Annotated in this window: 76 protein-coding genes and 1 pseudogene (2 of these 77 only partly in view); 53 read left to right on the top strand and 24 right to left on the bottom strand. The window is 37.1% G+C overall.

The annotated features are described in order from the left end of the window. Positions 1–6,216: the 3' portion of an SLAP domain-containing protein gene (locus AC3B7A_RS03820; RefSeq protein ID WP_489756405.1), read on the top strand. Its footprint begins 4,128 nt before the window's first position; only the last 6,216 of its 10,344 coding nucleotides appear in the window; its start codon lies off the left edge, out of view; it ends in the stop codon at positions 6,214–6,216. A 1,296-nt stretch (positions 6,217–7,512) separates the two neighbouring features. Here the strand turns inward: AC3B7A_RS03820 and AC3B7A_RS03815 are convergent. After that, positions 7,513–8,526 (bottom strand): NAD(P)H-dependent glycerol-3-phosphate dehydrogenase, encoded by a 1,014-nt coding sequence (locus AC3B7A_RS03815; protein ID WP_489756404.1) that lies wholly within the window; start codon positions 8,524–8,526, stop codon positions 7,513–7,515. Between the two features lie 114 nt (positions 8,527–8,640). After that, positions 8,641–9,525 carry a helix-turn-helix domain-containing protein gene (locus tag AC3B7A_RS03810; protein ID WP_489756403.1) on the bottom strand — a complete coding sequence of 295 codons (885 nt, stop codon included), beginning with the start codon at positions 9,523–9,525 and terminating at the stop codon, positions 8,641–8,643. A gap of 151 nt (positions 9,526–9,676) precedes the next feature. Here AC3B7A_RS03810 and AC3B7A_RS03805 point away from each other — a divergent pair, with 151 nt between their 5' ends. From AC3B7A_RS03805 to AC3B7A_RS03725, 17 genes and pseudogenes are all read left to right on the top strand, one after another. Next, positions 9,677–11,575, top strand: a complete 1,899-nt coding sequence (locus AC3B7A_RS03805) for a sugar MFS transporter (RefSeq protein ID WP_489756402.1) — start codon at positions 9,677–9,679, stop codon at positions 11,573–11,575. A gap of 27 nt (positions 11,576–11,602) precedes the next feature. Further along, positions 11,603–13,807: an alpha-galactosidase gene (locus tag AC3B7A_RS03800; protein ID WP_489756401.1), complete on the top strand. Its 2,205-nt coding sequence runs from the start codon at positions 11,603–11,605 to the stop codon at positions 13,805–13,807. A gap of 43 nt (positions 13,808–13,850) precedes the next feature. Then, the gene (locus AC3B7A_RS03795) at positions 13,851–15,026 is read left to right on the top strand and encodes a galactokinase (RefSeq protein WP_489756400.1); all 1,176 of its coding nucleotides are present in this window, start codon (positions 13,851–13,853) and stop codon (positions 15,024–15,026) included. Between the two features lie 8 nt (positions 15,027–15,034). Then, positions 15,035–16,510 (top strand): UDP-glucose--hexose-1-phosphate uridylyltransferase, encoded by a 1,476-nt coding sequence (locus AC3B7A_RS03790; protein ID WP_489756399.1) that lies wholly within the window; start codon positions 15,035–15,037, stop codon positions 16,508–16,510. A 122-nt stretch (positions 16,511–16,632) separates the two neighbouring features. After that, positions 16,633–18,582 carry a M13 family metallopeptidase gene (locus tag AC3B7A_RS03785; protein WP_489756398.1) on the top strand — a complete coding sequence of 650 codons (1,950 nt, stop codon included), beginning with the start codon at positions 16,633–16,635 and terminating at the stop codon, positions 18,580–18,582. A 533-nt stretch (positions 18,583–19,115) separates the two neighbouring features. Then, complete coding sequence (locus AC3B7A_RS03780; protein WP_489756397.1) at positions 19,116–19,436, top strand: phenylalanine--tRNA ligase beta subunit-related protein; 321 nt, start codon at positions 19,116–19,118, stop codon at positions 19,434–19,436. 194 nt (positions 19,437–19,630) lie between these two features. Beyond that, positions 19,631–19,852 carry a hypothetical protein gene (locus AC3B7A_RS03775; RefSeq protein WP_489756396.1) on the top strand — a complete coding sequence of 74 codons (222 nt, stop codon included), beginning with the start codon at positions 19,631–19,633 and terminating at the stop codon, positions 19,850–19,852. A 65-nt stretch (positions 19,853–19,917) separates the two neighbouring features. Continuing rightward, complete coding sequence (locus AC3B7A_RS03770; RefSeq protein ID WP_489756395.1) at positions 19,918–20,208, top strand: DUF2335 domain-containing protein; 291 nt, start codon at positions 19,918–19,920, stop codon at positions 20,206–20,208. A 421-nt stretch (positions 20,209–20,629) separates the two neighbouring features. Next, positions 20,630–21,574: an aldo/keto reductase gene (locus tag AC3B7A_RS03765; protein ID WP_489756394.1), complete on the top strand. Its 945-nt coding sequence runs from the start codon at positions 20,630–20,632 to the stop codon at positions 21,572–21,574. Between the two features lie 498 nt (positions 21,575–22,072). Next, entirely contained in the window at positions 22,073–23,452 is a 1,380-nt protein-coding gene (locus AC3B7A_RS03760; RefSeq protein WP_489756393.1) for a glycoside hydrolase family 1 protein, read from the top strand. Continuing rightward, positions 23,449–24,816, top strand: coding sequence for a PTS cellobiose transporter subunit IIC (celB, locus tag AC3B7A_RS03755; RefSeq protein ID WP_489756392.1), 1,368 nt, complete (start codon positions 23,449–23,451; stop codon positions 24,814–24,816). The genes AC3B7A_RS03760 and celB overlap by 4 nt, the downstream gene beginning before the upstream one ends. Before the next feature lie 134 nt (positions 24,817–24,950). Next, positions 24,951–25,922 (top strand): amidohydrolase family protein, encoded by a 972-nt coding sequence (locus tag AC3B7A_RS03750; RefSeq protein WP_489756536.1) that lies wholly within the window; start codon positions 24,951–24,953, stop codon positions 25,920–25,922. Positions 25,923–25,937: 15 nt separating this feature from the next. Next, complete coding sequence (locus AC3B7A_RS03745; protein ID WP_489756391.1) at positions 25,938–26,891, top strand: NAD(P)-dependent oxidoreductase; 954 nt, start codon at positions 25,938–25,940, stop codon at positions 26,889–26,891. A 111-nt stretch (positions 26,892–27,002) separates the two neighbouring features. Continuing rightward, a pseudogene (locus AC3B7A_RS03740) lies at positions 27,003–27,531 on the top strand (methylated-DNA--[protein]-cysteine S-methyltransferase). 162 nt (positions 27,532–27,693) lie between these two features. Beyond that, positions 27,694–29,064 (top strand): NAD-dependent succinate-semialdehyde dehydrogenase, encoded by a 1,371-nt coding sequence (locus AC3B7A_RS03735; RefSeq protein WP_489756390.1) that lies wholly within the window; start codon positions 27,694–27,696, stop codon positions 29,062–29,064. A 284-nt stretch (positions 29,065–29,348) separates the two neighbouring features. Continuing rightward, positions 29,349–29,720, top strand: coding sequence for a TetR/AcrR family transcriptional regulator (locus AC3B7A_RS03730; protein WP_489756389.1), 372 nt, complete (start codon positions 29,349–29,351; stop codon positions 29,718–29,720). Further along, the gene (locus AC3B7A_RS03725; RefSeq protein WP_489756388.1) at positions 29,704–30,057 is read left to right on the top strand and encodes a hypothetical protein; all 354 of its coding nucleotides are present in this window, start codon (positions 29,704–29,706) and stop codon (positions 30,055–30,057) included. The genes AC3B7A_RS03730 and AC3B7A_RS03725 overlap by 17 nt, the downstream gene beginning before the upstream one ends. Before the next feature lie 79 nt (positions 30,058–30,136). Here AC3B7A_RS03725 and AC3B7A_RS03720 read toward each other — a convergent pair whose 3' ends face one another. From AC3B7A_RS03720 to menB, 4 genes are all read right to left on the bottom strand, one after another. Next, positions 30,137–30,550, bottom strand: a complete 414-nt coding sequence (locus AC3B7A_RS03720; protein WP_489756387.1) for an NUDIX hydrolase — start codon at positions 30,548–30,550, stop codon at positions 30,137–30,139. A gap of 17 nt (positions 30,551–30,567) precedes the next feature. Beyond that, positions 30,568–31,098 carry a DUF308 domain-containing protein gene (locus AC3B7A_RS03715; protein WP_489756386.1) on the bottom strand — a complete coding sequence of 177 codons (531 nt, stop codon included), beginning with the start codon at positions 31,096–31,098 and terminating at the stop codon, positions 30,568–30,570. Between the two features lie 48 nt (positions 31,099–31,146). Next, positions 31,147–32,568, bottom strand: a complete 1,422-nt coding sequence (locus AC3B7A_RS03710; RefSeq protein WP_489756385.1) for an o-succinylbenzoate--CoA ligase — start codon at positions 32,566–32,568, stop codon at positions 31,147–31,149. A 549-nt stretch (positions 32,569–33,117) separates the two neighbouring features. After that, a complete protein-coding gene (menB, locus tag AC3B7A_RS03705; RefSeq protein ID WP_489756384.1) occupies positions 33,118–33,933 on the bottom strand; it encodes a 1,4-dihydroxy-2-naphthoyl-CoA synthase in 816 nt (271 codons plus the stop codon). Positions 33,934–33,963: 30 nt separating this feature from the next. On the opposite strand from menB, the gene AC3B7A_RS03700 reads away from it, so the two are divergent. Next, positions 33,964–34,344 (top strand): PaaI family thioesterase, encoded by a 381-nt coding sequence (locus tag AC3B7A_RS03700; protein ID WP_489756383.1) that lies wholly within the window; start codon positions 33,964–33,966, stop codon positions 34,342–34,344. A 375-nt stretch (positions 34,345–34,719) separates the two neighbouring features. Then, on the top strand, positions 34,720–36,444 hold the full coding sequence (locus AC3B7A_RS03695; protein WP_489756382.1) for a pyruvate oxidase: 1,725 nt from the start codon (positions 34,720–34,722) through the stop codon (positions 36,442–36,444). 465 nt (positions 36,445–36,909) lie between these two features. On the opposite strand, the gene AC3B7A_RS03690 is transcribed toward AC3B7A_RS03695, so the two are convergent. Next, complete coding sequence (locus AC3B7A_RS03690) at positions 36,910–37,281, bottom strand: MerR family transcriptional regulator (protein ID WP_489756381.1); 372 nt, start codon at positions 37,279–37,281, stop codon at positions 36,910–36,912. A gap of 155 nt (positions 37,282–37,436) precedes the next feature. On the opposite strand from AC3B7A_RS03690, the gene AC3B7A_RS03685 reads away from it, so the two are divergent. Both AC3B7A_RS03685 and AC3B7A_RS03680 read left to right on the top strand, forming a co-directional pair. Next, positions 37,437–37,817 carry a carboxymuconolactone decarboxylase family protein gene (locus AC3B7A_RS03685; RefSeq protein WP_489756380.1) on the top strand — a complete coding sequence of 127 codons (381 nt, stop codon included), beginning with the start codon at positions 37,437–37,439 and terminating at the stop codon, positions 37,815–37,817. Between the two features lie 83 nt (positions 37,818–37,900). Then, positions 37,901–39,061: an MFS transporter gene (locus AC3B7A_RS03680; protein ID WP_489756379.1), complete on the top strand. Its 1,161-nt coding sequence runs from the start codon at positions 37,901–37,903 to the stop codon at positions 39,059–39,061. A gap of 146 nt (positions 39,062–39,207) precedes the next feature. Here the strand turns inward: AC3B7A_RS03680 and AC3B7A_RS03675 are convergent, their stop codons facing one another. Next, the gene (locus AC3B7A_RS03675) at positions 39,208–39,834 is read right to left on the bottom strand and encodes a nitroreductase family protein (protein ID WP_489756378.1); all 627 of its coding nucleotides are present in this window, start codon (positions 39,832–39,834) and stop codon (positions 39,208–39,210) included. Between the two features lie 396 nt (positions 39,835–40,230). Between AC3B7A_RS03675 and AC3B7A_RS03670 the strand changes: the two genes are divergently transcribed. From AC3B7A_RS03670 to AC3B7A_RS03650, 5 genes are all read left to right on the top strand, one after another. Then, entirely contained in the window at positions 40,231–41,121 is an 891-nt protein-coding gene (locus tag AC3B7A_RS03670) for a DNA/RNA non-specific endonuclease (protein ID WP_489756377.1), read from the top strand. Positions 41,122–41,600: 479 nt separating this feature from the next. After that, on the top strand, positions 41,601–42,356 hold the full coding sequence (locus tag AC3B7A_RS03665) for a MurR/RpiR family transcriptional regulator (RefSeq protein ID WP_489756376.1): 756 nt from the start codon (positions 41,601–41,603) through the stop codon (positions 42,354–42,356). 444 nt (positions 42,357–42,800) lie between these two features. After that, positions 42,801–44,405 (top strand): maltose/glucose-specific PTS transporter subunit IIBC, encoded by a 1,605-nt coding sequence (malX, locus tag AC3B7A_RS03660; protein WP_489756375.1) that lies wholly within the window; start codon positions 42,801–42,803, stop codon positions 44,403–44,405. Then, positions 44,395–45,582 carry a MalY/PatB family protein gene (locus tag AC3B7A_RS03655; protein WP_489756374.1) on the top strand — a complete coding sequence of 396 codons (1,188 nt, stop codon included), beginning with the start codon at positions 44,395–44,397 and terminating at the stop codon, positions 45,580–45,582. The genes malX and AC3B7A_RS03655 overlap by 11 nt, the downstream gene beginning before the upstream one ends. Then, positions 45,582–46,058: a PTS sugar transporter subunit IIA gene (locus tag AC3B7A_RS03650; RefSeq protein WP_489756373.1), complete on the top strand. Its 477-nt coding sequence runs from the start codon at positions 45,582–45,584 to the stop codon at positions 46,056–46,058. Before AC3B7A_RS03655 ends, AC3B7A_RS03650 begins: the two co-directional genes overlap by 1 nt. Before the next feature lie 78 nt (positions 46,059–46,136). On the opposite strand, the gene AC3B7A_RS03645 is transcribed toward AC3B7A_RS03650, so the two are convergent. The 6 genes from AC3B7A_RS03645 to AC3B7A_RS03620 all read right to left on the bottom strand — a co-directional run bounded on the left by AC3B7A_RS03645 (position 46,137) and on the right by AC3B7A_RS03620 (position 51,964). Beyond that, positions 46,137–46,463 carry a hypothetical protein gene (locus tag AC3B7A_RS03645; protein WP_489756372.1) on the bottom strand — a complete coding sequence of 109 codons (327 nt, stop codon included), beginning with the start codon at positions 46,461–46,463 and terminating at the stop codon, positions 46,137–46,139. Positions 46,464–46,526: 63 nt separating this feature from the next. Continuing rightward, entirely contained in the window at positions 46,527–47,702 is a 1,176-nt protein-coding gene (locus AC3B7A_RS03640) for an MFS transporter (RefSeq protein WP_489756371.1), read from the bottom strand. Positions 47,703–48,010: 308 nt separating this feature from the next. Further along, positions 48,011–48,895, bottom strand: coding sequence for a PfkB family carbohydrate kinase (locus tag AC3B7A_RS03635; RefSeq protein WP_489756370.1), 885 nt, complete (start codon positions 48,893–48,895; stop codon positions 48,011–48,013). Further along, positions 48,885–50,249, bottom strand: coding sequence for a purine-cytosine permease family protein (locus AC3B7A_RS03630; RefSeq protein WP_489756369.1), 1,365 nt, complete (start codon positions 50,247–50,249; stop codon positions 48,885–48,887). The genes AC3B7A_RS03635 and AC3B7A_RS03630 overlap by 11 nt, the downstream gene beginning before the upstream one ends. 5 nt (positions 50,250–50,254) lie before the next feature. Next, on the bottom strand, positions 50,255–51,262 hold the full coding sequence (locus AC3B7A_RS03625) for an ADP-ribosylglycohydrolase family protein (RefSeq protein WP_489756368.1): 1,008 nt from the start codon (positions 51,260–51,262) through the stop codon (positions 50,255–50,257). A gap of 168 nt (positions 51,263–51,430) precedes the next feature. After that, positions 51,431–51,964 carry a biotin transporter BioY gene (locus tag AC3B7A_RS03620; RefSeq protein ID WP_489756367.1) on the bottom strand — a complete coding sequence of 178 codons (534 nt, stop codon included), beginning with the start codon at positions 51,962–51,964 and terminating at the stop codon, positions 51,431–51,433. Positions 51,965–52,230: 266 nt separating this feature from the next. Between AC3B7A_RS03620 and AC3B7A_RS03615 the strand changes: the two genes are divergently transcribed. After that, positions 52,231–53,418, top strand: coding sequence for a MalY/PatB family protein (locus AC3B7A_RS03615; protein ID WP_489756366.1), 1,188 nt, complete (start codon positions 52,231–52,233; stop codon positions 53,416–53,418). Between the two features lie 13 nt (positions 53,419–53,431). On the opposite strand, the gene AC3B7A_RS03610 is transcribed toward AC3B7A_RS03615, so the two are convergent. After that, a complete protein-coding gene (locus tag AC3B7A_RS03610; protein WP_489756365.1) occupies positions 53,432–53,860 on the bottom strand; it encodes a Fur family transcriptional regulator in 429 nt (142 codons plus the stop codon). Between the two features lie 179 nt (positions 53,861–54,039). Here AC3B7A_RS03610 and AC3B7A_RS03605 point away from each other — a divergent pair, with 179 nt between their 5' ends. The 3 genes from AC3B7A_RS03605 to AC3B7A_RS03595 are packed head-to-tail and all read left to right on the top strand — an operon-like array spanning position 54,040 to position 56,361. Next, complete coding sequence (locus tag AC3B7A_RS03605) at positions 54,040–54,930, top strand: metal ABC transporter solute-binding protein, Zn/Mn family (protein ID WP_489756364.1); 891 nt, start codon at positions 54,040–54,042, stop codon at positions 54,928–54,930. Continuing rightward, the gene (locus AC3B7A_RS03600; RefSeq protein WP_489756363.1) at positions 54,923–55,561 is read left to right on the top strand and encodes a metal ABC transporter ATP-binding protein; all 639 of its coding nucleotides are present in this window, start codon (positions 54,923–54,925) and stop codon (positions 55,559–55,561) included. The genes AC3B7A_RS03605 and AC3B7A_RS03600 overlap by 8 nt, the downstream gene beginning before the upstream one ends. Before the next feature lie 11 nt (positions 55,562–55,572). Further along, positions 55,573–56,361 carry a metal ABC transporter permease gene (locus AC3B7A_RS03595; protein ID WP_489756362.1) on the top strand — a complete coding sequence of 263 codons (789 nt, stop codon included), beginning with the start codon at positions 55,573–55,575 and terminating at the stop codon, positions 56,359–56,361. Between the two features lie 130 nt (positions 56,362–56,491). Here the strand turns inward: AC3B7A_RS03595 and AC3B7A_RS03590 are convergent, their stop codons facing one another. Then, positions 56,492–57,781, bottom strand: coding sequence for an APC family permease (locus tag AC3B7A_RS03590; RefSeq protein WP_489756361.1), 1,290 nt, complete (start codon positions 57,779–57,781; stop codon positions 56,492–56,494). A gap of 401 nt (positions 57,782–58,182) precedes the next feature. On the opposite strand from AC3B7A_RS03590, the gene AC3B7A_RS03585 reads away from it, so the two are divergent. After that, positions 58,183–59,658, top strand: a complete 1,476-nt coding sequence (locus AC3B7A_RS03585; protein WP_489756360.1) for a phage tail tip lysozyme — start codon at positions 58,183–58,185, stop codon at positions 59,656–59,658. Positions 59,659–59,758: 100 nt separating this feature from the next. Here the strand turns inward: AC3B7A_RS03585 and AC3B7A_RS03580 are convergent, their stop codons facing one another. The 4 genes from AC3B7A_RS03580 to AC3B7A_RS03565 all read right to left on the bottom strand — a co-directional run bounded on the left by AC3B7A_RS03580 (position 59,759) and on the right by AC3B7A_RS03565 (position 63,860). Continuing rightward, positions 59,759–60,922 (bottom strand): RNA-guided endonuclease TnpB family protein, encoded by a 1,164-nt coding sequence (locus AC3B7A_RS03580; protein WP_489756359.1) that lies wholly within the window; start codon positions 60,920–60,922, stop codon positions 59,759–59,761. A 5-nt stretch (positions 60,923–60,927) separates the two neighbouring features. Continuing rightward, positions 60,928–61,347, bottom strand: coding sequence for an IS200/IS605 family transposase (tnpA, locus tag AC3B7A_RS03575; protein WP_489756358.1), 420 nt, complete (start codon positions 61,345–61,347; stop codon positions 60,928–60,930). Positions 61,348–61,689: 342 nt separating this feature from the next. Next, positions 61,690–62,679: a D-2-hydroxyacid dehydrogenase gene (locus AC3B7A_RS03570; RefSeq protein WP_489756357.1), complete on the bottom strand. Its 990-nt coding sequence runs from the start codon at positions 62,677–62,679 to the stop codon at positions 61,690–61,692. Next, positions 62,679–63,860: an aminotransferase class I/II-fold pyridoxal phosphate-dependent enzyme gene (locus AC3B7A_RS03565; protein ID WP_489756356.1), complete on the bottom strand. Its 1,182-nt coding sequence runs from the start codon at positions 63,858–63,860 to the stop codon at positions 62,679–62,681. Before AC3B7A_RS03565 ends, AC3B7A_RS03570 begins: the two co-directional genes overlap by 1 nt. A 626-nt stretch (positions 63,861–64,486) precedes the next feature. On the opposite strand from AC3B7A_RS03565, the gene AC3B7A_RS03560 reads away from it, so the two are divergent. After that, positions 64,487–65,884 carry an APC family permease gene (locus AC3B7A_RS03560; RefSeq protein ID WP_489756355.1) on the top strand — a complete coding sequence of 466 codons (1,398 nt, stop codon included), beginning with the start codon at positions 64,487–64,489 and terminating at the stop codon, positions 65,882–65,884. A gap of 89 nt (positions 65,885–65,973) precedes the next feature. Here the strand turns inward: AC3B7A_RS03560 and AC3B7A_RS03555 are convergent, their stop codons facing one another. Then, positions 65,974–66,888 carry a magnesium transporter CorA family protein gene (locus tag AC3B7A_RS03555; RefSeq protein WP_489756354.1) on the bottom strand — a complete coding sequence of 305 codons (915 nt, stop codon included), beginning with the start codon at positions 66,886–66,888 and terminating at the stop codon, positions 65,974–65,976. Between the two features lie 472 nt (positions 66,889–67,360). On the opposite strand from AC3B7A_RS03555, the gene AC3B7A_RS03550 reads away from it, so the two are divergent. Beyond that, on the top strand, positions 67,361–67,729 hold the full coding sequence (locus tag AC3B7A_RS03550; RefSeq protein WP_489756353.1) for a cupredoxin domain-containing protein: 369 nt from the start codon (positions 67,361–67,363) through the stop codon (positions 67,727–67,729). Between the two features lie 19 nt (positions 67,730–67,748). Then, the gene (locus tag AC3B7A_RS03545) at positions 67,749–69,659 is read left to right on the top strand and encodes a copper-translocating P-type ATPase (RefSeq protein WP_489756352.1); all 1,911 of its coding nucleotides are present in this window, start codon (positions 67,749–67,751) and stop codon (positions 69,657–69,659) included. A gap of 319 nt (positions 69,660–69,978) precedes the next feature. Here AC3B7A_RS03545 and AC3B7A_RS03540 read toward each other — a convergent pair whose 3' ends face one another. Continuing rightward, the gene (locus AC3B7A_RS03540) at positions 69,979–72,546 is read right to left on the bottom strand and encodes an isopeptide-forming domain-containing fimbrial protein (RefSeq protein WP_489756351.1); all 2,568 of its coding nucleotides are present in this window, start codon (positions 72,544–72,546) and stop codon (positions 69,979–69,981) included. 421 nt (positions 72,547–72,967) lie between these two features. Between AC3B7A_RS03540 and AC3B7A_RS03535 the strand changes: the two genes are divergently transcribed. The 3 genes from AC3B7A_RS03535 (at position 72,968) to AC3B7A_RS03525 (ending at position 75,591) form a co-directional block, all read left to right on the top strand. Continuing rightward, positions 72,968–73,342 (top strand): winged helix-turn-helix transcriptional regulator, encoded by a 375-nt coding sequence (locus AC3B7A_RS03535; protein WP_489756350.1) that lies wholly within the window; start codon positions 72,968–72,970, stop codon positions 73,340–73,342. 93 nt (positions 73,343–73,435) lie between these two features. Beyond that, on the top strand, positions 73,436–74,611 hold the full coding sequence (locus tag AC3B7A_RS03530) for an NADH-dependent flavin oxidoreductase (protein ID WP_489756349.1): 1,176 nt from the start codon (positions 73,436–73,438) through the stop codon (positions 74,609–74,611). Positions 74,612–75,096: 485 nt separating this feature from the next. Beyond that, positions 75,097–75,591, top strand: a complete 495-nt coding sequence (locus tag AC3B7A_RS03525; protein ID WP_489756348.1) for a hypothetical protein — start codon at positions 75,097–75,099, stop codon at positions 75,589–75,591. Positions 75,592–75,649: 58 nt separating this feature from the next. On the opposite strand, the gene AC3B7A_RS03520 is transcribed toward AC3B7A_RS03525, so the two are convergent. Beyond that, positions 75,650–76,513, bottom strand: a complete 864-nt coding sequence (locus AC3B7A_RS03520) for a hypothetical protein (RefSeq protein ID WP_489756347.1) — start codon at positions 76,511–76,513, stop codon at positions 75,650–75,652. Positions 76,514–76,778: 265 nt separating this feature from the next. Between AC3B7A_RS03520 and AC3B7A_RS03515 the strand changes: the two genes are divergently transcribed. The 10 genes from AC3B7A_RS03515 (at position 76,779) to AC3B7A_RS03470 (ending at position 103,181) form a co-directional block, all read left to right on the top strand. Continuing rightward, positions 76,779–77,504 (top strand): MucBP domain-containing protein, encoded by a 726-nt coding sequence (locus tag AC3B7A_RS03515; protein ID WP_489756346.1) that lies wholly within the window; start codon positions 76,779–76,781, stop codon positions 77,502–77,504. 8 nt (positions 77,505–77,512) lie between these two features. Continuing rightward, positions 77,513–79,198 (top strand): hypothetical protein, encoded by a 1,686-nt coding sequence (locus tag AC3B7A_RS03510; protein ID WP_489756345.1) that lies wholly within the window; start codon positions 77,513–77,515, stop codon positions 79,196–79,198. A gap of 252 nt (positions 79,199–79,450) precedes the next feature. Continuing rightward, positions 79,451–79,684, top strand: a complete 234-nt coding sequence (locus AC3B7A_RS03505) for a DUF1659 domain-containing protein (RefSeq protein WP_489756344.1) — start codon at positions 79,451–79,453, stop codon at positions 79,682–79,684. Further along, positions 79,684–79,896: a DUF2922 domain-containing protein gene (locus tag AC3B7A_RS03500; RefSeq protein ID WP_489756343.1), complete on the top strand. Its 213-nt coding sequence runs from the start codon at positions 79,684–79,686 to the stop codon at positions 79,894–79,896. Before AC3B7A_RS03505 ends, AC3B7A_RS03500 begins: the two co-directional genes overlap by 1 nt. A gap of 187 nt (positions 79,897–80,083) precedes the next feature. After that, positions 80,084–80,791 (top strand): MgtC/SapB family protein, encoded by a 708-nt coding sequence (locus AC3B7A_RS03495; protein ID WP_489756342.1) that lies wholly within the window; start codon positions 80,084–80,086, stop codon positions 80,789–80,791. A gap of 271 nt (positions 80,792–81,062) precedes the next feature. Beyond that, positions 81,063–81,596 carry a TetR/AcrR family transcriptional regulator gene (locus tag AC3B7A_RS03490; protein ID WP_489756341.1) on the top strand — a complete coding sequence of 178 codons (534 nt, stop codon included), beginning with the start codon at positions 81,063–81,065 and terminating at the stop codon, positions 81,594–81,596. 270 nt (positions 81,597–81,866) lie between these two features. After that, the gene (locus AC3B7A_RS03485; protein WP_489756340.1) at positions 81,867–92,480 is read left to right on the top strand and encodes a DUF1542 domain-containing protein; all 10,614 of its coding nucleotides are present in this window, start codon (positions 81,867–81,869) and stop codon (positions 92,478–92,480) included. Between the two features lie 417 nt (positions 92,481–92,897). Continuing rightward, entirely contained in the window at positions 92,898–102,074 is a 9,177-nt protein-coding gene (locus AC3B7A_RS03480) for a DUF1542 domain-containing protein (protein ID WP_489756339.1), read from the top strand. A gap of 304 nt (positions 102,075–102,378) precedes the next feature. After that, on the top strand, positions 102,379–102,942 hold the full coding sequence (locus AC3B7A_RS03475; protein WP_489756338.1) for a DUF3990 domain-containing protein: 564 nt from the start codon (positions 102,379–102,381) through the stop codon (positions 102,940–102,942). Positions 102,943–102,974: 32 nt separating this feature from the next. Then, on the top strand, positions 102,975–103,181 hold the full coding sequence (locus AC3B7A_RS03470; RefSeq protein WP_489756337.1) for a hypothetical protein: 207 nt from the start codon (positions 102,975–102,977) through the stop codon (positions 103,179–103,181). A 47-nt stretch (positions 103,182–103,228) separates the two neighbouring features. On the opposite strand, the gene AC3B7A_RS03465 is transcribed toward AC3B7A_RS03470, so the two are convergent. After that, positions 103,229–104,092, bottom strand: coding sequence for an IS982 family transposase (locus tag AC3B7A_RS03465; RefSeq protein WP_489756336.1), 864 nt, complete (start codon positions 104,090–104,092; stop codon positions 103,229–103,231). A gap of 372 nt (positions 104,093–104,464) precedes the next feature. Here AC3B7A_RS03465 and AC3B7A_RS03460 point away from each other — a divergent pair, with 372 nt between their 5' ends. The 5 genes from AC3B7A_RS03460 to AC3B7A_RS03440 form a co-directional block, all read left to right on the top strand. Beyond that, positions 104,465–104,830, top strand: a complete 366-nt coding sequence (locus AC3B7A_RS03460) for a type II toxin-antitoxin system RelE/ParE family toxin (protein ID WP_489756335.1) — start codon at positions 104,465–104,467, stop codon at positions 104,828–104,830. 2 nt (positions 104,831–104,832) lie between these two features. Next, on the top strand, positions 104,833–105,090 hold the full coding sequence (locus AC3B7A_RS03455; RefSeq protein WP_489756334.1) for a helix-turn-helix domain-containing protein: 258 nt from the start codon (positions 104,833–104,835) through the stop codon (positions 105,088–105,090). Positions 105,091–105,725: 635 nt separating this feature from the next. After that, positions 105,726–106,031 (top strand): hypothetical protein, encoded by a 306-nt coding sequence (locus AC3B7A_RS03450; RefSeq protein ID WP_489756333.1) that lies wholly within the window; start codon positions 105,726–105,728, stop codon positions 106,029–106,031. Between the two features lie 542 nt (positions 106,032–106,573). Next, positions 106,574–106,855 (top strand): hypothetical protein, encoded by a 282-nt coding sequence (locus tag AC3B7A_RS03445; protein WP_489756332.1) that lies wholly within the window; start codon positions 106,574–106,576, stop codon positions 106,853–106,855. A 5-nt stretch (positions 106,856–106,860) separates the two neighbouring features. Further along, positions 106,861–115,343: the 5' portion of an SLAP domain-containing protein gene (locus AC3B7A_RS03440; protein ID WP_489756331.1), read on the top strand. 157 nt of this gene lie beyond the right edge of the window; only the first 8,483 of its 8,640 coding nucleotides appear in the window; it begins with the start codon at positions 106,861–106,863; its stop codon lies beyond the right edge, outside the window.

Genomic DNA, 115,343 nt, shown 5'->3' with positions numbered 1-115,343 from the left:
TACCAAACTGCTCAAGCTGATATTATTGCTGCCACTAATAAAGATACTGCTAAATTAGCACGGAAATTAGGGCAAATGCAGCTTAATGATGTTTTAAGTTTAGCTACAGAAAAGAATGCTGCCCTAAGTGCTTTACAAACTGCTAAAACTGCTGCTGATACGGCAGTGACCAATGCAACTAATTTGGTAGATCAGAAAGACACACTCACAACGCAGATTAACAAGATCTATGATGATGCAGTTACTGCGGTTTTGGCTGGTGAAGACGAAGATGACTTAGACACGGCGCAAGAAAATGGCGTTACGGCGTTAAATAATTTAGCCACTTTAATTACCAAGAAGAATCAACTTTTAACTCAGTTACAAACCGATTATGATACACAAGTCCAAGCCATTAAAGACTTGGCTGAAGGGCAAGCCAATAATCATTTAACTAGTGGGGATGACACTAAACAAGTTGAACAGCTCTTAGCTTTATTATCAACAGCTTTAACGACAATTAAAACCGATTTGCAGCAAGCTGATACTTTGGCTGACGATTGGTTAAGCAGTGAAGAAACAACCAATTTTGCTCCGATTACCACGTTAGCTGACAAGTTAAATACAGCGATGACGCAACTACAAACCGCTAAAAATGATGCCGGGGAAACAGTTGATAATGATTTAACCGTCTTAACTGATAAGGAAACTTATAAAGATAACATTGCTGGTGCTTATAATACGGCAGTTAGTGGTTTAAATCCTTTGATTGTCACAACCACAACCCAAGACCAAATTAATGCTACTGTTAATACGGGCTTAAAAGAAATTGCCCAAAAGTTAGCTGGTGCGCAACTTCAAAATGGGGTCACGGCTGCTGTTAACCAAATTAATGCTTTAACGCATTTGACAGACAAGCAAAAGACCAAGTATCAACAACAAATTACGAATACTGATCCGAATAAAGAAACCGAACAAACTAAAGGGCAAGCTGCGATTGATAGTGCTACTGATGCAGACTCTGCTGCTAGTGCTTATCAAGCTGCTCAAGCAAAGATTAACAATATTGTTAGTCAAGCTACAACTGCCGATAAAGTTACTGATTGGTACAATACCGAAAAGGAAAACATTACTAATTTAGGCGACAATAAACAAGGGCATTTAACAAACACAGCGCCTGACGCCGAACATAAGTCACAAGTGGATACCTTAGTGGAACAATTAGGTACGGCTTACGATACAGTCTTGAGTGATTTAGAAAATCCTGGGGCAAACTTCAACGAAGAAACAGAGAAGCAAAAGCTCACGGCAGTGACTGGTAAAGCAAGAACCATGAATACAGCCATGGGTAAGTTACAAACTGCTTACCAAACAGCTCAAACTGCAACAACTGCTGATAAACTAAGTCATTTAAAGCCGAATCAGCAGACATCATATCAAGGCCAAGTAACAAGTGCTTATCAGGCTGCAGTAGCTGAGATTACTGCTGGAACTGATAACGCTGAAGCTGATGGTGAAACAGCGTTACAACAAGTGGTGGATCAGGCGCAATTGGCGGAACATAAAGCTGATAATCAAAGCCAATTAGATGATTATGCGCAAGCTGCGAGTGACATAATTGGTCATTTGACGGACACTCTGCAACCAACAGATATTCAAAAATATCAAGATCAAATTACCAATCCGACTGATGGTGCACAGACGACAGCAAATCAGAATATTGAGAATGCTGATAGTGTTACTGCGGCTAATACAGCTTTAAGTGATGGTAAAGATGCAATTGATGCGATTGTTACAGCGGCGAAAAACTTATCAGGTAATTTAAGTACAGTAGCTGGTTGGTATAATACTGCTAAGGATAATATTAATAAGTTAGCTGCAAGTAGTCATAATGAAGACAGTTATTTAACTGGTGCTGCTGATTCAACTGATACCAGTACGCAAGTTGGTAAGTTATTAGCTGATTTAGCTAGTGCTTATGAACAAGTTAAAACAGATGCTGCTAAACCGGGCTTTGATAGTACCCAAGAACCAAGTTCCTTAACTGATGTTGTGACTAAAGCTCAGGCTATGAATACGGCTATGCAAACAGTAGAAGCCGCTTATCAAACAGCCAAGGATGCTTTGAGTAATTTACACCATCATGATGAGTTGGATCCTAATAATAAGCTTGCAGGTGAATTAGAATCAGCTTATCAAACCGCCCAAGATGATTTAAGAGATGCAACTACTGCCAACATGTCGGCGCAAACTACTGCTGAAAAGACAAACATTGAGGGTGTAATTGCGTTAGTACAAGACCAAGCAACGGCTTGGGATGATCTGGAAACCATTTATAACAATGGTGTGATTGATTTAAATGGTGCTGCGGGCAATCACTTTGGTGCTAACTTAACTGCGGCTTTGAAGAAGTTAAAAGACCAGTACGATATTGAAGTTGGTAAGATTAAAGCTGCAGACAAAGGCACGATAGAATCTGTTAGTTCCTTAGCGCAATCTAATGTCCGCGACTTGTTGGCAACCTTAAAAGAACAAAATACGCAATTAGGGGCGTTAGCTAATGCTAAACAAGAGGTGGAAACAGCTTTAAGTAATGCTACCGATTTAAGCCATGATCAACAGACTAATTTCACTGATGAAATTACAAACACTTATAATCAGGCTGTCAATGATGTCTTGGGTACTAAAAATTCAACTACTGCTCAAACCAAAGGGCAAGCAGGTGTTACTGCTTTAAATAAGATTAAAGAAACAATTACGCAAAAAGCTACAATCATGCAGCAGTTACAAACTGACTACAATACTGCAGTGGATCACATCAAAGAATTAGGTGACGGCACCACTGGTCATAACTTAACGGGTGGCACGACGCCAACTGATGAAGCTCAACAAGTTGGTAAGTTATTAGCTCAATTAGCTGCAGCGAAGATAACAATTGAAACTAACTTACAAAACGCTACTGATTTGTCAGATTCATGGTTAACTGATCAAGAAACGAAGAACTTTAAGCCAGTAACGGATTTAGCTGATAATATGAATACGGCCATGGGTGTGGTTAACGCCGCTGTTACTGCCGCTAATACTGCTATTGGTAAGTTGGATCAATTAGCTGACCAACAAACTGGCTTGAAGCAACAAGTTAGTGAGCAACAAGCTAAGATTGTCAACCAAATTACTAAAGCTGATGCAACGACTAATCTTAATAAAGTAGCGAGTGACGGTGCCACAGCTATTAATAAGTTATTGAAGTTACCGCAGGCTCAAAACGATGCCCTAACAGCCTTGCAGGCGCAAATTACCACGGCGATTGGACAGCTTGAGACAACAGCTGGTTTGACGGCTACGCAAAAGACGCAATTTAAAGATCAAATTACCCAAGCACAAAGTTCATTAACTACTCAAATCAAGGCAGCAACGAGCGTTGAGGCGACTCAAGTCAAGACGCAAGTTATTACGGACTTAACGAGTTTAGCCACGACTTTAGGGCAAGCCAACAATGATTTAACTGGTTTAACGAATATCAGTGCTGAGCAACAAACTGATTTCTTAAATCAAGTCAATACCGCTGCTAACACAGCCTTAACTGGTATGAAAGATAACACTAAGGAAACTACGGCCTTTGACAAAGGTACCGCCGCTATTCAAGCAATTGTGGCTTTAGCGCAACAATTAGCTGCTAATAAGCAAAAGATTAATGATTTAGGTCAAGGTGACAACAAGTTAGACCCAGATCAAATTGATCAATTACAACACCAAGCTGACCAAGCAGCAACTAATGGTGTGGCTACCATTGAAACGGCGCAACAAGATTCCAGTAAGACGGCGCAAGATGTCACCAATGCCGCTGGTCAACAAAACAATGCTTTAGATCAGTTAGTAGCGACCGCTAAACAGAAGCAGAAATTACAAGCAAGTATTAACCAAGCAGTCAATGACGCCAAGCAACAAATTCAAGATTTAGGTAAAGCGGACAAGGGTGGATACTTAACCGCCGATCAAGTTAATAACTTATTAGAGCAAGTCACAACCGAACAGACAGCGATGTTAAATGATTTAAATGAAACCACCGATGTTACTGAAAGTTGGCTCACGCAAGAAAAACAGAAGTTACAACCAACTTTAGACTTAGCTAATACGATCAATCAAGCCATGCAACAAGTTGATCAAGCAGCAACGGCAACTAATGAGGTAATTGCGGGCTTGAATCATTATGAGTCTGATCAGGACAGTTTGAAACAAGACGTGCAAAACCAAAAAGCGCAGGCAATTGCCACTATCAATCAAGCTACTTCGACCACTGCTATTCAACAAGTCGCTAAAGATGGTGTGGACAGCATTAAGCAAGTAACGGACTTGAAGCAACAACAAAATGCTGCTTGGAATGCCTTGGATGATGAGTTAAATCAGGAGCAACAAGAACTTAATGGTTTGACAAATGGTGGTAACTTAAGTAGTGACCAAGTTAACCAATTACAACAACAAGTTACAACTGCTTATGAAACTGGTTTAAGCCAAATTAAACAGGAAACGGTGGCCAATAATATTGTTGGTGAACAACAACAAACCATCGAGCAAATGAAACAACAAGTCACTTTAGCCCAACAAAAAGCCCAGGCAGTGCAACAGATTAAGCAAACGCAAAAACAGGCTCAACAAGCTTATGATCAAGCGTCCGCTTTGAATGAAGAGCAACAAACGGCTTTGCAGAGTCAGATTAGTCAACAAGCCACAGCAGCCATTGATCAAATCTTAGCGGCGACAGATCAAAGTGGTGTGGATCAGGTTCAACAAACTGGAACTAAGCAATTAAATGACACTAAGACTTTGATTAACCACAAGAACCAAGCGATGCAAGCCTTAAAGCAAACCTATCAAGAAGAACAAGCCAAGATTAATGGTTTAACCCATTACCAAGATCAAATTGGCAGTTTGAATGGTTTGTTGGAGACCGCTTATCAAGCAGCACAAGACAGTATTACTAATGCCGGATTAACAGAAGTTGATCCGCACAAACAAACCGGAATTGAAAACATGCAACAAGTAGTTCAAGTTACGAAAGCTAAAGATGATAGCCTGACCACTTTAGAGCAACATTATCAAGATACCACGGATCAGTTGAACGATTTAACTGACTTAACATCTGAACAAAAAGACGACACTCAACAAAAAGTTGATGCGGCTTATCAAGCGGCCAAAGATCAAATTGATCAAAGTCAAGGTGTGGATGCTGCTCATGCTGCCGAAGCCGACGGTGAGAATCAAATTAGTAATGAAGTGGTTAAAGCCCAAGTGGCGCAAGCTAGTGCGGTTGCCATTAATGCCATTCATCAAGCAGCTGATCAAGCCGTCAAGAACTTAGAGAACAATACCAGTTTAGACGCTGATAAACGTCAAGATCGGATCTTTGCGGTGCGGCATGCTGAAAGTGCGGGCATTGACCAAGTTCAACAAGCAACGAGTGTGGCAGCCGTTAACCAAGCAGAACATGATTGTATTCAACGGATTAATAGTTTAGCGGGCACAGGTAGTGTCAACTTGGCTGATAATTTAGGTGGTGGCTTGAGTCAAAGTCATACGGTGCGCAATCCGGGCATTGCCATTGTTAAACCCGATGTCACAGGTGGTTTCATTCACTTGTATGACCAGCAAGGTCACCAGTTGGAACAAGTTTTAGCCGCCAATACTAATTGGAAAGTGGATTATATTTATACGCAAAATGATGGCACGATGTATTACCGTGTAGGTGCCAATGAATATGTTAAAGCTGACGATGTCAACTACACTAAGATTGGTAAACGGCAAATCATTGATGGAGTAATTACGGTACAACCAACCGCTGGTCAAGACTTCATCACCGTGTATAGTGATCAAGGTGCTGCGCTGAAGCAACAATTGCCAACGGGTACGCAGTGGTTAGTTAATGCCCAAGAAACATTAGCTGACGGACAAGTTTATTATCAAGTAGCACCACATCAATATGTGCGAGCCCTGGATGTTACGGTCATGACGACCGCAATTATCACGAAGTCCCAAACCGGAACCTTAAGCTTGAAAGAACAAGCGGCACCGATTTATCATTACCAACCACAAATTGGTTTCTTAAGTCGTTCCACAGATAAACACTTAACGCGTCAAGCTACTTGGAACTTCGATCAAGTTCTAACGGTTAATGGTCATCGTTATTATCAAGTTGGTGATAATGATTGGGTCAGAGATGTGGATGTTAAATTGAATTAAAGATGTTAAAGTATTTAAAACAAAATAAAAGAAAGTTTTCCTTAAAAAGAAGACTTTCTTTTTTTAATAATTAAAATCATCTTAAAAAGTGTATCTCAAAAATGTTATACTAACTATGTACATAAGGCTTAAAAGCTAAGCTGGTGGCTATTCCAGAAATGGGGGTGGTGCTTATGGTGTAATAACTGTAAAACCAGATCCTACAGAAAGGAGTAGTAAAGTGTCTCTATTTGAGATTCTTGAGCTCATCATTACTATCATCAAAGCTATATTTGATGCAGTAATGCGGGTTCTTGAATATATCAAAAAGAACGCAAAATAGCCATCTTAGCTAACAGCTGAGATGGCTTCACTAGTTAAATAACCACACTTAGCGGCCTTATTGGAACTGATATTATTCCCTTAATATCGGTTCTTTTTTACTCATACTATAACATACTTTAACAAAAAAGACACAACCAATATTATTAGATTAATGCCCTTTTTATTGCCTGAATTGTCAAATCAAGTGCAACAATCCAGGAAATCTAACTTAAGGCTTTGAATTGTTGTTGAAAATATTCTAATGCTGAATGATAATTTATTATTTTTCGGTGTCTTTGATTAAGAACTAATTGTATTTTTTGAATTGTCTCAATCGAATATTTCTACCATTAGTCAAGTGAAACTTTAATTAATTAGGGTCTAATTTTATCTTGACCCTTAGTTTTATTATTTTAAGATGTTGAATTAACTGTGTTCTATGATTTTTGGTAATACCAAACTAACACCTTAACCAGCGATTTTTAAGGTGCTAATAAAAATTTAAATTAATCATTATCTTAGTTGATAATTATACTTTTGATTTGTTAAAATAAGATAATGTATCGTTCTGATGAGGCGGTTTATCGCAGCTATGGCAATTTTCTTGGTCATTTTTGATCCTGAAGATTGCTTTTTGCTTTGATAAAAGTCACAGATATGATTCCTGCTTGAAGGATGTGTTTCCGCCGATATAATATTCATAATGGTTCGATATAGAATCTTACGTGCGTAACTATTTCCCCGTTTTTTTGCATTCCAAAATGAATTTGTCTACATAAAAAGTGCCGATAAAATTAATTATCGACACTCAATATTATAGAACCCATTAAAGTAAAAGTTTGTACTTTAGTGCTGGACACAATTAGTACTCAGCTTCTAAGCGACTTTTGTCCAAATCTCGTTTTTTGTCTTATTTAAAAAATATGCTGGGATAAATATTAGTAGTTTGCATTGACTACTGATATTTGTTCCAGCTTTATATTAAAAGTCTGATTAAATTTCTGCTTTACCTTCACGACGCATTAATTTTTGAACTTCTTCTTTCACGTTTGCTCCTTGATATAAAACATGATAGATAGCTTCAGTGATGGGCATTTCGATTTTTTGTTCTTGAGCTAATTCGTAGGCTGATTGACAGGTTTTGACACCTTCCACGACCATGCCCATATTTTCGATAACATCGGTTAATTTTTGACCTTCACCTAATTGTTTGCCCGCACGCCAATTTCTTGAATGAACACTGGTACAAGTAACAATCAAATCGCCGACACCTGATAAACCAGTAAAAGTTAAAGGATTAGCGCCCATCTTTACACCTAAACGTGAAATTTCGGTTAAGCCACGAGTCATTAAAGCGGCTTTGGCGTTGTCGCCATAGCCCAAACCTACTAGTGCACCAGTTCCTAAAGCAATAACGTTCTTTAAAGCGGCGCCTAATTCGACACCAATTAAATCTGGATTTGTATAAACACGGAAATAATCATTCATAAAGATTTTTTGAACAGATTGTGCAGCGGTCGTATTAGTACTGGCTGCTGTAATCAAAGTAATATCTTTTTTAGCTACTTCTTCAGCATGACTGGGACCAGACAAGGCAACAATTCCTTGATAAGCTCCATTCGGCAAGACGGCAGTTAAAATTTGTGAAATGCGTAAGTGCGTGGTTTGTTCCAAGCCTTTGCTAGCGTGGACAATAATTGGTGGTTGTGTTAATCTTTGCAAATATGGTTTGATTTGTTCGCCGACACTGCGAATAGCTGGCGTGGGAATGGCAAATAAAACGACCTGTGCTTCTTTTAAAGCCACGGCAAAATCACTAGTGGCCTGAAGCTTTTTTGGATAATGATAGTTTTTAATATAACGTTCATTAGTATGTTCGGTATTTAATTCATTAACTTGTTCCGGATTACGGGTCCATAATTTGACATCATGACCATTTTGTACAAGAACACTAGCTAAGATACTACCCCAAGAGCCAGCACCTAAGACTGCAATTTTATTTTTCATAAATTTGTCCTTAATCTAAATTATTTATCTACTTAATTTAATTATACCCTGTAATCAGATATTCGGGTGCAACAATTATGCAGCAATAAGAATAATTTGGCTAAATCAGTTAACTTAACGGCGTAATTGAAAATTTAATTGGTGCTGTTGATTGGTAATGGATTGACTACGTGTTTCGCGTTTTTGAAATTGTTTGGGCGTAATGGCGAACAATTTTTTAAATGCGCGTATAAAAACATCTACGTTAGTAAAACCAGCTTGTTGGGCAACTTCGGCAATTGACATTTTGGTCATGCTGAGTAAATCGACGGCATATTCAATTCTTAAATGATTCAGATAATTATGGGGAGTTAATTTTAGATCTTGTTTAAAAACTTTTGATAAATAGGCACGTTCAAAGCCGATTTGTTGGCATACCTGCTCAATTGTAATTGGTTCATAAAAATGTTGTGTTAAATAAGTTAAAGCCTGTTTAGTACAATCATGCAAAATAGTAATGGTCTGACGATTGGGTAAGGGCTGCTGATGTTGAGCTAAGCCCGCTAATAATTGGTAAACTAAGCCCTTCATCCATAAATCATCGACAAGATTTTTGCGTTGGTGCTGTAAGCAAACTTGAATTAGGTGTTTGAAGAAAGTTAAATCTTGAACATGAAAAACTAACCGTTGTTGACCTAAACCCATTTGCTGTAAGTAAGTGGCGGCTTGTTGGCCTTGAAAGCCAAAAAATAAGTATTGCCAAGGATGATGATGATCTGCTTGATAAGAAATGGCTTGTTGTGGTGTAGATAAAAAACCATCACCACTTTTCAATTGCCAGGTTTGACCAGCTGTTTTAAAGGTTCCCGTACCATTTAAAACCAGATGAATTAAATATTCATGGCGAACCGTTGGACCGTAGTGATGATCAGCAAGATTCTGGGAAAAACCAGCATGCGTTAAGAATAAATTGTCCTGTAGTGATTCGTTTTGGTTGAAGATGTTAACAATTTTTTGCATTAGGATCCACTCCTTTATGTAGTTTGATTTTAAAGGAACAACATTTCATCGATTTTAACACAAACAAGTTAATTTTAATTAAAAAACGAACCGTTTACAATAAAAATGTAAGCGATTTAACTAATTCACTGAAAAATATTGGAGTGATAAAATGTCGAAATATAAAACGCGTATTTCATATATGTTAGGAACTTTTGGACATGATTTCTTTGCAGCAGCAATGCTGAATTATTTTATCATGTTTATTACCAATCACTTGTTCATTACTAGTAATAACCATTTTAATAATCAAATGATTGGTTTAATCACGACGACGATGGTCGTGATTCGGATTGCCGAACTATTTATTGATCCTTTTATCGGTAATACTGTCGACAATACGCATACTCGCTGGGGTAAATTTAAACCTTGGGTGATTGTAGGAGCGCTAGTTTCAGGGATAGCACTAGCCGTTTTATATACTAGTTTGGGTGGTTTAGCTACCAGTAATCCAACTTTATACATTGTAGCTTTTGCGGTGATTTATATTGTTATGGACGTTTTTTATTCGTTTAAGGATATTGGTATTTGGTCGATGGTTCCCGCTTTGACTTTAGACTCTAACGAGCGTGACACAATTAGTACTTGGGGGCGTTTAGGATCAACGATTGGTGGTAACTTGGTTACTTTAGCGGTAGTACCAATTGCGTTATTCTTTTCGTTTCATTATAACGGTGGTCAAGGTGATCGGCGTGGTTGGCTAGCTTTTGGAATTATTACTGCCCTGTTATCAATTTTAGGGGCTTTCATTATTGGTGTTGGCACTAAAGAACAATCCACACCTTTACGGGAAAATAAACAGCGCACTAGTACTAAAGATGTTTTTAAAATTTTGTTTCAGAATGATCAATTAATGTGGACCGCTGTAGCACACTTTTTCTTTGCTATGGGGTGGGACTTAGTTAATTCTTTATTGCTGTATTACTTTACTTTTATTTTAGGTAATTCTTCAAAATTTGCTTTATACGGAACAGTGAACTTTGTGGTGGGCATGATTTCTGTGTCATTATTTCCTACATTAGCTCACAAGTTTCAACGGCGCAAAGTGTTTTTAGTGGGTTCATTAGTGATGATGTTAGGAATTTTTCTCCTCTTCTTTGCTGACTTTTCAACCTCCTTTGTGATTTTCTCCGCAGCTTTAGCAGCAGCACCGCAACCTTTACTATTCTTGGTAATTATGTTGACGATGACTGATACGATCGAATATGGTCAATTAAAATTGCATCATCGGGATGAATCATTGATTTTGTCTGTGCGACCGTTAGTGGACAAATTAGCTTCCGCAATTGTGAATGGTTTAGTGTCAATTATTGTCATTGCAACGCACATGTCTGGTAATGCGAAGGTTTCTAGTATTACCAGCAGTGATTCGTGGCAATTTAAATGCTATATGTTAGCAGTGCCCTTGATTTTGTTACTTTGCTCATTATTTGTTTATTTACGTAAGGTTAAGATAACTGAGGCAAAGCATGCCCAGATTGTGGCCGAATTAGAAGCTAGTTGGGGCAGTGAATTCTCCCAAACGACTACGACGCAACCAGTTACAGGACAGATTATTTACACGGCACCAATTACTGGCCAAGTTCAAGAATTAGCTCAGGTAGCGGATAAAACTTTTGCGAGTGGCAAAATGGGACGCGGAGTGGGAATTATCCCACAGAACATGGCGCAAATTAGTGCGCCGATTAGTGGTGTAGTGCAATTATTATTGCCAAGTAAACATGCGATTGGAATCGTGGCCGATAGTGGTTTGATTGTTTTAATACACGTTGGCATTGACACTGTCACTTTACGCGGACGAGGCTTTAACTTGTTAGTAGAACGTGGTCAAAAAGTGCAGCAAGGCGAACTTTTGTTGAAATTTGATCCCCAAGTACTGGCCGAAGCGCAGTTATCAGATGAAGTCATTATGACCATTTTAAATGCGAATGAGTTAACTGAATTTGAATTGCTAGTGCAACCACAGCAAATAGTTCAGGCGCAGACACCAATACTGGCTGTAAAAAAATAATTTAATGTAATAAAAGGAGTGCAAACTATGGCAATTATTGTTGATGAAGAAAAACAAACTTTTCACTTGCAAACTAAGAATTCTAGTTACATTTTTCAAGTTTTACCAACTGGTGATTTAAATCAGTTATATTACGGTGCCAAATTAATGGAACCACTAAATTTGACTAATTTAGCTCAAACACCACTTCAAGATGCTTCACCCGCTCAAGAAACTGCAGGTCGGCAGTGGCAATTTGATGTTTTAAAACAAGAATATAGTAGTTTAGGTCACGGTGATTTTCGCCAATCAGCTTATCAATTGACGTTTGCCGCAGGTGATCGGATTAGTGAGTTTCATTATCAAACTTATCAGCTCACGGTCGGTAAACAACGTTTAGCTCATTTACCATCAACTTTTGATGATACTAAAGATCAAAGTCAAACTTTGACTATCAAATTGCATGATCAACTAGCGGATTTAAATTTAAATTTGAATTATACAATTTTTCCTAATCAAGACGTATTGATTAGGAGTGCTAATTTTGAAAATTGTGGAGCTCAAACTGTGCAAGTTAACCGGGCTTTGAGCTGTCAATTAGATTTACCAGATAGTGACTATGATTTATTACAATTTTCTGGTTCTTGGGCACGTGAACGGCATTTAAATCGGAGTCATCTCCATAGTGGGATTCAAAGCTTTGGCAGTTTAAGAACGGCTTCTAGTCATCAACATAACCCGTTCTTTATTTTGGCACGACCACAGACAAATAATCAGTTAGGGGAAGCTTTTGGCTTTAATTTAATTTATTCGGGGAATTTTTTAGATAGTGTGGAAGTTGACCAATTTGGTAGTAGTCGAATTCTGAGTGGCATTAATCCAGATGAATTTGGCTGGAAGTTAGAACCGCAGGCACACTTCCAAACGCCGGAAGCAATTCTAACTTATACTAATCACGGCTTAAATCAATTAAGTCAGCAGTTAAGTACTTTTTATCAACAACATTTAATTGCTCCACAATTTGCACAGCAAGTGCGACCGATTTTAATTAACAATTGGGAAGCAACTTATTTTAATTTTGATGAAACAAAGTTATTAAAAATTGCTGATCAGGCGAAGAAGTTAGGCATTGAATTGTTCGTTTTAGATGATGGCTGGTTTGGGCACCGCGATGATGATACAACTTCATTGGGTGATTGGGTCAGTGATCGCCATAAATTGCCACAAGGGGTTGCTCATCTGGCAGATGCGATCCATCAAAAAGGTTTACAGTTTGGCTTGTGGTTTGAACCAGAAATGATTTCTTTAAACAGTAATTTGTACCGACAACACCCAGAATGGGTTTTACACGTTCCCGGCAGGGCTATGACACCAGGAAGAAACCAATATGTTTTAGATTTGTCTCGGCCTGAAGTGGTAGCTTACTTAGTGGATGCATTAAGTCAAGTAATTGCAGCCACTAATTTAGATTATATCAAGTGGGATATGAACCGCTACATTACGGAAATGTTTAGTGCCAACTTGAACGCAGATCAGCAATTAGAAGTAGCGCACCGTTATATTTTGGGTGTTTACCAATTATATGAACGCTTAACCACGAAGTTTCCCCACGTATTATTTGAATCGTGTGCGTCTGGTGGTGGTCGCTTTGATTTAGGACTCATGTATTATGCACCTCAAGCTTGGACTAGCGATGATACAGATGCCATGGAAAGATTGTTAATTCAGTATGGAACTTCGTTTGGTTATGATTTATCCATGATGGGAGCACACGTTTCAGCTAGTCCTAATGAACAATTAGGACGGCAAACAACATTAACTACTCGGGGTCGTGTGGCTTATTTTGGTGATTTAGGCTACGAACTAGATATTACCCAATTGTCAGCAGAACAATTAGCTCAAATTAAAGAACAAGTTACCTTTTATAAGCAATATCGGGAGTTATTCCAATTTGGTAAATTTTATCGGTTAAAAAGTCCCTATGCAGGCAAGGGCAATGAAATGAGTTGGTGTGTAGTTAATTCCAACCAAACGACTGCCATTATGGCTAATTATCAACTTTTAAAACAGCCGCAAGCTTTGAATTCACGGGTCAAGTTAGCCGGGTTAGATCCAAGAAAACAATATCAAGTTAATTCTGAACCAACCACTTATTCAGGCACGCAATTAATGAATGCCGGGTTAGTGTTGCCTAAATTATCAGCTCAAGTCCCCGACTTTCAGGCTCAATTGTTTGTGATTAAAGCAGTTTAGTAACTTAAAAATTAATGTTGAAGGTAAAGATAAGGAGGATTTTATGGCAATTACACCAGCAACTTTAACGGCGGCTTTTCGCCAGCAATTTTTACAAATACCCACGAACTTTTATTTTGCTCCTGGTCGAATTAATTTAATTGGTGAACATCTGGATTATAATGGCGGTTGGGTTTTGCCATGTGCGATTAGCTTAGGCACTTATGCTGCCGTGCGGAGGAGGAACGATCACAAATTTTGTGTCTATTCGCAGAATTTTCCAGAAAGCGGGCAAGTTGAAATTGAGTTGGCAAATCTTAATTTGCGGGCGCCAAATTCCTGGGTCAATTATTTGATTGGGATGGTGCAAGTGCTAAAAAATCAAGATTATCCAATCAATCATGGCTTAGATATTTTAATTCAAGGAGATTTACCAGCTAGTTCAGGTTTGTCATCTTCAGCTTCATTAGAGTTATTAATCGGCGTTATTATGCAACAACAATTTCACTTATCAGTTTCTTTAGTGCAACTAGCTCAAATGGGGCAACAAGTAGAGAATGATTTTATTGGCGTTAATTCTGGATTGATGGATCAATATGCAGTGGCGCTGGGGCACAAAGATCAGGCATTATTTTTAAATACGAAAGGTTTGACTTATCAATACGTCCCGATTCAATTGAATGATTATCAAATTGTGATTATGAATACTAATCAAGAACGAACTTTAGCTGGTTCGCAATATAATGAACGCCGGCGTGATTGTGAACGAGCTTTACAAAAGTTACAAACTGCTTTGAACTTAGAGCAACTTTGTGATTTAACACCAAAACAATTAGATGAATATAGTTATTTATTGACAGAGCAAAAAATTTTAGCTCGGGTGCGGCATGTAGTTTTGGAGAATCAACGCACTTTGCGCGCTCAAGTGGCTCTTAAAAAGCAGGACTTAACTTTATTTGGTCATTTACTCAATGCATCACATGTTTCCTTGGAACAAGATTTTGAAGTTAGCGGCAGTGCCTTAGATACCCTAGTACACGCAGCTTGGCAACAAGGAGCGTTAGGAGCACGGATGACTGGAGCTGGTTTTGGTGGTTGTGCGATTGCTTTGGTGGCTAAAAGCCAAACGGCCCCATTTATTGACAATATCGCACAAATTTATCGAGAACAACTACCCCAAACGGCTGATTTTTATGTCGCACAAATCGCGGCCGGTCCGCACGAGATCAAGGAAGGTTAATTCAGAAAATGGCAACTTTAACAGAAGTTTATGCAGACCGAATTATTGCAACTCAGCAAACTTATCAGCCGTTAGATCGACGTTATTTAATCAATTTAATTCAACAAAAAGTAGGGCAGACACCAATATTTGATGACCAGGCCAAGCAATCGTTACTGGTTTTAGCCCAAAAATTAGTCAGTTGTGCCAAGAATAATCAGCGGTTAACTCAAAGTTGGCAAGAGTCTAGCTTATTGGCTGAATTAACTGATTTATATACACCATGGCCTAGTCAAATTAACCAAAAATTTTGGAATTTATATCAAATTAGTCCCACGAAAGCCAGTGATTATTTTTATCAATTAAGTCAAAATAGTGGTTATATCCAAATGGCTGCTATTGAGAAAAATATTCAATTTAAAACACCCAGTCCTTATGGTAATTTAGAAATTACCATTAATTTATCCAAACCTGAAAAGGATCCCCAAAAAATTGCTCAAGACCAAATGACGACCGTCACTTCCTATCCACAAGATGCTTTAAGCTTTGAAAATGAAGGTTATGTGGGGGATATTAAACATGCTGCGCGGCGTAACCATCGTTTAGTGCGCCTGAGTTTGGGTGGAGAAACGTGGGGGCTACAATATTCACCTTATGCTTATTTTGCGCAACATTGTATTTTAGTATCGCAAAAACAACGTCTGATGAAAATTACGTCGAACACATTTTCCAATTTACTAGAAGCCGTCGACCGGTTACCACAATACTTTTTTGGCAGTAATGCTGATTTACCGATTGTTGGTGGTTCGATTTTAAGTCATGATCACTATCAAGGCGGGTTACACGAATTTGCGATGGAAAAAGCTCCACTGGCTCAAACAGTGCAGCTTAAAGACTTTCCAGATTTAAAAGTAGGTATTGTCCAGTGGCCGGCCGCAACTTTACGTTTACAAGGTAGCACCCGCAACCAGTTAGTGCAGGCCGCAACTAAAATTTTAAATTGTTGGCAAAATTATTCAGATATAACGGTTGATGTTCGAGCAGTAACTAAGGGTCAACCACACCATACTTTGACTCCCATTGCCCGTAAACGTGGTGATTATTACGAGTTGAATTTAGTGTTACGCGATAATCAAACTTCTGCGCAATATCCAACGGGGATTTTTCATCCGCATTCACAGTTACAACATATTAAACGTGAAAATATCGGTTTAATTGAGGTCATGGGATTAGCGATATTACCGCCGCGTTTATTGCCAGAACTGAAAGAAGTAACAAAGTTTTTACTAGGTCAGAGTAATCAGGTGGCGACTTATCACCAAAAATGGGCTTTAGCTTTGCAAAAAAAGTATGCAACAATTACACCACAAAATGTTGAACAAATTTTGCAACAGGAATTGGGTTTAGTTTTTCAACAAGTGTTAGAAGATGTCGGGGTCTTTAAAAAGACGCCGCAAGGTCAAAGTGCCTGGAGCCGCTTTATTGATGCAATTAATCGGTGTTAGTTGTTTAAAATATTGTACGAGTTGGGGTCTCTTCAGTTTGGTTAACGCAAATATTATCGTTACTGTCGTGATTGTGATAGAATTCTAATTATTAACCAAGCTGATAGGAAGTAGGTAGGAAAATGGGACAAACAACACAAATGGTTGTTGGTGGTCAAGGTGATACTACAAAGGGAGCAACTGCCAAACCACAAGATAATTTATATTTAGCAGTTAATGGTGAATGGTTGAAAACTGCTAAAATTCCGGCGGATAAATCACGAGTTGGTGGTTTTTCAGATTTGGATTTAGATATCGAACGCCAGTTGATGCAAGATTTAGCTGATTTTGCAGCTGGTAAAAAAGAAATTCCTAATGAGCTAATGCAAGAAGCAGTTAAATTTTATCAAGTTGCGGCTGACACTAATCGGCGTGATAAAGAAGGATTTCAACCTGCCCAAGTTGGCTACGAACAAATCAAGCAGGTTAAAGATTTGAAGTCTTGGACGCAACAATTAGCCGCTTGGTTGGCATCCGGTTACCCATTGCCTTTTAATGTGTACGTGACTGCTGATATGAAAGACACTAGTAAAAATGTGGTTGATTTTTCAGCACCAGGTTTAATTTTGCCAGATACTACTTATTATGAAGCTGATAATGAAAGTGGCCAAAAATTATTGCAGATTTATCAACAAACGGCTGAGCAGCTGTTACAAACAATCGGTGAAACGGCTGATTTTGCTCGGCAAGTAGCTCACCAGGCGGTTGAATTTGATCAATCTTTGGCAAAGGTCGTTAAAAGTGCCGAAGAAAAGGCCGACTATGTGAAAGATTACAATCCAACAGCATTAAGTGAGTTCACACAACTCGGTGGTGCGGTTGATTTTAAGAGTTTAATTGAAGGTGCTGTGGAAGCTGATGTAGTAAGCGTTAACGTTAGTGAACCGCGTTTTTATAAGTACTTTACTGAGCTAGTGAATGAAGAAACATTTGTTAACTTAAAGAGTTGGATGTTAGTTAATTACGTTATGGGTGCGGGGGCTTATTTAAGTCAAGATTTGCGCAAAATTGCCGGTCAATTTAGTTTAGCGTTAAGTGGTAACCAAGAATTGCAAGCACCATTAAAACAAGCCTATCATTTAGCTGGTTCTTATTTTGATGAAGTTATTGGTCAATACTACGGCCAAACTTATTTTGGTGCACAAGCTAAACAAGATGTTGAACAAATGGTACGAAAGATGATTCATATCTACGAACAACGAATTCAACAAAATGATTGGTTAAGCGCGCCAACTAAGAAACAAGCGGTGGTCAAATTAGAGAAGATGGTGCTCAAGATTGGTTATCCTGACCAAGTTAACAAAGTTTTTACGCGATTAACAGTTGATTCTAGCGAATCATTATGGGCTAATATTCAAGCCATTACAGAAGTGTTAATTGCTGATAATTTTGCTAAATTCAAATTACCAGTGGATCGCGGTGAATGGGCCATGCCCGGTCATTTGGTTAATGCTTGTTATGATCCATCTCGAAACGATATTACTTTTCCAGCGGGCATTTTACAGGCGCCATTTTATAGTTTAGAACAATCCAGTAGTGCTAATTATGGTGGTATTGGGGCCGTGATTGCTCATGAGATTTCGCATGGTTTTGATAATAATGGTGCTCAATTTGATGAATATGGAAACCTGCATGATTGGTGGACTAAAGAAGATTATGCGAAGTTTAAAGAATTAACGCAAAAGATGATTCATGAATTTGCTGGCATTGATTTTGCTGGCGGCCAAGTTAACGGTAAGTTAGTGGTCAGTGAAAATGTGGCTGATGCTGGTGGTTTGAGCTGTGCTTTAGAAGCTACTAAATCTGAAGCCGATGCTGACTTAAAAGAATTCTTTATGAATTGGGCGCGCGTTTGGCGGACCAAATCAACACCACAATTGATGGAAATGTTTTTGAGTATGGATGTTCATGCCCCAGCTCCTTTACGGGCTAATGTCCAAGCTCAAAACATGGACGAGTTTTACACGACTTTTAATGTCGGTGAACATGACGGTATGTGGTTAGAACCGGAAAAACGGGTCAATATTTGGTAAAAATTTTCAAAATTAAAAGCGAGGCTAGGAAGAAATAATGAATTAATGTTCGTGTCATTTTTGATGAACTACGAGTGTTAATCTTATTGACCCGGCCTCCTTTTTAGTATTCCTAAAATTGTCATTGCTAAAAGCAGTATTTTGTTGTACCGTTAGGCAAATTGATTGCAAGGAGTGGTGAAAAATGTTAACCAAATTATCAGTAAATCCTCAAATTTGGAAATTATTTCCGGATACCAGTATTTCAGTCATCGTTGCGCATAACGTCAATAATCATCTACTACTAATTTGTTAAATGAAGCTAACCAACAAGCTACGAAGTGGCTTTCTGAAACACTATTGGACAAAATACAGTAATTCAAGATTGGCGTCAAGCCTACCATAAATTTGAGACCAAAATAGGAGTACGAAGTTCAGTAGAAAATTTGTTGAAGTGTACTAAATAAGGAAAGGGTGTGGGCTCAATCAAGCCCATTGTTGATTTATATAATACTGTTTCTTTAACCTGGGCGTTTCCTTTAGGTGGATAAGATATGGATTTACTGCAGGGTAACTTAGAATTAACAATTGCCCGAGGTGGCGAATATTTATTTCCGATTGGTGAAGATTATGCTGAAGAAGCTTTGCCTGGGAAAGTGATTTACCAAGATGAACAGTGCGTGGTTTGCCGTTGTTGGAATTGGCGCGATAGTAACCGTGTGGAAATTAACGCAGATTCACAAAATATCATTTTCTATTTGGAAAATGTTAATCTTAAACGAACTGCTGATCAAAAAACAAGTAGTGACGATGTTACAAGACTTATTACAACAATATTTAGGAATTTCAACACAGACTTGGCTTCTGGATCATAAACATTCAGCAATTGATTTTTAAAGAAATATTTGTGTCATTTTCAATAGAATACGAGTATTAATTGTAGTGTTCCAATTTTGTTCACATCTTAAACATATTTTGATTATTAAGTTATTGATTGAAAAATATTGTATATTTGGATAAAATAACATTGATTAAAGCTATAATATTGATTGTGAAGGGAGGCTTATTTATGTTAAAAGATATAGTGAATATTTGGTTAGTGCCACTACGTGAAGTTGGAATTCAATGGAAAAATATTGTGAGTGGCAATATTTTATCCATTGATTCTATAGATTCTAATTGGATTTTGCCTTACAAGAAACCTTCGGAAGATTATAAAAATATTAGGCTGGATTATAAAATGATAGGTAAAGATATTGTAAATTCAATGGAGCATTTTATTGAGCGATAAAGATAAGATTCAATCCGATATAGATAATGGCTCATCTTCTTTAAATGAACTGTTATCAGATTCTAATGTACCCGATTCAACTAAAAAAAAGTGTTAAACTTGCTTTACGAGAAATTCATTATGAAGGACCACTGCCACCAGCTGAACAATTGGAAAAATATGAAAAAATTGTACCGGGTGCTGCTGAAAAAATTATTAATAGTGCGTTGAATGAATCTCAAAGCAGAAGAGATTTTAATAATAAACAATTAGATGCTTTTATTTCACAAATTTACCGTAGGGATTGGATGGCTTTTATTATAGGTATTATTTTGATCCTTGGTGGTTTTTGGTTAGTTTATAAAGGAAATATGTGATAGGCGCTATTTTTTCAGGAGCAACAGCTGTGAGTTTGGTAGGATTGTTTTTAGGGAATTATAAAAATACAAATTCGAAAGATAATAAAGATTCAACATCCAATAATGATGACTAAAGATTATTAAAGTTAGTTATTATTTCTATTTGTTCTTTTTGATTAGTCAAAGGAGTTTGGTAGTTTACTGCAGGTAAAATATCTTTAATTTGATTGATTAAAGTAAGAATAATAACCTCGTAATATTGTTACCTGAATCTGAGGCTGAGTTAATTTAGGTGTGTTATTTTTGATAAAACATGATATGATGAATTTGTGATTAAGTTAATTATTAAGTTGGATAATGATTGTCGGTTGATGAGTATTACGTTAAAATGAAAACGTTTTATAATGATCGTTAGTCATTAATGAAAGGAGATTTTAAGATGGGTACAACAGTTAAAATTGGCAAAAGTGATGTGGAAACAATTAAGCTAGGATTAGGAGCTAACAAAGTTGGTGGGCACAATCTTTTTAAAGATTTGGATGAACAAGATGGTTATGATTTGTTACGCGAATCCATTGCTCAGGGAGTCAACTTTTTAGATACAGCTTTTGATTATGGTCGGGGTCGTTCTGAAGAAATTATTGGTGATGTTTTACAAGAATATGATCGCTCTAAAGTGATTGTGGCTGATAAAGCTGCTCAAGATCCACAAAAGAATTTTGCAATGAATAATACACCTCAATTCCTACGGGATGCTGTGGATAAGGCTTTAAAACGTTTAAAAACTGATTATATTGATATTTTTTATATTCATTTTCCAGATGAAACGACACCTAAAGATGAGGCAGTGGCTGCTTTAGTTGATTTGAAAAAAGCGGGTAAAATTCGAGCCATTGGAGTATCAAATTTTTCTTTAGATCAAATTAAAGAAGCTAATAAAGATAATCAGGTGGATATTGTCGAGGATCAATTTAGCTTAATTTATAAGAGTCCGGCTCAAGAAGAAATGCAATATCTCAAAGATCACCAAATTTCTTTTGTACCATATTTTCCTTTGGCTTCTGGCTTGTTAACAGGAAAATACACAACTGCTGACTGGGACAAATTCCATCATAGTGATGGTGGTAAATTATTGGAAGATTTAAATGAGCAAAAGTTTGATGATGCGATCAATGGTTTGGAAAAAGTACGCCAAATTGCCCAAGCTCATGAAGCAACGGTTACACAAGTGGTTTTGGCATGGTACATGGCTCATCCATTGGTTAGTGTCGTTATTCCGGGTGCTCGCAATGTCAAACAAGTTCAAGGTAATTCAGCTGCCTTAAAAATTAATTTAACTACTGATGAATTTCAAACAATTGATCAAGCTTTTTCAATGTTCTAAAGCAAAAGAGTTTGGCTAATAAGCTTAAGGCTCGTGTGCTAGTGTAAATTAAACGGACATTAATTTTTAAAGGTCAACAGTTTGTACCTAAGGGTCTTAAATTTTCAAAGTTCAGTTCGAACTTTATAATTTAATTCTGTTAGTGCGCAACTGTTAAATGACTTTTGTCTCAACTTCTATAACTAATAAGCGTTCAAAAATTTCCTAGTGAAATGATGAACGCTTATTTATATAGTTTGCAAGATGATTGCATCACTTGTAATAAACAGAAGTAATCAATCATTAAAAATGATACTCTTCTTGGACCTATTTTTTTGTATAAAAGCTTAAGGTGTTTAAATGAAATATTTTGTTAAGCTTTTTAATTGGCAAGAAACTGGTTTTCGGTTAAAATACATATTTGTTTTGTGAAAAATAACGCGTATTTGACAAGCAATGCGAAGGCTTTCATAATGCCTCATTGAGGAGTAAAAAATTGCTTAAAATTAAGGAGAAAAAATGTTAGATAAAGATTTTTTATGGGGAGCTTCACTGTCAGCCCATCAAACTGAAGGGGCAGCCAATGAAGATGGTAAGAAGCCATCTGTTCAAGATTGTCGAGCGCGTGATTCAAAGATTGCGGATTTTTCAGTTGCTAGTGATCACTATCATCGTTACGCTGAAGATATTGAGTTGATGGCTCAAATGGGTGCGAAAGCCATGCGTGTTTCTATTCCTTGGACACGCATCATCCCTGATGGCGTAGGACCAGTTAATCAAAAGGCTATTAAACATTATCGCGATGTTTTTGCAACAATGAAAAAGTTTCAGATTGAACCAATGGTTACGATGTATCATTTTGATTTGCCCCAAAGTTTGCAAGCTCAAGGTGGTTGGATTAATCGGCAAACAGTGACGGCTTTTGAAAAGTATGTACAGGTTTTATTGGAAAATTTTGGTGATCAAGTGCACTATTGGTTAACTATAAATGAACCCAACATTATGTTGCTAGCCGATCACAAGATTTTAGGCTTTACTTACAATCATCGAGAACGTTATCAGGCTTTTTATAACTTAATGATTGCCGAAAAAAAAGCTTTTTTCCTATGTCATAAATTAGTGCCACAAGCAAAAATTGGTCCTGTACCTAATATTTCTGATGTTTATCCTGGCAGTGCTGATCCAAAAGATATTCAAGCAGCTGAATATTTTAATGCCGTACGTAATTGGGCTTATTTAGACTTTTCCGTAAAGGGGCGCATTAATCCACGCTTTAAATCATATTTACACCAAACGGGCATTGATTTGGAAATTTTGCCAGAAGATCATACTTTGGTGACCGAGAACTTTCCGGACTTTTTGGGGATCAATTACTACACGAGTGTGACTGTTGAATATCCCAAAACGCACCAAGACCGACTCAGTGGCGTCAGCGATCAGCAATCAGAAGACGTCTATGAAGAAGGCTTTTATAAGGGCTTGACCAATCCGTATCTACAGAAAAATGATTTTAACTGGACAGTAGATCCCTTAGGTTTACAAACGACACTGGAAGTCATTAATGATCGCTATCAACTGCCAATTTATATTACTGAAAATGGCTTGGGGGCATATGATGAATTGACCAGTGATCACCAAATTCATGATCAATACCGTATTGATTACTTCAAACAACATATTTTAAGTGTGCAACAGGCTGTAGCAGCTGGAGTGCCGGTGAAAGGTTATTTACCGTGGTCGGCTATAGATTTAGTTAGTGTGCATGAAGGGATGAAAAAACGTTATGGTTTAATTTATGTCGATCGTACGGAGCAAGACTTAAAAACGCTGGCACGCTATCCCAAAGATAGTTATTTTTGGTATCAACAAGTGATCAAAGATGGAGGAATTAATGGATGAAAAAACTTCTAGATTTTTTCAATAAATACCTTTTCCCACCACTCAATAAAGTAGCCAATACCAAAATCATTCGGGCCATCATGGATGCCAGTTTGGCAGCGGTGCCCTTTACGATTGTGGCGTCTATCTTTCTAATTTTAAATAATTTGCCACAAATTTTCCCCTTTGCCGCTACTTTTTTCAAAAACACTATTATGAAGTTTAGTGGCTTTTACATGTTGGGGAATACCATGGCTTTGGGTTCCATTGCGCTCTATTACGCAGTTGCTTTAGGGTATTATTACATTGAACAATATCGCAAAGCTGGTGAAACTCAGCTTAATTCGTTTACCGGTGCTTTATTGTCATTATTTGCGTTTTTGTTAACCATTCCTAGTATCTCCTGGCAAAAAGGATCCGCTGTGGGCACAGATAAAGTGGTTGCCGCTCATAACTATCTAGCTGGTGGAGTATCCATGGTTAATGGCTGGTTGACTCGCTTTGGCGGCGTTGGAATTTTTATTGCGATTATTACGGGTGTTATTGCTGTGCAGCTGTACCGCTTGTGTGTCAATAAAAATGTCACCATTAAAATGCCCCAAGGGGTTCCGGAAGGTGTTAGTCGCTCCTTTGCCTCTTTGATTCCCGCTATTTTAGTGGCGGTGGTAATGATTGGTTTAGATATTATTTTAGGCTTAATGGGGACCGATTTACACCAACTATTATCTACACCATTTGGTTTTGTTAAAAACTTAACGGGTTCTTGGCTGGGAATGTTAGTAATTTTACTATTGATTCACTTATTGTGGGCCGTTGGTGTTCACGGGACGGCAATTATCAAGAATAGTTTTGTGAACCCCATTTTATTAGTAGCTTTAACCGAAAATATTAATGGTCAGCATAATATTTTTGCCGGTGATTTTATTAATATGTGGGTTTTCCTTGGCGGCGCTGGTGGAACTTTAGGGTTAGTAATTTTGATGTTGACACTCTCGAAATCAGCACAACTAAAAACTTTGGGTAAAACAGCAATTGTGCCCGCTTTATTTAATATTAATGAACCTGTTATTTTTGGCGCCCCAATTGTCTATAATCCCTATTTAATTATTCCATTTATCATTAATCCCCTGGTGCTGGCTTCAATTGCTTATGTAGCAATCAAATTACACTTTGTCACGTATGTGAATGCTTCCATCGCCTGGATTTTACCGGTAGGTGTGGGGGCGTTTATTGGTACGAGTGGTAGTTTGCTGGCGGCAGTAGTAGCGTTTTTAAATTTGTTGGTTTCAATAATAATTTATTATCCGTTTTTTAAAATGTATGATCGGAAATTATATCAAGCTGAACAAAAGTCTGTTAATCAAACTGTAACCAAGAACGCTTAGCAGTTAAATGATGAGGCTGGGACAATCTGAGCATTGTTTTCCAGCTTTTTTTGTCAATTGAAAAATTTTAGGATAGCCGAGTGCGGTTTAATCTATAATTAAAACTATAAATTGCAAAAGAAGGTAGCACAATGATGAAAAAAATTGATGCCCATTTACATTTGGTACGGTCTTTAGCCGGTTTAAATGGTAAAGGGCGGTTGACGCCTTTGGGTCAGGGACAGGCACTTTTTGATGATGGAACTTTGATTAAGTTAATTCCTGATGGTTGGGGCGATGATAATTTTTTAGCAGAAGCCGCGCTTAAAGTCATGGCGCAAAATAAAATAACTAAAGCTGTTTTATTACAGGGCAGTTTAAATGGTTACCAAAATTATTATTCCTATCAAATCGTTAAAAAGTATCCAGAGCGTTTTGTGGCTGCTTTTTCGGTTGACCCTTTCAGCGCTAATGCCCTGAAAATTGTGCGGCGGCATGTTGAAGAATTAGGCTTTCGTGCCTTGAAGTTAGAAATCAGTGCAGGTGGTGGCTTACACGGTTATCACCAACCTTTTCGATTAGATACCAATTTGTTGGTCGGACAAATTTTTCATTATTTGGCTGATTATCCCGGCTTTGTAGTTACAATTGATTATGGTGACGAAACACAAGTGAGCTATCAACCGGAAGCCATTGTTAATTTGGCCCAAAGATATCCGCAGTTCGACTTTGTGGTTTGTCATTTATCATTTCCTAATGCTGATCATTTGGAACGTTTAAAAAATGTTTTGCAACAATGGGCTCCATGGGAAAATATTGTGACTGATATTTCAGCCATTCAAGATATTGAAAAGGAAACAGTTTTACCATTTCCTCGTTGTCAACAAGATGTTCTTTTAGCTAAAGAGATTTTAGGCGCAAAACGAATCTTATGGGGCAGTGATGCTCCTTGGTCAGCAACTTTTAATGCTTATTATGATTTATCGACTTGGTTAGAAGCAACGGATATCTTTAAACCAGCAGAATTAGCAGATGTTATGTATAATAATGCACAAAGAATTTATTTTAAGGAAACCAATATTCAAGCCATGCGTATGGCAGTTGATCCGGTATTTTTAATCAAATGATAGGAGAATGTAATCATGGAAAAGATTAAAATTTTGGTGACCGGTACGATTCCGAAAGCCGGTTTACAAAAATTACGACAACAATTTAACGTGACGTATCAGCCTGAAATAACAACAAGAGCTTGGGTTTTAGAACATTTGTCCGCATATGATGGCTTGTTGTTGTCCGCAATGAAGGGTGATCGTGAATTAATTGATGCTGGCTCGAGGTTAAAAATTATTACCACAAACGGTGTCGGTTTTGATCATATAGATGTGGACTACGCCAAACAAAAAGGCATTGTAGTTACTAATTGTCCTATTGCTGTTTGCATGCCGACGGCAGAAATGACCTTAGCTTTAATCTTGACCACCGTGCGGCGGTTGCACTTTTACGATCATTCTTTGCGGCAAGGACAGTGGTTAGACGTATCTCAGCCTGAAAACATGGGAATGAGTTTGCAGAATAAAACGCTCGGTGTTTATGGTTTGGGCAGAATTGGTCGCCAAGTGGCACAATTGGCTCAAGTTTTGGGGATGAAAGTTATTTACCACAATTCGCACCGTTTGCATCCGAATATAGAAAAGCAACTGGCCGTCCAATATGTCGATTTTGAAACACTACTCCAAAAAAGTGATGTCCTTACTTTACACGCACCAGCAACACCGAAAACTCAAGGCATTTTTGACCAGTCAGCCTTTACTCAAATGAAAAACACTGCTTATTTAATTAACGCTGCTCGAGGTACGTTGGTCAAGCAGGATGATTTAATCACTGCTCTAAAAACCAAACAAATTGCAGGAGCTGGACTAGATGTTTTTGCAACGGAACCGCAGGTACCTCAGGAATTACTGGCTCTGGATAATGTGGTTTTGAGCCCCCATGCAGGCACCGGCACCATTGAAGCTCGGACAGCAATGGCTCAAGAAGCGGCTAATAATTTACTGGATTATTTCCAAAAGCAAGTAGCGCCCAATCAAGTTAATTAAGAGGGTCTAAATGGCTAATAATGACTGAATGTCCGGAAGTTAAAATTTGTTAAATAATTGGTTGAGATATCTTTATGGTCATAATGCTCAGGAAAATGAAAGGAATGGATAATGCTTTACAAAGCAGATTATGTCTCGCCTTTGGGAAAAGTTATTTTATTAAGTGATACTAAGCATTTGTTAGGGGTATGGTTTCAAGGTCAAAAATACTTTGGTGCAAACTATGATTTACCAAAAAGTCAAACTTTAATTAGCCAACCAATTAGTTTTGCTCTGGAATGGTTAAAACAATATTTCTCTGGACAAAATCCAACGATTGCAGTGCCGTTAAAATTAACAGGAACACCTTTTCGTCGCCAAGTTTTAACGCAATTACAACACGTTGCATACGGACAAACGATTACTTATCGTGAATTGTCCGATCGTTTGCAAGCTGGTTTAGCTGTTAAAAAGAATAAGGCACGTGTGATTGGTAATGCCTGTCGCACACAATCCAATTAGTTTAATTATTCCTTGTCATCGTGTGGTAGGCAGTAACGGTTCATTAACTGGTTATGCTGGAGGAATTGAGCGTAAACGCTATTTATTAACATTAGAGCAGCAAGTAAGTAAGTTTGATGTCAGCCATAAGCCGGGTTAACAATAATGGAGCGAAATAATTCAGAATCATTCAAGCTTTCTTATCAAAAGTAATTAAATAATTTATAAAAATCTGATTTCAAAAAAATACGAAAGATTCGCTGTTATGTAGAGATAGTATTATAATAAAATTGTGAAACCAGCAAAGGAGGGTTATATCATTATGGCATATCAAACGATTTATCCGTATACAGGTAAATTATTGGAAACATATGAGGATGCAACAGTCGAAGACTTAGACGCTGCTTTAGCGACAGGACATCAACTGTATCAAACTTGGCGGCAGCAACCAGTTTCTGAACGCGCGCAAATTTTACACCAAATTTCGAAAGCGCTAACAAAAAATAAAACTGAGTTGGCTAAAACGATGACTTATGATATGGGTAAGCTGTTGACAGAAGCTCAGGGGGAAGTTGAATTATGTGCCGCTATTGCCGAATACTATGCACAAAACGGTGAGAATTTAATGAAGTCAGTGCCGTTGAAATCACCTGCAGGTCAGGCTTATTACCTTAAACAAGCCACCGGAATAATTGTAGCAGTTGAACCTTGGAATTTTCCATTATACCAGGTGGTACGGGTATTTTCCCCCAACTTTATTGTTGGTAATCCTATGATTTTAAAACATGCTTCGATTTGTCCGACGTCGGCACAAAAACTTACTGATTTAATTTTGGAAGCCGGAGCTCCCAAAGGTGCTTTAACAAATCTCTTTATGAGTTATGATTTAGTTGCACAAGCCATTCATGATTCGCGAGTTGCTGGGGTTTGTTTGACTGGCTCAGAACGTGGTGGTGCAGCAGTAGCTAAAGAAGCTGGTGCAGCACTGAAAAAATCCACCTTGGAGTTGGGCGGTAATGATGCGTTTATTATTTTGAGTGATGCAGATGATGCTCAACTTCAAAAGATTGCCCCAGATGCGCGGCTGTATAATGCTGGTCAAGTCTGTACTTCCTCGAAACGCTTTATTGTCATGGCAGATAAGTATGATGATTTTGTGGATATGATGAAAAAAGCTTTTGCTAACGCTAAAATAGGTGATCCCATGGATCCGACAACGGTCGTGGCACCACTGAGTTCTAAGAGCGCTCAAGAAAAATTACAAAAGCAAGTTGACACCGCCATCGAACATGGTGCGCAATTGGTTTATGGCAATGAACCAATTGATAGTCCCGGATTTTTTTTCCAGCCTACAATTTTAACCGGCATTACTAAGGATAACCCTATTTATAATCAAGAGTTGTTTGGTCCAGTAGCTTCTATCTATAAAGTTAATTCGGAACAAGAAGCCATTGATTTGGCTAATGATTCTAGTTATGGTTTAGGCAATACAGTTTTTTCTAGTGATGTGAAACACGCCAAAGCTGTAGCAGCGAAGATTGAAACTGGAATGTCATTTATCAATTCTAGTTGGATTTCGCTACCCGAATTACCTTTTGGGGGTGTAAAAAATTCTGGCTATGGTCGGGAATTAAGTGGTTTAGGTTTAAATGCGTTTGTGAATGAGCATTTAGTGTTTGAGCCTAATCATTAGCCCAAAATTTAGTTCAGCTTAAGAAGAAAAATGAGGTTGGGACAATCAGATTAAAGTTCGTATTCTATTGCCAATTAAACGAACTTTAATTTGTTATTGCGTTTTAAAAGTCAACAGTTTGTGCCGAACAAAATTGAATTTCACAGTCAAGTTCAGACTTTAAAATTTAATGCTGTTTAGTGCTCAACTGGTAACCGACTTTTGACCCAGCCTCATTTTTTTGATTTTATATTTGACTGATTAGTCAAATATTAGCTATAATCGTCTTGAAAGGAGATAGTTACATGGGTAGAAGAAAAAAATTTGATCAAAATCAAATCGTTTTTATCATGAGCAAGACTTTTGCTACCAACGGTTATCAAGCCACTTCTGTAGATGATTTGGTGCAAGCAACGGGACTTTTGCGTGGCAGTTTGTATGGAACTTTTGGTAGTAAATTAAAAATGTTTATCATTTCCCTTAGTCAAAGTCTAGAAACGGATAATCAATTTAAGTGGGATTTATTATTAGTAGCGTTGTTAGAAGTGACAAGCCATAGTCTAGTAGTTCAAGAAATGGTTCAACAATGGTACCAAGAAAATGAGCACGTAACTGCTATTTTGGGGCAAAAATTGTTAGCGCATGGAGGTATCACAGAAAATGAAAGCGGAAAATAAAATTCAAATAAGTAATAATCAATTAATTATCAGACCACAAGGAAGATTTCGCCTTTACAGCTTTAAAAAAGTTTTGGCAATTCCTTTACAACATGTGTTAGGAGCAACCATTGATGATGGAATTATTAAAGGTTTTTTAGGATTAAAAAATCCAGGACTCCATTCGCCTAATTATTTGTGCGGGACGTTTGTTAAATCTGGGGAGCGCTGCTTTTTTAACTTGAACAAAAACCATTTACCAATTGTGATTCAATTACAAAATGAGCCTTACATTAGATTGATTCTTGGAGCTGATGATCCGCAAACGATTGTAGATCTAATTAATAACTCTATTTAGTTAAAAAATAAGGCCGGAACATTCAAATTGGCGCTTGATTGCTAATAAAATTTGGTTCCAACCGCATTTAATTTTAAAATTATAGCCAAAGAGTTTGGCTTGCTTGAAGAATTTGTTTGGTCTGAAAATAAGAAAACATTGTGGCAAATTCCGGGGAAAACGGCACAGTTTTTAAATCAGCAATGAATTGAAGACCCTTAATTTTGGCTGGTTCATTTAAACTGACAATTCCGTGCGCTTGATTAGCAAAGTAAAATGATCCTTTACAGGCGACATTGTCAAAAATCATGGTTTCTTGATAGATTAAGTTTAATTTGGTGACAGTTAAAGCCGTCTCTTCTTGGACTTCTCTGATAGCGCACGCTAGAGGGGATTCGTTTAACTCCTGTTTGCCACCTGGAAAATTCCAAATTTGTGGTCGTTTTTTATCTTTGATAATTAAAAAATTACCATCCAAATCTGTTATTAAAACCCGCGAAAAAGCCTTTTCCATTGATAAATCTCCAGTTTCTAATGCCGATAAAATCTGGTATTAATAAATTCAATAATTGCTAAGGAAAATAAGCCACCGCCCAGTAATCGAAAGAAAAAACGTAACATATCAAAAGGATTAAAAACTAACGCAATACCAAACAGAATTAACAAAAGTGAATAACAGTAGTCTAACCAAGGTGTTACATTGATGTATTTGCGGTTACTGCGCGCATTGAAGAATTGATTTACGCCGTTGATTAATAAAACAATACCTAAGATAACGGGTAATAACGGTAATAATAAATGGGCAATTGGAAAAATTAAAATAGCTAAGATAAAAGAAATAACTGCGGTGGTATAAGGACTGTTGTTATCACTGTGATTTTTAGATAAAAGCCAGCCATCATGAACCGCGATTAGGCTTAAACCAATTAAATAGGCAGAGATTAAATATAAGATGGCATTAAAGCTTTTATCAGGATTAATAAAAATAATAATTCCAGCTAGTGCTAAAAAGATAATGCGCAACCAACGATACCAGTTAAATTGGCGATAATATTGTTTCATAAGAATGTTCCTCCAAGTTCTAACTCAGTTCATGATAGATGAAAAAATTTATGAAAGCAATTTAAATTTGAGTTGATCAAGGCCATGGTGAGTGATCTTGCCACTAGCGGTTTTAGGTAAAGCTTTAACTTGGCGAAATTCCACCGGAACTTTATAATGTGCTAAATTTTGACGGCCATAGTTTCTTAATTGTTGGTTCGTCATCGGTGTAGAACTGACTAAGTAGGCAATGGGAACAGCGCCCCAATGTTGATTTGGTTGAGCAGTAACACAGATAGCAGTGATTTGTGGTAATTGTTGGTAAATATTCTCAATTTCAGCTGGGAAAATATTTTCTCCTCCAGAAACAAACATATCGTCCAAACGGCCTTGAATAAACAAAAAGTTGTCCGAATCTAAATAACCCACGTCCCCCGTTTTAAACCAACCATCAGTAGTTAATTTTTGTTGGAACAATGTAGCTTGTTGCCAATAACCAGGAGTTAAGGCGGGCGATTTAAGCTGAATTTCTCCGTTAGTAGCAATTCTAATTTGATTAGTAAATAATGCTTGCCCGCAAGAACCTAGTTTTCGTTTGGCATCAGGGGGATTTAACGCTACAACATTAGAGCAAGTTTCTGTCATGCCATAAGATTGGACGACAGGAATATTTTGTTGTTGACAAGTAGTTAAGGTGGTTTGATCAATTGGTGCTCCACCTAAAAACATTAACCGAAAGTCGTTATTGTAGGCTTTAGTTTTGACGTGTAATAATTCTTGTAACATAGTAGGTACTACTGACATAATGGTAATCGGCTGTTGTTGTAGTAGCTGATCACATTCTAAGGCATTAAATTTTGCTGTTAAATAAAGCGGAATGCCATAGATTAATGAACGTAAAAGAATTGAAAAACCTGAAATGTGAAATAAAGGGACTACGCACAGCCAACAATCTTTGGCCGTGACCTGAAAATTGAGGAGCGTATTCATTGCGGAAGCCCAGTGATTTTCATAGGTTTGTAAAACACCCTTGGGTTGACCAGTAGTTCCGGAAGTATACATAAGACTAGCAACGTCTTGCGGATGAATTTCGAGATGTGGGTAAGTCGTGGAGGTTAACTGTTCTAAAGTTTTTGGCGTAATGATTTGAATTGAATCTTGTGTCAAGGACAAAGATGTTTGATCACACAAACAAAAACGAACTTGAGCATCAAGTAATTGGTGGGTCAATTCAGAACTTGATAAACGAATATTACAAAAAACAATAGTCGCATTTAATTGCTGTAATGCTAGAATGTTTAGATAGGTATCTAGCGTATTATGCCCAAATAAACCAACGTGTTCTTGGGGCAGGATTTGTAAAGTGGCTAATTTTTGAGCCCGTATTTGAACTAAAGACTGAACTTGTTGAAAAGAATAACGTTGATCTTGATAGTATAAGGCAGTTTGTTGGGGCGATAATTGCACCCGCTTGGTTAACCAATTTTGCATGAAAACTCCTTTTGATTGAAAAAAAGTAAAGTTAAAAAAGAGGTTGAAATATTCACAAATTATTGAGAAGTTGAAACTAATCACGTTAAATTACAGATTGTTACTAGATTCAAAATTCAAATATTTGCTTTTATTCATCCCCTCTCTAATTCTTTACTTAGATTGGAAAGTTACAATATCTGTATGGTCACAAAAGCAACAACTTGCGTCTAACTACGATTAACCTTTCAAGTTAAAGACCAACTTAAAAGGTTAATCTAGGTTATACTCGGTTGTTATTTGCTTTTGTTCACAGCTTGATTTAATTGCGCTCCAAGAAACAAAAGTTTGCGCCTAACTACAACTGACAACTAAGCCAAGTGCAGGCTTAATCATCAGTTTAGGTTAGTGCTCAACTTTTAAGCGTTTCTTGTCGCAGCTTGAAAATTGCGTTCACAAGACCAGAAGCAATCATCTAACTACGTCTAAGAACTTAAGTTAAAACCAACTTAAGCCCTCAGTCTAGGTTAGCTTCTTGCTTCTAAGCGGTCTTGTTCACAGCTTGTAAATTTAAGGGAACTTTGGAAATTTATCAAAATCGGGTTCGCGTTTTTCTAAGAAAGCGTCACGTCCTTCTTTACCTTCGTCAGTTTCATAAAACAGCATAGTGGAATCACCTGCAATTTGTTGTAAACCTGCTAAACCGTCTGTATCAGCGTTCATAGCGGCTTTAATAAAGCGAATAGCTGTTGGTGATTTCTTAAGAATTTCGTGACACCAAGCTAAAGTCTCAGTTTCGACATCTTTTAATGGAACTACTTTATTAATCCAACCCATTTCGTAAGCTTCCTGGGCACTATAAGGTTTGCATAAGAACCAAACTTCTTTAGCACGTTTATGACCAATCACTCGAGCTAAATAAGCTGAGCCGTAACCAGCGTCAAAGCTACCGACTTTCGGGCCGGTTTGCATGAATTGAGCATTATCAGCAGCAATGGTTAAATCACAAACTAATTGTAAAATATTACCACCGCCAACAGACCAGCCTTTAACCATGGCAATTACGGGCTTAGGAATGATGCGAATTAAATGTTGTAAATCTAGTACGTTTAAACGAGCAACTTTGTCTTTGCCAACATAGCCGCCATTACCGCGAACTTTTTGATCACCACCAGAACAAAAGGCTAAGTCACCTTGACCTGTTAAAATAATGGCACCGATGCTAGCGTCATCACGACAATAAGTAAAGGCTTCGATCATTTCTTGAATAGTATCAGGAGTAAAAGCATTACGGACTTGTGGCCGATTGATTGTGATTTTAGCAATTTTATCTTGCCGTTCAAATAAAATTTCCGAATAAGTTTTAATTGTTTGCCAGTTAGTCATAAAAAATTTTCCTTTCTGGAGTTGATAATCATGGATTTGATAGAATTATTGGGGATTAAAACCCTGAAACAAACTAAGAATTGTGTACTCTTAAATTTAACAATTACTGACCATGTTCTGCAACCATACGGTCAATTACATGGTGGAATTAACAGCGTTTTAGCGGAAACAGCTGCCAGTTTAGGTGCTAATCTGAACTTATCAGCTTACCAAGTTGCAGTTGGTACCCAAATTCAAACTAATCATTTGCGCGCAGTTAATCACGGTCAACTTTATGTTGAAGCAACACCTATTAAAATTGGTCGAACGTTACAAGTTTGGCAAGCACGCACTTATCAAACAACGAAACAACAACCAACCAGTTTTAGTATCGTTACATTAACAGCTGTAAAAAAATCTACTAAATCATAAATATCTTAGCATATCCATAAGCTTTGACCAAGATTGGGGATCATTGAGCTGAAATTTAAAAATTAAAAGTAGTTAAGATTTAAAATTATAATCGTTCAATTTGCGCTCAATTTTTGCGTAAAATCCCTCAAAAATTTAACTTACGATAAGCTACTGCTTTATTGTTAATTAAGCAAATTATTCGATTCGAGGCATAAAAATTGCTAAACTAAAATTAGGATTGTAGCAGTTTTCACAAATTCATGTGAAAAATTAATTTTATGCCTAATTTATCGGGATAAGTTATTTAACTTTCGTTTGTGATTAATTCGTGGTAGAGTAGACTATTGTAATTTCAAGATGTAGCAAGTTTTAAATCGGAGATGGAGAGATACTATGAAAATTAATGCTGCCGATAAAATGGTCCAAGTAATGCAAGCTTGGGGCATTGATAATGTTTATGGTTTACCAGGTGATTCAGTTGATACAACAATTGAAGCCTTGTATCGCAAGCGCGATCAAATTAAGTTTACACAAGTCCGTCATGAAGAAGTAGCTGCTTTAGCTGCTTCATCTCATGCTAAATTAACTGGTCAAGTTAGTGTTTGTTTGTCAATTGGTGGCCCAGGTGCAATTCATATGTTAAATGGTTTGTATGATGCCAAAATGGATCATGCTCCTGTTGTAGCTATTTTGGGTCAAATTCAATCTCATTTATTAAATACAGGCTTTTTCCAAGAAGTCAATACGCCACAATTATTTGAAGATGTGGCCGTTTATAATCGCTTAGTTACTAATCCAGAAACTTTGCCTGCTGTGATGGATGAAGCTATTCGGGCTGCTTATACCCATAAAGGTGTCGCCGTCCTAACAATTCCTGATGATGTTCCTGATCATAAAATTGCGGATACTTTTAAACCAACTGCTAATCAATTTCATTTGGAAGCACCACGAGCTGACGTTAAAGAAATTGATCAAGCTTTAGCGATGATCAAAAAGGCTAAAAATCCGGTTGCTTTAATTGGCGTTGGTGCTAAAGATGCTCAAGAACAAGCTAAAGAATTTGTGGAACGTTATTCGATTCCGTTTATCCAAACCATGCCAGCTAAGGGAACAATTGATGATGACCATCCAAATGCGTTAGGTCAAATTGGTAAGTTAGGAACGAAGCCAGCTTATGAGGCAATGTTCAATGCAGATTTGTTGATGTTAATTGGTACTGATTATCCATATGCACCTTATATCAACCAAAAAATTCCAACTATTCAAATTGATAATGATCCAAGTAAAATTGGTCACCGTCATAATATTGACTTGGCGATCGTGGCTGACACCAAAGATGCTTTGAATTTGTTAAATACACGTGGTGAAGTTATTGCACAACGGCCATTTTTGAAAGCTTGTCAAAAGAATATGCAAACTTGGCGTTCATGGATGCAAGATGTGAAATCTAAAAAACATACTGGAGTTTTACCTTCTAAGATGTTTGCTAAAATGAGTGAAGTTGCTCCGGCTAATACTGTATGGTCAGTTGATGTTGGAACCTCAACTTCTTTTGGTGCACGGTTTGTTGATGTTAAATCAACGCAAAAATATACGATTTCTGCTTGGTTAGGCACCATGGGTTGTGCGTTGCCAGGTTCTATTGCTTCCAAAATTGCGATGCCTCAACGCCCAACTTATGCAATTTGTGGTGATGGTGCTTTTGCAATGGTCATGCAAGATTTTGTGACGGCTGTTAAATATGATTTACCAATGGTCGTTGTTGTTTTAAATAATCATATGTTAGCTTTTATTGAATATGAACAACAATCCGCAGGTCAACAAAATTATGGCATTGATTTAGCAGATATTGACTTTGCTAAATTTGCTGAAGCTTGTGGCGGTATTGGCATCAATGTTACTAATGATGAAGAATTTGCACAAGCAATGGAACAATACAAAAATCCGACAAAGCCAGTTTTAATTAATGCGGCAGTTTATGATGAAGCTCCATTACCAGGTAAGATTATCAAAGATGAAGCAGAAGGTTATTTGAAGTTTGGTTTTGAATATTTTAAAGATAAATTCCAAATTCCAAAGATGCCGCCATTGCGCGAAATCATTCGGCAATTTTTGTAAAATATAGTTTTATAAAGAGGTTGGGATAAAAGCTCCAATCTTTATTAAAAAATCCTAGATATTTTTCTTCGGTAGAAAACATATCCAGGATTTTGTTATATAAGGTAAAAATAAGGTCTCTATAATATTAAGTGCTGATGATGAATTTCATTGACACTTTTTTTTGTAGACTAATTTATTTTGGAATACAAAAGAGAACATTGCTTCCTTGTGTTACAACTTAGTTGTCTAAGAGCATAGTTTTTTCTTTGATTACTTGTTCACGCAAAATACAATATTTTATTAAAATTGTCTCTGAAAACAGAAACTTTTTCTGGAATGATTGAACTTCTGTATTTATAGTTAAACAAAATCAATAAGCACCATTAGCTAGTTCAAATTTATCCGACTATTAAGTTATAACGACTTTTAAAATAAAAAAATAATTTTACTGATTGTTTGTTGTTAGAGTAGTGGAAAATTTTTTTATAACATATTAGTCATCTGTAAGTATGTCTTTATCTTATTTTCTATAAATTTAATGTTATCTTCTAATTGTGTCTCTTGCACATGCAAAGCATCTAATTGATCAAACAATAATTGTAATCTTTTCGGAATAGTAGTATCACCTGCATAGCGTAGTCTAGCATATTCACGCATGTGTTTAATATCCATACCAGTTTTTTTTAATCTAATTATAAAGTTGATCCATTCTAAATCTTTTTCTGTATAGCACCTTTGATTGACAGAATTACGTTTAGGGAATATTAACTTTTCTTTTTCATAGTATCTCAATGTATCAATGCTTAAGCCTGTAATCTTTGAAAATTGACCAATTGAATAAATTGAATTACACATTTTTTAATCTCCTTGTAAAAGTAGAAATAACATGTTAAAAAAAATTTTAACATACTCTATTGACCTTGAGTAGACTCCAGCAATTAGAATAAACACGTTGTATGAATTTATACGAAATCACATCTGGTTTACGTATACAAGAAAAGGAGTATCTTATGGAAAATACCAAACGGTTTGAAAAGGGTTCAAAGAATTTAGAGGCTATTGATGGCCTTGGTGGACAAGCAGTTATTGACTCATTGGCTGGTTTTGGCGAAGATGTTGGCAAGTATATTATCGAGTTTGCGTTTGGTGACATTTATGATCGAAAAGGGTTAACTTTAAAACAACGAGAAATGATTACTATTACCAGTTTACTTTCTCAAGGAGATACTGAACCACAGCTTACCGTACACATTAATGGCGCATTAAACGTTGGTTTGACAACTGAGGAAATTGTGGAAACATTTATTCAATGTATTCCGTATGTAGGTTTTCCTAAAGTGTTGAATGCTTTATCTGTAGTGAAAAAAGTATTTAGTGAACGAGAAAATTAATTACAACTAAGACTAAATAAATATAAATAGCACCACACGTTATATTAATAATGTTGGATTAAAAAGTTAGGAGTTATTAATTAGTGAATAAGTCTGCTAAAAGGGCAATTTATATTTTAGTTTTTGGTAATTTTTTGATTTATTTGGGAATTAGTTTAGTTATTCCAGTGCAACCCTATATTAAAAAAGCATATGATTTAACAACTACTGATGTGGGAATTATGACTTCCTTGTACGCACTTGCTCAGTTTGTAGCGTCACCAATTATTGGTCGGATTTCTGATCGTATTGGCCGTAAGCAAGTGCTCTTAGCTGGTTTGTTAATGTATATGATTTCGGAATTCATTTTTGCATTTTCAAATTATTTTTGGCTATTTAATATTTCTCGAGTTATTGGCGGTTTATCAGCTGCGATGTTTGTGCCAACTTCGATGGCTATGGCGGCTGATTTAACTAATGATCAACAGCGGGCTAAAGTGATTGGCTGGATTTCCGCTGCTTTTAGTGGTGGTTTAATTTTAGGCCCCGGAATGGGCGGAATCTTAGCTCATATTACGTATAAAGTTCCTTTTTGGGCGGCTGGTTTCTTGGGGTTAATTAGTACTATTTTTACGTTGTTTTTCTTACCTAATGTTCAGTTAACTAATCATTCTACCCAAACGGAAAAAATTAACTTGCGGAAGTTTATTACACCGTTGTTAATAGTTTTATTTGTTATGATTTTTGTTTCTTCATTTGGCTTACAAGGCTTTGAAAGCATCTATAGTATTTATGTTAATCAAGTTTTTCATTTTGGTATGGGTACCATTGCTTTAGTTTTAACGCTCAATGGCATTATTTCACTTTTTTTCCAAGTGGTTTTATTTGATTGGTTAACACGGGTGATTGGTGAAATTCGTTTGATTGCGATTTGTTTTTTTGGTGGAGCCGCAGCCACTTTTTGGATTACGCAAACCAAGAATTATTGGATAGTTATTCTTGCCACTTTGATAGTCTTTACTGCGTTTGATTTGTTACGACCATCAATTACGACGCTTTTAACGAAGATGAGCCATGCTAATCAAGGTTTGATTAATGGTCTCAATATGTCGTTAACTAGTGTTGGCAATGTTTGTGGACCAATTATTTCGGGTGTTTTGATGGATTTAAATCCGAACATCCCTTATTTATTAGTGGTTGCTATTTTATTTTTTTCTTTTTTGATCACGATTTTAGTTCAGAGATTTGCCTTTCAAAAGACTTAATAATTGAATTTTATTAACTAGAAAAATAAGGTTGGGACAAAAGTTCTAAAACAGCTAATGAACAACTGTTGACTTTTTGTCTCAACCTCATTTTATATACATATACGTATTATGATTTGATTTACCTGCACAAGTAGCTGTGAAACTTATTCAATAATCTGGGCAAAATCGGAGACCGGATAGCGTTTTTTATCATTACCATTTTCGACAGCGACACCGACGGATAAAAACATAATCGGAATTAAATGGGAATCAATGTTTAAGTAATCCATGACTTTTGCAAAATCGACCCCACGCATGGCCACCGACTCGTAACCAAAACAACGAACAACGTGCATTAAGTTCATGGCAAATAAACCGGCATCAAGATTGACACCTTGAGCAGTTTTGTCTTCAGGATGAGTCTGATAAAATTTTTCCAATCCTTGTTGATATGCAGCAGTAGCCGCTGGATTAGCGGTATCTAAAATTTTATTTTGAACGGCAAAATTGGTTAGTTTGCTGATTTGATAAGCGGCTAAATCTCCTAAAATAAAAAATAGAGCTGAAGCGGTTTCAATTTGTTCTTGATCAGAAGATAGTTGACGTAGTTTTTTTAATTTAGTCTTATCTTTAATGACTATTACTTTCCAAGGTTGCGCGTTATTACTGGAGGGAGCAGTGGCAGCCAGTTCTAACATCTTGTTAATTGTTGCATTAGAGATAGTTTTGGTTGGGTCGTACTTTCTAATAGATTTTCTTGCTAATAAAAAATCAATCATTGATTGATTCATGATAATCGCCTTCCTTTGTAATTCATTATAGATTTTTAGCAAAAAAATGAAAAGGCTTAATATTTTTTTAAAATTTTCAAAGTTATTTTTGCCGATTTAAAAAATACTGTTCAAAAAAGGTTGAACCATTAGTGAAAGTGCCTAAAACCTTTTAAATTCTTGTTTATTTAAAAAAAATTATAAAAAATTATCAGATAAAAACCACTCGTTTGGGGATGAGTTTTTCTTAAAACTAAATAAATTATCTCAATCTATTTATTTAACCGTTAAAAATGTTACACATTTTTATGTTAAAAGTGATTAATGTCGCTTTTTTAATGGTATTACGGAAACTTGCGCGATTTTATTTTTCGGTGTATATATATTATTTGTGCCAATTAGGGGGGAGATTCAAAAATGTTTAAATTAAATAAAGTTCTACAACCAGTCAAATTAATCATGCTAGTTGTTTTGGTGGTGTCTGCTTTAATTGGTACGCTTCAAACAGGTAATGTTCAAGCAGCAGCTCATCAAACAACTAGTCAATTATTGCAAATGCAATATAGTGCTGCAAAGTATCCACAAAACTATGCAGTAATCAATAATAACCAGCCCCTATTTAATGCAAAGGTTCAAAGTGCGATTAAAGCTCAAACAACTAATTTGTATGAATACGAGGCAAGTTCTGAGGATCAACAAGTGATTGATTATCAGGGCTTTGATCATTTTGGGAGAACGCAAGCAGTTAGTAGTTTTGTTCGTCAAAAAGATGTGGTCAAACATTCTGCAGCAGTGATGAAGCGTCCGGCTTTTCCTTCAAGTACCAAAGTTTCCGGACAATATATAGATGGTCATTTTAATTCGACAACTCAAAAATGGAGTGGTCGCCGCAGTAATAATAAAATTGTACAATTAACCGATTATCGCGGTTATGTTTACAATAAAAGCCATTTACTGGCTTGGTCATTAGGCGGATCAATGGCTAGTGATAACATTATTTGGGGAACACGCGCACAAAATGTGGGGACAAATAGTCAGAAGACGCCTGGGGGAATGGCTTATTCTGAAACAAATGCGCGTGCTTATCTTAAGTCACATCCGGATGATGTTTTATATTATCAGGCGACACCATTATATTCGGGAACAGAATTAGTACCAAGGGGGATTCATGTGCAAGTCCAGTCACTTGCTAATGTTCAAGGCTTAAAGTTGAATGCCTGGGTCTTTAATACGCAAGCTGGATTACAGTTAAATTATCAAACGGGGGAATTTCAACCAAAAGAAAGTGTTAAAAATAATGCTGCTTAATGTTGTTGAAATTTGATAATTAAACTCTTAGTAAATAAAATCCGAGTCCATAAAATTACTAAGTAATTAGCTAAAAGTGGTTTATTATTCAGTAACTTTGAATTCAGATTCATATGCTAGATTGTAACAAAATTAAACATTTTTGATTCGGTAAGGCTGGGACAAAAGTCGTCGAGCAGTTGTGCACTGACAAGATTAAATTTTGAAGTCTAACTTGGACTTTGAAGATTTAATTCCGTTAGGCCAAGTGATTGACTTTTGGAATGCAATAATGAATTAATGTTCATATTCTTTTACATTATATGAATGTTGATCTTATTGTCCCAGTCTTTTTTTGTTAGATAAATTAATTTGTCAATTAGTCGGGTTAATTAGTTGTGGGTGATTTTCTTTTGAGAAAAACTTTTTAATATTTATTTAGTCAATTATTTCATATAATATAGATAAAGATTTGAATTAAGTTTTGCAGGGGGAAAATCATGGCGTTATTTTTTAAAAATATTGAACGACAACGCGAAAGTTTAAGCACAGCAGAACAACAAGTTTTTGATTATTTGAAACAAGCGGCACAGATCTTCTTGAAACAAGATATTGTTCAGATTGCTAGAAGTACATATGTATCAACAGCAACTGTCAGTCGAACAATTAAAAAATTAGGTTATCAGAATTTAACAGAATTCAAATTTTATTTACGAAAAGCTTTGGAAGGGGAACAAGCCGAGCAAATTACAAAACAAAATTTTTTACAGCATGCTCATTCGATTTCCTTAATGGAACGTGAAGATTTAGATTTGAAACAATTACAACAAGTCACCCAGTTAATTAATCAAGCCCATCATATTGAATTTTTAGGTTTGGGGCCTTCATATACCGTGGCCGTGGATGGTGCTCGGCGCTTGATGTTTGCGGGCAAGAATTCTTCTAGTCGTTCCGAATGGGATGAAATTGATCGGGTGGTCTCAACCATTGATCCCGATGATTTAGTTTTTTTAATTTCTTGTTCTGGTGAAACGGCTATTATCGGCCGTTGTGCGACGATTTTACAGCAGCGTCAGGTTAATACGGTGGGTATTATTGGTAATACTAATAGTTCGCTAGCTAATAGAGTTACGCAGGCTTTTGAGCTTCCCATCCCGAATATCTATTACCAGGATTTGGATTTATCCACACGGATTCCCTTATTACGGTTAGTCGAGTTAATTATTGATGAATATATTTATCAATATAAGTTGTGACGTGAACTACGTCGGCACTAAAGTACCGGGTTTCTTGTTGGATTAAGTTTAATGGTCGCCGACTTAATCTTGCACCACCCTTGATTTAATAAATTAATTATAAGTCATAGATATTTACGAAACAGCTAAAATTTAAACATGGAGCAATTCATCACGTCCTTAAAAAACGTGTTTTCTTGCCCGTTTTCAAAAAGTTTTGAGGCTCCTAGATTAATTGATTCTTGCTTTGCGGACTGAGGCTTTGTTTGAGCAGTCAACGGTTACTTCTGGAAATGGGGATTATTCAAGCTAGTATTGTAAATTTGGGTAAACTTTGAAGAAAAATTTAACATGTAAACATTTACAAAAAATGTAAATCCCAACATCTTGGCGCAAGAGACTAGGCTTGTGCTTATTTTTGTTTTATCCTGTAATCGTCTTCAGAAAAAGAAAAGGAGTAACACCATGTCAAGTCAAACGCATCAGAAAGAAAAAGTTACTGCTTGGGAATTTTTCCAAGGTTTAGGTAAAACTTTCATGCTGCCAGTCTCTTTATTGGCATTCATGGGTTTATTACTAGGAATAGGAAGTGCGTTTTCTAGTCCCAGCATGTTGAAGTTATTACCATTTTTGAAAATTACACCAATTCATTTGATTTTCCAATTTATGTCGACCATTGGGGGCTTTGCTTTTACTTATTTGCCAATTATGTTTGCGATGGCGATCCCTTTGGGCTTAGCACGTGAAGAAAAAGGAATTGCCGCCTTTTCAGGTTTTGTCGGTTATTTTGTGATGAATATGGCAATTAACTTTTATTTGCAGGTAACGCATCAACTAGTAGCAACTAGCAAGATGCAAGCTGCAGGTCAATCTAATACCTTCGGCATTCAAACTATTGAAATGGGAGTCTTAGGTGGGATTATTGTTGGTCTGATAGTATATGTAATTCATATTCATTTTTATCAAACTCAATTACCGGATTCGTTTGCTTTCTTTAGTGGAACGCGTTTTGTGCCAATCATGACAGCGTTAGTGATGGCCTTAGTGGGCTTAGTTATTCCGATGATCTGGCCGATTTTTTCAACTGCAATTAATAGTCTCGGTTGGGTAATTCAAAAAGCTGGCGTCTTTGGTCCGTTTATCTATGGAACTTGTTTACGTCTGTTAATTCCTTTAGGATTACATCACATTTTATTAGCAATGATTCGCTTTACAGAAGCTGGTGGCACAGCGATTGTTGCTGGTCATCATGTGGTGGGAGCTTTGAATATTTTTTATCAAGAGTTGCAACATGGTTTACCAATTAGTCATCATGCGACTGCTTTTCTATCACAAGGCTATATGCCAACCATGATGTTTGGTTTACCGGCAGTGGCTCTGGCAATTTATAAAACATCCTTTCCTGAAAATCGTAAAAAAATTAAAGGCTTATTGATTTCGGGAGTAATTGCTTCATTTGTGACCGGGATTACTGAGCCAATTGAATTTCTCTTTTTATTCATTTCACCAGCATTGTATTTATTCCATAGTATCATGTCAGGTCTAGGCTATATGGTAATGGCCTTATTAAATGTCGGTATTGGTAATACTGATGGTGGCATATTGGATTGGTTGATCTTTGGGGTCTTGCAAGGGCCGAATACGCGCTATTGGATTGTACCGATTGTTGGGGTAGTTTGGTTTGCGGTTTATTACTTTGTTTTTTCGTGGGCCATTCAAAGATATAATTTAAAGACGCCTGGTCGTGATAAACATGCTAGTGCAACAGACGATAATAATAGTGATGAGCAATTTAATGTGCCTGAAATTTTAGCTGGTGTTGGTGGGGCAACGAACATTGTTAATGTTGATAATTGTGTAACGCGTTTGCGGTTAATTGTCCAAGACACTGCTTTAGTTAACGAAGATCAGTTAAAAGCAGCAGGTGCTTTAGGCGTGATGGTTTTAGATAAACAAAATGTTCAAGTAGTTATTGGCACGCAAATCGCTACGGTTCGTAAAAAATTTGATCAGCTATTGAGTCCTAATACTACAATTGAAGGAGAAACTACACAAACAGATGGAATATAATTTTGATGAAATTATTGATCGTCATGATGAAAAATGTCGCAAGTGGGATCGTTCAATCATTGAACAAGAATTTGGAACAATTCCGAAAGATTTTATTCCCATGTGGATTGCAGATATGGATTTTCGTTCGCCCCAAGGAATTTTAGATGCATTTATGAAAGCTAGTCAACGGGGAACTTTTGGTTATACGTACACTTATCCAGAATTCTATCAAACAGTGGTTCAATGGCAAAAACAACAACATCAAGTGCGAGTGGATCCTGATTGGATTACGCTAGGTTATGGCAGTGTGGCCACAATGTACAATTTGGTGCAGCAATTTTGTGACGCTCAACATGGAGTCATGACGCTAACACCAACTTATGGTCCGTTTGGGCGTTGCGCTCGCGAAAATGGTGTACCCGTTGGTACGTGTCCCTTAATTTTAAAAAATAATCGTTATGAAATTAATTGGGCTGATTTACAGCAACGTTTACAAATAGAACAACCACGTCTCTTATTCTTTTGTAATCCCCATAATCCATCTGGTCGTATTTGGACGGCACAAGAAATTCAGCGTATTGCCAAATTATGTTTAGATAATAAAGTAATTATGGTCAGTGATGAAGTTCATAGTGAACATATTTTAAATAATGGACAGCATACTTCAGCTTTAAGTTTGTCCAATCAGTATTTACAAAATTTAATTTTCTTGACTTCACCTAATAAAGTTTTTAATCTTGGGGGCTTAAAAACTTCATATTCAATTATTCCTAATCCTGAATTACGGCAAAGATTACGTGATAATTATCAAAAAAATTCGATCACATCACCGAATATTTTTGGCATTACGGCGATTGTTGCTGGTTATCAAACGGGGAATGATTGGCGCCGAGCAATGGTTGACTATGTTTCGAAAAATTATGAATTAGCTGTGCAAATGTTAACTGATTCAAGATTGCAATTAGTGCCCATGGAATCTTCTTATTTATTGTGGGTCAAGGTGAGTGACCTAGGGGTTAGTGGCAAGCAATTTACGCAAGAATTAGCTACACAACAAGGAGTTATATTGGAACCTGGTACCGATTTTGTCGGCGATGGTGAAGATTTTGCGCGGATTAATTTAGCGATGCCCCGCATACAAATTAAGGCGGCTTTAACCAGAATTAATCAATTTATTGAAATGAGGTTTAAGTAATGTTTGGGTTTAAAAAGAAGAAGCAACGTCAAGCACAAATTGTCGCACCAGTAACCGGTCAACTGATTGCGTTAGCTAAATTAGATGATGGTGTTTTCTCTAGTGGAATGATGGGTCAAGGCTACGCCGTAGTGCCACAAAATGGTGCTGTGGTCTCGCCAATTAACGGAACAATTTTTTCGATTTTTCCGACTAAGCATGCAATTTCTTTGAAAGATGAAAATGATCATGAAGTTTTGTTGCATTTAGGCATTGATACTGTTGAATTAAATGGAGAGCCATTTACGATTAAGGTTCAAGCTGGCCAAAAAGTTACAGCAGGAACGCCATTAGTACAAATGGACTTAGAGTTAGTTAAAAAGTATGGTAAAAATCCGAGTGTAATTGTGGTTTTTACTAACTTAAAAGAAGAACAACTCCAAATTAATTCGCAACAAGAGGTACAGGCGGGGGCTCAAGTGGCCCAATTAATTTAGGCTATTAAAAAAACTTCGTAACACTTAGGTTGAAGCTAAGTCTTACGAAGTTTTTTATTGTCAAAATTAGGCTGTTAATTAACGTTCAGGTTCTTTAATCTTGGCTTTTTCTTCACGATACCAATTTTCCCAAATTTGGGGTGTATCCATTTGTTCCATGTCTAAATCAGCGTTACTTAACAAATCTTCTAACAATAAATTAATAATAGCAGAATGTTTTTGTAATAAAACAGGAACAATATCTTTCATTCTAAAGCTCCGGTCATGAGCAATAAAGGCATTTAATTCGGTAACATGATGATCAACATCAAATTGAGAAATAACCTCTAAATCATCATCTTGAAAATGATGTACGTAAAATGTTAAAAATGCAGCAACTGATTTTTCACTATACTCCTGTGCCATATTCGTCATCCTCCTCTATGAAACACTACTCTAATCATTACACGAAAATTCGTAATTGTAAAATTATTTTCTGTGCTTTTGTTGAATTATTGTTCCAATAAAAATGATACCGCACATCATGACTGCAATGATGATTTGTAATTGATAAGTTCCCGTCAATAAGTGGGAATTGATTTTAGGTACTAAATTGTTGAAAAATAAAGCAGAACCGGAAAAGCCTAAACTGGTAATGGCAGCGAAAAAGCCCATTACTAGTGGATAATGTTTGGCTGTTGCCAGCCCTGATAAAAGATAGGGAACGGTCATTAAAGTAGTCGCGCTGGCACTACCAATAATAAAGGTTGCTAAAGCGATACTCCAAGTAGTGTGCAGATTTAACAAGAAAAACCCGCCGATAGCGACTAAAAGAAAGTTAACGGCTAGTAAGTATTGTCGGAATAATTTACGAACCCAGCGAATAATAAGTCCCATGACAATCGCTGCTAATCCATCAAGCATCATAATGCGGCCAGTTAAAGCGGGTGAACCTAGATGATACTGTTGAACATAAACAGCATTTTTATTATATAAAACTGCTTCTAAGGCGACCATCACGCTGGCGATGATTAAAAAATAAATGATCGAGCCAATCTTGGTTTTTTGTACCTGTTCATTAGCGTCAGAATCAGCCTGTTGATCGGGACGGCGATTAGGGACAGTAAAACTAATAATAATTAAAGCTATTGCTGCTAGAAAGAATAGATAATAGGTGTGTAGCCAATTACGAGCTGCTAATAAACCACTGCAAAAGACCATAATCATGGAAGAACCATTTTCTAAAGCAACCACACTACCGAGCATTGTTGCTAATTGCTCTCCACGAAAAGTAAAGGCCTGTAAACTAGGTAAAATGGTGGTAATTCCCCCAGTACCTAATCCTGCTAAAAAGCCCCACAGTAATAGTTGATTGACTGAGCGATGGAAAACCAAAGGCAATAAACCACCCAAGGTTAAAATGCTGACGCTAATCAGTGCAATTTGCTTAAAAGTCCAGCGATCCAATAACTTGCCAAAAATTAGTGCAGAAATAACAGCGGCAGCATCGCCAATCGTGGCAATTGATTCGACCGCAGTACTGTTAGCGTGAGGGAAAGCCTGACCAATAGCAGCAATGGCCGGCGAAGTTGATGATGATAAACGTGCAATAATAGCTAAGATAATGATCCCGACTAAAAGTCGCTTGGTTTTTTTATCTAACATAAAATTAATCCTCAATAATAATGTAGTTTTTCTTATTGATTTTATAATAGATCAACTGTTTTGACTAGTTGCTTGCTATTTGTTGGAAATGGCATTGAACTCTGCTAACCTTCTTAGATAAATTACTAATTTAAATTGGGATCCAAATTAATCTTCAATTTCTAATCGCTTTTGTTCGCAGCTTGAAAATTACGCTCACAAAAGCAACAACTTGCGTCTAACTACGAATAATCATTCAAGTTACAAAACCAACTTAAATAATTATTCTAGGTTATACTCAGTTGCTAACCGCTTTTGTTCGCAGCTTGTTAATAAAAATTGCTATTAAACTTTTGTACAATAGCCGCAGCCATTTTGTTGGCTTGCTTCATTGCTTTAAACCACGAATTTCCTTGACTTAAAGCCGCTAATAAGCCGCCACAATGAGCATCACCGGCGCCGTTAGTATTAGTAATTTTTGATAATTTGGCACCTGGAAAAGTAATAGTTTGTTGGTCTTGATAAAGACAGCTGCCCTTAGCACCTTGAGTAACAATGACCGGTTGATGAGTTAATTGACTAACAAACTTTAACTGATCTGCTAATTTAGCTTGGTTGGGCGCTAATATTGCTAGCTCTGCTTGATTAGCATGAACAATGACTGGTAATTGCCAGAGTTCTTGCAAAATTTGCTTTTTGATAGCACCAATACGTGGTGAAGTATCAAATAAAATGGTTGCTTGGGGAGCATTGTGCTTGATTTGTTGGATAATTAATTCAGCGCAATCAGAATCTTCTAATTCATAGCCACTCAAATAAATATATTGATAATCAGTCCATTGACAATTAGTAAACCAAGCCGGTTGCCAAGCTTGTTCGAGACCGGCAAAAGTTAAAAAGCTCCGCTCGCCTTGATCATCAATTAAACATAAGTCCCAACCATTGTCCTGCTCGGCAGAAGCTTCTAAGGATTTAAGCTGCCATTTTTGAAATTGTTGACGGATAATTTGCGCAAAGTGACCCTGACCAACGGGAACTAATAAATCGGCAGGCACTTGTTGCTGTTGTAAAGCACTATAAACGTTGAGCGCACAACCACCGACTGTAATTGTTGGTTGACTAGCAGCGACGTCTTCACCAGCGGTAGGTAATTGTTGTACTTGAGTTACAACATCAACTAATGCAGCGCCAATAACTAAAATTTTAGCGGTCATGATGTGCCCCTTGTTGAATAATTTGCCGACCAGCAATTAAGATTAAAGCTACTAAACCAGCGACAAAAACACCTAAACTATTATCTTTAAAAATTCCGTAAGCAAACGGACCTTGCCAGACGGCGTTGTTGGTAAAAAGTAAACCACTAATAGTGGCGACAACCCAAGTGATAATATTGAACCATTGATACTTTGGGGCAGTAGTCAGCTGAATTAATTTTAAATCGTAACCTGTTCGACGATAAAATAAATAATCACATAAAAAGACAGCTAACCAAGTTACTAAACAAATTCCTAAAAAGTTGAGAAATAGTTCAAAGTTACTTAAGAATGATTTAGATAAGAATAGTACATAAACGGCAATACCAAAAACGAGCAAACTATGAACAATTAAAGAACTCTTTTGTGATAAATTAAGTCCAAAGGTTTGTAAATTAATTCTAGCGGAACGAAAAGATACCATACACTGAGGAACTAACCCACCAGCTGCAACCAAAAAATACAAAACGCCCATCCAAGTTGGCAACACACTATACATCACTTGATAAGGATCACTACTGTTAGCTAAAGTGGGAGCACTAGTACTTAAGAAAATGCCACCAATCATCAAAACAAAAAGGGGAACGGCACCACCAAAAGTGGTGGCCCAAAAAGTTTTTCCGGTCGAAGTTTCTTGTGAAACATAAGCACCCCAATCAGCGGCTGCCATGGACCAAGAAATTCCAGATCCAGCCGCAATAATGCTAACGGCTGGTAACCAGCCAGTAATAAAAGAGCCATGCTTCATAGACCAAGCAGTGGTCCAATTAGTTTTGGCAAGAAAGAAAAATAGAATAACAAAGGTTAAAATGCCAAAAATCCAGCTTAGCCAAGTTTGAATTTTGGCGAGCCAGGCTTCTTTGAGAAAACCCGATAGAACAATCAAACTTGTAAAAATTAATAAACAAAGTAATGTAGTCAGGAAATTTTTAGGTAAATGTAATGTTTGAAGCATGGAAACAAAAAGTAAAGTCCCGGTAATGATATTAACAGCTAACCACCCGACCATGTTAATCCAAGCGATTAGATTTGGAATTTTGTTGCCTGCAATCCCAAAGGGGGCACGGCTTAACTTAAAGGTGGTAATCCCATTTTTTTGACCAATCACCGCAATCATTCCGGGAAAAATAAAAGATAGGGCACCAATTAAAGCAGCTAAAAGAGCTTGAATCATTGATAAGTGGTAACTAACGATAATTGCACCATAAACAAAGCCCATAATACCAATATTAGCGGCAAACCAATTATAAAATAAGGAACTTGGTTTTAAAGTTCTTTGATGCTCGGTAATAACAATTGTCTCTGGACTATTCATTGAATTTACTCCTTTGAAGTTACAAACTCGAACATTTTTTGAGCTAGTTCTGTGATGTTATGCTGTGGGTTTTGCTGATTAATTAAAGAAATCCAGCCTGGAGGTAATTGCTGAAAACCTTGTGCAGCACCACAAATAGCAGTTGCCATGGCGCCGATGGTGTCGGTATCACCACCAAGATTGGCACAAAATAACGCACAGCTTTTAACATCTTGACAATAGTAAGCAATTGCCAACGCAGCAGGAACACTTTCAGAAATCATGGTACCCGTACCGATAATTTGATAAATGGCTTGTTGAAATTTTGGAGGCTGCTGGTCAAATTGTTGAGCATAAGTCAAAGCGAGATTGACCCGTTGTGGAACATTAGCTGCCCAAGTAGGTGCGCCTTTTTGAAATCCTAAATCACTAGCTTTTAAAGCAAAATTAATAATTTGTTCCCAAGAATAATTGGCAGCCGCTGCACAAACAGCACCCGCTATTAAACACGCGCCACTGTAGGCGACATCACTGGAATGAGTGACCTGGGTAATTTGAATGACCATTTGGACTAATTCATTAATTTGCTGAGGTTTAAATAAAGCTCCAATCGGTGCAATGCGCATGGCAGCCCCGTTAGTTAGTGCTTGAGCAGTAACTTTAGCCGTAGGTTGCTGATTTTTAGCTAAAGTTAAAGCGGCTTTACTACTGGGTCCTAAAATGTTATTTTCCCAGGCATTGACAGCTTGAGCCCAAGCTAATAAATGTTCTACTAAGTTATTCGTTTGGGGGTGCCAATTAGTTTGAATCAAAGAATCTAAAATTACAAACGCTTGATTGGTATCATCAGTATATTGACCACGCTGAAAATATTGGGCGATTTCATTATCTGGTGGTCCGTCAACAAAGTCTGTGATTTTATTAGGAAAATGTTGTTGAATCTGTTGTTGGGTCCATAATTCAGTGGGCATGCCCATGGCATCACCAATGGCTTGACCATATAAAGTACCCAGAATTTTATCTTGAGAAGACAATTCATTTGCTCCTTTTGCTATTAAAAATAACTGAAAACGTTAATCATTTTTAATGATAGATTAAACTTGGTTAAAATGAAATAGGTAATTTGTGGAAGTTGCCAATTTAAAAAATCTAAATTTGGTTCCTGTTGTTTTGGGCGATTTTAGTTAAATCAATTAATACTTTTAGCGAATGAGCTTTCTCAATTTACGTGCACAAACAACCGAAATTAAGGCTTTAATTGTATCTCCCGGTAAAAACGCTGTGCTCGAAATTAAGGCGGTTATAAACGGCATGTGGTTTTGAATAGCCAACCAACAAGCGCCAATCAAGTTGACAAACAAGACGCCAATGAGCCACACAATGATTAATTCCTGCCACCAATTTTGACGATAATTTTTACTTTGTAAGAGTAAACCAACTAATAATGGTACGAATAGCCAGGCAACTAAATACCCACCAGTTGGGCCGATGAAACTAACAATTCCGCCACGTCCACCGGATAAAAAAGGTAAGCCTAAAAAAGTTAACATTAAAAATAAGCCGACGGCGGTGGTACCGTATTTTGGTCCCAGTAATTCGCCAGCCAACATGACACCTAAATTTTGTAAAACAATGGTTACTGGAATAAATCCTAGGGGGATGCCTGGAAATAATCCTAAAATAATTAAGATGGCGGTCATTAAGGCAGTTAAAGTTAAGTTTTTTGTTCTATTCATCGGTTCGTCCTTTTAATTTTATTAAAAATTGATTCAACATTAATCATAGCATGGATGAAGCGGCTTTTGAAAGTCTGGTCAATGAAATTAGGTTGGACTGGCAGTCGAATTTTAAAAAATAGAGCTAATGTCTCAGTACTTCTAAAAGGAAAAATTAGTTTGAAAATAACTTGAGTTGATCCGCACTACGAATTGGTCTTGTTACAGCTTTAATTAAGATTTGTAGTAGAATTAAGCTATCTAAAATCAAATAGGGAGTTGAAGTAATGAATTTTGATGAAGTGAAGCAGCGGAAGAATACTTATAGCATTAAATGGGATGGTGCTCAAACTGTTTACCAAAATCCAGATGTGATTCCTATGTGGATTGCAGATATGGACTTTCAATCACCACAGGCAGTAATTGAAGCTATTCAACAACAAGCGGCGGTGGGAATTTATGGTTATACGGTGGAACCAGCCATGACAAAAACACCACAAATCATCGCTCAATGGTTGAAACAACAAAATAATTGGACAATTGATCCCCAAAATTTAGGGTACAGTGCGGGGGTGGTCAACGGATTAGCTCTAGCGATTCGGGGATTAAGTGAAGTCGGCGATGCCATTATTACCCAAACGCCCCTTTACGGTCATTTTAAGATTGCGATTGAAGCTAGTCAGCGACGCTTAATTACCAATCCGTTGTTAAAAACTGCGCAGGGTTATCAATTTGATTGGGAAGATTTTGAGGCTAAAATTAAAGCTAATAATGTAAAAATTGCTATTTTATGTAATCCACATAATCCAACTGGGCGAGTTTGGGATCCAGAAGAATTACGGCAGTTTGTCCAAATTTGTCAGAAGTACCACGTAATTATTTTGTCCGATGACATTCATAGCGATTTAATTTTACCAGGTAATCACTATTCACCACTGGTTACCATTTGCCCAGAATATCAGGATCAAATCATTACCTTTAAATCACCATCGAAAACTTTTAACTTAGCTGGTTTGCAGTTTGCTTATTATTACACAACTAACGCGACATATCGCCAAAAAATGCAAGCAGCAGCAGAGTATGCTTCTAATCCAGATTTGCCCACTGCGTTGGCCTTACCTGCATTAAAAGCAGCTTATGAACAAGGTCAAGACTGGCTAAGTGAGTTATTAAATTATTTAGCAGATAATTTAAAATTGTTGACTGAACAAGTTGAACAGCAAACTGCAGCTCAAGTGACTCGCAGTCAGGCCACTTACCTAGCGTGGATTGATGTGAGCTATTTGAATGTGACAGAAGACCAATTGCAAACAGCTTTAGATAAAGGGGGAATTGGCGTGCAGACTAATGAAGAATTTGGTTTGACTGCCGCTGATGGTTTGTTTATTCGGTTGAATTTTGCGACTGCCAGAACTACTCTGCAACAAGGTGTTACGCGCTTAATTAAAGTTTTACAAAGATTAGATGCTAAATAAAAAATAATGACTGTTAATTTTTGGCTAAGCAATTAGCACAAGTGCCCAGAACTTCGACGTGATAAGCGTCGATCTGGGCATTTTTTAAATTAGTTAGTGCAGTTGTGAAATTAGGCAGGGGAATTTCTAAAGCTTGACCACAAATCTGACAAATAAAGTGACTATGTTCTTTAGTAGTAAAATCACACTGAAATTTAACGCGTAAACCGTTACTAAACATTTTAGTTTCGACAATGCCAATCGTTTGCATTTCTTTGACGTTGCGATAAATTGTTTCATGACTCATTTTGGGAAAAATGGTTCGTAAATGCTGATCTAACTGGGTTAAAGCAACATAATAATTATTGTGTTGCACTAAATACTCTAATAATTGTTGCCGTTGCTTAGTAATTTTAAAATGATGGGCTTGTAAAATGTTTAAAGCTAATTGTAATTGTTCCATTGATTGCTGACTCCTAATTTACAAAAATAATAGTTTAAGCATTACTAGATGCTGATGTCCTGGTAATTAATTCAAAAATAGACGTTGAAAAGAAAATATGATACAATCATAAAAAGTAATTATTACTATTTAGATTATAAAATTACGAAATTGATTCGTCAATTAATGGAGGCGCATTGGTGAAACGTCATTGGTTATGGCTTAGTTTGATTTGGGGATTATTGGTGATTACTGGTTGTCAGAAAACCACCCAGCAGTCACATTCTACCGCAGAATTGCAAATTGTTACTTCGACACCGACTTACGCCCAAATGGCGCATCAGATCGCAGGTTCACATGCTAAAGTGCAGGCTTTGATTACTAATCCTAATGCTGACCCGCATGATTTTGAACCAACGACTAATGATGCTAAAACGGTTAGTCAAGCCAAAATTGCAATTTATAATGGTTTAGGTTATGACAGTTGGATGAATAAATTATTGGTTGATAATACCGCTGTGCAGAGAATTAATGTGGGCAAAATGATGCACAAAAAAATGGGTGACAATCCCCATATTTGGTATGATCCGGATGCGTTAGCTCAAGCGTCGGAAGTTTTGACTAAGAAACTCAATCGGGCGCTACCACAATATCGACATGATTTTGAACGTAATCAACAACGCTATTTAAAAACTTTAGCACCATTAAAAACTCAATTACACCAAATTAATCAACGACGGACGACCGATTTAGTAGCGGTTAGTGAACCCGTTTTTGATTATTCATTAAAAGAAATGGGTTATCAAATAGCAAACCAAAAGTTTGCCAAAGCGATTGAAGAAGGCGCCGATCCTAGTCCCCAAGCAATTCAACAACTACAAAACTTGATTAGGACACACAAAATTGCTTTCTTTGTGGTTAACCAACAAACAACCAATACGGTGATTGATAATTTAGTTCAATTGGCTCAAAAACACCAAGTACCAATTGTTAAGGTTACAGAAACTCAACCAGCAGGTTTAACCTATTCGCAATGGATGAGTCGGCAATATCAGCAAGTTCAAAAAATTGAGGCGCAAGCACATGACTAAAGTATTAATCCAAGCTGATCACTTAAGCGTTCAGTTTGACCAAAAATTAGTTTTCAAAAATCTTTCTTTTGCCATTAAGCAGGGAGATTTTTTTTGCATTACTGGTCCCAATGGTTCTGGTAAAACGACATTGTTACGCGTTATTTTAAAACAATTATTACCTACCAAGGGAACTTTGCAGGAGCAATTAACCTTGAATCAAATCGGTTATGTTCCGCAATTCCGTAATCTGGATGAGGATTATCCGTTATCGGCAAAAGCATTTGTAGAATTGAAATTAAGCCGTTCATTACGCCCCTGGCCTAATAAATCAGAACAAAAGCAAGTTCAATTGGCCTTAAAGCAAGTTCACTTGAATAACAAACAAACTTTACGGGTGGGGCAAATGTCGGGCGGTGAAAAGCAGCGGGTTTATTTGGCTCAGGCAATTGTGGATCAACCACAACTTTTAATTTTAGATGAACCGACAGCTAGCTTGGATGAGCAGGCTAAATTTAAAGTGATGAAGGTAGTTCAGGAGCTTAATCAACAGGGAACGACGGTGATTTTTATTACGCATGATCCAGAACTAATTGCTCAATATGGGCAAAAACAACGCTTAGATTTAACTAAGTATCAGAAAGATTATTAGGAAGTGACATCATGTTTCAATATGAATTTATGCAAAATGCTTTTATTGTTGCCACTATTATTTCCATCTTATGTGGAATGATTGGGGTTTTTGTGATTGCTAAAAAGCTATCTTTTTTAACACATACCATGTCTGAAATTGGTTTTTCAGGTGCTAGCTTTGGTCTCTGGTTAGGTTGGAGTCCGTTAAATGGAATGTTATGTTTTACTGTTTTAAGTGCTTTAATTGCTGGTTGCTTTAATAAAATGCGGGCCTTGAAAGGAACCGTGATTAGTCTAATTTCTGCTTTTTTTATGGGATTAGGAGTTTTATTTCTGTCAATTTCCAAGGCTAGTTCGGCTTACGCAACAAACATTTTATTTGGAAGCATTGTCGGCATTAGCAGGCAAGATGTTCAGCAAATTGGGGTCATTGCCATTATTGAACTAGTAGTCTTCTTTTTACTTTATCGGCGGTTGCGATTTATATTTTTTGATCCGATCGGTGCTCAAAATAGTGTACGGTTTGCTTGGTTGATTAATTTACTTTTTTTAGTGATGATGTCGTTGACAATTAGTATTGTGTCGCAAATTGTTGGTTCTTTACTAGTTTTTGCACTACTGACATTGCCCGCAGCAACAGCACAATTTTTTGGCAAATCGGTTCATAGTTTAATCATAATTAGCATTGTGTTGGCATTATTGGGGACTTGGACAGGATTAATCCTTGGCTATTGGACTAATTTACCGGTGACCTTTTTTATTACTACTATTGAAACTATGTTTTATTTATTAGCAGCCTTGTGTCAAAAGTTACATTGATTGCTGAAATTAATTTAGTTAGATATTGAAATAAGCACTGCAATTGGTTAGTTATTAAAACTAAGTAATCGCAGTGCTTATTTAATATAATTCTGTCGATAGTTAAATTTAGCTGGCCAGATAATTCCTGTTATAACCGGGATTGTTTTAGTTTACGATACAATTTCATGCCTAAATAAAGCGGAATGCCAAGCAATAAGGCACCTAAACCAGCCAAGAGTTGTTGGTGCTTGACTTGACTTAATAACCAACAGCTAACAATAATTGCGATGATAGGAATAATTGGTCCACCAAATAGTTTAAATTGCTTAGCTTTCAGCGGCTTGGTTTTGGCGAAAACTAAGACAGCTAAACAGGTAGGAATGTACTGGGCAAAACGAGAAACGGCACTAATTTGTGCTAAAAAGCTAAAAGAACCTTGCCAGGTAATTAGTAGAGTTAAAGTGGTACCGACGACAATTGCGATCCATGGAGCCTGGTGGCGATTACGTCGGTTGAGAATGGTCGGTAAGTTGTGGTCGATAGCGAGGGCAACAGCGGCGCGTGGTGTGACAAAACTAGAGGTGACTAGTAAACCGCCCATGGATAGTAAAGTTCCAGCGGCGATAACCGCTTGTCCTAAGCGACCAGCAACTTTAGTGGCGGCTGCTTGAATGGGCACTGAAGTGTGAACTAAATTACCGCCTAAGATTCCGGTTGAGATAATCTGGATTAATAAATAAATACTAGCAACACAGCAAATTACAGTTACAATCGCGCGGGGTAAATTGGTTTGGACATTTTTCATTTCACCAGCAGCTAAAACCATACTTTCAAAACCCGTGCAAGCGTAAAACATGGTGACTGCTGCGGGCGCAAAATTTTTAGCTAAAACGGGTGTCGGTGGTAGTAAAGGCTGGAAGTTATTACCATGAATGAAAAAGATGCCAATAGCGATAAATAATAACAGGGGGGTCAATTTAGCAATTGAAGTTAAATTAATCATGACTTTGGAAACTTTAACGCCCATGATATTTAAAAGGGCGAGTAAAATTAAAAAGGCCGAGACAATGACTGTCTTATAAGGACTAATGGTTGGAAAAAGGGTTACCAGTTCAGTTTGGAAGGCTGCCCCCATTGTTGCTTGGGCGATGATGCAAATGGCCCAGGTCATAAAGCCAACTTCAAAACCAATAAAATTACCAAAAGCACTTTTAGCATATAAATAAGCGCCACCGTCTTGTTTGAAATAAGATGCGGCTTGGGCAAAACACAGGGCAATACTAATGACTAATAAGGCATCGAAAATAATGATCAAAACACTGCCATTACCAACTAATTGCGCAACTTGGTTCGGCAATAAAAAAATGCCCGAGCCAATAATGCCATTGATTCCTAGCAAAATAATGCTACTAAAGCCTAATTGATTATTTTTTTCCATCTCAGTCCTCCTACTTGTATGAGTTCTATTGTAAAATTTAATGATTAAGATGTAAATTTTAATCTAATTATCATAAGTTGTGAACAAAGGTGGGTAACAACTAAGGATAACTTAAACCGCTGATGAAACTTGATGATCAGTGGTAGTTTTAAGCTCAGACTTTTGTTTTTTGGAGTTCACTTTAATAAAGCTGTAGCTAAAGACTGGCTAGAGGCTAGACTCCAACTAGGTTTTAGTTTGATTTTTGTGATTGTAATTATTATAAAATTAATTGTAGTAGTTAATAAATTATATTAGTAAAATTAACGGCAATTTATTAGGTTTTGTATTAAAATAAAACTATAGTTTTAACTTGTATAAGCTTTTGTACGAAGAACTTAGTCAAAGGACCTTAATTTATAATGAAGAAAAAAAATTCGTCTCGCTTTCTTAAACGTCATTTTCAAACTTCCATTTTGCCTAAATTAACTCCTGAACAAGCAGCAGCTGCTGGTGATCAGACTAATCAAGCAATCAAAGCACCAGTTAGTTCTGATTTGGTGACGGCACAAAGTATTTATCGTATGTCTAGTTTAGTTTACAGTACTAACTACCAACCTCAGCAAATAAAAACAGCGCAAGCTGTACGACAAGAATTATTAGCTAAACATTGGAGTGAACAAGCGATTGCTGGTGTCTTGGGAAATATGTCTGTTGTTAGTCAATTACAGACAACTTTGCAACAGCAAGGTTACGGCTTGTTGCAATGGACAAAGTTAAAAGATTTGGCTAATTGGTGTCAACAACAACATTTAGATTATCAGAGTATTGTTGGGCAATGTGCCTACTTAGATTATGAATTACAGACTAATCAACATTTTCAGGCTTCAGCAACTTATCAAATGGATGGTATTCAATACTTAAGTAGTACCGCAAAACCGCAGGTCTTAGCAGAAGTGTTTGCTAAAAATTATCGCGGAATTGCTCAGACTTTGCAGCTACAGCGAGGTACGCAAGCACAGTATTGGTATCATTATTTACCCAAGGCAACTACAAAAGCAAAAGTGACTTTGCGCAGTTATACTGTTAGTCAGCCAACAAAAATTCGTTTACAGCCTAGTGAACAAGGTTTGATTGTGGGAGAATATGCTGCTGGGGAAACGATTAATTATTTGACGACTCAAAAAGCTGCCGGCAAAACTTGGTTGATTTATTATAATCCTCGAGGGCAAAAGTGTTACGTGGCTGTGCCTAATGGCGCCGCAACTAATCAAGAAGCTGCACCTGTTAAGCCAATTCAACATGCCTATACTTTATTGAAAAAAACAATTGTCTATGAACAACCAGAGTTAACAGCCACTAAAATTGGAACCTTAGCTGCTGGTAAAGTTATTCATTATGAAAAGCAAATCACCAACAGTGCTGGAGATTGGTTAGCATATCGAACAGCTTCCAAAAAATTACGTTATTTATTGATTGCTTCGAAGCGAATGATCAATATGAGTGGCGAATATCACGTCTTAAAAGCGATGCCTGTATATGATCAACCTAATTTTAAGTCTTCAAAAATCGGCCAGTTACCAGCCCAAACTTTGATTAAGTATCAACGCCGTTTTTATCAAAATGATCATTGGTGGTTAGAATATCGTAGTGCTTCCGGTAATCTTTGTTATTTATTGTTGCCAGTGTCTGAACTAGTGCAAGAAACTTTACATGAATATGCTGTACAAACTTTATCTAGTATTCATTTAACGCCTAGTTTGCAGAGTAAAATTCTAGGGCACTATAATCCGGGTGAAGTAGTTCATTACTTCGAACAAATTCAAGCTGAAGGTTACACTTGGTTAGCGATTAAGGCGGCTGATGGTAGTATTAACTATGTACCCAAATTGACATAAGATTTTATATCATGTGAACTACGTCGGCACTAAAGTACCGAGCTTCTGGGAACAGACTTAACTTGCTAAGCTTTGTCTGACAACTTAGTAGCGGTTTATCCTAATTGACCATGGCTTGTTCCAAGCCTAATTGTTTTATATTTAACGCAGCATTGACATCACGGTCATGTTGCATTTTACATTGTGGACATTGCCACTGTCTGACATCTAACTCATGTTTTCCGTCATCATAGCCACAATGTGAACAGATTTGGCTCGTTTTTCTGGGATCGACAGTAATTAATTGTTTACCATGCCACGCACATTTATACTCTAATTGCCGTCGAATTTCCCGCCACGCTTGATTAGCGATGGCTTTAGCTAAATGGTGATTTTGCAACAGATTTTTGGTTTTCAAATCTTCAATCACAATCACATCATAGTCTTTAACTAATTTGGTCGTTAACTTGTTTAGATAATAATGGCGCTGATTAGCTATTTGCTCTGAAATCTTGGCAACTTGCTGCTTAGCTTTAACATAATTGTGACAATCATTTAGATCAATTTTGTTATCAGGATGCAATCGATTATGCATGAAAACATGCTTTTTAGCCAAAGTTCGCCGGCGAGCTAGTTTACGTTGCCATTGACGCTTTTTATGAGATAACTGATTATCAAACCGAACCGTTTTAAACTTTTGACCATCAGAACTAATCATTAAATCGGCAACTCCCAGATCCAAGCCCACAGTTTGACCCGTTTTCTTGAATGGTGTTTGGTTTTCGCACTCAATCAATAAAACACAATAAAACTTGCCTGCTGGACTCAGCTTAATTGTCGCCGACTTAATCTTGGCAGTGGTGGAACAACCGCGATATTTGACGATTCCTAATTTAGGCAATTTCAAATAATGTTGCTTCAGGACTCTAATGTTTTGCTTAACATTATTGCAGGTATAACTTTGCTTGGCATAATGCTTAGATTTGAACTTCGGGAAACGAGCTTGCTTGTGAAAGAAGCGTTCATAGGCAATTCCGAGGTTTTTATTAACATTCAACAAACTAGTAGCTTCAGCGCTTTTTAAGAATGTATATTCTCGTTTTAATTGTTTAACCAAATAATTCATGCCAAAAGTTCTTACGAATCGACCACCATTACTGTGGCGTTCTTGCTGCATCGCTAACATTTGATTCCAAACAAAGCGCACCGCACCAAAGTTTTCAATAATTTGTTGCCGCTGTTTTTGATTGGGATAAATTTTTAGTTTAACAGCTTGAAACGTCAAATTCTTCACTCCTTTTGGTCATCAATGTATTTAGCTACTGCGGCTTGATTAGTCGTCCCAATACTTTCAACATAATAACTTTGACTCCACAAATGTCGCCCTTGTTGCTGCCAATAGTTGGTTTGTAATTCTGGACACTGCTTAAATAACTTACGAGCACTAATTCCTTTTAGCCAACGAATCAAATTGGTAACGGACAGCTTTGGCGGTGATGAGACTAATAAATGGATATGATCTGATTTACCAACTTCCATATGTTCAATGGTGAAACCATATTCTTGAGCTATTTCCAGCAAAATTCGTTTGAGCTGATGTTCAACATTACCGCTGAGAACTTTATTATGATACTTAGTTCCCCAAATAATATGATAGTTAAGATTATAGACAGAAGTGCGACCATATGTTAAATTATTTTCTTTGTTCATACAATTAATTATAGTATATTTAATTAACCATACGTTGGTAATAAAACAAAATAAAAAGCAATTCATCACATCCTTAAAAGAACGTGTTTCCTTGCTCGTTTTAAAAAAATGATGAGACTAAGACAAAAAGAGGCTGAACCAAAAGTCGTTTAACAGTTGAGCACTAACAGCATTAAATTTCGTTAGGCTCAAACTCTTGACTTTTGGAATGCAATAATGAATTAAGGTTCGTTTAATTTGCGATCTAATACGAATCTTAATCTTATTGTCCCAACCTCTTCTTTTTGTCTCAACCGTAACTTTTTTTCGAGACTCATCATTTTTAATTTAAATAAACAAGATTTAGTTCATTAAATGATCGCAGGTACCAGTGGTAATTAATTTGACGGTATCGTCTAAACTGATATCAACCATGTTTTGAACAGCTACATTAGTATAAAAACCAACATGCGGGGTGATAATCACATTATCCATGGCTTGTAAGATTTCTAATTGTTTGCTGGGGAGTGGCTTGTTGCGCAGGTCAAAATTAAAGAAGTATTCCTCACCAGAGACAGCGTCTAAAGCAGCTCCCGCTAAGCGTTTCTCTTGTAAAGCAGCAATTAAAGCATCATTGTCTACCACTGGCCCCCGACACTCATTAATTAAGTAAGCGGTGGGTTTCATTAATTGCAATTCTTCAGTATCAATTAAATCTTCAGAAGTTGGATTTAAATCAACATGTAAACATAAAACATCGGCTTCTTTTAAAACTTCTTCTTTAGTTTTGAAAGTTAAAATTGAATCTAATTCGTGATTGGGTTTAGTATCATAGGCAATAACTTTGGCACCTAAAGCATTAAATAATTGAGCAGAAGTACCACCAATACGGCCAGCGCCAATGATCCCAATGGTTAGTGTATGGATTTCGGTTCCTTGTAAACCAGCCCAGCGATAGTCTTGTTGCGCCACCCGTTGATCAACAAATTCTTGTTTACGAATTAACCGTAATGTATGTGTCAATGTTAACTCAGCAACAGAACGGGGCGAGTAGGCAGGAACATTGCTGACTTGTAAATCATTTTTTTTAGCTAAGTCTAAGTCAATGACATCCACGCCTGCTGTTCTGGTAGTAAGCTGTTTGAGACCAGCTTTTTTTAAGGCTGGATAGACACTAGCTTCAATTTGACTACGCTGTTGGATAATTAAACCATCAATACCTTGGACTAAGTCAAGGGTATCGGGATGTAATTCTTGATCGGAAATTTGCACCTCAACTTCCGGATGTTGTTCTTGCCAATTTTGAATAGCAGCTTTTTCATCTTCGCGAACGCTTAATAATAAAATTTTCATTAGTTTTCTCCTTTGTTTGAACGTTGTTTCCGAACGTAATCAGCTAAATTGTGCATGCCGGTTTTAATAGTTTGCATGCTAGTAGCGTAACTAAAGCGTAAATAGTGCTCACCGCCGGGGCCAAAATAAGATCCAGGAACAGCAGCAACGTGTCCATTTTTAGCTAAATCGTAGGCAAAAGCCTCATCGTCTTGATTTAAATCGGGCGCAATTTTCACAAAAATATAAAAGGCACCACTCGGTTTAGCACAACTAAAATCTAAATCTTGAAAATGTTTTACTAAATAATCACGACGTTGTTGGTATTCTTTTTTCATTGGTAAAGCATCATCTATTCCGTTAGCAAATGCTTCTTGGGCAGCATCTTGAGTCACTGTAGCCGTCGTAGTGATCGTAAACTGATGAATTTTACTTAATTCAGCGGTGATTGCTTGAGGAGCGGCAATGATGCCAATACGCCAACCGGTCATGGCATGGGACTTAGAAACTCCGGATAATAAAATAGTTTGTGCGGGTAATTCCTTGACTAGTGAAGTATGTTGTTGGTCGTAATTTAATTCGCTATAAATTTCATCGCAAAGAATAAAAATTGGTTGGTCACGCAAAACCTCGGCTAGAGCATGTAATTCAGCTGGGCTGTAAGTGATACCAGTCGGATTAGCTGGATAATTTAGAATGAGCATCCGCACATTGGGATTTTCGGCTAAAGTTTGCTGCAAAACTTCCGGTGTCAGTTTAAAGCCATTAGGTGCGGTATTAACCAAAATTGGTTGTCCGCCAGCTAAAGTAACATCGGCAATGTATAACGGAAACGTCGGCGTTGGAATAATTACAGCATCACCGGGATTTAAAATTGATAAAATCGTAGTATAGATGCCTTCCGTAGCTCCCGCTGTGACAATAATTTCTTTTGGAGTGAAATGTTGTTGATACTTATTAGCTAAGAAATTGCTGGCCGCTTGGCGTAATTCCAAAGTGCCGTTGGAAGGGGCATAATGACTGCGATCAGCTTCGATACTTTTAATAGCTGCTTGCTTAATGTGTTCTGGTGTTGCAAAATCTGGTTCACCGACAGTAAAATTGGTGATTTCTGGAATGCTTTGTGCATAGGTGGAAAAGGCCAAGATTGCTGATGGTTTAACTTGTGTTAATCGGTGATTTAAATACTGAGTCATGTCCATAAGTATTGATTCCTTTCTTAATTCAAATAAAAAGCCTAGCAGTTTAATTTCCACTGCTAGGCTAAAAAATCTCAATTTTAGATTGGATTATCAACCCTGCAGTTTCAATTTTTCCTGCAAGGCCTGAGGGGGCTAAACAAAGAAGCCTTCATTTCTTGCGGGAACAAACAGATTCGTGTTTGCACCCGCGTTGCGTGAATGCAAACACTACCTAAAGAAACGAAAGTTATAATACCAAGTATTCAACTGTTGATAAGCAAATGACTTCATGTGTCAAAACTCCTATCTGGTTTGAATAAACTTAATTTAATCTATTTAGCACAATCTGTCAAGACTAACTCTCATCAAAATTTAATTTTGTAGGCTCATATCAAAAGCAATTTAACTAGTTTATGTCTAGTAAGTAGGCATAGAACAAACTTTAGTAGTCATTTGATTTTTGAAATGCCAAACTAACTGAAAAATGAAGCGAGGTGTTACTCAGTTTTTAAAGGTTTTTTGACCTAACTTCTGTAAAGCAAATTAATTAACGGTAAAATTCTGAAAATAATTGAAATTAAATTTGACAGTTTCAAAAAAATAATTTATCCTAAAAATTAATTTTTGATTAAAGGGAAATGATGACAATGTCGATTTGGAAGAAAATGACCCAAAAAGCGGATATTCAACAATATCTGCAGGCCGATCAAAAGTTCCAGAAGACTATGACGGCCAAAGATTTAATGGCTTTAGGAATTGGAGCAGTGATTGGAACCGGAATTTTTATTATGCCCGGAACCGTAGCAGCCACTTTAAGTGGCCCCGGAGTGATCTTGAGCTTTTTATTAGCGGCTGTGGTCTGTGCAACGGCGGCTATGTGCTATGCGGAATTTGCTTCATCATTACCAGTGGCTGGTAGTGCTTATTCATATGGCAATATTGTTTTCGGCCAATTTATCGGTTGGGTAATTGGTTGGGCGTTGATTTTAGAATACATGTTAGCTGTAGCCACAGTTTCCGTGGGTTTTTCTGCTTATTTTAATTCATTTTTAAGGGGCTTTAATATCCAGTTACCGAAGGCTATTTCTGGTGCCTATAATCCTAGTCAAGGAACCTATTTTAATTTAGTGGCGATAGTGGTGATTATTCTCATTGCCCTGATGTTGGCGCGTGGAATGCAAACATCAATGAAAATTAATGACTGGATGGTTATTATCAAAATTGCCATTATTATTTTATTTATTGTGGTAGGCTGTTTTTATGTCAAACCTAAGAATTGGTCACCATTTTTGCCTTTTGGCACGAACGGTGTTTTGGCGGGAGCTTCGACAGTCTTTTTTGCTTATTTAGGCTTTGATGCAGTTTCGTCTTCAGCGCCAGAAGTTAAAAATCCACAACGTAATTTACCGATCGGAATTATTGGAACATTAATTGTGGCAACGATCCTCTATATGGCGGTGTCTACAGTCTTAACCGGAATGTTGCCGTATACGAAATTGAACGTTGCTGATCCAGTTTCTTATGCGTTACAATTTTTCCATTTGAACGGAGTAGCCGGGATCATTTCAATTGGTGCCATGGCGGGGATGTTTACCATGATGGTGACGATGATTTATAGTAGTTCACGTTTAGTTTATGCGATTGGTCGTGACGGCTTATTACCCCGTTTTTTAGGTAATGTTAATGAGCATCATTTACCTAATCATAGTTTGTTAGTTGTGACAATCATTATTGCTCTCATGGGTGGCTTGGTCGATTTAAACCATTTAGCAGAATTGGTTAATATCGGCACCTTGATTGCTTTTTCCTTTGTATCAATTGGCATTATTCCTTTACGCAAACGCACCGATATTCAAAATACTGGCTTTAAAGTACCACTATATCCTGTTTTACCAGTGATTTCGTTATTGCTGTGCTTATATCTAATGACTAAATTAAAAATGGTTACTTGGATTGCGTCATTAATCTGGTTCGCCATTGGCGTTGTAATCTATTTAGCTTATGGAATTCACCATAGTCCAGAAAGTAACAAGGCAAAAATTTAATGTTCAAAAAAATAATAAATAATTAAAAAAAGTGTCCAAAATTTGGACGCTTTTTTTATTGCTGTTAGTTAAATGTTAAAAGTTAAACTTCACAATTTTTTATGATGTTTTAATAAGAGTAATAACCAGATCGAAAGTAAGATGATAATACCGATAATCAATAACCAAGCACTATGCATTTTGGAAAAGGGTAAGTCAACGTTCATCCCGTAAAAACCAGTTACTACTGTGGGAATGGTTAGTGTTAAGGACCAAACGGTCAATAACTTCATAGTATTATTTAAGTTATTATTGGCAATGACATTAAAAGTACTAGAAATTTGTTCCACGACTCCTAATTCGGTCTCGACCATTTGTTGAACCTGTTGACCTTCAACTAAGGCATCAATTAAAGCCGCATTAACAGCTTTAGTTTCGTTAATGTGTTTCACAAATTGAGTTTGGGGGAGGCGCTTGATGACGCTCACGTCTAAAGAAACGCCACTATAGAATAAGCTCAAAGTTTGTTGTAGAAAGGACAGGGAAATTAAGTCGCTATTTTTAATTTTTTGCCGAAGGGTATGTGATAATTGATTACGTTTTTGAGTGATTTTGTGAATAATGGGTACAAAACTATCCATTAACTTCAGAATAATATTCAAAATTAATTGTTGCGGTTCGATTTGCGGTCGATTATTAATGACATGTTGAATCACTTGATCGAAATATAAACTATTGTCTGGATTAAAAGTGAATAAATTTTCGCGGAATAGTAATAAACCAACTGGTTGAGTGGTATATTGTAAATCTTTAGCTTCTAATAATTTGGGAATTTGAATAATGATCAATTGCGTGTGATATAACGGATCGTAATCATAATTGGGATTTTCATCTAAGTCGGTTACGTAATTGATAATATCAGGTTTGATCTGATAAAACTCTTGCAATTGCTTGCGATCATCTAGAGTCATATTTTTGGTAACAATAATATTTAAATTATCAGTCATCGGCGTTGCTTTAATCATATAATTACCTCGCATGCTTTGATCTGAATGAAGCTGGGACAAAAATAGTTTAGTTGAACCGTATGAATTTTAAAATGACATAGGTAGTGTTCACAGGTTCTAGTGGGACGGAGACAAAAGTCGTTGCGCCTTAGTGCTAAGGGGCTTAAGTCCTCAATCCAAATTAGGCTAGAATTAGTTAAAATAAGTATCGCTGAATTTTGAAGCAATAGTGATCCCAATTGTGAAGACTGCAACCATTGAGAAGAATTACCAGTTTTTCTAGATGATTGTTGAATTTTAAAAGAGTTAATCAATCTTAGGTAACACGATTATTCTAGCCCCTTGATAGTTTAATTAATTGTAGCACTATGGAGCGAGCACTGTAAATTTTTGTTTGGAAAAATGTTATAACAAAATTGGGTATTAAAATTTACAATTGTAGTTTTTGGTGTTATATTACATTTGTAAATTAAGATTGGGGGATGATTTAATGAAAATTTTGCTTACGATTATTGTTTTGGGCTTGATTGGTTTAATCTGTTGGTGGTTTTTTACCAAGCGGACTGTGACTAGTGAAGATGCCCAGCTCAAAGATCAAATGCAAACAATTCAAGTAAAAGTAGATGGGGGCTACCAACCAGAAATAGTAACTTTTCAAAAAAATTTGCCGGCACAGTTAGAGTTTGTCCGCAAAGATCCATCGAATTGTTTAGCAGAAGTTATTTTTAGTGATTGGGGAATTAAGCAACAATTACCACAAAATCAGCCAGTGACAATTCCTATTGATACTCAGCAAGCAGGCGAGTTTGAATATTCGTGTGGAATGCAGATGTTTCATGGCAAAGTAATTATTAAATAAAATTTTTGAGGACAATCACATGACTTTAACAAAGCGTTTTTGGCTAGCAGTAACTTTTTCGTTGCCGTTATTAGTTCTAATGATTTTGATGTTAGCTCAGATCATGCCCGTTGGCTCTGATTGGCTAGCGTTTTTTTGTACCACTATTATTTTGCTTTTTGCTGCAGGACCATTTTATCAAAGTGCTTGGGCAGCTTTAAAACAGCATCATGCTAATATGGATACGTTAGTTGCTATTGGTACAGCAACCACTTATTTATATAGTGTTTATGCGTTATTAACAGGCCAACCAGTGTTCTTTGAAAGTGCGGCCTTTATTGTAGTTTTCATTTTGTTAGGACAAGTTTTAGAAGAGCAAATGAAGCAAAAAGCTGCCAATGCAGTGGATCAATTGTTGAACTTACAAGTCCCCAGGGCTTTATTGTGGCAAAACAATAATTGGCAGTCAGTTGCTTTAAAACAAGTCCAAGTTGGTGATTTAGTTTTAGTTAAACCAGGTGCAAAAATTCCTTTAGATGGCCAGATTGTGCACGGAACTTCTAGTGTTGATGAATCCTTAGTGACCGGTGAAAGTTTGCCGGTTACTAAAAGTGTTGGTGATAAGGTCATTGGTTCCACACTCAATGGCAATGCTAGTTTAGAAGTGGAAGTTCAAAAAGTTGGTTCCCAAACCTTTTTGGCACAGATTGTGGAATTGGTTAAAAAAGCTCAGACCAGCCGTGCTCCCATTCAAAAATTAACCGATCGAATTTCTAATTTGTTTGTGCCCATAGTTTTGATTATTGCTTTAATAACCTTTTGGGTTTGGAGCGTCGTTTTACACGCCGATTTAATGCGAGCAGTGACTTATGCAATTAGTGTGATTATTGTTGCTTGTCCCTGTGCTTTAGGCTTGGCGACACCAACTGCGCTCATGGTGGGGACTGGTTTAGGGGCAAAGATGGGAATCTTAATTAAAAATGGTACGGTTTTAGAAGCGGTGAACCAGGTCAAAACGGTTGTGTTTGATAAAACGGGTACTATCACAAAAGGTCAACCACAAGTTACACAAGTGTTAGGAAATTCAGTAAAAGTTTTAACGTTGGCAGCCGCTTTAGAACAGCAATCTGATCATCCTTTAGCTCAGGCAATCATTCAAGCCGCTAAAAATCAGCAATTAAAGCTCCCTCTAACTAAGCAAATTATGACGCTTCCGGGGCAAGGAATTAAAGGTCGGGTGCAACAACAAGTTATTTTGGTAGGCAATGAAAAGCTTTTTACTCAAGCTCATAATCCGTGGCAAAAACAAATGGTAAAATTGCAACAACGAGCGCAAACTTTAGTTTTAGTAGGAACCGAAACTGAAGTTTATGGGGTGATTGCTTTACAAGATCCTCCCAAAGACAGTTCTCAACGAGCAATTAAGTTATTAAAACAACAACATTACCAAACTGTGATGTTGACTGGCGATAATTACACAGTTGCGCGGGCAATTGGCCATCAAGTTGGAGTTCAAAAAGTCATTGCTGAAGTTTTGCCAGCCCAAAAAGCCCAACGAATTAAACAATTACAAGCAACTGGTGCAGTAGCTTTTGTCGGTGATGGCATTAACGATGCGCCGGCTTTAACGCAGGCGGATGTAGGCATAGCGATGGAAGCGGGAACTGACGTTGCGATTGCCGCGGGCGGGATTGTTCTTTTAAAAAATGATCTGTTAGATGTGGTTCTAGCTTTACAACTTAGTCAGAAAACTTTCCGCCGGATTAAAGCTAACTTATTTTGGGCTTTTATTTACAATTTATTAGGCATTCCGATTGCTGCGGGTGTTTTTAGTGCGTTAGGTGTTACTTTAAGTCCCATTTTAGCTGGTTTAGCAATGGCTTTGAGTTCCTTGTCGGTGGTCACAAGCTCAGTTTTATTACGGTATAGTCAAATTAAACTACCAAATTAATGATTAGCGCTCTAGCTCAATAATAATTGTTAATATTGACGTTAGAGCTCAAAAATAGTAGAACGGCTAATTGAGAACAGTCGAGAAACAACAAGAGGTTGGGACAATAAGATTAAGATTTATGTTCTATCGTCAATTAAACGAACATTGATTCATTATTACGTTCCAAAGTCAGCAGTTTGTACCTAACAAAATTAGATTTTTACAGTCGGGTTCGGATTTTGAAATTTAATGCCGTTAGTGTTCAGCTGTTAAACGACTTTTGTCCCAGGCTCTTACTAAGCTGTGATTCAGCGGGGTAACTTTATATTACAGCGTGCTAAGTCAAGCTGTTATTGATCCGATAATTAATCGTTGCTTGATAATGACCGGCACTTAAAGAACTGGGAACAGACTGTAATGTAAAGCCACTGTTTCCTGAAGCAGTCAAGTTCCAAGAAAATTGTTGATCGGAATTGACCGGACTTTGCGGGGTTAAATCGTAGCTATCATCACTAGTTAGTGGCTTTTGGTTCAGCTTTAATTGTAAGGAATTCTGATTTGCAGGCTTAGGGTTAAATGCCTCAGCGGTTATTTGAACGTTCCAACCTTGTCCTTGAATTGGACTACTATGCAAATCTTGAACGCTAACGGTTTGTTGAGGGTGGTTATTAGGCTTTAATTCTTTAGCTAACACACTGCCACCACTAATCAGCGGCCCAAAGTTTAAATTATCAGGAATTTGCGTAAAGTAGAGTAAATTGCTGGTTTGTGGTACATAAGTGGCCACTTGCTTGGCATGTTGTACGTTGTCACCCTGGTATTGGGCAATTAATTCATCCGAATGGTAACTTTGATCGGTAGCCGGATGAATCCATTTGCCGGTTTTCCCCTGTAAACTACCAGCTTGATCGTCTTTTGGCAATGCGGGTAAATTAGTTTGCTCATTAGGCAGAAAATTATTTTCCGGTCCGAGAGTTAAATTGCTTAAACCAGTATCGCCATCAAAAAAGTTAATGGTACTAGCGTTTTTATTCATTTTAAGGCTGACTAAATTGAGTTCATTTAATTGCTTGTTATCTTTAACAAAATTATCAAAATTATTCACAGCAGCAACTTGCTGAAAATTTGGGGGTAAATTTAAGCTGGTTAAGCCGGTATTTTCAAACATGCCAGTTAGACTCTTGGCTTTGCTCAAGTTTAAATTTTCTAAACCAGTAATTGTTTTCAAGCCAGTGTCGCCACTAAACAATTGGGAGAAATCGGTGCTGACACTGGTATTTAATGTGGCTGGCAAATCAACCTCAGATAATTGGGGCATTTTGGCTAGTAATTGTTGAGTACTTTTCAAAGTGACATTTTGACCAATTATTACCTGGGTAATATTGTTACTTTCATTGCTCCAAGGTGGTTCACTTAAATATTGCCCGGTAGCATGATCGCGAATATGCAAAACGGAACCCGTGATGTACCACCAATTGTTGGGGCTTAAGACTTGAGCAACTGCTGGATTGGTATTAGTTGGATTTTGATTAATTACAACTTGAGCGGTGTTTTCGACGCTATAATAAGTGTTTTGATCACTACCGATGCTATTAGATAAGTCTTGTAAATCTTGATTAGGGTCTAATCGGCCATAAATTTTTAGAACATATTTATGGTTATAAAAATAATTAGGCTGACTGGTATCGGTTAAATTTTGTAAAGCAGTTGGATCAGCAGTGGCCGTGATTTTATTATTAGGTCCAAAAGTCAAGCTGAATAATTTACCACTACCAGAAACCACTTGGTCATTTTCATCAACTACTCGGGTATTTTGTTGGTCAATGATTAAATGGGAGTTTAATTGATCTTGAATTTGGAAACTATGATAGGCTTTGCTAACAATTTGGGCATCAGGAATATTTTGTTGAACGCGATAAAGCGCGTTGTTGGGAGCGTCAAAGTCGCTGGCTGTTAGACCTTTTTTACTAGGAATTGGTGGCGCGTAGGAAAAGAGACTTTGATTGGTATAGTCAATCCCGACGGAAGCACGAGGTTCGCTGTGATCGGGAGCTTCAAAGCCAAAAGTAAAATTGGTAGCGGCAGTAGAACGATATCTCAAGGTTAACGGGTTGTCCATTTTACCGGCTTTTTCCTGGCTCATGAATTGATAAGGACCGTTGGTTACATTTCGATAGCCAAAAGTTGAACCAGCAGGATAATAAATTTGGTCTTGTTGGTTTTCTAGTGCATCACTATCAATATTTAAAACTTTAGCTTTATTAATGCCTAAGAAGTTCCAATAGCCTTGAACATTTACTGATTGGTTAGTTCCAGTTTTATAAAAACTAATTTGATTATGAGCTGACCAACCAGCACCGCGAGATCTTAAATGAACATTTAGGAAATCACTTTTTTCGATGCCGATGGCGCCATAACGTTCGGAACTAGTTCCGGGAAGATTAAAGGTGGAGTGCATTTTTAAATCTATATCTTGTCCCTTAAAAGTCCCCACGTGACTGTAGGTAATAGTCGCACCAATGGTAGTGGCACCATTCAAGGCTGATAATTTGAGATACTGTTGACCGTTCATTTGCGGATCATTAAAAACATCAGTTATTTTGGCATCGGTATCGGCATCTGGAGTGTAGTCAGTGGTCGTTAGATTAGTCCAAGCTGGTCGAAAAGTGTAGATGTCATCTTTGACTGGTGCACTAGTATCCGAGACTTCATTGGCATTGGGCAGTTGTGCGATGGGACTGAAATCAGCGGGTAAGGCGGTTAAATCATTGTCAGAAAATGTAGGACTACTAGGATCTTCTTCACCGATACTATCAGCTTTAATAGTGGAAATTTGCCATAATGTTAAAAGGAAGGTCATGAAGCTTAGAGTTAATAAGAATAGTAACCGGTGCAACCGTAACATGTAAAAGCACTCCTTCAGCAAAATTGTCTAGTTGAAACTAAATTGTTTGAACTCTGAAGCAAGGGAAAGCTAAATTATAAAGCTTATTTTTAACTCAATATTTAGTTAAAAAAAGCAACTAAGATAATTTTTATCTCACTTTTTTACGCCTTTATGCTATTACAAAAGTTATAATAAATATAATTTTTAGCTCAAAAAAAGGTCTAAAAAAATAATTATTTTTTTAAAATCAGTTAATTAGCAATTTAAAGATGTTTTTTAGTATTTTTAATTCTGAATTTTAGAAAACTATCACTTGCCAAAATTCGGATTTTTCTTATGCATTATGGTTCAGAAAATAAGAATTATGATAATTGAATATGCTTCAACGATGTTTGAAACATTTTTAGCTATTGAACAAAATAATTAGGAGCTTTAAATAATGAAAAAAGTTTATAATTTAGCGATTGAGGCAACGATTGACGTAATTAGTGGTAAATGGAAGCCAATGATTTTGTGTCATTTAGGTAATGGACCGCTCAGAACAGGTGAATTACGGAAGAAGATACCGCAGATTTCACAAAGGATCTTGACTAAGCAATTACGTGAATTAGAAGCTGACCGTGTGATCCAGCGCTGTGTTTATCATCAAGTACCACCTAAAGTGAAATATTGTTTAACAGCTGAAGGCAAAACTTTACGTCAAATTTTATTGGTAATGTCAGACTGGGGACAAAAACATATTCTCGCTAGTATTCAAGCAGGGAATGATATTCAACTACTGTATCAAGATCCTAAAGGATTTAAAAATATGTAGATAAATTGCTTGATGGGAACAAAATTGTGCCTACTTGTTTTCTTATTAAGGTTCTTCAATAATATTAGTTGAGACCTATAAGGAGGTAAAAAGGTGACAAAGCATTTATTTTTACAACCAATTGAAATTAAACCTGGAGTGACAATTCAAAATCGAATTGTAATGGCTCCTATGACTACTAAATCTAGTTTCTATGATGGTTCGATTTCTAATGATGAAATTGCTTATTATCAAGAACGTTCAGGAGCAGGGATGATTATTACTTCGGTTGCTAACATTGACAAAACTGGTAAGGGCTTTGAAGGCGAGCTATCGGTGGAAGACGATCGGTTTTTACCTGGATTAACTCAATTAGCTAGTGCCATCAAATCTAAGGGTTCTAAAGCAATTTTACAAATCTTTAGTGCGGGGCGCATGACTAATAGTGAAATTTTACGTGGACAACAACCAGTTAGTGCTAGTGCTGTTGCAGCACCACGAGCAAATGCACAAACGCCGCGTGCTTTAAGCGAAGATGAAGTTGAACAATTGATTGTTAATTTTGGCGAAGCTACACGGCGAGCAATTATTGCTGGATTTGATGGGATTGAATTGCACGGAGCTAATACCTATTTGTTACAACAATTTTTTTCACCCCACTCTAATCGACGCCATGATCAGTGGGGAGGATCGCTCAAAAAGCGTATGAATTTGCCTTTTGCAGTGATTGACCAAGTGCAACAAGTTATTCAAAAGTTTGCTACCAAACCATTCATTGTTGGTTATCGCATTTCTCCAGAAGAAATTGAACAACCAGGAATTAGGATTAACGACACTTTAAAGTTTGTGAATCAGTTGGCTAATCAACCGATTGATTATTTGCACACGTCAATGGGAAATTATCAGCGGACTTCATTAAATGATACTTTAGACCATGAGCCTTTAAATCAAAAAATTTTAAAAGTACTAGCACAACGAAAACCATTAATTGAGGTAGGATCGATTGCTACACCGCAAGATGCTGATTCTGTTTTACAATCAGGGGCAACTTTTGCAGCGATGGCGCGTGAATTTATTTATGAGCCTTTATGGTTGGATAAAGTAATGGCAGATAATGAAGCCAGTATTCGTTATAATTTGAATGTAAGCGAAATGGATGAGTTAAAAATTCCACGTGGTTTTCAGCATTCTTTAAAAACAGATTTTGCAGATGCCATAAACTTTACAGATAGAGTAAATTCAAATCAGTATTTAAACCAACCTTCCCCGATGGAAGGATTAAAGAAATAAAAAAATCAATGATACTGGGACAATAAGAATAAATAAGATTGGAACAATAAGATTAATGCTCAAATTTGATATAGAATGGTATGAACATTAATTATTTTATTTCAAAAGTCAACTGCTGACTTTTGCTCCAGTCTCGTCCTAGTTTCATTGATTTTTTTTATTTGTTTAGAAAATTAAATATAGTATGAAATATATTAGGTTTTCAGGTGCTAGTATTTTTATGAAATTTTCCCATAAATTGTTTGAAAAATTTATTTTTAATTTTTTTTCAAAACTATTTCTTTTTTTTGATGATATTGTTTGCAAGATAGCTATAATAAAACAAAATGATAGATATACTGCCATTATTGTTAAAGCAACTAGTATAATTTTAATTAATATACTCATGTGATTTCTCCGATAATAATTTTTTAGTTGCCATAGTATATTATTTGTGGTACAAATTATTAAACATTTTAATCTTATTTTAAGGAGAGTCAACTTTTTTGGAAATGTCTAAATCTGTTGTTGCTTTTTTTACTGCGATATCTTTAGCTGTTCCATTTTCTGTTAGTTCTTACTCTGTTTTAAATGCTTCTGGAATTCAAAATATTTCTTCGGATGATTTGTATAAAAGCTCACGTTCTTTTGATGAGATTTGGAATTCTCTTTCTCTTAGAAAGCAATCTGAATTTAATAATTTATTTGCTAAATATAACATTTCTAGTAATGAACAGTTAGTAATATTGCAGTACTTTGATTATAGTTTTAATTCTGTTAAGCCTAGATGGAAAGCTTATGTTATAAGAAAAGCTTTGGAATATGCCTTAAGATATTCTGGTAGGCAAGATTCTGCTACTTGGTTATACAAACAGACGCTCAAAATCAATGGAACTACTACAAATATAAAATTGGGAATTTCAAGTGCTTTGGTTTCTATAGGCGTTCCTAGGAGAGTAGCTAATGCTGCCGCTGCTACTGCAGTTGCTATTTTCTTTTAGCTTATAATTCACAAACTTTTAGTCAAATTGTATATTTTTGTTATTTTAAGATCGTGATTTAAGAATCAATATCCTTTGGCGTAACTTTACTGCGGCCATCGGTAGCGGCTTTTTGAATAGCACGAATAATATCACTATCACTGGCGGCTTTTTCTTGAATGCCTTGCGCACTTAATTCTTGCCGGGCTTTTTGAATATCAGCAGCACTGATTTGTTTGCCATTAGCAGTTTTATTTTTAACAACGTCAGTTTCACCAGGAGCATTGGCGGCTGCAGTGTGATCGTTATTATTTGACGTAGTTGGATTAGAAGTACTATTTGATTGGCTATTATTTGTCGGTGTTGTTACTGTCTTAGTCAACTGCTTGGAACTATTTAACAAAATTTCGACGGTCTGTTTATATAAATCACCGTAATATTTTTTATGAAATTCGTTTTTTTGTAGCAATTTAACAGCTTGTTGGTAGGCGTCATTTAATTGATTATGGTCATTAGCTTGTTCGATTTTTTCTAAAGCTTCATTATATTCCTGACGTTTAGTTTGAACGTGTTTGACAGTTGCTAACTTCTTTTGAGCAATTTTTTGTAATTGATTTGAGCCACCGCTGATTTTGGTAGCATCAGTTAAGGAGTTCTTGGCATCAGCAAAATGATATTTGTCAATGTAAGTTTGGGCAAGTTGTAAATAATGAGCTTGACGCTGGCGGGCATTGGCTTTTTTATTACCTTTTTGAACAGTACCAGCGGCTTGGTAATAAGCATCAGCAGCTGAATAGTCGTGGCGCTGGACGGCTTTCTCAGCTTTATTCATGAGACTTTGATAACTGGTTTGCGCACTAGAATTATTCGAATTAGTTTGACAACCAGCTAATGTTAAAATACTAGCACCGACAACTAGGATTGATGTTAAATATTTTTTCATAGGTAAAACCTCCAATATTCATATTATATCATGGTCCGTTTAATTGTTGAGTTATCGCCTAATTAGTTCTGAAAATTTTCGGAAAAAGTTCATAATTTATCCACGATAAAATGCCGCTGATCAATAATGCTTGGTATAATATAAATTAAAAGGTAATGGGGATAGTTGCTGTTCAGTTAACTAATCTCAATTTTATATAATGATTTTAATTCTTGATTGTTTAAATAACGTTTGAATGAGCAATTAATAAATGGAGGAGTCAAACATGCAACAAGGCCAAGCAGTTATTAAATATTTAAATTTACAGCGGCAAGAAATACAGCCATCGAAAACATTAAGTGGGGAGGTAGGAACCGCGATTAACTACGAAATTCCCCAAATTGAAGGTTACTTCTATTTTTCTAAATTAGAAGTTGAAGTAGATGAAGAGCAAGCCTTAGTCTTTTTGGCTGATCAAGTTCAAGAAATTGAATTACGTTACCAAAGTGTGACTGAATATCAAGAAATGATTGAATCATCACGCTATCAATTACGCAAAGCTAGTAATAAGTTAGAAGTTCTCGGTTCATTAGGTCAGAGCATTCCGTTGGTTGATGAAAATAATAATCCGCTGCCACAGCAAAGTGCTTGGGCCGGCATGTATTTGAATTACTTGCGCCAAAAACAAGTAGGAGAAACTACACTATATAATATTAGTGGTGACAGTTGGTTGCGTGACGAAGACGTTCAATTGCACTCCGAAATTGAAGAAAACTATGGTCCTAGTACCCATGAAATTAAAGCTCATGCCGTCGTGAATATTCCTGATAATATGCAAGTCACGCTCTGGCAGATTAATGAGGAACAAGAAATAGCGACTAAATTGCCAGAACAGTTGTTAGATAATGGGGCACAATTAATAATTGATCGGCAAATTCAAGTAGATCAAGATCTGTTTTATCATATTGAAAATAGTTTTTGGATTAAGGCTAATCGGGTTGTTTTAAGCTAATGAAAAAATTGTTCAAAATTAGATCTAAAAATAAGGCACAGACGTTCATGGTTGGCGCCTTATATCTTTTCTTGGTCATCGTTTTTAGCTATATTTACCTGCGTTACCGCAAGTTTATTTGGGGTGATGATTTAAGCTTTCATACGGCACGTTTAGGCGAGTTGTTGCAAACCAAAATTACCCAATTTCCTTATATGGCAACAAGAAGCTTTGGGGCAACTGGTAATTTGGTCAATCTGTTTTACCCAGTGCAATTATTATATCCATTAGTTATTTTAATTAAATTGCTCAAACACCCCCTGTTGGCGCTTTATTGCTATATTGGCTTGTGTAATTTAGTTAGTTTAGTTTTGAGCGATTGGGCTTTTTATCAAGTAACCAAAAAAAGAAGTAGTAGTGTGTGCTTTGCGATTTTGTACACTTTTTCTTTTTATCGAATCCAAACATTATTCACGCGGTTTGATTTAGGTGAATTTTTAGCAACTATGTTTGTCCCTCTGGCTTTTAGTGGTTTTTATTGCCTTAGTAAAGATCAAGGTGGTAAAAAAGCTTTAATTGTAGCTTTAGTCGGATTAGTTTTTAGTCATGTACTGACGACTGTATTAGTGGTGATTAGCCTGATGGTCTGGTATTTAATTTTATTAGTTAGTCGCCAAACTAACTGGCTACAATTCAAAAAATATTTGAAAGCCACACTTTGGGCATTGGGGTTATCATTTTGGTACTGGAGGCCGTTTGTTCAACATTATTTATTGACTCCCAGCGGTCTTCAAGCGACCCAAGTGGCACCCACACAAATGAAACCTTATACTTGGCAAGCGCAAACAGATGCGGTATTGCATAACTTGACTTTTCCAGCTCATACTGCGGGACCGTTGATCTTGGGCTTGAGTTTGGTGTTAATAATCTATGTTTTAATCCGTTGGTCGCGCGTTAGTTTAGCTTGGAAGGTGATTTTAGGACTGAGTTTAGTTTGTGGATTTTTAACGACACCAGCGATGCCGTGGTCGTTGTTCAAAAACTCGTTAGTTAATACGCTTCAATTTCCTTTTCGCTTAAACTTATTTTATACACTAGGGATTGTTTGGTGTACAGCTCACCTAATTGGTCAAATCAAACGCCCTCAATGGTCTTTATTCAGCAACAGTTTAATCATATTATTGAGCTGTTGTCTAACTTTAAATTCAATGCAAAAAGTAGTTAATTATCGATTTAGTTGGGACAAAATTAATTTATCTAGTGCTAATTTTGGACAGCATTTTGCCCAACCTTTGCCCAATGATTATTATCCTAAAGCCGCCCAAGGCGTCATTAAAATGTTGCCTTGGGGGCGAGGCTATTTAAATGGTCACAAGTATATTTTTCATGGTCAAGGCCAACTTAATCAATTGACTTATCATTTTCAAACAACGCAAGCAGAAACAAAAGTCGAATTGCCAGTTTTATATTATGGTTCTTTGTATAAAGTATTAGTTAATCACCGACCAGTTAAGGCGCACCAGTCGGTTCATGGCCTATTAACGTTTAAGACTAAAGCTAAGCATAATCAGGTACAAATTTATTATCAGCCAACGCTCATTGATCGTTTTAGCGGTTGGATTTCTTTGTTAATCGGAATTTTAGCGTTAGTTTTGGGTTTGAGAAGAAAAAGTAAAGACGTTAATCGCAAGGATCATTTAGCAGGACGAAGCTAATTGTAATTTTAGCTAGATATAAAAAACGTTGTAATGAATAGATTCATTCATTGCAACGTTTTTTAATGAGTCGGATAACCAACATTATGAAGTTATTAGATTAACTACCAAGGCTCATTATAGAATAGTTTTTCCAAAAAGTGAATTTTTTTAATCAATTGGTTCCGTTTTTTTATTCTCAAACGTTAGTAATAGTGTAGCAAGTCAATGTTGGCCAACTAAATTGCTATGAAAACTAAGGAGGATGTAAGGATGGCAGTAACTAGAAATTGGCAAGATAGTAATGTGAGTTTTAATTTTTTACAAGGGGATCAGACTTTTAAGCAGAGCTTAAATAACATTGTTGAACAACCAAGTGATGAGCAAATGTTGGCTGTCGGTCAAGCTTTAGCAGCCTTGAGTGATGGTGCGCAGTTGAGTCAAATTGATTTAACGTCTCATTCACAAATTAATTTAAATTCTAAACTTGAGGGGGCTATTATCTAATGAAAGTTTTAAAAATGAATTTTACCAGTGCTGCAGGCAAGAATGTGTCCTTGACTTTCAAAAATGCTGCTGATAATTTAAGTGCACAGGTTGTTTTGTTACAAATGCAAAAGATTGCACAAGCGCAATTATGTACTAAAGATGGGGTTGATTTGTATCATCAACCTACCACAGCTAAGTATGTTGAAACAATTGAAACGTCATTATTTTAAGGATGCCGGTTTGATTAGCTAGTATTAGGAGACTGGGACAAGAAATTAATATTCGTATCATTGATATAGAATACGAGTGTTAATCTGATTGTCCCAGTCTTTTTCGTGGTTAAATTTTTAATTTTCGACAAATGTGAGTATAATGAAAAGAACTATATTTAAATTACGATAAGAGGGAAGTTATTGAATGGACTTATATTTACCATTATGGGAAATTATTATGCGTTTACTATTATCCGTTCTTTGCGCCGGTTTGATTGGCTATAATCGGCAACAGAAAAATCATTCGGCTGGTGTTAGAACGCATATTTTAGTTTGCGTAGGAGCCTGCATCATTGCCATGATGCAAAAAGAAATTGGTTTTAATGCTCTCAATATGGCTGCCAAATATCCACATTATGCTGGCGTCTTACGAGCTGATGATGCGCGTTTAATTGCACAAGTTGTTAGTGGTGTTGGTTTTTTGGGCGCGGGTACGATTTTGGTTCAACATCATGTAGTTCGAGGCTTAACAACGGCAGCGAGTTTATGGACAGTGGCTGGTTTAGGCTTGGCTATTGGGATGGGCAATTATGACATTGCTGTTTCTGGAACGATTGTGGTCTTTATTGTTTTAAGTTTCTTAAAGCGGGTGTTACACATTACACCGGTTAAAAAAATTATGGTTGAATATCGTCATAAAAAAGAGACGAAAGAATTTATTCAAGACTATTTTAATCAACATAATATTACGGTTCGTGATGTTAATTTTAACGTCAGTCAATCGGATATCAATGAGCGAGTTTATACTAATATTTACGAGATTGAAATCCCTAATAAGATGAATTATTCTGATATTATTGAAGATATTTCGATGAATTCTAATGTAATGTCAATTAAAATGATTAGCGTTTAATAAAAAATGATAAATCTTTAACTGGAACTTTGGGAAAGTGACAGTTATAGTAATTATAGGGGATGTAGTTAAATTTATTGAAATCTGGTTTTGTATCCAGTCAATTTAATTAACAGTTCTTTTGGTGGTTGGTTGGTAAAAAGGTGTTTTGTGAACTGATCTTAGTAAAAAGGCGAAAGTTGATTGATTTAATGATGACATTAAAATCCTAATTAGCTTTCCAGTCTGAACTAGCAGGATTAGTTTTTTAAATAAGGGGATCATTAAATCAATGAGAACACAGGATCGGCGTGTTGAATACACTAAAAAAGCAATTGAAAAAGCACTAATTGAATTATTACAGCATAGTGATTTGATGACAATTACTGTTAAAAAATTGTGTGAAAAGGCTGGCATTAATCGGTCAACTTTTTACATATACTATCGCAATACTAGTGAAGTCTTAGAAGCCATGGAACAGGAAATGATTGCCGTCATTGATAGTTTTGTGCAAAATCAGCTAATTGATAGTAAGGGTAATTCTTTTACTATGTACGACTATTATGTTCGCTTCTTTAATTATGTTCAAAATTATCCTAAGCGAATTAAAATTTTGATCAATTCTAGTGTTTCCGAAAAGTTTGAACAAGATTTGGCTCGGCTGGCCAATCAAATTAGTAGTCTGCAAGGCAATGCCCTGAGTAATTTTCAAGCAACGTATATTATTTTTGGCACTTTAGCAGCTGTTAAAATGTGGTTTAAAGAGGATATGCAAACGTCAGTCGAACAAATTAGCAAAGAGCTAGCACAACTGAGTCAAGGATGAAAAAAAGGTCATTAAAGATAATAAATTCCAATTTATTTTCATAATTTGATTAAAAAATAGTTAATAAAATATGTATTTTTACATTTTTGCATTTTTTAGAATTTGGATTTCTAATTTATTTATGCTAATGTAATATACATATTTTTTTGTGTCTAATTTTGTAATTAATAAATTATTTAAAACACACAAAAAGGCGTTTTCAGTGTAATTTAACTGGTAAAAATGATTTGGTCAAAGCAAATTGTGATTTTTAATTGGGAGATTTAATTAATGAATAAAAAGAAAATTTTAGCGACAATGGGTGTTAGTCTATTTTCATCAACGTTGTGGTTGACTACGAATAAAACCAATGCTCAAGCTGATGATAGTCAAGAACCATATCAATCTGACCAAGTTGATTCTGATGCGTCAGTTTCTGTAGATCAAGTAACTAATGCCTTAAATAATGGTCAATTAGCAGCTAAAAATGCTTTAAATTTGAATGTCAATGCTGCTCAAAATCAAATTAAGACTCTGAATTTAACACCAGCGCAAACAACTAGTTTAAATCAACAGCTCCAAACAATTAATGATCAGTTTAGTACGCAAATTGATCAAGCCCAATCCCTGACTGACTTAACTCAGATTCAAGCGACGGCCAAAGCGCAAAGTCAAACTGTTGTACAACAGGCAACTAGTTTACAATCTTCTAATGTGCAACCGACGACAAATAGCGCTGTGGTTAATAATGATACCTCAGCTAATAAAAACCAATCAGCTACTCCAAGCACTGTAGCTGAGAAGCCTAGTGGTCAATTAAGTAGCGATCAAACTAGTGTTAATAACCCACAAACGACTCCCCGGCCAGTGGCTGAAAATTCAACTACTAATACTACTGCACCGCAAGTTAGCAATTACGCCTTATCACCGGAGAATGGTTTAGTGGTTGATGATAATGGTGTGGTTCATGTGCAAAATGAACACCAATTTTTAGTGGCGCTTAATTCCAATAATGCGAATGGCAGACTAAATAATAGTGATGCGATTCACACCATTATTTTGGATAATAATATTGCTATCTTATCGCGGAGTGCAACTGATATTAATGTCGAAGATGGTCGAGAAATTACGATTAAATCGGCGGAAGGCCAGCGTTATTACCTCGATATGCGGGGCAATCGGATTGTAACAAGTGGCAATATCACTTTTCAAAATCTCGATATTTATGGTGCAACTTATTGGGGGGTTGTTAATCCTAGTGGAACACCAACGATTACCTTTGATAATATCTCATATACGGGTGCTCAAATGATCCATGCTTCCAATGGACAAAAGGTTATCATCAAAGGCAATGTGACGGCCGCTTCTGTAGCACACTATACTAGTCCTTACGATAATAGTACGATTACGCCCATTGATGATTATCAACAGGTAATTGAAATTAGTGGTTCTGGTAGCGTTGATTTTACCGCTGGTTCAACTTTCACGGGAACGACTTATAAAGATGACGTAATTGATATTGAAGGTTCAGGAACGGTTACGCTAGAGAAAAATGCGACCGTTAATTTGAATCCCCATAGCCACGGAAATAGTGCTCAAAATAGTAGTAATGTTGCTGGACTTCTTATTAATGGATCTGGAACCATTGATGCTAAAGAAGGTTCAGTTTTAAATATTAATGTGGTGGGTGAAGATGCTCGTGATACGGCACAAGCAATTAACATCGGTTCAGGTTCCACCGTTAATTTAGAAGCTGGAGCAACAGTTAAAATCAAGAGTAATGGTGCGATTTATCAAAATTTAGTTAATATTGGTGGTAACTTAAACATTGCTAATACCGCTGATTTTGAAATCATGGGTCAAGAAATGGCGGACTTTAATGGCTCAATTGTTAATATTAATAGTGGAACTATTCAAGTGAACGGTGGAACTTTCAAAGTTCAAGTTGACGGTACGGGTGCCATGACTTTATTAAACATTGCCGGTGCGCACGTTAATATTGATAATCCGCAAGATTTTGTTTTAGATCCAACCACTAATTCGAGTGCCTGGTTAATTAGTAATGGTAAATTCACTTTAAATGATGTGAAATATGTTTTTAGTGATGGACAGCAATCAGGACCATTGGATAAATTAGATTTAAGCATTAGTTCTAATACGATTGGTAATATTAATGATCCCGAACAAGCTAGCGCTGTTAGTGATATTGTTGGTGAAAATTATGCTAGTGAGCAACAAGTGGCTAATAGTTTAAGCAATCAAAATTTGACTGGTTCGAAGTTGGAATTTAAATCGGCCGGACCATATGTTGATGTGGATCGGGTCAGCATTGATCCTGACAAAACTGTTGTTTTTGGTCATGCTAATAATGCTAATGCCTACGTTTATGTTGTGATTAAGCATTCTAATGGATTAACCACACCAATGCCGGGAACTTTAAATGTTAATGATAAATATTGGCGTGATGGTTCGCAAAAATATGTCGCTCAAACAGATGCCAACGGTAACTTTACTTTTAACCTACCAGCAGGATTATTACAACCAGGTGATCATTTAGAATTAGCTGCTGATAAAGATTTTGTTGATAGTTTGGCTCCTTTTGATTTTGATCCCGAGCAAGGAGCTTTCGATGCTGCCCAATTACAAGATAGTAAAACTGCTGCTATTAAAGCTTTAACAACAGCACAGGCAGCAGCTCATGACAAAATTAATACTTCTAATTTGACTGATACCCAAAAAAAAGCAGCAATTGCTGCCGTTGATCAAGCTTATACTGTTGCTAAAAATAATGTCAATATCGCTAGTTCTGATGATGAGATTACAACGGCGCAAACTAATGGTGTCACAGCTATTAATCAGGCAGCAGCTAGTGCAGTTAGTGAAGGAGTCTTGACTAATTTACGGGCAGCGGCCAAAACTGCTTTAGATAAAGAATTAACAAACACTACTGCTGCTATTGATAATTTAAAGAACTTAACCACTGATCAGAAAAAGGACTTCAAAGATCAAGCCCAGAAAGCCCACGATGACGCAATTGATGCTGTCAATGGTGGTCAGAACCAAACGCAAATTGATACGGCTCAAAAGACAGGAATTAATAATATTGATGCAGTACTAAGTTCTGCTAATGCTGATGATTTGGAAGCTTTTAAAAATCAGGCGATTGCTAATTTAAATCAGACAAAATTGGCAGCTCACGATAAGATCAATAAGTCTAAATTGACAACTGCTCAAAAAGCTACTGCCAATACTCAAGTTGATGAACTTTTTAACACTGATAGTAGTAATATTAGTCAAGCCCCAAATTTAGCCAATGCCACAACGGTTTATAATGATGGGACGACTGCCATCAATAATGCTGCGGATAAAGCTATTCAAACTGGTGAGTTAAAAAATGCGCAGGACAGTGCCAAACAAGCTTTGGATGAAGAATTAACGACCACTAATACTCAAATTGACGGCTTGAAAAATCTGACCACAGAACAAAAAACCACTTTAAAGAATCAAGCAAAAAAATCTCATGATAATTCTCTTACTTTAATTAATCAAGCAACTGCGGCGATTAATGTTGTGGCGATTAAAACTGATGGTCTAAAAGAAATTGATGGTTTTGGCAGTTTAGCTAGTGCTCAAGATGCTGCTGAAAAAGCGTTAGCTGACGAGTTAACCAAGATTGATAATTCAATTGATGGTTTAAATAATTTAACTGCTGACCAGAAAAAGAGTTTGAAAAATCAAGCGCAAAAAGCACATGATGATGCTGTAACAAATGTGAATACGGCTACTTCAGTCACTGGTGTGACAACTGCTAAAACAACGGGAATTACTGACATTGATGCAGTTTTGACGACTGGACAAACTAGTGATAGTAATGCTTTAAGTACGGCGCAAAGTTCAGCCATTAAAGAATTAGAGAACGCACAAACTGCCGCTAATAGTAAAATTGATAGTTCAGATTTAACGGCTGATCAAAAAGCAGCGGCCAAAACGGCAGTTGACGAAGCTTTTGGTAAAGCTAAGACTGCAGTTAATCAAGCAACTAGTTTAGATGATGTGAACAAAGCCCAAACTGCGGGTGTTGCAACAATTAATGATACTGCGGACAAAGCAATTGTGGCGGATGAATTATTGAATGCGCAACAGGCGGCTAAGCAAGCTTTGGATAACGAGTTAACCAAGGTTAATAATGCCATTGATGCTTTAAAGAATTTAACAACTGACCAAAAGAAAAGCTTTAAAGATCAAGCGCAAAAAGCACATGATGATGCTGTAACAAATGTGAATACGGCTACTTCAGTCACTGGTGTGACAACTGCAAAGACCACAGGGATTGCCAATATTGATGCGGCTTTGGCAACTGGTCAAACTGATAATAGTAATGCTTTAAGTGCGGCGCAAACTTCGGCGATTAAAGAATTAGAGAAAGCCCAAACTGCCGCTAATAGTAAAATTGATAGTTCAGATTTAACGGCTGATCAAAAAGCAGCGGCCAAAACGGCAGTTAACGAAGCTTTTGGTAAAGCTAAGACTGCAGTTAATCAAGCAACTAGTTTAGATGATGTGAACAAAGCCCAAACAGTGGGAGTAGCGGCAATTAATGATACTGCGGACAAAACAATTGCTGCAGATGAATTGTTAAATGCGCAACAAGCAGCTAAGCAAGCTTTGGATAACGAGTTAACCAAGGTTAATAATGCCATTGATGCTTTAAAGAATTTAACTGCTGACCAGAAGAAGAGTTTGCAAGATCAAGCGCAAAAAGCGCATGATGATGCTGTAACAAATGTGAATACCGCTACGACAGTCGCTGCTGTGACAACTGCTAAAACAACGGGAATTACTGACATTGATGCAGTTTTGACGACTGGACAAACTAGTGATAGTAATGCTTTAAGTACGGCACAAAGTTCAGCCATTAAAGAATTAGAGAATGCACAAACTGCCGCTAATAGTAAAATTGACCAATCTGCTTTAACGGATGATCAAAAAACGGCGGCCAAAACGGCAGTTGACGAAGCTTTTGGTAAAGCTGAGACTGCCGTTAATCAAGCAACTAGTTTAGATGGTGTGAACAAAGCCCAAACAGCGGGTGTTGCGGCAATTAATGATACTGCGGACAAAGCAATTGCTGCAGATGAATTGTTGAATGCGCAACAAGCAGCCAAACAAGCTTTGGATAACGAGTTAACCAAGGTTAAGAATGCCATTGATGCTTTAAAGAATTTAACTGCTGACCAGAAGAAGAGTTTGCAAGATCAAGCGCAACAAGCGCATGATGATGCTGTAACAAATGTGAATACCGCTACGACAGTCGCTGATGTGACAACTGCTAAAACAACGGGAATTACTGACATTGATGGAGTTTTGACGACAGGGCAAGCGAATGACAGTAGTGCCTTAAGTACGGCACAAAGTTCAGCCATTAAAGAATTAGAGAATGCACAAACTGCCGCTAATAGTAAAATTGACCAATCTGCTTTAACGGATGATCAAAAAACGGCGGCCAAAACGGCAGTTGACGAAGCTTTCGGTAAAGCTGAGACTGCAGTTAACCAAGCAACTAGTTTAGATGGTGTGAACAAAGCCCAAACAGCGGGTGTTGCGGCAATTAATGATACTGCGGACAAAGCAATTGTGGCGGATGAATTGTTAAATGCGCAACAGGCGGCTAAGCAAGCTTTAGATAACGAGTTAGCCAAGATTGAAAACGCCATTGATGCTTTAAAGAATTTAACAACTGAGCAAAAGAATAGTTTGAAAGATCAAGCGCAAAAAGCGCACGATGATGCTGTAACAAATGTGAACACGGCTACGGCAGTCACAGACGTGACAACTGCTAAAACAACGGGAATTACTGACATTGATGGAGTTTTGACGACAGGGCAAGCGAATGACAGTAGTGCCTTAAGTGCGGCGCAAAGTTCGGCGATTAAAGAATTAGAGAATGCACAAACTGCCGCTAATAGTAAAATTGATCAATCTGCTTTAACGACCGATCAAAAAGCAGCGGCCAAAACTGCAATTGGCCAAGCTTTTGCTGCTGCGCAGACTGCCGTTAATCAAGCAACTAGTTTAGCCGATGTGGCACAAGCGCAGAATGATGGCGTAAGTGCGATCAATGATACTGCGGCTAAAACAATTGCCGCAGATGAATTGATGAACGCTAAAGATCAAGCTCACCAGGCATTGGATGCAAAATTAAAGAATGTCAATGAACAAATTGAGCAATTAAGTCATTTAACAACTCAACAAAAAAATGATTTAAAGAAGCAAACACAAAAAGCGCATGATGATGCGATTAACGCTGTAGATCAAGTAACTGATTTATCTAATGTTCAAGTTCAGCAAGCAACGGGCGTTAACAATATTGATAATGTTTTAAATATTGCTAAGGGTGATGAAACTACTGCTGAATTAAATAGTGCTAAAACTGATAATCTTCAAGCACTAACGAATGAAAAGGATAAAGCCAATAATAAAATTGATAGTTCAGATTTAACTGCTGAGCAAAAGACGGCGGCTAAAGCTGCAATAGATAAAGTCTTTGTTGCTGCTCAGAATGCAGTCAACCAAGCAACTAGTTTAGCCGATGTGGCACAAGCGCAGAATGATGGTGTAATTGCGATTAATGATACTGCCGATAAGACAATTGCGGCGGATGAATTATTGAATGCAAAACAAGCAGCCAAGCAGGCTTTAGCTGATGAGTTAACTAAGATTGATAACGCCATTGATGCTTTAAAGAACTTAACTGCTGATCAAAAGACAGTTTTAAAGAAGCAAGCGCAAAAAGCCCATGATGATGCCGTTAACAATGTTACTGCAGCTAACACGATGGCTGATGTGACAACTGCTAAAACAACGGGAATTACTGACATTGATGCAGTGTTGACGACTAGTCAAACTAGCGATAATAATGCTTTAAGTGCGGCGCAAAGCTCAGCGATTAAAGAATTAGAGAATGCGCAGACTGCCGCTAACAGTAAGATTGATAGTTCAGATTTAACTGCTGACCAAAAAACAGCCGCGAAAGAACAAATTAACCAGATCTTTACGAGTGCTAAAGATCAAGTTAATCAAGCAAATGATTTAACTGCTGTTCAAAAACTGAACCAAGCTGGTGTGAACGCAATTGATGCTGCAGCTGATGTTACCATTTTGTCTGATGAACTAGCTAATTCTAAAGCTGCTGTCAAGCAAGTTTTGGATGACGAATTAGCTGAAGTTGATAGTGAAATTGACTCCTTAAAGAATTTAACTGCTGATCAAAAGACAGCTTTAAAGAAGCAAGCGCAAAAAGCGCATGATGATGCCATTAAAGATATGAATGCTGCCACCACAGTCGCTGATGTGATCACCGCTCAGACCACAGGGATTGCTAACATTGATGCGGCTTTAACGACAGGGCAAGCGAATGACAGTAGTGCCTTAAGTGCCGCGCAAACTGCAGCGATTAATGATTTAGAGACCGCACAAACTGCAGCAGACAGTAAAATTAATAATTCAGATTTAACTGCTGATCAAAAAACAGCCGCTAAAGAACAAATTAACCAGATCTTTACGAGTGCTAAAGAGCGAGTTAATCAGGCAACTGATTTAACCGCCGTTCAAAAACTGAACCAAGCTGGTGTGAATGCAATTGGTGCTGCAGCTGATGTTACCATTTTGTCTGATGAACTAGCTAATTCTAAAGCTAATGCTGAGCAGGCTTTAAATGATGAATTAGCCAAGGTTGATAATTCGATTGATGGTTTTAAGAACTTAACTGCCGATCAAAAGACAGCTTTAAAAAAGCAAGCGCAAAAAGCCCATGATGATGCTGTTAAAGATGTGACTGCTGCTAACACAGTAAATGATGTGACCACCGCTAAGACAGCAGGAATTACTGACATTGATGCAGTTTTGACGAATGGTCAAATTAGTGATAATAATGCTTTAAGTGCGGTCCAAACTTCAGCGATTAATGATTTAAAGGATGCGCAAACAGCCGCTAATAGTAAAATTGATAGTTCAGATTTAACTGCTGACCAAAAAACAGCCGCTAAAGAACAAATTAACCAGATCTTTACGAGTGCTAAAGATCAAGTTAATCAAGCAACTGATTTAACCGCCGTTCAAAAACTGAACCAAGCTGGTGTGAACGCAATTGATGCTGCAGTTAATGTTACTATTTTGTCTGATGAACTAGCCAATGCTAAAGCTAATGCTGAGCAGGCTTTGTCTGACGAATTAGCCAAGGTTGATAATTCGATTGATGGTTTACAAAATTTAACTGCTGATCAAAAGACAGCCTTAAAGAAGCAAGCGCAACAAGCCCACGATGATGCTGTTAAAGATGTGACTGCTGCTAACACAGTAAATGATGTGACCACCGCTAAGACAACGGGAATTACTGACATTGATGCAGCTTTGACGACTGGACAAACGAACGACAGTAGTGCCGTAAGTGCGGCGCAAACTTCGGCGATTAAAGATTTAGAAAACGCGCAAACAGCCGCTAATAGCAAAATTGATAGTTCAGATTTAACTGCTGACCAAAAAACAGCCGCCAAAGAACAAATTAACCAGGTCTTCATGAGTGCTAAAGACAAGGTTAATCAAGCAAAGGATTTAACCACTGTTCAAAAACTCAACCAAGCTGGTGTGAATGCGATTGGTGCTGCAGCTGATGTTACTATTTTATCCGATGAACTAGCTAATTCTAAAGCTGCTGCCAAGCAAGTTTTGGATGACGAATTAGTCAAGATTAATAACGCAATTGATGATTTTAAGAACTTAACTACTGATCAAAAGACAGCCTTAAAGAAGCAAGCCCAACAAGCCCATGATGACGCCGCCAAGCAAGTTAATCAGGCGCAAGATTTAGTTGCAGTTACTACTAATAAAGCTTCAGGCATTGAGCAAATTGATCAAGTTTTAGAAACAGCCGATAGTAATGATGCTTATGCTTTAAACCAAGCGCAAACTGCGGCAATTAATGAGTTACTAGCTGCTCAAAATAAAGCTAATCAACAAATTGATCAAACTTCAGGTTTGACTCCAGATCAAAAACAAGCCGCTAAAGATCAAGTAAATGAAGCTTTTGTAGGAGCTAAAAATCAAGTTAACCAAGCCACTAATCCGACTGCCATTAAGCAAGCGCAAACTGCTGGCGTAACAACGATTGAGCATACAGCTCAATCGGTGATTACCGCTGACTTATTAATTAATGCGAAAGCTCAAGCACAACAAGCTTTGGATGATGAATTAAGTCAAGTTGATCAAAAGATTGATGACTTAAGTAATTTGACACCAAGTCAAAAACAAACTTTGAAAAAACAAGCTCAATCAGCTCATGACCAAGCTATTAATCAACTTGACCAAGCTCAAAATCCAAGTGAAGTGACAGCAATTCAAACGACGGGAATTAAAAACATCGATCAGGTTTTAACAACTGCGCAAACAAATGATGCTCAGGTGTTGTCAACTGCTAAATCCAATGCTAAACATAAACTTCAAGCAACCCTAAATGCAGTTGATCAAGCATTTGATGCCATGAATATAACTACTAAGCAAAAATTGTCATTGAAGCAACAAGCTCAACAAGATTATGACCAAGCTTTGAATCAGATTGATCAAGCTAATACAATTAGTGCGGCTAATGCTGCGCAAACAGCGGGCACGAATGTTTTAGATAGTTTATTAGCCAAAAATACTAATCATAATTTACAACAGGCTCAAGCAGATGCCTTGGCTGCTTTGAAGAATGCTTTAGCTAATACTAATCAACTGATCAATGCTATGAATGTGGATGATGCTACAAAACAAGTTCTTTTGGGGCAAGCTCAGTCCGCATATACTGCAGCTAAGGACCAAGTAACTAAAGCCCAATCTTCAGCAGCTGTTCATGATGTTAGCGATCAGGGGATTAAAAATATTCATGCCGTCACTGTGCAAAATGTTGCCAGTGATGTTGAGCAAGCAAAAACTGATGCTAATAAAGCTTTGGATCAGGCTTTATCGAAAGCTAAAGCGCAAATTAATCAATTGAGTATTTCTCAATCTAAGAAAGAACAATTGAAGCAACAATTAACTACTAGTTATACTGCTGCGCAAAAACAGATTAATGAGAGTCAAACCAGTACTGGTGCAGCGTTAGATGGAATTGCGGGCATTGAAGAATTTAATTCATTGTTACGGGCGATGATTAGTGAAAATCAAACGCCAGTAGTCACTTTGCCGGATGTTTCTAATCATGATAATCAACTCCCCGTAGCAACTCCGGGTGTGGTGACAATTAATTCCAATGATAATCCTGGTTTTGTTCATCTTTATGATCAAAATGGTCAGCTCATTGACCGCGTGGTCAATGATGGTACAGCTTGGAAGACTGATCACCAAGTAATGATTAATGGTGAATTGTATTATCATGTTGGTACTAATGAATATGTGAAGGCTAGTGATGTTAGTTTTGCGACAAATGCTCAGACACAAAAAGTTGATGGTGTACTAACGGTTCGTAATAACACCAATGGTTTTGTTCCTGTCTATAATGCCCAGGGACAAGTAGTTGCTAATCGACAATTAGCTGCTGGTACTAAGTGGTTGACTAATGGTCGGCAACAGTTGATTAATGGTCAAGTTTACTATCAAGTGGCTCCGAATGAATATTTGGCAGAAAGTGATATTAATTGGACACCACAGGCCATGGTTATTAATCGCAAGGTTGGTGCTTTAACAATTAATCAAGCCAGCATTAAAGTCTACGTTTATGATGCTACGCAAAGTTTGATGGTGCAATCGAATATTTTGTTGACTAACGATAATCCGTGGCGTTATGATCGCCAATTGATTGTTAACGGTCATGTTTATTATCGTGTTGCTGCCAACGAATGGGTTGCTGCTAAATACGTTTTAAGTGATTAATAATTTAGTTTAGGATAAAATCTTTCTTCAAATACAAAAGGCAATGCAATCTTGAATTCTTTCTTGATTGGATTGCTTTTTTTTCGCTGGCAGTATTGGTTGATGGAACAGAGGCTAAGAATTGAGGACTAGATATTTTTTATTAAAAAATCAATTAATTTAAATTAAACAGATTAAAAAAGTAGCGATTGTCCCAACAATCACTACTTTTTTGTTGCTTTAAAGTTATGAGATGATAAAAAAAGTCCTAATTATTGTTGTTTTTCTTTGAACATAATTATATTTAGGTATAAAATTAAGTGGGAAAATAAGTTAAACAGTAATTTTTATTACGTTTAATTACATAGAGAGGGGAGATAATTATTAATTAGAAAAATAATTTATTTGAAAATTAATAATTAGGAGAATAGATATAATATGAAAAAAAAGAAATTATTGATGACTTTAGGCGTTACATTATTTTCATCAACATTGTGGTTAAGTAATAATAAAACTAACGCGGCAGCTGATAGTGTGAATGATTCTAAAACCGCTGATCAAGTTAATACTGCAACAGACGTAAATAATTCAACAACTGAGAGTGATTTAGCAGCTGGGAAAGTGGCAGCTAATAGTTCACTACAATTAAATCTTCAAAGTGCTAATAGTCAAATTGCGGATTTGCATTTAACAACTGCACAATTAACGCCACTACAACAAAAATTACAAGCAATTAATACGCAATTTAGTGGCCAACTCAATCAAGCTCAAGCTAATGCTGATTTGACTAACATTCAAAATACAGCTAAGGCACAAATTCAAACAGTAGTTCAACAGGCTAATAATCTAGCAACTACTGCTAAGAGTAATGTTAATCGTTCCGTAGATGATAATAATCAACAGGTAACTGATGATACTAGTCAAGCAGCGACTGTTAATAACGATAATTCAACTGAACAAGCTTCTTCAGATAACCAAACCAATCCGGATAATGACACTAATATTACCGCTGATCAAGTAACTAATAATCAACAACCAGCCAAACCCACTGCTCCAGTTAATAATACGGTGGCTACTGCTGCAACTGAGCAACCACATATTGTTAATAACTCTTTAGTTATTAATGGTGATGAAGCTGAGGTTGATAACGCTGATGATTTTTATAATGTAATTACTAGTTCTGATTATGCAAATATTCATACTGTAATTTTGACGAGTGATATTGCTATATCTAATAGATCTGGGGACATTAATACTAATAAGGATTTAGTGATTAAGTCAGCTGACGGTAAGAGATTTAAATTAGACTTACGACAAAATCGTATTGTTACTGGCAAGAAATTGACTATTGCAAATCTTGATACATGGGGTTCTACCTTCTGGGGATTAGTAAATCCCAAAGATAAGGCTGAAATTACCTTTGATAATATCACGTATACTGGTGCTCAGATGATTCATACCAATGGTGCCCAAAAACTCTATATTAAAGGAACCGTTATAGGTAATTCTGTTACTTCATATCAGTCCCCGATTGATGGAGCTATCCAAAATAGTGATAGTGGGTCTCAACAAGTTATTGAAATGACTGGTAATGATGGCTCTGTAGAATTTGAGTCTGGTTCTCATTTTACAGGAACTACGACTCGGGAAAACGTCATTATTATTCAAGGTAAAGGTCAAGTTACTTTAGATGAAGGAGCTGTCGTTAATCTTAATCCTTACGGTGGTAATAATAGTAGTACTGAAGACGGAGGCGGTTATCCGGTTGGACTTAAAATTGGTGGCTCTGGGACAGTTACTTTAAATCCTAACGCAACCTTGAATATTAATATTGATAGTAAGAATAGTACTGGTAGTACTCAAGCAATTTATTTAGGTAGTGGTTCTACTTTAGATGTTCAGACTGGTGCGAAAGTATTAATTACAACTGGCGGCACCATTAGTAACGGTTGGGGAAAAGATGGAGCCATCCAAGTTGCGGGAACCTTAAACATTGGTGATGGTGCCGATTTTGAAATTATTGGTACTGATATGGGAACGTATAATGGATCCATAGTCAATATTAATAGTGGTGCTATTAATGTTACTGGTGGTACTTTTAAAGTGGCTGTTGACGGCACAGGTGCGATGACTTTGCTTAATATTTCAGGAGCAAAAGTTAATATTGATAACCCTAAGGATTTTGTTTTAGATCCAACCACTAACGCTAATGCTAAATTAATTAATGATAGTACTTTAACATTAAACGATATTAAATATATTGGTGCCGACAATGTCACGTCTGGTTCATTAGACAAGTTAGTGTTAACAGTTAGTGGTAATAAAATTAATACGATTAATGATCCAAGTGATGCTAGTGCAGCTAGTGATCTGGTAGGTGAAACTTATGCAGACGAACAAGCAGTCTATAATCAGTTAAACCAAAAAGATTTAACTGGCCAACGTTTAGAATTCGTTTCTGCTGGACCATTTATTAATGTTGACCAAGTAGATATTGATTCTAATAAGAAGCATATTACTGGTCATGTTAGTTCAACCACACCAGATGTTGATTTAAGCGATGCTTATATCTATGTAGTCGTTAACCACAATAATACTAAGACACCAGTTACTGGTGGAACTATTGCTAGTGATTACTGGCGCGATACAAATAAGTACCTGGCCAAGACTGATGCAGATGGTAACTTCAGTTTTGATTTACCTGATGGAGCTTTACAACCTGGTGATACATTAACCTTTACGGCTAACAAGGATTTTGTTGACAGTTTAACACCACTGGATATTGATCCCGAAGTGGCAGTGTTAAATGGAGCTAGAGATACTGCTAAACAAGCAATTGATGCTGCTGCTACCAATGCCAGAAACGATATTAACAATAGTAATCTCAGTGATGCTGATAAAACTACTGCTTTACAAGCAGTCAGTGAGGCCGTGACTACTGCTAAGGGTAATATTGACGATGCGACAACCACTGATGATATTACGGCGGCTCAAACTGCTGGCACTCTAGCAATTAATAAATTAGCCGTTAAAGCTAAGTTAGATAGTGCTAAGAAGGATGCTTATGATCAATTAACGGCCGCTGGTTTAACCGGGAATGATTTGACGAATGCTGAAAATGATGTCGATACGGCTTACAATACTGCATTAGATCATTATAATGCCGCAGATACGCAAGCTAAACTGGACAGTGTGACGACTACTGATTTACCAAGCATTACTGCAGCGGCTGATACAGCTATTAGTAATCATTTAGATACATTAAAAGCTAATGCAAAACAAGAGATTGAGACAGCGGCAACCGCTGCTAAAAATAACATTGATAGTAGTAGCCTATCACCTGCTGAAAAAACAGCTGCGAAGGACAAGATTGATGATGCTGCTACTACGGCTAAGGACAATGTTGATTCTGCTACTACACCCGCAGATGTTAAAACTAACAAGGAAGATGGCATTTTAGCAATTAATAAAGCAGCTGCTCAAGCTAAGTTAGACAGTGCTAAAGCAGCAGCAGATAAGCAATTAGACGCTTCTGATCTTAAGGGTGACGCTTTAACGAAGGCTAAACAAGCAGTTAGCGATGCCTATAATTCTGCTCAGCAACATTTGACGGATGCTAAAACTACAGCTGCTATTAATGATGTTATCAGTGATGATTTACCAAAAATTACTAAAGCGGCCACTGATGCGCTCACTGCTAATGCGTTGCAAACCGCTAAAACTAATGCCAAACAAGCGATTGCGGCAGCGGCCACAGCAGCTAAAACCAAAATCAGTCAGAACACTAATTTAACACCTGAAGAAATATCAAGTGCGCAATATGCTGTTGATCAAGCAGTGATTGCTGCTAATAACAACATTGATGACGCTCAGACTACTGGAACTGTTGACACTGCTCAAGCCGGTGGTATTTTAGCAATTAATAAACTGGCGGTTCAAGCGCAATTGGATAATGCCAAAGTAGCGGCGGACAAAATGTTAGCAGCTTCTGATCTTAAGGATGCCGCTTTAACGAAGGCTAAACAAACAGTTAGTGACGCTTATATTGCTGCTACCAATCATTTAAAGTCGGCTTCTGATCAAACAGCCGTTGATACAGTGACCAGCACTGATTTACCAAAAATTACTGCAGTGGCCACTGATGCGATTAATACTAATTTGAATAGTCTCAAAGCTACTGCGAATGACAAAATTGATGCAGCTGCCACGGCAGCTGACGCTGCAATTGATGCTGATGGCAATTTAAGTGATTCACAAAAAGCCACTGCCAAAGCTCAAGTAGCTGTTCAAGTTACTAGGGCTAAGCAAGTCATTAATAATGCAAGTAGTGCAACAGCAATTACGACAGCGCAAACTAATGGACAATTAGCAATTAATAAAGTAGCGGCTCAAGCTAAATTAGATGCCGCAAAAACTGCCGCCGAGAATCAATTGACCCAAGCAGGAATTACGGGTGCTGACTTAACTACTGCTAAAACGGCGATTAATTCAGCTTATAATACGGCGCAAAGTCAATTAGATGCGGCCACGACTGTTGACGTGCAAAATCAAGCCGTAAATTCTGGTGTGACTGCCATGAATCAAGCTGTTACGATTGCTAAATTGGCTCAAGCTAAAAAAGCGGCTCAACAAGCTTTACAGGATAAGTTAGATCAAACTAATACAGCAATTGATAAGTTGTCTAATTTAACAGCACAACAAAAGGCAGCTTACAAACAAGATGCGCAAGATGCTTATGATGATGCCTTTGACACGATTAATAATGAAAATAATTTAAATAATATTGTTGGTGAACAGGCTAGTGGTATTCAAGCAATTGATGCTGTCTTAACTAATGCGCAAACGGCTGATCAAAGTATTTTGGACAATAAAAAGACAGCTGCTAAAGAAGCCTTAGATACTGTTCAAAGTAATGATTTGGCAAAAATTAATCAAATGACTTGGCCAGATGATCAAACTAAGCAAGCTGCCATTGCCGCCGTTAATCAAGCTCATGATGATGCTGTTAGTGCTGTCGATTCAGCAACCACTGCTAGCGCTATTACTCAAGCTCAACAAACTGGGATCACGAAGATGAATCAAGTTGTTCAAGCAGCGCAAGATTTAATGGATGATAAAACCAATGCTTTAGCCGCTTTAGCTGATGCCCAAAAGGAAGCTTTGGCTAAAATTGAACGTCTGAATTTAACTGACGACCAAAAGACCGCAGCAAAAGCCGCTGTTAATGATGCTTATTCACAAGCACAACAAGCCGTTAACCAAGCTAGTGATTTGACTGCTGTTTCGGCGGCTCAAGATCGTGGCATTACAGCAATTAATAATGCCGTGGCTGATGCAAATAGTACTGCTGAACAGTTACAAGCGGCCAAGGATTTAGCTCAGGGTCAATTAAGCAGTGCCAAAGATAAAGCTGAAGAACAGATTAAAGCCCACACTAATTTGACGCCTACTCAAATTCAAACAGCGGTTGATCAGGTCGAAGCTGCCTATCAAGCTGCCAAAGGCCAAATTGATCAACAAACAACCATCAATGCTGTTGAATCCGCAAGAGATGATGGTATTGCGGCCATTAATAACGTGGTAACTGATGCGGCTGATCAAGATGAAATGCAAAAGGCTTTGACGGACGCCCAAGATGAATTAACGGCAGCCAAACAAAAAGCGGATGATCAAATTGATCAAGATGCTAATTTAAATTCGGCTCAAAAACAAGCTGCGCATCAGGCTGTGGCTCAAGCTTATACTGATGCTCAAGGTGCTATTGCTCAAAAAACGAATGTTGATGACATTAAAACAGCGCGTGATCAGGGAATCGAAAATATCAATAATGCTGTGATTACTGCCGATAATGAAGCTAAACAATTACACCAAGCACGTGAAGATGCCATTCAAGCTTTAGCAGCAGCTAAGACTAAAGCCAACAATGATATTGACAACAATCCTAATTTATCTAAGAAACAAAAACAAGCTGCGCAAGAACAGGTTGCTAGTGATTATCAATCTGGTTTAGACGCAGTCAATAGTGCTAGTGACATTACGGCAGTGACTGACGCTCAAAATCAATGGGTTGCGCAAATTCAACAAGATGTAACATCTGCTGCTGATGCCGCTAAAGCTTTACAAAGTGCCAAGACTGACGCCATTAAGGAGTTAGAGGCCGCTCAAAAGACTCAAGATCAAGCTATTGATAATTCCAATTTAACTGCTGCGCAAAAACAGGCGGCACATCAAGCAGTGACTAATGCTTATACTGATGGTGTGACAGCCATTAATGGTGCCACTTCCCAGACGGGCGTTAATACTGCTAAAAATGATGCTTTAGATGAGATTAATAGTGCTTTGACGCAAGCTCAACAATCAGCGGCTGATTTACAGCAAGCTAAAAACCAAGCTCAACATGCTTTGGATGAAGCGAAGAATCAGGCTAATCAAGCAATTGAAGATTCTGATTTAACTGATGCCCAAAAGCAAGCAGCCCAAACTGCTATTAGTCAAAAGTACGGTGAAGCTAAGACCGCCATTAAGAACGCAACGACAGCACAAGGGGCACAAACTGCTGAAACGACAGGAGTTCAGAACATTGAACAAGCAGTAACGGATGCTAAACAACAAGCTCAAGACTTAAAAAATGCGCAAACTTCTGCTATTCAAGCTTTAAATCAAGAACAACAAACCGCTGATCAAGAAATTGATAATGATATTAGTTTAAACGCTGATCAAAAAGCAGCCGCCCATCAAGCAGTTAAAACCGCCCATGATCAAGCCGTTACTGCTGTGAATGCAGCCACGACTGTGACTGATGTTAATCAACAAAAGACTACGGGAATTACTAATATTGATGCAGCTGTCACGGCAGCTCATGATCAAGCGGTAGCTTTACAAAATGCCAAAACTGATTCCTTGGCAGATTTGTTAACTGCGAAAAATGATGCTGATGCTGCCATTGATCAGGATGCTAATTTGAATGATCAACAAAAAGCGGATGCTAAACAAGCCATTGATCAAGCTTATAATTCAGGCGTTACGGCGATTAATTCCGCCACGACACCAAGTGAGGTCACAGATGCTGAAAGCCAGGGCGAAACAGATATCGACCGGGCGAAAGAAGCAGCACAAACGAGTGCCAGTGAATTACAGAAAGCCAAGGATAAAGCTTTACTAGATTTATCGAAGGAACGTGCGGCCAAGTATGAGCAAATTAATAACTCCGGTTGGACAGCTCAACAAAAACAAGCTGCCAAGGATGCAGTCAATACGGCCTATCAAGCCGGCGTTAATGCAGTTAATGGCATAACAACGCCAAATGCTGCCACTACCGCTGACAATAATGGTAAAACTGCTATTGATCAAGCTTTCGATCAAGCTCAACAAGAGGTGCAAGCTTTAGCGGATGCTAAGGCAAGTGCCAAAGCAGCTTTAGATCAGGCTAAATTGGCGGCTAACCAAGAAATTAGTGCTGCTAATTTGACACCTGAACAAAAACAAGCTGCCCGCCAAGCTGTTCAAGATGCTTACGATCAAGCTGAGACCCAAGTTGAACAAGCCACGACCACTGAAGATGTTGATCAGGCACGGACTGAGGGGATCAATGCTATGAAAGCAGCAGTGATTACCGCAAATACGAAGGCCAGTGAATTAAGAGCTGATCAACAAGCTGCTTTGACAATTTTGGAACAAACTAAAGACCGGACAGAAGCTGAAATTGCGCAAGCAGATTTAACTGATGCCCAAAAAGCTACCGCCAAGGAGGCAGTAGAAGCAGCTTATCAAACCGCAGTGCAAAAAGTTCAGGCGGCTAATGATTCTCAAACAATCGTTCAAGAACGCAATGATGGCGTGCAGAAAATTCAAGCTGCTTGGTCTGATTTTCAAAATCAAACTTTAGCTCAGGCTCAAAATCAATCCTTGTTAGCTTTACAAAATGCGAAGACTGCCGCTGATGCTGCGATTAATAGTATGAATCTATCTGCTGATCAAAAGCGGACTTTGCATAGTAAAGTTCAAAGTGCTTATGATGCGGCTGCTAACAAGATTAGCCAATCAGAGACGACTGCTGAAGCCAACAAAGCTTCACAAGATGGTGTTCAAGCCATTAACGCTGTAATTACGCAAGCTAATTCCGACCTTGCTTTAGCTGATGCTAAGCAAAATGATTTAACTGCTTTGCAAAATGAACAAACGAGTGCTTTGCAATTAATTAATCAAATGAAGTTGCCGCAGCAACAAAAGAATGACCTTGAACAAAAAGTTCAAGCTGCTTATGATGATGCAGCTGCTAAAATCAATGCTGCTGATTCTAAAGCGACGGCGCAAGCTGCTAGTGCAACCGGGATTACCGCCATTGAACAATTAGTGGATCAGGCTACTAGTGCTGAATTACAACAAGCTCAGTCCGACGCGCAACAAGCTTTGACTAATGCTAAAGATCAAGCCATCCAAGAAATTAATCAGATGAGTTTGACAGATCAACAAAAGCAACATTTTATCAAGCAAGTTAATCAAAAATACGACACTGCTCAACAAAATATTGCAGCGACAACTGATCCGCAGTTAGCTAATGCGGCTGCCTCAGCCGGGATTACTGCAATTAATGGTGTCTTGAATGACGCAGTCTTTCAAGAAAGTTTGGATCAAGCGCAAACTAATGCGATTGCTGCGTTGGAAACGGCTCGACAAAATATGTTAGGCAACATTCAAATTGCTAAAATTCCAAGTTATGCTAAACAAGACTTGTTAAAACGAGTTAACCAAGCTTATGATGATGCTGAAGCTCAAGTTAATACCGCCCATGATAATGGTAATAAGACTGCAATCTTGTCCTCACAAAATCTTGGCGTGGCGAAAATTAATGCTTTACGTGCTGAATTAGCTGCTATGCCTGAAGTTAATATTCCAACTATTCATGAGACTGACGATCCACATACGAAGCCACAACATGAACCAAAACCAATTGTGAATAAACATCAAGTCGGAACGGTAGTAGTCAAGCCTTCTGTAACTGCTGGTTTAGCGCAATTGTATAACGCTGATGGTGAAGCAATTGCTAATCGAGTCGTTGGTGCTTCATCAGCTTGGAAGACAGATTATCAACGGACTTGGATTGATGGTCAAGTCTTTTATCGAGTTGGTGCCAATGAATATTTGCGCGCAAGTGATGTTGACTTTATTGCTGGTGGTACTAATCAACGCGTTGACGGTGTATTAACAGTTAAATCTGGTGCTGCCATTCAGATTTATAATGGTCAAGCTCAAGTAGTACCACAACGGTCGTTAGCTGCTAATACGCAATGGTTGACTAATGGACGCAAGCAATTGATTGATGGCCAAACTTACTACCAAGTAGCACCGAATGAATATGTCAGAAGTTCTGATATTGATTGGACGCCACAAGCTGTGGTTGTTAACGCCCAAGTTGGTACTTTAGCCTTGAAGTCAGCTACAACACAAGTTTATGAATATAACAATGCAGAAAGTTTAATGGTTGAAACGAATACGAATATTACTAATAATAATCAATGGCGTTACGATCGGCAGTTGATTGTTAATGGTCATGTTTATTATCGTGTAGCTGCTAATGAATGGGTCAAAGCGCGTGAAGTTTTGATTGAACAATAATTTTCAATTTTTAGTAGTTACTGGTATCAAAAATAAAAAAGGCTAGAACTAAAGTTCAGCCGCTAAACAAAAACAAGACAATCTTGAATTTTATTTCTTGATAGTCTTGTTTTTTTGAATAAAGCTCGTGAAGTTGCAAGCAACCGCAGCCAATTTAGCGAATGTTAGGAACTAGCTATAAAAACGTGTGCAAAAAGAAATTTCCAATGATTAGCTTTTAGAAGTTGAAGTGCTAACTAGTTTGGTTAATTAAGTATGCTAAGATTGATGTGGTATTTAAAACGTTTGATTGGATGAATTGTAAATGATTGAAGATACAAGAACTTGGTATCATGGAACTTCTACTTTGTTTATTAATTCTTTTGTAAAAGTAAGGATTAATCAAAATGATCCTCATCTTGATTTTGGTCAGGGATTTTATTTAACTGAAGATATAGATCAAGCTAAAAAGTGGGCTAGAAGAAAAAATAAGGTTGTCAATAAAAATAAAAGACAAAAGATAACAAATTATTATCCAATGCTGGTTGTCTGTCAATTAAATATTAAAGCAATTGAAGCTAATTTTGATTTAAAAAATTTCGGTAATAGCTTCACCGAAGACTTAATAAAATATTTAATATTTAACAGACTTGATGGTGGAACTACTAGCGAATTTAAAACATATGATGCTGTTTTTGGAAGAATAGGAGATGGATATGATCTATTCACTTCTTTGGCAAAATATAGACAAGGTGTGTTATCATTTGAACAGGTAAAAGCAGAAATTAGCTACAAGGATTTTCAAACTCAATTGTGTATAAAAAATCAAAAGATTGTTGATTCTAGGCTGTTTAGAATAAAAAATAAAATACCTATTTCAATTAAGTAATGGGGAGGTAAAACAAAACTATTATGAATGATATGGATAGAAGTAAATTGAGGAATGAAGTTATAGAAAATTTAATTCAGCTGGGCGTTTCAGGTAAAGAAGCTAATAACTTACTTGACCGTAATGAAGGAAACTTTAATGATTGGATTGAAGAACGAGCTACAAAAGGGTCTCATTTTATGGCACGTAATTTTGCCTTTGAAATTTTACAAATTGATCGTTTCTTAGCTTTACAGTAAATTTAAGACCAAATCTCTGTAATACTGAATGTTGATTACGCGTGGTGCTAGTTAATTTTTCTCCAAGTATCTACAAATAAATATTGTTCCAATCTACTTTTGAATCCCGCTAAACAACGGGCACGATTATGTTCAATATCAAACATTTGGTTCCATTGAGAAAAGACTGTCTCAATTTTTCTCCGCCGTTTATTCAGTAATCGCTGACTAACTTTATCAGATTTTTGTTTCATATTTTTTCTGACTGGTGTCCAAAAATTAATGCCTTCTTGAGCTAGTGTTTGTTTCAGTTTTTGGCTTAAATAACCCAGATCAGCTAAAACGTTCGGACAAGGATATTGATTTAATAATTCAGGCACCATTTTGATATCATGCAAGTTGGCCGCAGTAATGGTATAAGCAACGACAATACCTTGATCCGTAATTTCAAAACTACCTTTGAAACCATAAGAATGTAATTTCTTGGTGGCATTGTAGCCTTTAGCTGCCAGGTTCTCAAACATTTTGGCACGAAAGTTGCGGGCTGGCTGACAAACAGGCATTGGTAAACTATCAATAATCGTATATTGTGGTTTAACTTTTTGGTTCACGATTCCAGTTCTAATGTATTGAAATAAATCACCACATCTTTGGGTTAGACGATTAAACCGGGATCTTTCTGGTAAATCAAACAAATTTAACAAGCTTAATAAACGATAAAAACTACGTTGATTAGACATCCCAATTTGGACCTGAAAACACATTAAAGCCAGTAATTGTACGTCAGATAGTTTAGCTAAATGAACATTGCGGCTTTTTTGAATAGTAATGGGCACAAACTCTTTATAGAGTGGGGTTAAAATATTAATCCAAACTTGAATTGAAGATTGCAAGCTAGAAGAATCTTGGTTAAACTTAAGGAGGTCTGACATAGCTATCACTTTCTTGTTAGAGGTAACTTAAAGTGTAGCCTAGTCAAGCTTTTTATTTTAACTATTTTTTAACTAGCACCACGCGTGTTGATTATTAATTTTGGTTCTATAATATTGAGTGTTGATGAGTAATTTCATCGGCACTTTTTTTACTGGTTTCAAATTAAAATATGTTTACTTTGTCAGTTTTTTGTAATGAATGAAAGCATTTTTTGAAAATATAGTCTGAAATTATAGTGGAAGTTCAAAATTTGAGCTTCTGCTTATAGCAATAGATTACAAAATAGAATGCTTGTAGTTATATAACTCCTATGATATATTGTTGTTACTATATAAATATAGCATAGTAGTTATGTCGAAAGTAAAAATAATATGTATGAAATAGAAGTCTACGAGGATAAAAAAGGCGATAGTGAAATTGAGGATTGGCTGAATAAACTGAATGATAGCAAACAAAAAGATGATCAGAAAATTCTCAAAAAAATTCGTTATCAACTTAAAATATTGGCTGAATTAGGGCCTGATATTCGGCCGCCGCATTCAAAAGTGCTTAAGGGCTATAAATATCAAATCATGGAGTTAAGGCCACAACCAGAAAGAGTTTTCTATGCCAGTTCTGATGGTGAAAAGTTTGTTTTGTTAAGCCATTACATGAAAAAGCAAAATAAAACAGACAAACGGCAGGTTGAACACGCTATTGATTTATTAGAAGATTGGCTAGAAAGAAAGGAAAAATAGTAATGAAATTAACAGATTTAGAGTCCAGTTTTTCCTCAATTCCAAATGATGAAAAATTTATTATTGATACGATGGCTAAATTATATGCAGAACGGATTAAAAATAACATTTCACAAAAAGAATTAGCAAAGAAAATTGGTATGAAACAACCACAGCTAGCCAAGCTTGAGATGTTAGAATCTGTTCCAACTTTAAAAACCTTAAATCGATATGCTAGGGGATTAGGCCTGAAACTAGAGGTAAGTTTAGTATCAGCATAAAAGTAAATAAAGGGTTAATTAGGGGGAATCATATTATTGTATTAATTCCAACGTGTAGAGTAAAAAATAAAAATCATGATGCCAATAAGGATTATACACTAGCAGAATTACAACAATTAAAGGAATACACTCCAGAGAAACTACAAGAAATAAAGATAAAAGATCCAGAGAATGATATATTTGATAATTTAATTTGCTCTTTATGTGGTATCCCATTAGAATTTAAACAGGGATCTTCAAAACGTAGGGCATATTTAAGCACGTGGCCTAATACAAATCATAAAGGAAATTGTGATTTAGTACGCCTTGCAAGTTCTCGACAACAAAGTCAAGTAAATACTGGTACTGTAAATACTTTATTATCATCACAGGATCAATTAAAAGAAAGAAAATATTTTTTAAAAAAAATACATCATAAATTAACTCCTCCTAAAAAAGGTAGTCCGAAGAAAAGACGAAGAAAGGTAACTAAAACTGATCAATCTGATCTGTCCCCTATATATGCAGGAACAAGCGATCCTAAAAAAGCAGCAACAACTAGTGCCGGTAAAAAAAGAAAGCCACGATCCAATTTCAGAATACCTGGTGAATTAGATAAAAGTGTTGTTGGGAAAAGTGTGTTTTTGTATGGCAGATTGTCTAAAGTTGATTTAAAAATAACTAAAAACCGTATGTCTATGCATCTTTTAGTGGAATATAATAATGAAAGTGAAACTATATATTCTTCGCCTGATTTCTTTAATAGCGCTCATGTAGGTTTAATTAATCGTATTAAGGCACTACGATTAATTGTAAAAAATAAAGACAATCCCGAAGTTATTATTCTTATTGACTATATACCTGGCTCAAAAAAGGGCGAAGCTAGATGTACTCTTTATGACGAATCAAATATTGGTTTTCCCCTTATACAATTAGGTGTTTATTTGAACTCTCAAAATTAGAAGCTATTTTTTAAAATTCGAACAAATAGCCCCCGACATCTATAAAAAATTGAAATGCTCCCAAAAATTAGGACAACAATCTTAATTTTTGGAAGCATTTTTTGGTTCACTACTTTTTGTTACTTAGATATTCTCAATATCAAAATCATTCTAAAAATACGCTTTTAAACTCATAAATAAAAATTATATTTCTAAAATAGTGATTTTATACGCAAAGTAATTGTTTAAGAAAAGCTTAAGAAACTCATTTTGCTTTTAATTTAATTATGTTTTTTATTAATACTATTTAAACTTAATAAAAAGTAGCAATTGGCGTGAAATTAAGTGTTTATTGAAACCTTCTTGGTCTATTTTATAATGCTAACGAGCCAAATTAAGCAACAATTTTAATGATATTTTTAACTAAAATTAGTGATTGCTTTGACTTGGATTAATAACATATAATCAAGCTATATAGCAAAAATCAATCATTAATTAGTTATCAATCTATTAATATTTTTGTGAAATGTTACCGTTTATAGCAATTAAAGAGGAGTAAATCAATGAGTAATAAAAAGAGATTATTGGCAACTATGGGAGTTACGCTGTTTTCCTCAACTTTGTGGTTTACAAGTAATAAAGTTACCGCCAAGGCTGATGTTACTGATGATCATTCGAAGTTTGATCAAGCAGCACCAGGAGAAGAAATTCAGACAACCGATCCCAGTGAAATAAATGGCATCGACAATCGACAATCGACAATCGACAATCGACAATCGACAATCGACAATCGACAATCGACAATCGACAATCGACAATCGACAATCGACAATCGACAAATATGACGAACATGTCATCACAACAGTTTGTTAAAGTGAATGGTTCAAATAGTCTTAGCCAACCTGATGAATCAACTAATACAGAAAATCATGAAAACGTCGATCAAACTACTATCAGTAGTTCAGGTACGGTGACGACCGCTAATAATAATCCCAGTTCTACTACTAATCACGAAATTAATCAAGAACCCAGTGATAATAGTGGTGCTACTACAAATACTACTTCTGATAACGATGTGGGACAAGGTGCAAGTGTGAATGATCACCCAGAAGAGTCGGCTTCAGCTTCAGCTAGCGCTAATAATACGCAGCCTGATCTTGACGCTAGTCAATCCCCAACGGCTACTGATAATGACGCTGCTGATTTGCTACATAATGCTGATTCAGATCAGCCGCAAGTGGCTAATTTATTGAATATTGTCAACGGTGTAGCATCGGTCAGCACTGAAGCTGAATTTGTTAGTGCTATGCAGAATAATAGTGTAACTAAAATTCATTTGACCAATAATCTGGCTTTAACTGCTAGTACTCATACCTTTAGTGGTCGAACCAAGAACTTAATTGTTGATGGACAACATGGAACGGGACATTATAGCCTTGACTTTCGAAAATCAGCCATTAGTCTGAATAATTTAACGTTTACTTTTCAAAATCTTGACCTGTATTCTCAACAGGTTTTGTTTGCTGGGACACCTGCTGGTCTAAAGATTATACTGAACAATGTTAATTATAAAGGTGCAAGTATTATTAATGCCAGTGACGGCAGTACTAATGATATAACAATTCAAGGCACTACAGATAGTATTGAAACGGCGAGCGCTTATACGGCTTTAGGTGTTAATGTTACTGGCGTCTTAACTAATCACAGAGCGATTCATTGTCGTAATTTAACGGTAGTCACAGGGACTACTTTAAAGCTTATTAATTTTCAATCCAAAGTAGATATTAAATTTTTAATTGATAAAGGCGCAACCGTTAATTTAACTATTGATGGTAGTTTGATTAATCTTGCGGCATGTAGTACCACTTCTTCGAATGGTATGCCTTCTTTTTATCAACTGATTAGTAATCATAATCTAGTTGATAATGGGGTGTTTATTGTTCATGTAAGTAATATTCGAATTCCTTCAGATAAAAAACTTCCATTACAGGTAATTATTGGAACTAATTTAACTGTTAACGAAGGAGCTGTCTTTGAAGTTTATAATACTGGTGGCGCAGCCTTTGATTTAGTACGTTCGGCAGGAACTTTTACGATTAACGACCCGAAGTCCTTCATTATTGATAACGGGGGCAATTCGAATGTTAATTTATTGATGAACGATTTAGGCATTGATAGCCTAGAGCATGCGCATTTTGTCAACGGTCAAAATATCTCGCCAACCTTAGGCAAAATTAGTTTAACTACCAAAAACAATGTTTTACAATCCGGTACTAATGCTATTGGTAAAACGCAAGCTGATGAAGCAGCGTTTATTGCTGCTGTTAAAGCTGGTTTTAGTCAAGGACGCATTGAATTTCAGGGGACAGGTCCGAATAATATCGCACTTAGTGATGTACAATTAGATTTAGCTAACCAAGCCGTAACGGGGCAAACTAATCTTGGTGAAGCTAATCTTACGGTTCAAATTGAGCATAGTGATGGTACCAAGACTTTGTTGCACATTGCTGGCGTCTCGACTGATGGTGGTTATTGGCATGATACTAATCAACCTTATATTACGCAGTCTGATACTACTGGTAAATTTAGTTTTCATATTCCTAGTGGCATGTTAAAAGCAGATGACAAATTAAGTTTAATTGCGAATAAAGATTTTTGGGATAGTACTCCTGTTGAACTTGATTCTGCGGCGTTGTTTAGCTATCAGGATGCACTGCAAAAAGTCCAAGCGGCTTTTGACCAAGATAAGACTATTCTTGGTGGCTTAAATAATATTCAAAATGGTCAAACGTTAATTGATAATGATTTGACTTCAGCATTAACGGTTGCTCAAAATCAGATTAATCAGGATAAAGATAATGCCACAGCGTTGGCTAATGATATCCAAGCTGGTATTGCAGCCATGCAACAGATTGTTGGTTTGGCAACTGCCAAGGATACTGCGCTGGGTAATTTGAAGACCAAATATGATGACCAGACTAATGGTGTTTTAGCTACGATTAATCAGTTAGGGCCAGATCAAGGTGGCAGTTTAACAAATGAGCAAATCAAGTATTTTAACGATGCCACGACAGGACAAGTTCCGTTAGCTTACCAAGACGCTGTTTCCAAGATTAATGCCGCAACGGATTCTACTAGTGCTACTCATGCCGGAACTGCCGGTGAAAAGCAATTGGATAATTTATTAGATTTAGCGACTACTTTAAATAGTGCTAATCAAAAAATTAATCATTGTAGTACTGCTAATAATGGTCAATTAAGCGATCAGCAAGTTAATAATTACTTGCACCAAGTTGATCAAGCTTTACAAAATGCGATGACCGCTTATCAAGCTGCTAGTGATGATACCAGTCGCCAAACAGCGATTGATAAGGGTAAGGCAGCCATGGATGCTTTAGCTAATTTAGCTGATCAATTAAATAATGAAGATCAAACGATTGCTGATTTGGGTGGTCAGAACGGATTAAGTACTGATCAAGTGAATAATTTGAAAGACCAAGCCAGTCAAGCAGCGGATAAGGGGGTGACAGCTATCAATGATGCACAAGCTAATAATGATAAAGACGCAACCGATGTAACTAATGCTGCCGATGGAGCTTTGACAGATTTGAATGATATGACAGACTTAGCTACTGCTGTCAAAAACACCATGAATCAATTAACGGCTGCTTATAATGACGCTAATGATCAAATTCAACATCACTTAGCAACCTTAGATACACCAGAAAAACAAAAAACTTATTTAGATGCGGTAAAATCGGCTTACGATGATGCTGTGCGTGTCATAACGAAGGCAACAACCGCCGACACCATTACCACAGCTTTGAATACAGGTTTGAAGAAAATTGCTCAAGGCTTAGCCCAAGGACAACTCCAAGATGCCATTAACGCGGCTACTAATCAGATCAACGGTTTAGCTTTAAGTAGTCACCAACAAGAATATTATGCAGGACAGTTGAATAATTTACAGACTGAGGCGCAGACTGATATTGCAGTTGCCGCTAATGCCACGGAAGCAGAGAATGGTTTTACCGCTCAACAAACACCTATTGCTGATTTAATTAGTCAGGCGCAGGCTTTAGCTGCGGCACGAACTGATTTTCTTAATAATGTAACGAGTTGGGTTGATAGCGCCAAAGATCAAGTCAATCATTTGGCTGAAGGGCAAACTAATAATGGCACGACGGGACATTTGTTAGCGCAGAATGATTTGGTTGATCCAGATATGCCTAATCAAGTGCAGGAGCTTTTGACCCAAATTAATGCGGTTCAAACGCAACTTAAACAAGATATTGATCAATTGATCGACAGTAATCAGATTAGCAATGGTCAAGTGGTAGCTTCTTGGCAACAGCAAGAACAAAATCAATTGACAACTATTACTGATTCAGCCGCCATTTTAAATACTGCCATGACTAATTTGTTGCAAGCTAAGGCTAATGCAACTACGACCATTAATCGTTTGGGCACTACTGTGACAGATCAAAGTGCTTATTTAACGCAGATTGATTTAGCTTATAAAAATGCTGTAAAAAATGGTGCCACAGCTTATGAGCAATCTGCTCGGTTACAAATGGCCGAGATTACTGCGACAGCTCAATTAGATGCTTATGCTCAAAGTGCTTTGCAAACTATTGCGGGGCTAGATAATTTAAATGCTGCACAAAAACAAACCTATCAACAACAAATTTTTAATACTGATCCCACGGTCACGACAGCGCAATCAACGGCCAAACAAAATATTGATAATGCGACTAACCCAACTGAGGCTCAGCAAGGTTATACTGATGGAACTGTAGCGATTGATGACATTGTTAACCAAGCCCGTAATTTGAGTACTTCTAAAGATAATTTGTTAAATGGTGATATTAATACGTGGTATCAAAATGCCCAAGAACATATTAAAGGTTTAGCTACCGGGCAAACTAATGGTCATTTAACGGTTGGTGAGACTGCAACTGATGCCAATTATCAAGTGGGCAAGTTTTTAGACCAATTGCAACAAGCTTATCAAAAAATTCAAGCCGATTTACAAGATACCACTGATTTATCAACAACTTGGCAAGAACAAGAGCAAAAATTGTTGGCAGCTGTGACGGCTCAAGCTGACGCAATGAATCAAGACATGGCTGAGTTGCAGGACGTTCGCGATGATGCTTTAAGTGTGGCTGATACCACTGAAGTTACTGCAGCATATAATGAAGCAGTTCAAAACATTACTTCCCAAAAGCCAGGAGCTAAAGTGGCCGGTGAAACAGCAATTACAAAATTAAAGGCGAGTGCCCAATTACAAAATGCGGTGCAAACGGCTAATACGCAAATTGCTGAATTGAATAATTTGTCACAAAGTCAAAAAGAAGATTATCAAGGGCAAATTACTGACGTTCAAACCAAATACCAAGCCCAAATTACAGCAGCTCTTGACCAAACAACTGCTAATCAGGCTTATACTGATGCCCAAGCGGCCATTACTGATATTATGAATCAAGCGCAGAATTTTAATACCAATAGTGGTAGTTTTGTAACGGTTGATTTACAGCAGTGGTTAAGTTCTGCGCAGGATCATATAAACAGTTTAGCTGAAGGGCAAAGTTCGACGAGTCATTTAACTGACGGCACTGATCAGAATTTACCTAATCAAGTTGGTTCTTGGTTAGACCAACTGCGTGCAGTTGGACAACAAATTCAACAAGATTTGGCGGACTTGGCTGATCCAAGTCAATTAACGGAAAATTGGAAACAGCAAGAACAAAAACTAATCACTGATTTGCTTAGTCAGGCCGATGCACAAAACACGGCGATGACTGATTTGACTAGCTTAAAAGATCATGCGCTTAATAGTATTACTGACTTAACACAATTAGCTCTGACTGATCAACAAACTGCCACAGCAGCTGTCATTGAACATTATAATCAAGGAATTAAAGATTTAACTGCGAATAAAACGACTGCTTTAAAACAAGATCAAGCAAATATCCAACAAGATGTGGAACACGCAACAGTTTTGAATGATATCGCTAGTTGGTACGCCCAAGAACAAAATAAAATTAATCAGTTGTCTCATGACGCCCAAGGATATTTGAGTGGTTCAGCCAATGCAACTGATCCGACAACTCAGATTCACAAGTTATTAGCTCAGTTAAGTAGTGCGCGGCAGGAAATTTTAACAGATCTCCAAACACCAGATGTTGATTTCAATGCAGCTAGTGAACACGCTAAGTTAACCAATGTTACAGCGTTAGCACAGGCAATGAGTGCGGCTATGGCTGTGGTTGAACAGGCTGCCAGTGCGGCCAATACAGCAATTGATAATTTAGAGCAATTGGCTTTACAACATGCGGATTTGCAACAACAAGTTGCAGCAGCGCAACAACAAGCCGCTGCTCAGATTACGGCTGCTAGCACTCCAGCAGCAGCTAAGACGGCGGGGCAAAATGGTGCTGCGGCTATCAAAGATTTGTTAACTTTACCCCAAGCGCAAAATGATGCCTTGACTGCGCTGGATACTAAAGTAAACGAAATTTTACAAGAAATTGAGAACTTGAATGGTTTAGATGCTCGCCAAAAACCTAGTTGGACGGCTGCTAATACCGGTGAAGTAGCCAAAGCTAAGCAAAAATTAGTCGACCAAATTAAAAATGCAACGTCCGTAGCGGCTGTTAATCAAGTTAATGATCAAGTTTTGACAGATTTAACGACGCTGGCACAAACATTAAGTACCGCCAATCAAACTTTGAATGGTTTAACGAATTTAAATGAACAGCAAAAAAATGATTTCTTAGTGAAAGTTGATACTGCCGCGCAAACAGCTTTGACAGGAATGCAAGATTTAGATCAAGAAGAAACAGTTGCGGCTAAAGGAATTGCGGCAATTAACGCGTTAGTTGCTTTGGCACAAAAATGGGATCACGACCAACAAGAAATAACAGCTTTAGGTCAGGGTGATCATCCACTAACGCCGAGTCAAATTAATCAGCTACAACAACAAGTAGCAACGGCGGCAAGCCAAGGTAGTTCGGCCATTGACCAAGCGCAAAAAGATCCAGAGCAAAGTGCTCAAGATGTTACCGACGCAGCTAAGGGTCAAGCTAATAAGCTAGATCAGTTACTCCAAACAGCACAACAAAAACAAAAATTGCAACAAAAAATTAAAGAAACTTTTGCTCATGATCAACAAGTTATTACTAGTTTAGGTCAAAATCAGACTGGACATTTAACCACGACTGGTACTGAATCTCAAGTGGATCAGTTGTTAAATCAACTAGCCAGTGCTGAACAAAACATTTTAAATGACCTAAATCAGGTGAGTGATGCTAGTCAATTAACTGATGAATGGTTGAATCAAGAACAAAGTCAATTTGCGCCAACGTTAGATTTGGCTCATGCCATGGATACGGCTATGGAACAAATTAATACAGCCTTTGAAACGGCGCAAACGGATATCAATGCTTTAAATCATTATGAAACTGATAAAACGAGCTTGTTGCATGAAGCCCAGCAACAAACAGCGCAGGCGGTTGCACAAGTTAGTCAAGCTACGAATGTCGAAGCTGTTCAGCAAGCTGGGAAAACGGGAGTAGCGCAAATTAATCAAGTAACGGCCTTGAAAAAACAACAAAATCAAGCGCTCAATGCTTTAGATCATAATTTACAGCAAGCTCAACAAAATATTGCGCAATTGGGTACTAACCAAGGTGGTAATTTAACTGCAGATCAAGTTAGCCAATTACAACATCAAGTTCAATTAGGTTATGACCAGGGTGTGAGTCAAATTAATCAGGAAACTGATCCTGACCAGATTGCTACTGAACAGCAACAGGCACAGACTGCCATTGAGCAACAAGAAACTTTGGCGCAACAAAAAGCTGAAGCCATTTTACAAGTTCAGCAGGCACATCATTCTGCGCAACAAGTTTATGATCAAGCACAATATTTAAATAGTGAGCAGCAAACGGTTCTTCAAAATCAAATTAATCAGCAAACAGAGCAGGCTCTTGATCAAATTTTGAATGCTACCGACCAAACAGCGCTCAATGCAGCACAAACTGATGGTCAACAGCAATTAACGGCCACTAAAGACTTGATCAAGCAAAAAGACCAAGCTATGCAAGCTTTAGCCCAAACCCAGCAAGCAGAACAGGATAAAATCAATCATTTAGTTCATTACGCTGATCAAATTGATGATTTGAATGGTTTGTTAGCAGCTGCTTATCAAAGTGCAAAAGATAGCATTACTGCAGCCACTAATGAACAAGTAATACCTAGTCAACAAACGGGAATTGAACAAATGCAACAAGTGGCGCAATTAACTATTACTAAAGATGATAGTTTGACCGCTTTAGAAAATAAATATCAAGAAATTAATCAAGCTGTGACTGGACTAGACGATTTGGATGCCGAACAAAAGGAGCAAGCCCAAGAACAAGTGCAAACGGCTTATCAACATGCGAAAGATCAAATTGATCAAAGCCAGGTTGTAGCTGATGCTAGTACCGCTGAGACGGCTGGCGAATTTAATATGGCAGCTGAAGTGATGAAAGTCCGTGTTGCTCAAGCACAAACGGCTGCAATTGCTGCGATTCATCAAGCCGCCGATCAAGCGGTGAAGAATTTAGAAAATGATACTAGTTTAGCAGCTGATGTTCGCCAGGATCGGATTTTTAAAGTACGGCATGTCGAAAGTGATGGCGTCGATCAGGTGAAACAAGCTGACACCTTAGAAGGCGTTGAGCAAGAAAAGACGGATTGTCTCAACCACATCAATAATTTATTAGGTTCGGGTAAGGTAGCGACCGAATTAACTGGTGGTTTTAATCAAGTAAAGATGGTTCGTAATCCGGGAATTGCGATTGTGCGCCCCGATATTGTTGGTGGCTTTATTCACTTGTATGATGAAGAAGGGCAACAATTGGATCAATTATTGATGGCCAATACAGAATGGAAAGTGGATTATATTCGAACACAAATTGATGGTACGATGTATTATCGGGTGGGCGAAAATGAATTTGTCAAAGCCGATGATGTTCTGTATACAAAGATTGGTTCGCGGCAAGTGATTGATGGCGTGGTGCGAGTGACACCAGCTACTGGTCAAGATTCCATTACGGTTTATAATGATCAGGGGGCAATTGCAATTGCCAGTCAATTACCAACAGCTAGTCAGTGGCTAGTCAATGCCAAAGAAACTTTGGCTAATGGTCAAGTTTATTATCAAGTAGCACCACATCAATATGTTAAAGAAAGTGATGTGGTCTTGGTACCAGAGGCCATCGTTTTAACCAAGCAAAAGGGCAGTTTAAGCTTAGTTCAACAAGCAGCGGCTGTTTATCATTA

This window comes from Bombilactobacillus sp. ESL1202, from assembly GCF_058107125.1.
Note: the sequence above shows the minus strand (reverse complement) of the source record. Positions and strands in the feature narration are given on the sequence as shown.

Excerpts from the sequence above, each read along its gene's own strand:
- AC3B7A_RS03815 (WP_489756404.1), bottom strand. The coding sequence starts at position 8,526 with ATGAAAAATAAAATTGCAGTCTTAGGTGCTGGCTCTTGGGGTAGTATC.
- AC3B7A_RS03810 (WP_489756403.1), bottom strand. The coding sequence starts at position 9,525 with ATGCAAAAAATTGTTAACATCTTCAACCAAAACGAATCACTACAGGAC.
- AC3B7A_RS03805 (WP_489756402.1), top strand. The coding sequence starts at position 9,677 with ATGTCGAAATATAAAACGCGTATTTCATATATGTTAGGAACTTTTGGA.
- AC3B7A_RS03800 (WP_489756401.1), top strand. The coding sequence starts at position 11,603 with ATGGCAATTATTGTTGATGAAGAAAAACAAACTTTTCACTTGCAAACT.
- AC3B7A_RS03795 (WP_489756400.1), top strand. The coding sequence starts at position 13,851 with ATGGCAATTACACCAGCAACTTTAACGGCGGCTTTTCGCCAGCAATTT.
- AC3B7A_RS03790 (WP_489756399.1), top strand. The coding sequence starts at position 15,035 with ATGGCAACTTTAACAGAAGTTTATGCAGACCGAATTATTGCAACTCAG.
- AC3B7A_RS03785 (WP_489756398.1), top strand. The coding sequence starts at position 16,633 with ATGGGACAAACAACACAAATGGTTGTTGGTGGTCAAGGTGATACTACA.
- AC3B7A_RS03780 (WP_489756397.1), top strand. The coding sequence starts at position 19,116 with ATGGATTTACTGCAGGGTAACTTAGAATTAACAATTGCCCGAGGTGGC.
- AC3B7A_RS03775 (WP_489756396.1), top strand. The coding sequence starts at position 19,631 with ATGTTAAAAGATATAGTGAATATTTGGTTAGTGCCACTACGTGAAGTT.
- AC3B7A_RS03770 (WP_489756395.1), top strand. The coding sequence starts at position 19,918 with ATGTACCCGATTCAACTAAAAAAAAGTGTTAAACTTGCTTTACGAGAA.
- AC3B7A_RS03765 (WP_489756394.1), top strand. The coding sequence starts at position 20,630 with ATGGGTACAACAGTTAAAATTGGCAAAAGTGATGTGGAAACAATTAAG.
- AC3B7A_RS03760 (WP_489756393.1), top strand. The coding sequence starts at position 22,073 with ATGTTAGATAAAGATTTTTTATGGGGAGCTTCACTGTCAGCCCATCAA.
- celB (WP_489756392.1), top strand. The coding sequence starts at position 23,449 with ATGAAAAAACTTCTAGATTTTTTCAATAAATACCTTTTCCCACCACTC.
- AC3B7A_RS03750 (WP_489756536.1), top strand. The coding sequence starts at position 24,951 with ATGAAAAAAATTGATGCCCATTTACATTTGGTACGGTCTTTAGCCGGT.
- AC3B7A_RS03745 (WP_489756391.1), top strand. The coding sequence starts at position 25,938 with ATGGAAAAGATTAAAATTTTGGTGACCGGTACGATTCCGAAAGCCGGT.
- AC3B7A_RS03735 (WP_489756390.1), top strand. The coding sequence starts at position 27,694 with ATGGCATATCAAACGATTTATCCGTATACAGGTAAATTATTGGAAACA.
- AC3B7A_RS03730 (WP_489756389.1), top strand. The coding sequence starts at position 29,349 with ATGGGTAGAAGAAAAAAATTTGATCAAAATCAAATCGTTTTTATCATG.
- AC3B7A_RS03725 (WP_489756388.1), top strand. The coding sequence starts at position 29,704 with ATGAAAGCGGAAAATAAAATTCAAATAAGTAATAATCAATTAATTATC.
- AC3B7A_RS03720 (WP_489756387.1), bottom strand. The coding sequence starts at position 30,550 with ATGGAAAAGGCTTTTTCGCGGGTTTTAATAACAGATTTGGATGGTAAT.
- AC3B7A_RS03715 (WP_489756386.1), bottom strand. The coding sequence starts at position 31,098 with ATGAAACAATATTATCGCCAATTTAACTGGTATCGTTGGTTGCGCATT.
- AC3B7A_RS03710 (WP_489756385.1), bottom strand. The coding sequence starts at position 32,568 with ATGCAAAATTGGTTAACCAAGCGGGTGCAATTATCGCCCCAACAAACT.
- menB (WP_489756384.1), bottom strand. The coding sequence starts at position 33,933 with ATGACTAACTGGCAAACAATTAAAACTTATTCGGAAATTTTATTTGAA.
- AC3B7A_RS03700 (WP_489756383.1), top strand. The coding sequence starts at position 33,964 with ATGGATTTGATAGAATTATTGGGGATTAAAACCCTGAAACAAACTAAG.
- AC3B7A_RS03695 (WP_489756382.1), top strand. The coding sequence starts at position 34,720 with ATGAAAATTAATGCTGCCGATAAAATGGTCCAAGTAATGCAAGCTTGG.
- AC3B7A_RS03690 (WP_489756381.1), bottom strand. The coding sequence starts at position 37,281 with ATGTGTAATTCAATTTATTCAATTGGTCAATTTTCAAAGATTACAGGC.
- AC3B7A_RS03685 (WP_489756380.1), top strand. The coding sequence starts at position 37,437 with ATGGAAAATACCAAACGGTTTGAAAAGGGTTCAAAGAATTTAGAGGCT.
- AC3B7A_RS03675 (WP_489756378.1), bottom strand. The coding sequence starts at position 39,834 with ATGAATCAATCAATGATTGATTTTTTATTAGCAAGAAAATCTATTAGA.
- AC3B7A_RS03670 (WP_489756377.1), top strand. The coding sequence starts at position 40,231 with ATGTTTAAATTAAATAAAGTTCTACAACCAGTCAAATTAATCATGCTA.
- AC3B7A_RS03665 (WP_489756376.1), top strand. The coding sequence starts at position 41,601 with ATGGCGTTATTTTTTAAAAATATTGAACGACAACGCGAAAGTTTAAGC.
- malX (WP_489756375.1), top strand. The coding sequence starts at position 42,801 with ATGTCAAGTCAAACGCATCAGAAAGAAAAAGTTACTGCTTGGGAATTT.
- AC3B7A_RS03655 (WP_489756374.1), top strand. The coding sequence starts at position 44,395 with ATGGAATATAATTTTGATGAAATTATTGATCGTCATGATGAAAAATGT.
- AC3B7A_RS03650 (WP_489756373.1), top strand. The coding sequence starts at position 45,582 with ATGTTTGGGTTTAAAAAGAAGAAGCAACGTCAAGCACAAATTGTCGCA.
- AC3B7A_RS03645 (WP_489756372.1), bottom strand. The coding sequence starts at position 46,463 with ATGGCACAGGAGTATAGTGAAAAATCAGTTGCTGCATTTTTAACATTT.
- AC3B7A_RS03640 (WP_489756371.1), bottom strand. The coding sequence starts at position 47,702 with ATGTTAGATAAAAAAACCAAGCGACTTTTAGTCGGGATCATTATCTTA.
- AC3B7A_RS03635 (WP_489756370.1), bottom strand. The coding sequence starts at position 48,895 with ATGACCGCTAAAATTTTAGTTATTGGCGCTGCATTAGTTGATGTTGTA.
- AC3B7A_RS03630 (WP_489756369.1), bottom strand. The coding sequence starts at position 50,249 with ATGAATAGTCCAGAGACAATTGTTATTACCGAGCATCAAAGAACTTTA.
- AC3B7A_RS03620 (WP_489756367.1), bottom strand. The coding sequence starts at position 51,964 with ATGAATAGAACAAAAAACTTAACTTTAACTGCCTTAATGACCGCCATC.
- AC3B7A_RS03615 (WP_489756366.1), top strand. The coding sequence starts at position 52,231 with ATGAATTTTGATGAAGTGAAGCAGCGGAAGAATACTTATAGCATTAAA.
- AC3B7A_RS03610 (WP_489756365.1), bottom strand. The coding sequence starts at position 53,860 with ATGGAACAATTACAATTAGCTTTAAACATTTTACAAGCCCATCATTTT.
- AC3B7A_RS03600 (WP_489756363.1), top strand. The coding sequence starts at position 54,923 with ATGACTAAAGTATTAATCCAAGCTGATCACTTAAGCGTTCAGTTTGAC.
- AC3B7A_RS03595 (WP_489756362.1), top strand. The coding sequence starts at position 55,573 with ATGTTTCAATATGAATTTATGCAAAATGCTTTTATTGTTGCCACTATT.
- AC3B7A_RS03590 (WP_489756361.1), bottom strand. The coding sequence starts at position 57,781 with ATGGAAAAAAATAATCAATTAGGCTTTAGTAGCATTATTTTGCTAGGA.
- AC3B7A_RS03585 (WP_489756360.1), top strand. The coding sequence starts at position 58,183 with ATGAAGAAAAAAAATTCGTCTCGCTTTCTTAAACGTCATTTTCAAACT.
- tnpA (WP_489756358.1), bottom strand. The coding sequence starts at position 61,347 with ATGAACAAAGAAAATAATTTAACATATGGTCGCACTTCTGTCTATAAT.
- AC3B7A_RS03570 (WP_489756357.1), bottom strand. The coding sequence starts at position 62,679 with ATGAAAATTTTATTATTAAGCGTTCGCGAAGATGAAAAAGCTGCTATT.
- AC3B7A_RS03565 (WP_489756356.1), bottom strand. The coding sequence starts at position 63,860 with ATGGACATGACTCAGTATTTAAATCACCGATTAACACAAGTTAAACCA.
- AC3B7A_RS03560 (WP_489756355.1), top strand. The coding sequence starts at position 64,487 with ATGTCGATTTGGAAGAAAATGACCCAAAAAGCGGATATTCAACAATAT.
- AC3B7A_RS03555 (WP_489756354.1), bottom strand. The coding sequence starts at position 66,888 with ATGATTAAAGCAACGCCGATGACTGATAATTTAAATATTATTGTTACC.
- AC3B7A_RS03550 (WP_489756353.1), top strand. The coding sequence starts at position 67,361 with ATGAAAATTTTGCTTACGATTATTGTTTTGGGCTTGATTGGTTTAATC.
- AC3B7A_RS03545 (WP_489756352.1), top strand. The coding sequence starts at position 67,749 with ATGACTTTAACAAAGCGTTTTTGGCTAGCAGTAACTTTTTCGTTGCCG.
- AC3B7A_RS03540 (WP_489756351.1), bottom strand. The coding sequence starts at position 72,546 with ATGTTACGGTTGCACCGGTTACTATTCTTATTAACTCTAAGCTTCATG.
- AC3B7A_RS03535 (WP_489756350.1), top strand. The coding sequence starts at position 72,968 with ATGAAAAAAGTTTATAATTTAGCGATTGAGGCAACGATTGACGTAATT.
- AC3B7A_RS03520 (WP_489756347.1), bottom strand. The coding sequence starts at position 76,513 with ATGAAAAAATATTTAACATCAATCCTAGTTGTCGGTGCTAGTATTTTA.
- AC3B7A_RS03515 (WP_489756346.1), top strand. The coding sequence starts at position 76,779 with ATGCAACAAGGCCAAGCAGTTATTAAATATTTAAATTTACAGCGGCAA.
- AC3B7A_RS03505 (WP_489756344.1), top strand. The coding sequence starts at position 79,451 with ATGGCAGTAACTAGAAATTGGCAAGATAGTAATGTGAGTTTTAATTTT.
- AC3B7A_RS03500 (WP_489756343.1), top strand. The coding sequence starts at position 79,684 with ATGAAAGTTTTAAAAATGAATTTTACCAGTGCTGCAGGCAAGAATGTG.
- AC3B7A_RS03495 (WP_489756342.1), top strand. The coding sequence starts at position 80,084 with ATGGACTTATATTTACCATTATGGGAAATTATTATGCGTTTACTATTA.
- AC3B7A_RS03490 (WP_489756341.1), top strand. The coding sequence starts at position 81,063 with ATGAGAACACAGGATCGGCGTGTTGAATACACTAAAAAAGCAATTGAA.
- AC3B7A_RS03485 (WP_489756340.1), top strand. The coding sequence starts at position 81,867 with ATGAATAAAAAGAAAATTTTAGCGACAATGGGTGTTAGTCTATTTTCA.
- AC3B7A_RS03480 (WP_489756339.1), top strand. The coding sequence starts at position 92,898 with ATGAAAAAAAAGAAATTATTGATGACTTTAGGCGTTACATTATTTTCA.
- AC3B7A_RS03475 (WP_489756338.1), top strand. The coding sequence starts at position 102,379 with ATGATTGAAGATACAAGAACTTGGTATCATGGAACTTCTACTTTGTTT.
- AC3B7A_RS03470 (WP_489756337.1), top strand. The coding sequence starts at position 102,975 with ATGGATAGAAGTAAATTGAGGAATGAAGTTATAGAAAATTTAATTCAG.
- AC3B7A_RS03465 (WP_489756336.1), bottom strand. The coding sequence starts at position 104,092 with ATGTCAGACCTCCTTAAGTTTAACCAAGATTCTTCTAGCTTGCAATCT.
- AC3B7A_RS03460 (WP_489756335.1), top strand. The coding sequence starts at position 104,465 with ATGTATGAAATAGAAGTCTACGAGGATAAAAAAGGCGATAGTGAAATT.
- AC3B7A_RS03455 (WP_489756334.1), top strand. The coding sequence starts at position 104,833 with ATGAAATTAACAGATTTAGAGTCCAGTTTTTCCTCAATTCCAAATGAT.
- AC3B7A_RS03445 (WP_489756332.1), top strand. The coding sequence starts at position 106,574 with ATGAGTAATAAAAAGAGATTATTGGCAACTATGGGAGTTACGCTGTTT.